Annotated in this window: 106 protein-coding genes, 4 pseudogenes and 1 riboswitch (2 of these 111 cut by a window edge); of the genes and pseudogenes, 54 read left to right on the top strand and 56 right to left on the bottom strand. The window is 71.8% G+C overall.

The genetic code is table 11. The features are described 5' to 3' along the window. The 4 genes from AC5P1B_RS01830 to AC5P1B_RS01815 form a co-directional block, all read left to right on the top strand. Positions 1–43, top strand: the final stretch of a protein-coding gene (locus AC5P1B_RS01830) for a type 1 glutamine amidotransferase (RefSeq protein ID WP_493884338.1). 686 nt of this gene lie to the left of the window's left edge; 43 of the gene's 729 nt are visible here — the last part of the coding sequence; its start codon lies off the left edge, out of view; the stop codon is at positions 41–43. 103 nt (positions 44–146) lie between these two features. Continuing rightward, positions 147–1172: a 6-phosphofructokinase gene (locus tag AC5P1B_RS01825; RefSeq protein ID WP_493884337.1), complete on the top strand. Its 1026-nt coding sequence runs from the start codon at positions 147–149 to the stop codon at positions 1170–1172. Positions 1173–1273: 101 nt separating this feature from the next. Next, on the top strand, positions 1274–2224 hold the full coding sequence (locus tag AC5P1B_RS01820) for a cytochrome c oxidase assembly protein (RefSeq protein WP_493884336.1): 951 nt from the start codon (positions 1274–1276) through the stop codon (positions 2222–2224). Positions 2225–2325: 101 nt separating this feature from the next. Further along, a complete protein-coding gene (locus AC5P1B_RS01815) occupies positions 2326–2484 on the top strand; it encodes a hypothetical protein (protein WP_493884335.1) in 159 nt (52 codons plus the stop codon). A gap of 87 nt (positions 2485–2571) precedes the next feature. Here the strand turns inward: AC5P1B_RS01815 and AC5P1B_RS01810 are convergent, their stop codons facing one another. Continuing rightward, a complete protein-coding gene (locus tag AC5P1B_RS01810) occupies positions 2572–2970 on the bottom strand; it encodes an SSI family serine proteinase inhibitor (RefSeq protein ID WP_493884334.1) in 399 nt (132 codons plus the stop codon). A 287-nt stretch (positions 2971–3257) separates the two neighbouring features. Here AC5P1B_RS01810 and tsaD point away from each other — a divergent pair, with 287 nt between their 5' ends. From tsaD to AC5P1B_RS01785, 5 genes are all read left to right on the top strand, one after another. After that, positions 3258–4352, top strand: coding sequence for a tRNA (adenosine(37)-N6)-threonylcarbamoyltransferase complex transferase subunit TsaD (tsaD, locus tag AC5P1B_RS01805; protein WP_493884333.1), 1095 nt, complete (start codon positions 3258–3260; stop codon positions 4350–4352). 181 nt (positions 4353–4533) lie between these two features. Then, positions 4534–4755, top strand: a riboswitch (cobalamin riboswitch). Between the two features lie 153 nt (positions 4756–4908). Next, the gene (gene metE, locus AC5P1B_RS01800; protein WP_493884332.1) at positions 4909–7254 is read left to right on the top strand and encodes a 5-methyltetrahydropteroyltriglutamate--homocysteine S-methyltransferase; all 2346 of its coding nucleotides are present in this window, start codon (positions 4909–4911) and stop codon (positions 7252–7254) included. Positions 7255–7627: 373 nt separating this feature from the next. After that, positions 7628–8185, top strand: coding sequence for a snapalysin family zinc-dependent metalloprotease (locus AC5P1B_RS01795; RefSeq protein ID WP_493884331.1), 558 nt, complete (start codon positions 7628–7630; stop codon positions 8183–8185). 283 nt (positions 8186–8468) lie between these two features. Beyond that, on the top strand, positions 8469–9182 hold the full coding sequence (locus AC5P1B_RS01790) for a lysophospholipid acyltransferase family protein (RefSeq protein ID WP_493884330.1): 714 nt from the start codon (positions 8469–8471) through the stop codon (positions 9180–9182). A 182-nt stretch (positions 9183–9364) separates the two neighbouring features. Next, positions 9365–10393, top strand: coding sequence for an NAD-dependent epimerase/dehydratase family protein (locus AC5P1B_RS01785; RefSeq protein WP_493884329.1), 1029 nt, complete (start codon positions 9365–9367; stop codon positions 10391–10393). Positions 10394–10522: 129 nt separating this feature from the next. Here AC5P1B_RS01785 and AC5P1B_RS01780 read toward each other — a convergent pair whose 3' ends face one another. The 7 genes from AC5P1B_RS01780 to AC5P1B_RS01750 form a co-directional block, all read right to left on the bottom strand. After that, on the bottom strand, positions 10523–12136 hold the full coding sequence (locus AC5P1B_RS01780; RefSeq protein ID WP_493884491.1) for an alpha/beta hydrolase: 1614 nt from the start codon (positions 12134–12136) through the stop codon (positions 10523–10525). Between the two features lie 167 nt (positions 12137–12303). Beyond that, positions 12304–13206, bottom strand: a complete 903-nt coding sequence (locus tag AC5P1B_RS01775; RefSeq protein ID WP_493884328.1) for an urease accessory protein UreD — start codon at positions 13204–13206, stop codon at positions 12304–12306. Beyond that, a complete protein-coding gene (gene ureG, locus AC5P1B_RS01770; protein WP_493884327.1) occupies positions 13161–13850 on the bottom strand; it encodes an urease accessory protein UreG in 690 nt (229 codons plus the stop codon). The genes AC5P1B_RS01775 and ureG overlap by 46 nt, the downstream gene beginning before the upstream one ends. A 149-nt stretch (positions 13851–13999) precedes the next feature. Further along, positions 14000–14803 (bottom strand): urease accessory protein UreF, encoded by an 804-nt coding sequence (locus AC5P1B_RS01765; protein WP_493884326.1) that lies wholly within the window; start codon positions 14801–14803, stop codon positions 14000–14002. Between the two features lie 17 nt (positions 14804–14820). Next, positions 14821–16542, bottom strand: coding sequence for an urease subunit alpha (locus tag AC5P1B_RS01760; RefSeq protein WP_493884325.1), 1722 nt, complete (start codon positions 16540–16542; stop codon positions 14821–14823). Next, the gene (locus AC5P1B_RS01755) at positions 16535–16846 is read right to left on the bottom strand and encodes an urease subunit beta (RefSeq protein ID WP_493884490.1); all 312 of its coding nucleotides are present in this window, start codon (positions 16844–16846) and stop codon (positions 16535–16537) included. The genes AC5P1B_RS01760 and AC5P1B_RS01755 overlap by 8 nt, the downstream gene beginning before the upstream one ends. Before the next feature lie 17 nt (positions 16847–16863). Beyond that, positions 16864–17166: an urease subunit gamma gene (locus tag AC5P1B_RS01750; protein WP_493884324.1), complete on the bottom strand. Its 303-nt coding sequence runs from the start codon at positions 17164–17166 to the stop codon at positions 16864–16866. Between the two features lie 397 nt (positions 17167–17563). Between AC5P1B_RS01750 and AC5P1B_RS01745 the strand changes: the two genes are divergently transcribed. Together AC5P1B_RS01745 and AC5P1B_RS01740 are read left to right on the top strand one after the other, a co-directional pair. Then, the gene (locus tag AC5P1B_RS01745; protein ID WP_493884323.1) at positions 17564–18517 is read left to right on the top strand and encodes a M28 family metallopeptidase; all 954 of its coding nucleotides are present in this window, start codon (positions 17564–17566) and stop codon (positions 18515–18517) included. Positions 18518–19298: 781 nt separating this feature from the next. Continuing rightward, positions 19299–19778 (top strand): C40 family peptidase, encoded by a 480-nt coding sequence (locus AC5P1B_RS01740; protein ID WP_493884322.1) that lies wholly within the window; start codon positions 19299–19301, stop codon positions 19776–19778. 125 nt (positions 19779–19903) lie between these two features. On the opposite strand, the gene AC5P1B_RS01735 is transcribed toward AC5P1B_RS01740, so the two are convergent. Then, positions 19904–20335, bottom strand: a complete 432-nt coding sequence (locus AC5P1B_RS01735) for an ATP-binding protein (RefSeq protein WP_493884321.1) — start codon at positions 20333–20335, stop codon at positions 19904–19906. Between the two features lie 376 nt (positions 20336–20711). Further along, positions 20712–21881, bottom strand: a complete 1170-nt coding sequence (locus tag AC5P1B_RS01730) for an 8-amino-7-oxononanoate synthase (protein ID WP_493884320.1) — start codon at positions 21879–21881, stop codon at positions 20712–20714. A 147-nt stretch (positions 21882–22028) separates the two neighbouring features. On the opposite strand from AC5P1B_RS01730, the gene bioB reads away from it, so the two are divergent. The 3 genes from bioB to bioD all read left to right on the top strand — a co-directional run bounded on the left by bioB (position 22029) and on the right by bioD (position 25389). Then, positions 22029–23285: a biotin synthase BioB gene (bioB, locus tag AC5P1B_RS01725; RefSeq protein ID WP_493884319.1), complete on the top strand. Its 1257-nt coding sequence runs from the start codon at positions 22029–22031 to the stop codon at positions 23283–23285. Next, a complete protein-coding gene (locus tag AC5P1B_RS01720) occupies positions 23278–24591 on the top strand; it encodes an adenosylmethionine--8-amino-7-oxononanoate transaminase (RefSeq protein WP_493884318.1) in 1314 nt (437 codons plus the stop codon). Before bioB ends, AC5P1B_RS01720 begins: the two co-directional genes overlap by 8 nt. Before the next feature lie 66 nt (positions 24592–24657). Next, complete coding sequence (gene bioD, locus AC5P1B_RS01715) at positions 24658–25389, top strand: dethiobiotin synthase (RefSeq protein ID WP_493884317.1); 732 nt, start codon at positions 24658–24660, stop codon at positions 25387–25389. A gap of 413 nt (positions 25390–25802) precedes the next feature. On the opposite strand, the gene AC5P1B_RS01710 is transcribed toward bioD, so the two are convergent. The 3 genes from AC5P1B_RS01710 to AC5P1B_RS01700 all read right to left on the bottom strand — a co-directional run bounded on the left by AC5P1B_RS01710 (position 25803) and on the right by AC5P1B_RS01700 (position 32018). Further along, positions 25803–27140 carry an acyltransferase family protein gene (locus tag AC5P1B_RS01710; RefSeq protein ID WP_493884316.1) on the bottom strand — a complete coding sequence of 446 codons (1338 nt, stop codon included), beginning with the start codon at positions 27138–27140 and terminating at the stop codon, positions 25803–25805. Further along, positions 27137–29479 (bottom strand): glycosyltransferase, encoded by a 2343-nt coding sequence (locus AC5P1B_RS01705; protein WP_493884315.1) that lies wholly within the window; start codon positions 29477–29479, stop codon positions 27137–27139. Before AC5P1B_RS01705 ends, AC5P1B_RS01710 begins: the two co-directional genes overlap by 4 nt. Positions 29480–31238: 1759 nt before the next feature. Then, positions 31239–32018 carry a thioesterase II family protein gene (locus AC5P1B_RS01700; protein WP_493884314.1) on the bottom strand — a complete coding sequence of 260 codons (780 nt, stop codon included), beginning with the start codon at positions 32016–32018 and terminating at the stop codon, positions 31239–31241. Between the two features lie 477 nt (positions 32019–32495). On the opposite strand from AC5P1B_RS01700, the gene AC5P1B_RS01695 reads away from it, so the two are divergent. Then, positions 32496–33182, top strand: coding sequence for a class I SAM-dependent methyltransferase (locus AC5P1B_RS01695; protein ID WP_493884313.1), 687 nt, complete (start codon positions 32496–32498; stop codon positions 33180–33182). A 124-nt stretch (positions 33183–33306) separates the two neighbouring features. Here the strand turns inward: AC5P1B_RS01695 and AC5P1B_RS01690 are convergent, their stop codons facing one another. Both AC5P1B_RS01690 and AC5P1B_RS01685 read right to left on the bottom strand, forming a co-directional pair. Beyond that, positions 33307–33678: a fic family toxin-antitoxin system, toxin component gene (locus AC5P1B_RS01690; protein ID WP_493884312.1), complete on the bottom strand. Its 372-nt coding sequence runs from the start codon at positions 33676–33678 to the stop codon at positions 33307–33309. After that, positions 33675–33899, bottom strand: coding sequence for a toxin-antitoxin system HicB family antitoxin (locus tag AC5P1B_RS01685; protein ID WP_493884311.1), 225 nt, complete (start codon positions 33897–33899; stop codon positions 33675–33677). The genes AC5P1B_RS01690 and AC5P1B_RS01685 overlap by 4 nt, the downstream gene beginning before the upstream one ends. Positions 33900–34109: 210 nt before the next feature. Between AC5P1B_RS01685 and AC5P1B_RS01680 the strand changes: the two genes are divergently transcribed. The 4 genes from AC5P1B_RS01680 to AC5P1B_RS01665 all read left to right on the top strand — a co-directional run bounded on the left by AC5P1B_RS01680 (position 34110) and on the right by AC5P1B_RS01665 (position 38293). After that, the gene (locus AC5P1B_RS01680) at positions 34110–35000 is read left to right on the top strand and encodes an LLM class F420-dependent oxidoreductase (RefSeq protein WP_493884310.1); all 891 of its coding nucleotides are present in this window, start codon (positions 34110–34112) and stop codon (positions 34998–35000) included. Between the two features lie 131 nt (positions 35001–35131). Further along, positions 35132–35557: a GNAT family N-acetyltransferase gene (locus AC5P1B_RS01675; RefSeq protein WP_493884309.1), complete on the top strand. Its 426-nt coding sequence runs from the start codon at positions 35132–35134 to the stop codon at positions 35555–35557. Positions 35558–35783: 226 nt separating this feature from the next. After that, positions 35784–37277 (top strand): hemolysin family protein, encoded by a 1494-nt coding sequence (locus AC5P1B_RS01670; RefSeq protein WP_493884308.1) that lies wholly within the window; start codon positions 35784–35786, stop codon positions 37275–37277. Continuing rightward, entirely contained in the window at positions 37274–38293 is a 1020-nt protein-coding gene (locus AC5P1B_RS01665) for a hemolysin family protein (RefSeq protein ID WP_493884307.1), read from the top strand. The genes AC5P1B_RS01670 and AC5P1B_RS01665 overlap by 4 nt, the downstream gene beginning before the upstream one ends. 61 nt (positions 38294–38354) lie before the next feature. Here AC5P1B_RS01665 and AC5P1B_RS01660 read toward each other — a convergent pair whose 3' ends face one another. From AC5P1B_RS01660 to AC5P1B_RS01650, 3 genes are all read right to left on the bottom strand, one after another. Further along, positions 38355–39383, bottom strand: coding sequence for a pentapeptide repeat-containing protein (locus tag AC5P1B_RS01660; protein ID WP_493884306.1), 1029 nt, complete (start codon positions 39381–39383; stop codon positions 38355–38357). Positions 39384–39829: 446 nt separating this feature from the next. Further along, on the bottom strand, positions 39830–39982 hold the full coding sequence (locus tag AC5P1B_RS01655) for a hypothetical protein (RefSeq protein ID WP_493884305.1): 153 nt from the start codon (positions 39980–39982) through the stop codon (positions 39830–39832). Next, a complete protein-coding gene (locus tag AC5P1B_RS01650; protein WP_493884304.1) occupies positions 39979–40512 on the bottom strand; it encodes a MazG-like family protein in 534 nt (177 codons plus the stop codon). Before AC5P1B_RS01650 ends, AC5P1B_RS01655 begins: the two co-directional genes overlap by 4 nt. Positions 40513–40739: 227 nt before the next feature. On the opposite strand from AC5P1B_RS01650, the gene AC5P1B_RS01645 reads away from it, so the two are divergent. Genes AC5P1B_RS01645 through mug form a run of 3 tightly spaced genes read left to right on the top strand, consistent with a single transcriptional unit; the run spans position 40740 to position 43619 of the window. Beyond that, positions 40740–41591 (top strand): SGNH/GDSL hydrolase family protein, encoded by an 852-nt coding sequence (locus AC5P1B_RS01645; protein WP_493884489.1) that lies wholly within the window; start codon positions 40740–40742, stop codon positions 41589–41591. 58 nt (positions 41592–41649) lie between these two features. Next, positions 41650–43083, top strand: a complete 1434-nt coding sequence (gene purB / locus AC5P1B_RS01640) for an adenylosuccinate lyase (protein ID WP_493884303.1) — start codon at positions 41650–41652, stop codon at positions 43081–43083. Then, positions 43080–43619, top strand: a complete 540-nt coding sequence (mug, locus tag AC5P1B_RS01635) for a G/U mismatch-specific DNA glycosylase (RefSeq protein ID WP_493884488.1) — start codon at positions 43080–43082, stop codon at positions 43617–43619. The genes purB and mug overlap by 4 nt, the downstream gene beginning before the upstream one ends. A gap of 39 nt (positions 43620–43658) precedes the next feature. On the opposite strand, the gene AC5P1B_RS01630 is transcribed toward mug, so the two are convergent. Continuing rightward, positions 43659–44399, bottom strand: coding sequence for an ABC transporter permease (locus tag AC5P1B_RS01630; RefSeq protein WP_493884302.1), 741 nt, complete (start codon positions 44397–44399; stop codon positions 43659–43661). Between the two features lie 4 nt (positions 44400–44403). Then, positions 44404–45333, bottom strand: a complete 930-nt coding sequence (locus AC5P1B_RS01625) for an ATP-binding cassette domain-containing protein (protein ID WP_493884301.1) — start codon at positions 45331–45333, stop codon at positions 44404–44406. A 99-nt stretch (positions 45334–45432) separates the two neighbouring features. On the opposite strand from AC5P1B_RS01625, the gene AC5P1B_RS01620 reads away from it, so the two are divergent. Continuing rightward, complete coding sequence (locus AC5P1B_RS01620; protein ID WP_493884300.1) at positions 45433–46629, top strand: sensor histidine kinase; 1197 nt, start codon at positions 45433–45435, stop codon at positions 46627–46629. A gap of 34 nt (positions 46630–46663) precedes the next feature. Further along, a complete protein-coding gene (locus AC5P1B_RS01615) occupies positions 46664–47314 on the top strand; it encodes a response regulator transcription factor (RefSeq protein WP_493884299.1) in 651 nt (216 codons plus the stop codon). Positions 47315–47404: 90 nt separating this feature from the next. Here the strand turns inward: AC5P1B_RS01615 and AC5P1B_RS01610 are convergent, their stop codons facing one another. Together AC5P1B_RS01610 and AC5P1B_RS01605 are read right to left on the bottom strand one after the other, a co-directional pair. Further along, positions 47405–47959: a GNAT family N-acetyltransferase gene (locus AC5P1B_RS01610; RefSeq protein ID WP_493884298.1), complete on the bottom strand. Its 555-nt coding sequence runs from the start codon at positions 47957–47959 to the stop codon at positions 47405–47407. Positions 47960–48068: 109 nt separating this feature from the next. After that, positions 48069–49022 carry a GNAT family N-acetyltransferase gene (locus tag AC5P1B_RS01605; protein WP_493884297.1) on the bottom strand — a complete coding sequence of 318 codons (954 nt, stop codon included), beginning with the start codon at positions 49020–49022 and terminating at the stop codon, positions 48069–48071. A gap of 211 nt (positions 49023–49233) precedes the next feature. Between AC5P1B_RS01605 and AC5P1B_RS01600 the strand changes: the two genes are divergently transcribed. Next, on the top strand, positions 49234–50160 hold the full coding sequence (locus AC5P1B_RS01600; RefSeq protein WP_493884296.1) for a phosphotransferase: 927 nt from the start codon (positions 49234–49236) through the stop codon (positions 50158–50160). Between the two features lie 24 nt (positions 50161–50184). On the opposite strand, the gene AC5P1B_RS01595 is transcribed toward AC5P1B_RS01600, so the two are convergent. Beyond that, positions 50185–50385 (bottom strand): DUF1918 domain-containing protein, encoded by a 201-nt coding sequence (locus AC5P1B_RS01595; RefSeq protein ID WP_493884295.1) that lies wholly within the window; start codon positions 50383–50385, stop codon positions 50185–50187. Positions 50386–50765: 380 nt separating this feature from the next. Between AC5P1B_RS01595 and AC5P1B_RS01590 the strand changes: the two genes are divergently transcribed. Continuing rightward, positions 50766–51923, top strand: a complete 1158-nt coding sequence (locus tag AC5P1B_RS01590) for an ROK family protein (protein ID WP_493884294.1) — start codon at positions 50766–50768, stop codon at positions 51921–51923. A 70-nt stretch (positions 51924–51993) separates the two neighbouring features. On the opposite strand, the gene AC5P1B_RS01585 is transcribed toward AC5P1B_RS01590, so the two are convergent. Then, entirely contained in the window at positions 51994–52773 is a 780-nt protein-coding gene (locus AC5P1B_RS01585; protein ID WP_493884487.1) for a GntR family transcriptional regulator, read from the bottom strand. Between the two features lie 304 nt (positions 52774–53077). Between AC5P1B_RS01585 and AC5P1B_RS01580 the strand changes: the two genes are divergently transcribed. Beyond that, entirely contained in the window at positions 53078–53824 is a 747-nt protein-coding gene (locus tag AC5P1B_RS01580; RefSeq protein ID WP_493884293.1) for an SDR family oxidoreductase, read from the top strand. Between the two features lie 183 nt (positions 53825–54007). Here AC5P1B_RS01580 and AC5P1B_RS01575 read toward each other — a convergent pair whose 3' ends face one another. Next, a complete protein-coding gene (locus AC5P1B_RS01575) occupies positions 54008–55066 on the bottom strand; it encodes a methyltransferase domain-containing protein (RefSeq protein WP_493884292.1) in 1059 nt (352 codons plus the stop codon). Between the two features lie 253 nt (positions 55067–55319). On the opposite strand from AC5P1B_RS01575, the gene AC5P1B_RS01570 reads away from it, so the two are divergent. The 8 genes from AC5P1B_RS01570 (at position 55320) to AC5P1B_RS01535 (ending at position 63617) form a co-directional block, all read left to right on the top strand. Further along, a complete protein-coding gene (locus AC5P1B_RS01570; protein WP_493884291.1) occupies positions 55320–56762 on the top strand; it encodes a dihydrolipoyl dehydrogenase family protein in 1443 nt (480 codons plus the stop codon). Next, positions 56762–56908 carry a hypothetical protein gene (locus tag AC5P1B_RS01565; protein ID WP_493884290.1) on the top strand — a complete coding sequence of 49 codons (147 nt, stop codon included), beginning with the start codon at positions 56762–56764 and terminating at the stop codon, positions 56906–56908. The genes AC5P1B_RS01570 and AC5P1B_RS01565 overlap by 1 nt, the downstream gene beginning before the upstream one ends. A 44-nt stretch (positions 56909–56952) precedes the next feature. Beyond that, entirely contained in the window at positions 56953–58377 is a 1425-nt protein-coding gene (locus AC5P1B_RS01560) for a radical SAM domain-containing protein (protein ID WP_493884289.1), read from the top strand. A 3-nt stretch (positions 58378–58380) separates the two neighbouring features. Continuing rightward, on the top strand, positions 58381–59166 hold the full coding sequence (locus AC5P1B_RS01555) for an MTAP family purine nucleoside phosphorylase (protein WP_493884288.1): 786 nt from the start codon (positions 58381–58383) through the stop codon (positions 59164–59166). After that, entirely contained in the window at positions 59166–59840 is a 675-nt protein-coding gene (locus AC5P1B_RS01550) for a TIGR04282 family arsenosugar biosynthesis glycosyltransferase (protein WP_493884287.1), read from the top strand. The genes AC5P1B_RS01555 and AC5P1B_RS01550 overlap by 1 nt, the downstream gene beginning before the upstream one ends. Then, entirely contained in the window at positions 59837–60553 is a 717-nt protein-coding gene (locus AC5P1B_RS01545; RefSeq protein ID WP_493884286.1) for a TIGR04283 family arsenosugar biosynthesis glycosyltransferase, read from the top strand. The genes AC5P1B_RS01550 and AC5P1B_RS01545 overlap by 4 nt, the downstream gene beginning before the upstream one ends. 48 nt (positions 60554–60601) lie before the next feature. Continuing rightward, complete coding sequence (locus tag AC5P1B_RS01540) at positions 60602–62308, top strand: radical SAM protein (RefSeq protein WP_493884285.1); 1707 nt, start codon at positions 60602–60604, stop codon at positions 62306–62308. A 115-nt stretch (positions 62309–62423) separates the two neighbouring features. After that, positions 62424–63617: an NAD(P)/FAD-dependent oxidoreductase gene (locus AC5P1B_RS01535; protein ID WP_493884284.1), complete on the top strand. Its 1194-nt coding sequence runs from the start codon at positions 62424–62426 to the stop codon at positions 63615–63617. 22 nt (positions 63618–63639) lie between these two features. Here AC5P1B_RS01535 and AC5P1B_RS01530 read toward each other — a convergent pair whose 3' ends face one another. Next, entirely contained in the window at positions 63640–64134 is a 495-nt protein-coding gene (locus AC5P1B_RS01530) for a hypothetical protein (protein WP_493884283.1), read from the bottom strand. A gap of 511 nt (positions 64135–64645) precedes the next feature. On the opposite strand from AC5P1B_RS01530, the gene AC5P1B_RS01525 reads away from it, so the two are divergent. Next, complete coding sequence (locus AC5P1B_RS01525; RefSeq protein WP_493884282.1) at positions 64646–66010, top strand: erythromycin esterase family protein; 1365 nt, start codon at positions 64646–64648, stop codon at positions 66008–66010. A 40-nt stretch (positions 66011–66050) separates the two neighbouring features. Next, entirely contained in the window at positions 66051–66734 is a 684-nt protein-coding gene (locus AC5P1B_RS01520) for a phosphoribosyltransferase (protein ID WP_493884281.1), read from the top strand. 114 nt (positions 66735–66848) lie between these two features. Here the strand turns inward: AC5P1B_RS01520 and AC5P1B_RS01515 are convergent, their stop codons facing one another. Together AC5P1B_RS01515 and AC5P1B_RS01510 are read right to left on the bottom strand one after the other, a co-directional pair. Further along, complete coding sequence (locus AC5P1B_RS01515) at positions 66849–67052, bottom strand: cold-shock protein (RefSeq protein ID WP_493884280.1); 204 nt, start codon at positions 67050–67052, stop codon at positions 66849–66851. 513 nt (positions 67053–67565) lie between these two features. Beyond that, positions 67566–67706 carry a hypothetical protein gene (locus AC5P1B_RS01510; protein WP_493884279.1) on the bottom strand — a complete coding sequence of 47 codons (141 nt, stop codon included), beginning with the start codon at positions 67704–67706 and terminating at the stop codon, positions 67566–67568. Positions 67707–67792: 86 nt separating this feature from the next. On the opposite strand from AC5P1B_RS01510, the pseudogene AC5P1B_RS01505 reads away from it, so the two are divergent. After that, positions 67793–67956 (top strand): annotated as a pseudogene (locus AC5P1B_RS01505) (DUF2267 domain-containing protein); the annotation flags it as partial. 225 nt (positions 67957–68181) lie between these two features. Here the strand turns inward: AC5P1B_RS01505 and AC5P1B_RS01500 are convergent. After that, the gene (locus AC5P1B_RS01500; protein ID WP_493884278.1) at positions 68182–68730 is read right to left on the bottom strand and encodes a VOC family protein; all 549 of its coding nucleotides are present in this window, start codon (positions 68728–68730) and stop codon (positions 68182–68184) included. Between the two features lie 269 nt (positions 68731–68999). On the opposite strand from AC5P1B_RS01500, the gene AC5P1B_RS01495 reads away from it, so the two are divergent. Then, positions 69000–69896 carry an alpha/beta fold hydrolase gene (locus tag AC5P1B_RS01495; RefSeq protein ID WP_493884277.1) on the top strand — a complete coding sequence of 299 codons (897 nt, stop codon included), beginning with the start codon at positions 69000–69002 and terminating at the stop codon, positions 69894–69896. Here the strand turns inward: AC5P1B_RS01495 and AC5P1B_RS01490 are convergent. Then, positions 69880–70863, bottom strand: coding sequence for a DMT family transporter (locus tag AC5P1B_RS01490; protein ID WP_493884276.1), 984 nt, complete (start codon positions 70861–70863; stop codon positions 69880–69882). The two genes, AC5P1B_RS01495 and AC5P1B_RS01490, sit on opposite strands and share 17 nt — an antisense overlap. Before the next feature lie 392 nt (positions 70864–71255). Here AC5P1B_RS01490 and AC5P1B_RS01485 point away from each other — a divergent pair, with 392 nt between their 5' ends. Beyond that, positions 71256–72350, top strand: coding sequence for an aminotransferase-like domain-containing protein (locus AC5P1B_RS01485; protein ID WP_493884486.1), 1095 nt, complete (start codon positions 71256–71258; stop codon positions 72348–72350). Between the two features lie 359 nt (positions 72351–72709). Here the strand turns inward: AC5P1B_RS01485 and AC5P1B_RS01480 are convergent. From AC5P1B_RS01480 to AC5P1B_RS01450, 7 genes and pseudogenes are all read right to left on the bottom strand, one after another. After that, positions 72710–73285 (bottom strand): annotated as a pseudogene (locus AC5P1B_RS01480) (methyltransferase domain-containing protein); the annotation flags it as partial. Between the two features lie 123 nt (positions 73286–73408). After that, on the bottom strand, positions 73409–73555 hold the full coding sequence (locus AC5P1B_RS01475) for a hypothetical protein (RefSeq protein WP_493884275.1): 147 nt from the start codon (positions 73553–73555) through the stop codon (positions 73409–73411). Between the two features lie 665 nt (positions 73556–74220). Then, a complete protein-coding gene (locus tag AC5P1B_RS01470; protein ID WP_493884274.1) occupies positions 74221–75069 on the bottom strand; it encodes a helix-turn-helix domain-containing protein in 849 nt (282 codons plus the stop codon). A gap of 6 nt (positions 75070–75075) precedes the next feature. Continuing rightward, the gene (locus AC5P1B_RS01465) at positions 75076–75594 is read right to left on the bottom strand and encodes a DUF6879 family protein (protein ID WP_493884273.1); all 519 of its coding nucleotides are present in this window, start codon (positions 75592–75594) and stop codon (positions 75076–75078) included. Beyond that, on the bottom strand, positions 75575–75838 hold the full coding sequence (locus AC5P1B_RS01460; protein WP_493884272.1) for a hypothetical protein: 264 nt from the start codon (positions 75836–75838) through the stop codon (positions 75575–75577). The genes AC5P1B_RS01465 and AC5P1B_RS01460 overlap by 20 nt, the downstream gene beginning before the upstream one ends. 388 nt (positions 75839–76226) lie before the next feature. After that, positions 76227–76379, bottom strand: a complete 153-nt coding sequence (locus AC5P1B_RS01455) for a hypothetical protein (RefSeq protein ID WP_493884271.1) — start codon at positions 76377–76379, stop codon at positions 76227–76229. Positions 76380–76883: 504 nt separating this feature from the next. After that, positions 76884–77702, bottom strand: a complete 819-nt coding sequence (locus AC5P1B_RS01450) for a recombinase family protein (protein WP_493884270.1) — start codon at positions 77700–77702, stop codon at positions 76884–76886. A 123-nt stretch (positions 77703–77825) separates the two neighbouring features. Here AC5P1B_RS01450 and AC5P1B_RS01445 point away from each other — a divergent pair. The 3 genes and pseudogenes from AC5P1B_RS01445 to AC5P1B_RS01435 form a co-directional block, all read left to right on the top strand. Next, positions 77826–78359: pseudogene (locus AC5P1B_RS01445) on the top strand (aminotransferase class I/II-fold pyridoxal phosphate-dependent enzyme); the annotation flags it as partial. A 468-nt stretch (positions 78360–78827) separates the two neighbouring features. Continuing rightward, positions 78828–80399: an alkaline phosphatase D family protein gene (locus tag AC5P1B_RS01440; RefSeq protein ID WP_493884269.1), complete on the top strand. Its 1572-nt coding sequence runs from the start codon at positions 78828–78830 to the stop codon at positions 80397–80399. Between the two features lie 179 nt (positions 80400–80578). Then, the gene (locus AC5P1B_RS01435; protein WP_493884268.1) at positions 80579–81865 is read left to right on the top strand and encodes a GNAT family N-acetyltransferase; all 1287 of its coding nucleotides are present in this window, start codon (positions 80579–80581) and stop codon (positions 81863–81865) included. Here AC5P1B_RS01435 and AC5P1B_RS01430 read toward each other — a convergent pair. Next, the gene (locus AC5P1B_RS01430; RefSeq protein ID WP_493884267.1) at positions 81822–83024 is read right to left on the bottom strand and encodes a trans-sulfuration enzyme family protein; all 1203 of its coding nucleotides are present in this window, start codon (positions 83022–83024) and stop codon (positions 81822–81824) included. The genes AC5P1B_RS01435 and AC5P1B_RS01430 overlap by 44 nt on opposite strands. Positions 83025–83084: 60 nt before the next feature. Here AC5P1B_RS01430 and AC5P1B_RS01425 point away from each other — a divergent pair, with 60 nt between their 5' ends. Beyond that, the gene (locus AC5P1B_RS01425) at positions 83085–83573 is read left to right on the top strand and encodes an Lrp/AsnC family transcriptional regulator (RefSeq protein WP_493884266.1); all 489 of its coding nucleotides are present in this window, start codon (positions 83085–83087) and stop codon (positions 83571–83573) included. A gap of 79 nt (positions 83574–83652) precedes the next feature. After that, positions 83653–85335 (top strand): DUF885 domain-containing protein, encoded by a 1683-nt coding sequence (locus AC5P1B_RS01420; RefSeq protein WP_493884265.1) that lies wholly within the window; start codon positions 83653–83655, stop codon positions 85333–85335. Positions 85336–85446: 111 nt separating this feature from the next. Here AC5P1B_RS01420 and AC5P1B_RS01415 read toward each other — a convergent pair whose 3' ends face one another. Continuing rightward, positions 85447–86001 (bottom strand): rhodanese-like domain-containing protein, encoded by a 555-nt coding sequence (locus tag AC5P1B_RS01415; protein ID WP_493884264.1) that lies wholly within the window; start codon positions 85999–86001, stop codon positions 85447–85449. Between the two features lie 94 nt (positions 86002–86095). Here AC5P1B_RS01415 and AC5P1B_RS01410 point away from each other — a divergent pair, with 94 nt between their 5' ends. The 3 genes from AC5P1B_RS01410 (at position 86096) to AC5P1B_RS01400 (ending at position 88820) form a co-directional block, all read left to right on the top strand. Next, positions 86096–86542, top strand: coding sequence for an Lrp/AsnC family transcriptional regulator (locus AC5P1B_RS01410; protein WP_493884263.1), 447 nt, complete (start codon positions 86096–86098; stop codon positions 86540–86542). A gap of 236 nt (positions 86543–86778) precedes the next feature. Then, on the top strand, positions 86779–87687 hold the full coding sequence (gene lepB, locus AC5P1B_RS01405; protein WP_493884262.1) for a signal peptidase I: 909 nt from the start codon (positions 86779–86781) through the stop codon (positions 87685–87687). Between the two features lie 284 nt (positions 87688–87971). Then, entirely contained in the window at positions 87972–88820 is an 849-nt protein-coding gene (locus tag AC5P1B_RS01400; protein ID WP_493884261.1) for an EamA family transporter, read from the top strand. A 36-nt stretch (positions 88821–88856) separates the two neighbouring features. Here the strand turns inward: AC5P1B_RS01400 and AC5P1B_RS01395 are convergent, their stop codons facing one another. Both AC5P1B_RS01395 and AC5P1B_RS01390 read right to left on the bottom strand, forming a co-directional pair. After that, positions 88857–89840 carry a cytochrome P450 gene (locus tag AC5P1B_RS01395; protein ID WP_493884485.1) on the bottom strand — a complete coding sequence of 328 codons (984 nt, stop codon included), beginning with the start codon at positions 89838–89840 and terminating at the stop codon, positions 88857–88859. After that, the gene (locus AC5P1B_RS01390) at positions 89837–90139 is read right to left on the bottom strand and encodes a hypothetical protein (RefSeq protein WP_493884260.1); all 303 of its coding nucleotides are present in this window, start codon (positions 90137–90139) and stop codon (positions 89837–89839) included. The genes AC5P1B_RS01395 and AC5P1B_RS01390 overlap by 4 nt, the downstream gene beginning before the upstream one ends. Before the next feature lie 264 nt (positions 90140–90403). On the opposite strand from AC5P1B_RS01390, the gene AC5P1B_RS01385 reads away from it, so the two are divergent. Beyond that, on the top strand, positions 90404–90808 hold the full coding sequence (locus tag AC5P1B_RS01385; protein WP_493884259.1) for a VOC family protein: 405 nt from the start codon (positions 90404–90406) through the stop codon (positions 90806–90808). Positions 90809–90901: 93 nt separating this feature from the next. Beyond that, positions 90902–91783, top strand: a complete 882-nt coding sequence (locus tag AC5P1B_RS01380; protein ID WP_493884258.1) for a serine hydrolase — start codon at positions 90902–90904, stop codon at positions 91781–91783. A gap of 114 nt (positions 91784–91897) precedes the next feature. Here AC5P1B_RS01380 and AC5P1B_RS01375 read toward each other — a convergent pair whose 3' ends face one another. Then, positions 91898–92866, bottom strand: a complete 969-nt coding sequence (locus tag AC5P1B_RS01375) for a LysR family transcriptional regulator (RefSeq protein ID WP_493884257.1) — start codon at positions 92864–92866, stop codon at positions 91898–91900. A 179-nt stretch (positions 92867–93045) separates the two neighbouring features. On the opposite strand from AC5P1B_RS01375, the gene AC5P1B_RS01370 reads away from it, so the two are divergent. Beyond that, positions 93046–94008: an MBL fold metallo-hydrolase gene (locus AC5P1B_RS01370; protein ID WP_493884256.1), complete on the top strand. Its 963-nt coding sequence runs from the start codon at positions 93046–93048 to the stop codon at positions 94006–94008. Between the two features lie 7 nt (positions 94009–94015). On the opposite strand, the gene AC5P1B_RS01365 is transcribed toward AC5P1B_RS01370, so the two are convergent. Further along, complete coding sequence (locus tag AC5P1B_RS01365; RefSeq protein ID WP_493884255.1) at positions 94016–95257, bottom strand: MFS transporter; 1242 nt, start codon at positions 95255–95257, stop codon at positions 94016–94018. Positions 95258–95383: 126 nt separating this feature from the next. Beyond that, a complete protein-coding gene (locus AC5P1B_RS01360; protein ID WP_493884254.1) occupies positions 95384–95836 on the bottom strand; it encodes a carboxymuconolactone decarboxylase family protein in 453 nt (150 codons plus the stop codon). A 494-nt stretch (positions 95837–96330) separates the two neighbouring features. Here AC5P1B_RS01360 and AC5P1B_RS01355 point away from each other — a divergent pair, with 494 nt between their 5' ends. Continuing rightward, entirely contained in the window at positions 96331–97314 is a 984-nt protein-coding gene (locus tag AC5P1B_RS01355; protein WP_493884253.1) for an NAD(P)/FAD-dependent oxidoreductase, read from the top strand. A gap of 15 nt (positions 97315–97329) precedes the next feature. Next, a complete protein-coding gene (locus tag AC5P1B_RS01350) occupies positions 97330–97842 on the top strand; it encodes a DUF2867 domain-containing protein (protein ID WP_493884252.1) in 513 nt (170 codons plus the stop codon). 233 nt (positions 97843–98075) lie between these two features. Here AC5P1B_RS01350 and AC5P1B_RS01345 read toward each other — a convergent pair. The 4 genes and pseudogenes from AC5P1B_RS01345 to AC5P1B_RS01330 form a co-directional block, all read right to left on the bottom strand. Further along, positions 98076–98192: pseudogene (locus AC5P1B_RS01345) on the bottom strand (winged helix-turn-helix transcriptional regulator); the annotation flags it as partial. A gap of 111 nt (positions 98193–98303) precedes the next feature. Beyond that, a complete protein-coding gene (locus AC5P1B_RS01340) occupies positions 98304–99383 on the bottom strand; it encodes a cation diffusion facilitator family transporter (protein ID WP_493884251.1) in 1080 nt (359 codons plus the stop codon). 242 nt (positions 99384–99625) lie between these two features. Then, positions 99626–100567: an alpha/beta fold hydrolase gene (locus tag AC5P1B_RS01335; protein ID WP_493884250.1), complete on the bottom strand. Its 942-nt coding sequence runs from the start codon at positions 100565–100567 to the stop codon at positions 99626–99628. A 137-nt stretch (positions 100568–100704) separates the two neighbouring features. Further along, complete coding sequence (locus tag AC5P1B_RS01330; RefSeq protein ID WP_493884249.1) at positions 100705–101283, bottom strand: TetR/AcrR family transcriptional regulator; 579 nt, start codon at positions 101281–101283, stop codon at positions 100705–100707. A gap of 341 nt (positions 101284–101624) precedes the next feature. Here AC5P1B_RS01330 and AC5P1B_RS01325 point away from each other — a divergent pair, with 341 nt between their 5' ends. Beyond that, positions 101625–102038, top strand: a complete 414-nt coding sequence (locus tag AC5P1B_RS01325; RefSeq protein WP_493884248.1) for a DUF2795 domain-containing protein — start codon at positions 101625–101627, stop codon at positions 102036–102038. 230 nt (positions 102039–102268) lie between these two features. Here the strand turns inward: AC5P1B_RS01325 and AC5P1B_RS01320 are convergent, their stop codons facing one another. From AC5P1B_RS01320 to AC5P1B_RS01285, 8 genes are all read right to left on the bottom strand, one after another. Continuing rightward, positions 102269–102727, bottom strand: coding sequence for an SRPBCC family protein (locus AC5P1B_RS01320; protein WP_493884247.1), 459 nt, complete (start codon positions 102725–102727; stop codon positions 102269–102271). A gap of 170 nt (positions 102728–102897) precedes the next feature. Further along, complete coding sequence (locus tag AC5P1B_RS01315; RefSeq protein WP_493884246.1) at positions 102898–104586, bottom strand: phytoene desaturase family protein; 1689 nt, start codon at positions 104584–104586, stop codon at positions 102898–102900. Between the two features lie 8 nt (positions 104587–104594). Next, complete coding sequence (locus AC5P1B_RS01310) at positions 104595–105692, bottom strand: NAD-dependent epimerase/dehydratase family protein (protein WP_493884245.1); 1098 nt, start codon at positions 105690–105692, stop codon at positions 104595–104597. A 225-nt stretch (positions 105693–105917) separates the two neighbouring features. Then, a complete protein-coding gene (gene rbsD, locus AC5P1B_RS01305) occupies positions 105918–106322 on the bottom strand; it encodes a D-ribose pyranase (protein WP_493884244.1) in 405 nt (134 codons plus the stop codon). Continuing rightward, a complete protein-coding gene (gene rbsK, locus AC5P1B_RS01300) occupies positions 106319–107227 on the bottom strand; it encodes a ribokinase (protein WP_493884243.1) in 909 nt (302 codons plus the stop codon). The genes rbsD and rbsK overlap by 4 nt, the downstream gene beginning before the upstream one ends. A gap of 220 nt (positions 107228–107447) precedes the next feature. After that, complete coding sequence (locus AC5P1B_RS01295) at positions 107448–109340, bottom strand: ABC transporter permease/substrate-binding protein (RefSeq protein WP_493884484.1); 1893 nt, start codon at positions 109338–109340, stop codon at positions 107448–107450. 94 nt (positions 109341–109434) lie between these two features. Next, positions 109435–110970: a sugar ABC transporter ATP-binding protein gene (locus tag AC5P1B_RS01290; RefSeq protein ID WP_493884483.1), complete on the bottom strand. Its 1536-nt coding sequence runs from the start codon at positions 110968–110970 to the stop codon at positions 109435–109437. A 47-nt stretch (positions 110971–111017) separates the two neighbouring features. After that, on the bottom strand, positions 111018–111763 hold the 3' portion of the coding sequence (locus tag AC5P1B_RS01285) for a LacI family DNA-binding transcriptional regulator (RefSeq protein WP_493884242.1). The gene runs 259 nt beyond the window's last position; the window shows 746 of its 1005 coding nt (coding positions 260–1005); its start codon lies off the right edge, out of view — the gene reads right to left on this strand; the stop codon is at positions 111018–111020.

The following is a 111763-nucleotide window of genomic DNA, read 5'->3' as shown; positions in this document are numbered from 1 at the left end:
GCTGCGCACCGAGCGGACGGCCGCGGCCACCCAGACCGCATGACGGACATCCGTGTCTGAGGACCGGCGCGCGCTTGTAGGGTGACTGAATTCCCCCGGACGACGCGGTCCGGTCGTCCGGTTGAGTGACAGAGGTATCACGGACCATGCGTATTGGTGTGCTCACATCCGGCGGTGACTGCCCCGGTCTCAACGCCGTCATCAGATCGGTCGTCCACCGGGCTGTCGTCGATCACGGCGATGAGGTCATCGGCTTCCACGATGGCTGGCGGGGTTTGCTGGAGTGCGATTACCGCAAGCTCGACCTCGACGCCGTCGGCGGCATCCTCGCGCTCGGCGGCACGATCCTCGGCTCGTCGCGGGTGCAGCCCGCCCACCTGCGGGACGGTGTGGAGCGCGCCCGCGGGCACGTCGCCGACCTCGGGCTCGACGCGATCATCCCGATCGGCGGTGAGGGCACGCTCAAGGCGGCCCGGCTGCTGTCGGACGCGGGGCTGCCCATCGTCGGCGTGCCGAAGACCATCGACAACGACATCGCGTCCACCGATGTCACCTTCGGCTTCGACACGGCCGTCGGTGTCGCCACCGAGGCCCTGGACCGGCTGAAGACGACCGCGGAGTCGCACCAGCGGGTCCTGATCGTCGAGGTGATGGGGCGGCACACCGGGTGGATCGCGCTGCACTCGGGCATGGCGGCGGGCGCGCACGCCATCGTCGTGCCCGAGCGGCCCTTCGACATCGGCGAGCTGTCCGAGGTCGTCGGGCGGCGTTTCCAGGCGGGGAAGAAGTTCGCGATCGTCGTCGTCGCCGAGGGCGCCAAGCCGCGCGAGGGCTCCATGGAGTTCGAGGTGGGCGGCAAGGACATGTACGGCCACGAGCGGTTCGCCGGGGTGGCCAGGCAGCTCGCCATCGAACTGGAGGAGCGCCTGGGCAAGGAGGCGCGGGCGGTGATCCTCGGGCATGTGCAGCGAGGCGGCACGCCCACCGCCTACGACCGGGTGCTCGCCACCCGGTTCGGCTGGCACGCGGTCGAGGCCGCGCACCGGGGTGCCTTCGGCATGCTGACCGCGCTGCGCGGCACGGACATCGTCCTCACTCCGCTCGCCGAGGCCGTGGAGACCCTGAAGACGGTCCCCGTGGAGCGGTACGCCGAAGCGGAATGCGTGCTCTGAGCTGAGCGCCACACCAGCGCCCACCCGCCCCCGGCCGCAGCGACGGCCGGGGGCGGCTCTACTCTGGTGCGAGCGTTTGCGGCGATATGAGGAGAGAGCGGATGGAACACGGCGGGCACGGCATGAACATGGATCTGCCGCCGTTCACCCTGGCACGCGGGCTGGAGTTCAGCGGCGAGCCGTTCTTCCTGATCGGCTGCACGCTGGGGCTCGCGCTGTACGGGTGGGGTGTGGTGCGGCTGCGGCGGCGCGGTGACAGCTGGCCGGTGGCCCGTACCGTCGCCTTCACCGTCGGGGTGCTGACCGTCGCCCTGGTGATGTGCACCAAGCTCAATGACTACGGCATGGTCATGTTCAGCGTGCACATGGTGCAGCACATGGTCATCAGCATGTTCTCCCCCATCCTGCTGCTGCTCGGCGCGCCGGTGACGCTGGCCCTGCGGGCGCTGCCCGCCAAGCGCGGCGCCCACCGGGGCCCGCGCGAGCTGCTGGTACTGCTGCTGCACAGCCGCTACATGCAGCTCATCACGCATCCGGTCTTCACGATTCCGCTGTTCATCGCGAGCCTGTACGGGCTGTACTTCACCCCGCTCTTCGACTTCCTCATGGGCAGCAAGCCCGGCCACATCGCGATGATGGTGCACTTCCTCGCCGTCGGCCTGGTCTTCTTCTGGCCGATCATGGGCGTGGACCCGGGGCCGCACCGGCCCGGTTATGTGATGCGGATGCTGGAGCTGTTCGCCGGGATGCCGTTCCACGCGTTCTTCGGCATCGCGCTGATGATGGCGAGCGAGCCCATGGTCGACTCGTACAAGAATCCGCCCGCCTCGCTGGGGATCGACGCGCTCTCCGACCAGAACGCGGCGGGCGGCATCGCCTGGGCGTTCAGTGAGGTCCCGTCCCTGCTGGTGCTCATCGCTCTGGTCTTCCAGTGGTACAAGTCCGAGCAGCGGACCGCACGGCGCGCCGACCGGGTCGCCGACAGGGACGGCGACAAGGAGCTCAACGCCTACAACGACTACCTCGCGTCGTTGCAGGCCCGGAGCCGGTAGCGGTCCGACCAGTAGCGGTACCACCCCTCGCCGGGAGAACATGGCCTCCTGGCCGTGGTCTGGACGGATCTTCCGCCCGGTCCGTTGAGGAGGTTGCGGGGATGCCCGGATCTGCGAAGGCGATGGCGGTATTCACGGTGGGCGGGCTGGTGACGGTCACCGCTTACACCGTGGCGTTGGGCAGCAACGGCTGGCTGTGGTTCGGCTGGGTCGTGCTCGGGCTGCTGACGGTGGGTGTGGTGGCCGCACGGGGCACCTGAGGAGAAGAGCGAGTCCGGCAGGGGCCCAGCCGCCCGCTCGGACCGGGTGCCGCGCCCGCTCAGAACCGCCCGCTGGGAGGCGCCCGCTCAGAACCGGAACAGGGGCCCGGTCGCCGACCCCATCCGGCACGCGTTGGCGTAGGTCCTTTGCCAGGCGACCGGGGCACCCCGCCAGGTGCCGGCGGCGTTGACGGTGACCGGGTCGTACTGCTGCGGGCACACGAGCGGGTCGGCGGTCAGCCGGCCCGGATCGCCCCCGGCCCGGACGAGCGCGGCGCACGCGGCGTCGGCGTCCCGGTGCGGGCCGCCCGTCGGCTCGCAGAGCAGCCGCACGCCCCTGACCCAGGCACCCTCCTGCCCTGAAACGGTCAGGAAGAGATCGCTCAGCGGCTTCTGATCGGCCTGCGCCGGGGCGCCGCCGAGGGCGGCGAGGGCGGTCATGGTCGCCGCGGCGACGGTGGCCGCGGTGCGGGCGAGACGGTGCACGGGATCTCCCGGGGGCTTGCTGACCGACAGGCCAGCGGCGGAGGTGCGGGTCCGCCTGGTCAGGTCCTGACCGCGGCGACGGCCGCGCCGCACCCGCGCGGCCGCGAGGGCCAGCGCACCCCGGCACCGCCCCGCGCGACAAGCCGCCACACCGGAGCGCCACTCGTACGGCCCGCGCGGACCACGCCGCCGCCACCCGACCGGAGCACGCCGCGTCGGCACCGCAGCGGGCGACTGGGGCCAGGATCGGCCGTATCCTTATTGCGAAGAACTCGCAATAACCAGGTATGGGCAAAAGGAGCGGTGCCGTGGGCTCTCCGGTGGTGCTGGGCATCGAGTCGTCATGCGACGAGACGGGCGCCGGTCTGGTCCGCGACGGGCGGCTGCTGGGCCACGCGCTCGCGTCGAGCATGGCCGAGCACGCGCGCTACGGCGGCGTGGTGCCCGAGATCGCCGCCCGCGCCCATGTGCACGCCCTGGCGCCCGTCGTACGCCAGGCGCTGGCGCGTGCCGAGCTGACCATGTCCGACGTCTCCGCCGTCGCCGTGACCACCGGGCCCGGGCTGTCCGGCGCGCTCCAGGTCGGGCTGGCCGGTGCGAAAGGGCTGGCGTACGCGCTGGACGTGCCGCTGTACGGGGTGCACCACCTGGCCGGGCATGTCGCCGCCGACACCCTGGAGCACGGCCCGCTGCCCGACCCGTGCGTGGTGCTGATCGTCTCCGGCGGCCACACCTCGCTCCTCCTCGTACGCGACCTGGCGCGCGACCCCATCACGCACCTCGGCGACACCCTCGACGACGCCGCCGGTGAGTGCTTCGACAAGGTGGCGCGCGTCTTCGGGCTGCCCTATCCGGGCGGGCCCGCGATCGACCGGGCGGCCCGCACGGGGGACCCGCGCGCCGTCCCGCTCCCCCGCCCGCTGACCGGACGGCGGGAGGCCCCGTACGCCTTCTCCTTCTCCGGGCTGAAGACGGCAGCGGCACGCTGGGCCGAGCAGCACCGCGCCAGTGGCCTGGAGCTGCCGGTGGCCGACGGCGCCGCCTCGCTCCAGGAGGCCATCGCCGACGTCCTGACCCGCAAGGCGGTCGCCGCGTGCGCCGAGCACGGGGTGCGCACCCTTGTCGTGGTCGGCGGCGTGGCCGCCAACTCCCGGGTGCGGGCGCTGGCCGAGGAGCGCTGCGCCGCGGCCGGGGTCACGCTGCGCGTGCCGCCGCTGAACTTGTGCACCGACAACGGCGCGATGATCGCCGCGGTCGGCGATCTGCTGGTCCGCGCGGGCGCCGCCCCCGCGCCGCTGGAGATGTCCATCGACCCGTCGGCGCCCCTGGAGTACGCGGCGCTGCACCCGGTCAGCCGGGCAGCAGCCGTGCGGGCCGCCTGACGACCGGACGCCGCCGGGGTTGAGGGGCCCTGACGGCCGCGCGGCGGGCGCGGAGCGGTGACGACTGGCGCTCCGCGCCCGCCCGCGTGCGTCCCGGCCCCCGGACCTCGCCGCTTCGCACGGTGTCTCACGTCATAGTCCGGCATGCGGGCAGTGCTGTTCGCGGAGCGAGCCGAGCGCCTAGGGTGACTGGTGCAGCTGGTTCGCCCTGTCCGCCAGGCAGGCGCGTCGCAAGAGGGAACCCGGTGGGAATCCGGGACTGCCCCGCAGCGGTGAGTGGGAACGACCGCCGTCACACGCACTGGGCCCCGGCCGGGGTCTGGGAAGCGACGGCCAGTAGGAACCTCGTGTTTCACGAGAGACGCCCGCGAGTCCGAAGACCTGCCACTGCCCGCACGCCTCCCGTGTGCGGAGAACTCGGTGACCTCGTGGGCGGGTCGGCGTACGCACCAGGCGGGCACCCGCGGCACAGCGGGATTCTCCGCCCGGTCCGCCATCCCTTCGCGCCTTCGAACCCCCGGGTCATACGGAGACATACTCGCGAAGGAGAGTTCTGTTGACCGTCACCAAGACCACAGCAGCGGCGACACAGGCCACCGTGCACGGCTACCCCCGCCAGGGCCGGAACCGGGAACTGAAGAAGGCCATCGAGGGCTACTGGAAGGGCCGCGTCAGCGCCGCCGAACTCCAGCGGACCGCCTCGGCACTGCGGGCCGAGAGCTGGCGCCAGCTCACCGACGCCGGTATCGACGAGGTCCCCAGCGGCGACTTCTCGGCGTACGACCACGTCCTGGACACCAGCGTGATGGTCGGCGCGATCCCCGCCCGGCACCGCGCCGCCGTCGAAAAGGACGCGCTCGACGGCTACTTCGCCATGGCGCGCGGCACCCAGGAGGTCGCGCCGCTGGAAATGACCAAGTGGTTCGACACCAACTACCACTACCTCGTGCCCGAGCTCGGCCCCGACACCGCCTTCACCGCCGACTCGGCGAAGCAGGTCTCCGAGCTGAAGGAGGCCATCGCTCTCGGCCACTGCGCGCGCCCTGTGCTGGTCGGCCCCGTCACCTACCTCCTGCTGGCGAAGCCCGCCCCCGGTGTGGACCCCGGCTTCGAGCCGCTGACCCTCCTCGACCGGCTGCTGCCCGTGTACGCGGAGGTGCTCGCCGATCTGCGGGCCGCGGGCGCTCGGTGGACGCAGCTCGACGAGCCCGCGCTCGTCCAGGACCGGACGCCCGCGGAACTGAACGCCGCGGCCCGCGCCTACCGTGAGCTGGGCGGGCTCGCCGACCGGCCCAAGCTGCTGGTCGCCTCGTACTTCGACCGGCTCGGCGAGGCCCTGCCCGTGCTGGCCAAGGCGCCCATCGACGGGCTGGCGCTCGACTTCACGGGCGCGGCCGCCGCCAATCTCGACGACCTCGCCCGGGTCGGCGGGCTCCCCGGCAAGCGCCTGGTCGCGGGGGTCGTCAACGGCCGCAACGTGTGGATCAACGACTACGAGAAGTCCCTGGCCACCCTTGGCACCCTCCTCGGACTGGCCGACCGGGTCGACGTGGCGTCCTCCTGCTCGCTGCTGCACGTACCGCTGGACGCGGCGGCCGAGCGGGACATCGACCCGCAGGTCGGCCGCTGGCTCGCCTTCGCCCTCCAGAAGAGCGGCGAGATCGTCACGCTGGCCCGCGCCCTGGTGCGGGGCACCGGCTCCATCTCCGCCGAACTCGCCGCCAACCGCGCCGACCTGGCCTCCCGCGCGGGCTCCGCGCTCACCCGCGACCCGGCGGTGCGGGCCCGCGCCGCCGCCGTCACCGACGCCGACGTGCGCCGCTCCCAGCCCTACCCGGTGCGGGCCGCCGCCCAGCACGCCCACCTCGGGCTGCCGCTGCTGCCGACGACCACCATCGGCTCGTTCCCGCAGACCACCGAGCTGCGCACCGCCCGCGCCGGACTGCGGGCCGGACGCATCGACAGGGCGGCGTACGAGGAACGCATCGAGGCCGAGATCCGCGACGTCCTCTCCTTCCAGGAGAAGGCGGGCCTTGACGTGCTGGTGCACGGCGAACCCGAACGCAACGACATGGTCCAGTACTTCGCCGAGCAGCTGACCGGCTACCTCGCGACCCAGCACGGCTGGGTCCAGTCCTACGGCACCCGGTACGTCCGGCCGCCGATCCTCGCCGGTGACATCTCCCGCCCCGAGCCCATGACGGTGCGCTGGACCTCCTACGCCCAGTCACTCACCGACCGCCCGGTCAAGGGCATGCTGACCGGCCCGGTCACCATGCTCGCCTGGTCCTTCGTACGGGACGACCAGCCGCTCGGCGACACCGCCCGCCAGGTGGCGCTGGCCCTGCGCGATGAGGTGAACGACCTGGAGGCGGCGGGCAGTTCGGTGATCCAGGTGGATGAGCCCGCCCTGCGCGAGACACTGCCGCTGCGCCGTGACGGGCACGCCGAGTATCTGGCCTGGGCGACCGAGTCGTTCCGCCTGAGCACCAGTGGAGTGCGGCCGGACACCCAGATCCATACGCACATGTGCTACGCCGAGTTCGGCGACATCCTGGCCGCCATCGACGACCTGGACGCCGATGTCATCAGCCTGGAGGCCGCGCGCTCCCATATGCGCGTCGCCGACGAGCTCGCCACCGCCGGTTACCCGCGCGAGGTAGGCCCGGGCGTCTACGACATCCACTCCCCGCGCGTGCCCGGCGTGCGGGAGGTAACGGCGCTGCTGCGCGCGGGGCTCGCCGCCATTCCCGCCGAGCGGCTGTGGGTCAACCCCGACTGCGGCCTGAAGACCCGCGGCTGGCCGGAGGTCAGGGCCTCGCTGGAGAACCTGGTGGCCGCGGCGCGCGAAGTACGGTCCGATGTCACCCCGCCCTCGGGTTCCCAGACCGCGGCTTCCTGAGCCCGCGGCTTCCTGAGCGAAGAGGCGGCCGGGGACGGGGACGCCGTGCGGTGTCCCCGCCCCCGGCCGCCTCCGCACGCCCGCGCCCGCGCCGGTTCCGTGTTTTCTGTGCGCGGCGCGTAAAACAGGGAAATTGACTCACACTTCGATGCTTTCCCGTATCCGTCATGGCAAATACCCATGGCCACATGGCGGCAGCCGACCGGCGCTTCGGGTGTTCCTCCGCGTTATGGGAAACTGATATCTCCACGTCGGGCATGCGGAGCGGTACCTTCACATTCAGCTGCCTCCCGTGAACTCCCCCTTGCGCACATTCCGCCGTTCACCGCGCAGCGAACCGTATCGCGATCCCCCACGACGAGCGGAGAAACGTATGCCATCCCGCAAGTTCACGCAGGCGTCGCTTGCCCTGTGCGCGACGGGTGTCCTGCTCGCGTCCGGCGCGCAGACCGCGGCGGCGAGCCCGGAGAACAAGACCGCGGCGCGCGTCGTCACCTATGACTCCCGGGGCGCCGCGGAATTCACCGGCGCGGTGAACGAGGGCGCCGCCGCCTGGAACGCCAGTGTCAAGAACGTCCAACTGAAGCCGGTGGAGTCCGGTCAACGAGCCAATATCATCATTGTCGCCGACAATGGATGGCCGCGCGCGCAACCCACCTCACTGGGCAACGGCAAGGTCTGGATGGGCAGGCAGGCGGTCAATCAGGGGCACAACACCATCCGCATAGCGTCCCACGAACTGGGCCACATTCTGGGGCTGCCCGACATGAAGCCCGGTCCCTGCTCCAGCCTCATGTCCGGCTCCTCCGCGGGAACGTCCTGCACCAACCGCTATCCCAACACCTCCGAGAAGGCGTCCGTCGAGCGCAGCTTCGGCGGGTCTCAGCTGTCGCGTGACGCCGGGATCGACCGCGCGCGGGCCGCCTATTGAGCCGCCGCGTCCCACCGGGACGACGCCGCCCGGTATTCCCGGCCCCTCCGCACGGCGAGCGCCCCCATGGGGGCGCTCGCGTCGTGTTCGGCGCCCACACGTCCGGCGCCCCCGTGCTCCTGAGAGCGCGTCATATGACATGGGCGACAAGCCCGTACGCACGTCCTCACGCGTAGTGACGCCCGGCGGTGTCTGTGTCTACACTGGCCGTTCCTGGATAGCCGATGACCTGGTATTACGCTATTCACATTCTCCGTGAACTCCGGCAGAGTGAGGGCCACGCGTGTTCTATCTGCTGCTCAGATACATCCTGCTGGGGCCACTGCTGAGACTGGTGTTCCGGCCGAGAGTCGAGGGGCTGGCGCACCTCCCCGAGGACGGCGCGGCCATCGTCGCGGGAAATCACCTGTCGTTCTCCGATCATTTCCTGATGCCCGCCATCGTGCCGCGCAGGATCACGTTTCTCGCGAAGGCGGAGTACTTCACCGGCCGGGGCCTGAAGGGCCGGCTCACGGCCGCCTTCTTCCGTGGCGCGGGCCAGATCCCGGTGGACCGCACCGGCGGCAAGGCGTCGTCGGCGGCGCTGCGTTCCGGCCTCTCGGTGCTGCGCAGGGGCAGGCTGCTCGGCATCTACCCGGAGGGCACCCGGTCCCATGACGGGCGGCTGTACAAGGGCCGTACGGGGGTGGCCGCGATGGCGCTGACGGCGCGGGTGCCCGTGGTGCCGTGCGCGATGGTCGGTACGTTCGAGATCCAGCCGCCGGGACGTGTCGTGCCACGGGTACGGCGGGTGCGGCGGGTAACGATCCGGTTCGGCGAGCCGCTGGACTTCTCGCGGTTCGCCGGGATGGCGGACGAGCGCACCGCGCTGCGGGCCGTCACCGACGAGATCATGTACGCGATCATGCGGCTGTCCGAGCAGGAGTACGTCGACCGCTACGCGTCCGAGGTGAAGGCCGAACAGTCCCACCGGCTCCTGCCGCGCATCGGGCGCTGACGCCCGCCGGTTCGCTCGCCTTCTCCCCTCGGGGGCGGGCGTGTTGCGCTGTCGGCGATTCTGCGGACGGCGAAGTCCCCTGACGCGGGCGGCAGTCGCACCGTAGCGTCCCCGCCATGACCACAGGGACCGCAGCAGGAACGGCCGCATCACGGACAACACGTGCACCAGGGACTGCCTTCGTGCTCGGGGCGACGGGGCAGACCGGCAGGGCGGTGGTGCGCGCGCTCGCCGCCGAAGGATGGCAGGTCCGCGCGGCCTCACGCGGTGGCGGCCGGTCCCGGGAGTGGCCCGACGAGGTGCGGACGCTCGCCGTCGACCGGGAGGACGACGCGGCGCTGGCCGCCGCGCTCGGTGACGGCTGCGACGTGCTGTACGACTGCGTCGCCTTCGGCGAGCGGCACGCCCGTCAGTTGATCTCACTCGCCGACCGGATCGGTTCCGCCGTGGTGCTCTCCAGCGGCGCGGTGTACGCGGACGAGCAGGGCCGCAGCTTCGACACCCAGGACGAACCGGACGGATTCCCCGCCTTCCCTGTGCCGATCCCGGAGTCGCAACCCACGGTCGCGCCGGGTGGGGCCACGTACGGCACGGCGAAGGTCGCGCTGGAGCGGGCGCTGCTCGCCGCCGGGGATGTGCTGCCGACGACGCTGCTGCGGGCGGGGGCCATTCACGGTCCGTACTGCCGGACGCCGCGCGAGCTGTACTTCGTCAAACGGGCGCTGGACGGGCGGCGGGTGCGGGTGCTCGCCCACCGGGGTGAGAGCCGGTTCCACCCCGTCCACGTCGACAACCTCGCCGAGCTGGTCCGGCTCTCGGCCCGCCGGCCAGGGAGCCGGGTACTCAACGCGGGTGACCCGCGGGCCCCGACCGTCGCGGAGATCTCCGTGGCCGTGGACGCGGTGCTCGGCGCGCGGAGCGAACTGGTGCTGATCGACGGCACGCCCACGCCCCCCGGCCTGGGCTCCACCCCGTGGAGCGCCGCCTGCCCGGTGGTCTACGACATGACGGCGGCGGAGCGCGAACTGGGCTACCGCCCCGTCACCGGCTACCACGACTCCCTGCCCGGGACAGTCGCCTGGACAGCACGCCAGCTGGAGGGCACCGACTGGCGCACGGCCTTCCCGAAGATGGCCAGGAACTACGGCGAACTCTTCGACTACGCGGCCGAGGACGCCTGGCTGGCGGCGGGTCGGCCCCTCGCGCCCTGACGCGACGCGCTCCACCACGCGAACGCGGTGAGGGGACGGCCGGTGTCCCGGTCGTCCCCTCACCTGACGCGTCATGCCGCGGCGCCGAGCCCGCGGCGCCGTGTGCTCACGGCGCCGCGGTCAGCCGGGCTAGCGCACGGCCGGCCGGTCGGCCGCCGTGGCCGAAGCCTTCGGCGCGCCCTTCTTGCCCTTCTCCGGTACGGGCGTCGCGTGCGGCCCGCACGTCACGTCCTTGGCGTCGACGGTGCCCTTGAGCAGGTAGGCGTCGACCCGCTTGTTGATGCACGGGTTGATCTCGGTGGTGACGCCGTGCGAGCCGGCGTCCTTCTCGGTGATCAGGCGCGAGCCCTTGAGGCGCTTGTGCAGCTCGACGGCGCCCTCGTACGGAGTGGCGGCGTCGCGGGTGCTCTGCACGATGAGGACCTTGGGCAGGCCCTTGTGCGACCGGACCTCGATCGGGTCGTACTGCGGCCCTTCCCAGGTCGCGCAAGGCAGGTTCATCCATGCGTTGGACCAGGTCAGGAACGGGTGGTCGCGGTGCAGCCGGGTGTTGTCCCGGTCCCACTTCCGCCAGCTGGTCGGCCACTTGGCGTCGGCGCACTCGACGGCCGTGTAGACGGCGTTGCCGTTCTCCGCGGAGATGTTGCCCGCGATGTTGGTCATGTCGGGAGCGGCGGCGTCGACCAACGGCTTCTTGTCACCGGCGAGGTAGGCGCTCCACGCCGAGGCGACCTCGGTCCACGCCACGTCGTAGTACGGCGCGCTCTGGAAGAAGGAGAGCAGCTCGGCCGGGCCGACCTTGCCGTCGATGGGGTTCTTCTTGGCTGCGGCGCGAAGCTTCTCCCACTGCTTCTGGACCTTCGCCGGGGTCTTGCCGATGTGGTAGACGGAGTCGTACTTGGCGACCCACTTCTTCCAGTCGTTCCAGCGCGTCTCGAAGGCGACGTCCTGGTCCAGGTTGGCCTGGTACCAGATCTTCTCCTGCGAGGGGTTGACCACGCTGTCCACGAGCATGCGGCGCACGTGCGTCGGGAACAGCGTCGCGTAGACGCCGCCGAGGTACGTGCCGTAGGAGACGCCGATGAAGTTGAGCTTCTTCTCACCGAGCGCGGCGCGGATGACGTCCAGGTCGCGGGCGGTGTTCGGCGTCGTCATGTGCGGAAGCATGTCGCCGCCGCGCTCCGCGCAGCCTTCCGCGTACTCCTTGGCCAGCTTGCGCTGGGCGCGCTTGTCGGCCTCGTCGTCGGGCACCGGGTCGAGCTTGGGCGCCTTGACGAACTCCTGCGGGTCCACACAGGAGATGGGAGCGGAGTGACCGACACCACGCGGGTCGAACCCGACGAAGTCGTAGGCCCTCGCGGTCTTCTTCCACAGCGGGGCCTTGGTCGTGACCCGCTTCGGGAAGCGCAGACCGGAGCCACCGGGGCCACCGGGGTTGTACAGCAGGGCGCCCTGGCGCTCGTCCGCGGTGCCCGTGTTGCCCACCCGGTCGACCGCGATCTTGATCGTACGGCCGTTCGGCTTGGCGTAGTCGAGGGGAACGGTGACAAACCCGCACTGGATGGGCTTCGGCAGGTTCCAGTCGGCCGGGCAGTCCTTCCACTTGACGCCGGTCTTGGCGGCCCGCGCGGCGGCGAGCTTGGCACCGGCGGCGAGCTTCGCGGCCTCCGGCGTGGTGGAGCTGCCGGAGCTGCCGGAGCTGCCGGAGCTGCTCCCGCCCGCGCCGACAGCGGGACCGGCCATGGTCCCCGCTATCAACGCGCCCGCCAGTACGGCGCCTGCCGCACTGAAAATCGCTGTTCTGTTCACGTAGGTTCTCCCCCTACTTGGATCGCCGTGGTCGCGGCGGTGGTGGTCAAGAGGATCTATACGTCTTCTTCATCCACCGGAACAGGTCACCCAAGTGTTCTTTACCAAGCCGTAAGCTGCATCGCGGACTGGACCAGACGGCGTACGCCCAGGCCGTCGTGGGCCACGGCGCTGACAAGTACGGCGGGACCCGCCAGTGGAGTGACGACCGCCGTCTCCCCGACCAGCCGGGCAGCGCAGGGCTCATCGTCGTACGCCGGGTCCACGTGCAGCAGCTGGCCCACCGCCCGGTGGCCGCCGAGGACGGCCGCACTGTCCCAGCCGGGCACTCCGGGGCCGTAGCCCAGTTCCTGGTCGAGCAGCGTGCGGCCGCCACGCCGCACGGTCAACCGGCTCGTCAGCCGTCCCGGCCCCTCGCCGAAGCGGCCGAGGATCTGCTCCTCACGCAGCACGAGGCGCGCGGTGGGGGCCAGCTCGACGCGTGTGGTCATCCGCAGGTCGCTGCCGTACGCCGAGATCAGCGGTTCCGGCAGCCAGCGCAGCTCCGCCCCGTCGCCCACGGTCAGCCGTACGTCGTAACGCCCTCGCTCACCGGTGCGGCCGGGCAGCGCGATGGTGGCCGCCGACGAGCCGACCCGCAAGGCGGCGCCGGGCTCGACGGTCACCTCGACCGCCAGCCGGTCCCCGCCGACCGGGGCACTCATCGCCCCGACGAGGGTGACCCACGCCTGCCTGCGGTCGGCCGACCGCGTCCGGCGGGGAGCCAGCGGCCCCTCACCGGACAGCAGCGGCAGCGCGGTGCCGCCCCGCCCATCGGGCGCGGCGGTGATCCGGGCGGTGGCCCGCACCGCGGCGGCCGAGCCGGGCCGGGCCGGCTCGCCCGCCCCGGTTGGGCCGTGCTCGTCGGCCGCCGGCCCAGCCCCGGCGGGTGCGCCGACCGTGGTCGGCGGAGCCGGGCTCACGCCGAGGCCGCTGACCGGGCGGCGAGCAGCGAGCGGACCCATGCCACGACCGGGGCGACGCCGTCAGGGGCGGTCAGCGCCGTGAAGGCCACCGGCAGGTCGCCACGCTGGGTCTTGGCGTCGCGCGCCATGCCCTCCAGATCGGAGCCGACGTAGGGCGCGAGGTCGGTCTTGTTGATGACGAGGAGGTCGGCTGTGGTGATACCGGGGCCGCCCTTGCGGGGGATGTCGTCACCGCCCGCGACGTCGATGACGAAGATCTGCGCGTCGACCAGGCCCTTGGAGAAGGTGGCCGTCAGGTTGTCGCCGCCGGACTCGACCAGGATCAGATCGAGCGGTCCGACGCTCTCCTCCAGATCCTCCACGGCTTCGAGGTTGGCGGATATGTCGTCCCGGATGGCGGTGTGCGGGCACGCCCCGGTCTCGACGGCCGTGATGCGCTCCGGCGGCAGCACGGCGTGGTTCAGCAGGAAGTCGGCGTCCTCACGGGTGTAGATGTCGTTGGTGACGACGGCGATGGACAACTCGTCGCGCAGCGTCCGGCACAGCGCGGCGACCATCGCCGTCTTGCCTGAGCCGACCGGGCCGCCGAGGCCGACGCGCAGTGCCCCTCTCTCCTTGGGGTGCGGGGTGGCGGCGCTGTAGGTGTGGCGCGGCGGGTACGGGTCCACGTGATCGAGGTGCATGCCAACTCCGGTCGGGGTGAGGCGGTTCGGGTCGGTGTCGAAGGGGTGGGTCAGGGGGTCGGTGTCGGAGGGGCGGTGTCGGGAGGGCGGTGTCGGGGATCGGGTGGGGGGTGAGCTGGGGGCGGGCCCGCCTGGGTGGTGGCGGGTGGTCAGGAGGCGAAGAGCCGGACGGGCCACGTCGCGTGCTGCTCGGCGGCGATGTCGAGCAGCGGGGACCCGGGTGCGGGCAGTGCGTCCAGGCCCTCGCCGACCGCGCGGTCCGCCGCTGCGGCGGCCCGCGCCGCGATGTCGTCGAGTGCGGGGGCCAGCCGGGCGAGGACTCCGGTGGCGTCGAAGGGGTCGAGGCTCAGCAGCCTGACCACGGCGGTCGCCGGTCCGCTCACGGACTCGTACGACGCGGCGTACGCGGCGTCCAGCGGGCTCAGCCCCGCGGCTGCGGCGGCCAGACCCAGCACGACCGGCTGGTGAGCGCCGCGTGGCCGTGCCGCGGCGAGCGCGGCCAGCTCCGGGGACGGCCAGCTGGCCCGCGCCGCGCGCATCAGCTGACGGCCGAGCTTCCGCGCGGTCGTGCGCAGCGCGGGGGACGGGGTGCGGGCGTCGGCGGCCTCATCCAGCGCGAGCGGGTCAAGGCCCCGGGCCGCGGCGGCGGCGAGCGCGGCGGCGGTGAGGCCCGCCGTGTGCAGCCTGCCGTGGCAGAAGGCGGCGAGTGACGCGGCGTCGTGGACGCGCCCCGCCGCCACGGCCGCCTCCGCGCCCGCGGAGTGGGCGTGCCCACCGGCGGGGAACCGCCCGTCGGCGAGCACCAGCAGCGCCGCTCTGGCCGCCGCCGGTGCCCGCTCGCCGGGCTGCTCCGTCGCCGGTGCCCGCTCGCCGGACTGCTCCGTCGCCGGTCCGATCGGCGCGGGCCGGCGCGTCGCGCTCCTGCCGTCGTCCGCGTCCGTGGCGATGTCCATCGTGATGTCCGTGGCGATCAGAACAGGAAGTAGCGCTGGGCCATGGGCAGTTTCACCGCGGGGGCGGGCTCCACGGGGTCGCCGTCGATGGTCACGGTGAACGTGTCGGGGTCCACCCGCACGTCCGGCAGTGCGGCGTTCTCCCGCATGTCGGCCTTGGTGAGGCCGCGGGTGTCCCGGATCGGCAGGAACGCCTTGCCGAGGCCGAGCCGCTCGGGCAGGCCGTCGGCGAGGGCGGTCGCCGTGACGAAGTTGACCGAGTTCGCGGCCGGGGCGCGGCCCATCGCTCCGAACATGGGGCGCGGCATGACGGGCTGCGGGGTCGGGATGGACGCGTTGGCGTCACCCATCTGCGCGTACGCGATCTGGCCGCCCTTGATGACCAGCTGCGGCTTGACGCCGAAGAACGCCGGGTCCCACAGCACCAGGTCGGCGAGTTTGCCGTTCTCGACCGAGCCGATCTCACCGTCGAGTCCCTGGGCGACGGCCGGATTGATGGTGTATTTGGCGACGTAGCGGCGCGCTCGGTGGTTGTCGGCGTCCCCGTCACCGGGGAGCGCACCGCGCCGCCGCTTCATCACGTGCGCGGTCTGCCAGGTGCGCAGGATGACCTCGCCGATGCGGCCCATGGCCTGCGCGTCGGAGGAGATGATGGAGATCGCGCCGAGGTCGTGCAGCACGTCCTCGGCGGCGATGGTCGTCGGCCGGATGCGGGACTCGGCGAACGCCAGGTCTTCCGGGACGGCCGGGTTGAGGTGGTGGCAGACCATCAGCATGTCGAGGTGTTCCTCGACGGTGTTGACGGTGTGTGGGCGGGTCGGGTTGGTGGAGCTGGGCAGGACGTGCGGCTGGGAGACCACGGTGATGATGTCCGGCGCGTGCCCGCCGCCCGCGCCTTCGGTGTGGTACGCGTGGATGGTGCGGCCCGCGATGGCGGCGAGGGTGTCGCCGACGAACCCGGCCTCGTTGAGGGTGTCGGTGTGGATGGCGAGCTGGGCGCCGCTCTCCTCGCATATCTCCAGGCAGGCGCTGATGGCGGCGGGGGTCGCCCCCCAGTCCTCATGGATCTTGAAGCCGACGGCGCCGCCGCGCAGCTGACTGCGCATCGCCTCGCGGCTGACGGTGTTGCCCTTGCCCAGCAGTCCGATGTTGACGGGGTACGCCTCCATCGCCGCGAACATCCGGGCGAGGTGCCAGGGCCCGGGGGTGACGGTGGTGGCCTTGCTGCCTTCCGCCGGGCCGGTGCCGCCGCCGACCAGGGTGGTGACGCCGGAGGCCAGTGCCTCGTCGGCGAGCTGGGGGCAGATGAAGTGGACGTGGGCGTCGATCGCCCCGGCGGTGAGTATCTTGCCGTTGCCCGCGATGATCTCGGTCTCCGGGCCGATGACCAGGGCCGGGTGTACGCCGTCCATCGTGTCGGGGTTCCCGGCCTTGCCGATGCCGGTGATTCGGCCGTCGCGTATGCCGAGGTCGGCCTTGATGATGCCCCAGTGGTCGAGGATGACCGCGCCGGTGATGACGGTGTCGGGGGTGCCTTCGGCGCGGGTGGCGCGCGACTGGCCCATGGACTCGCGGATCACCTTCCCGCCGCCGAACACCGCCTCCTCGCCCGCCCGGCCCGGTCCGCCACTGCGGTCTTCCTCGATCTCGATCAGCAGATCGGTGTCGGCGAGCCGGACCCGGTCCCCGGTGGTGGGGCCGAAGAGGTCCGCGTACGCGACGCGGCTCAGCTCAGCCATCGAGCGGCCCTCCGGTCTCGCCGCGCAGCCCGGCGACGATCCGGCGGCCCGCCAGCGGGATCAGCGCGACCTCGACGGGAAGGCCGGGCTCGAAGCGCACGGCGGTGCCCGCCGCGATGTCGAGCCGTTTGCCGCGTGCGGCCGCGCGGTCGAAGTCAAGGCCGGGGTTGGCCTCGGCGAAGTGGTAGTGCGAGCCGACCTGGACGGGACGGTCGGCGGCGTTGAGCACCGTGAGCCGGGTGACGGGGCGACCCTCGTTCAGGCGTACGGGCTTGTCGGCGTACAGGATCTCTCCGGGAACCATCGGCGGCTCGCCCCTCATCAGCTGATCGGGTCGTGGACGGTGACGAGCTTCGTGCCGTCGGGGAAGGTCGCCTCGACCTGCACCTCGTGGATCATTTCGGGGATGCCCTCCATGACGTCGGCGCGGCTGAGCACCGCGCGTCCCGAGGTCATCAGTTCGGCGACGGAGCGGCCGTCACGCGCGCCTTCGAGCAGGTGCGCGGTGATGAGCGCGACGGCCTCGGGGTGGTTGAGCCGTACTCCGCGGGCCCGGCGCCGTTCGGCCACATCCGCGGCCACATGGATGAGCAGCCGTTCCTGCTCATGCGGGGTCAATCGCACGCTGTCCCACCTCACCGATCTCGCGCCGTCCGCCGGAGGCGTACGGGACTGAACGCAGCGGGACGATAGCCGACGTCAACACTCTGTTGACGCCTGAACCGTCGCTCGCGCTCAGTGATTGCACGTTAATGCGAGAGTTTTTCCGATGCGTTAACTGGCCCTTTGCGCGCCCATGAGCGTCGGCCGCCGATGACGGCCGACCCGGGGATTACCAGCGGGTTCTCCGCCGACGGGGTTCACGGGCCGGAAACGGAACCTTCCGCCACGCCCCTGCGCTTCCCCGCCCGCCGGAGCCTTCCGTCCGATAATCGCTCTTGACGAAGAACAGGAAAGCATTAATCCTCATGTCCGCGTCATTCGCTCCGCACCACCCCCCACACCCGTTACGGAGCCACCCGTGTACCGACACGCTTCACTGCGGCGCGCCACGCTCGCCGCGGGCACCTGCACCGCACTCGCCGCCGTCCTGCTCAGCGGCGCCGCCGGCGCCCAGGCGACCGCCCCCACCCAGGCCGCCGCACCGGACATCGACGTCAAGGCCGTCAAGGGCCACTTGGAGTCGCTGCAGACCATAGCGACCAGCAACGGCGGCAACCGGGCGCACGGCCAGCCCGGCTACAAGGCGTCCCTGGACTACATCAAGGGCAAGCTGGACGCCGCCGGATTCACCACCGCCATCCAGGAGTTCGACTACAACGGCACCACCGGGTACAACCTGGTCGCCGACTGGCCCGGCGGCAGCGCGGACCAGGTCGTCATGGCCGGTTCGCACCTGGACTCCGTGGGCGAAGGTCCCGGCATCAACGACAACGGGTCCGGCTCGGCCGGAATCCTCGAAGTCGCGCTCGCCGTGGCCAAGGCCGACCACAAGCCCACCAAGCACCTGCGCTTCGCCTGGTGGGGCGCCGAGGAGTACGGGATGGTCGGCTCGACGCACTACGTCGACAAGCTCGCCGCCGACGACCTGAAGAAGATCGACTCGTATCTGAACTTCGACATGATCGGCTCACCCAACCCGGGCTACTTCGTCTACGACGACGAGCCGGAGCTGGAGAAGGTCTTCAAGGACTGGTACGCGGCGAAGAACATCGCTACCGAGCCGGAGACCGAGGGCGACGGCCGTTCCGACCACGCGCCGTTCAAGGAGCGGGGCGTGCGCGTCGGCGGCCTGTTCACCGGCGCGGAGGCGACGAAGTCCCAGAAGCAGGCGGACAACTGGGGCGGCAAGGCGGGCGAGGCGTTCGACCCCTGCTACCACTCCTCCTGCGACACGACCGAGAACATCGACGACACCGCGCTCGACAACAACAGCGACGCGATCGCCAACGCGGTCTGGAAGCTGAGCTCCTAGCCCTCTCCCCCACGCCACCGTCAGCTCTCGCGAGCCCGGACGCCGGTCATCGGTGTCCGGGCCTCGGTGTCCGGGCCTCGGTGTCCGGGCCTCGGTGTCCGGGCCTCGGTGTCCGGGCCTCGGGCGGATCACCCGGCACGCGGCAAGAACCCGCGGCGCGCGGCGCAGACGCTGTCCGCCGAAGCCACAGGCGGCGCGACGTGCTGTCGACGTGCCGTCAGTGACGCGTGAAGGAGGCGAGAGCGAGATGCGCGCGGACGCGTCGGCGCACGCGGTGCGGGCGCTGGGCGGCGAACGGTGCGCGGGGCGGGTGGCCGTCCGTCCCGAGGCGGTCGGGTGACGCCGATCGCGCTACAGCATGCCCCCAGTTGGGCTCCCCCGATCGGTGTACCGGGTAAAGCCCCCGTGACGCGGCTGACTTGCGCCCGCGCTTCACTCTCCGTAGCGGCCCGTATGCTCCATTGCTGGTCCGGCGGCTCACCGGGGCAATGAGCGGGCCGAGAAGAGCGGACACATACCCCCAAATGGTTTACAGGTGACAAGCCTCACATGACGCTCTCTCAATTCGGCATCACCGGCGTCGTGCGAAACGATCTCTGGGACGACAAGTCCCCGCCGGCAGCGGCGGGGCGGCCCGGGCGGACGCCTGATCCCGCCGCCGCTCGGGCGTCTGGTGGATACCTGTGGGCCGGCGGGAGTGGAGGAGCGCGTGAGTGGCTCCGGGGCTGACGTCCAGCCCGGGAAGCCGGTCCTGCACAGGCGGGCTGACGAAAGGTCGCACATGATCTCGCGAAGACAAGTCACCGTCCCAGGACTGTTCTCCCGCCTCGGTGCCGCCTCGGTCCTCACCGCCGCCGCGCTCGCCGCGACCTTGCTGGTGCCCTGGGGGGCGCCATCCGCTGAAGCGGCGTCGGCCGGAGTCAAGGCGCTGCGCGTCGCGGCCGCCAAGCAGGGCGCCCCGTACCGCTACGGGGCGACCGGGCCGCACCGCTTCGACTGCTCGGGGCTGACCGTCTACTCGTTCAAGCGGGCCGGAAAGCGGCTGCCGCGCACGGCCGCCAGCCAGTACAACCACACCCGGCGCGTCCCCACGTCCTCCCGGACCCGGGGTGACCTGGTGTTCTTCCGTTCCGGCCGGACGATCTACCACGTCGGCATCTACGCGGGGCGCGGCAGGATCTGGCACGCGCCGAAGACGGGCAGCGTCGTACGGCTGGAGCGGATCTGGAGCAAGCGCGTCAGCTACGGCCGGGTCCGCTGACGCCGAGGCGCGGCCACGGGCAGCGCCCCAGAACGGACCCGTCAGCGGCGCGTACGGCCTGGCACCGGCCCACCCGCGCGACGGCGGCCCTGGTCGGCGATCCCCTCAGGGCAGCCGACGGCCCGTCACCACCGCACCGGAGCGGACCACGGCATCGCGGCCCACACGGTCTTGCCACCCTCAGCGGTCCGGGTCACCGACAGGCCGCCGCCCGACTCGGCGAGCAGGCAGCGGATGATGACAAGACCGCGCCCGTTGTCCTGCTGGACCGCGGCGGGCAGCCGTCTCGGCCATCGGGGATGGCTGTCGGTGACGCCGATCCACAGCTGCTCATCGCAGTGGAGCACGATCTCCACGGTGAATGTCGGTGACAGCCCCCAGGTGTGCTGCACGGCGTTGGTGACCAGCTCGGAGACGATCAGCCGCACCGTGTCCGCCGCCTCAGCCTCGGGGGACAGCCCCCACTCGGTGAGCACGGCGCTGACGTACCCCCGTGCGGCGGTGACCGAGGCCGGGATGCTCGGCAGCGTGACGGACGCTTCCTGGTGGTCTGCCATGGCGACGCTGTCCCTTTCCCACCGGATCGGCACGGGCCCGAGGCGCGCGCGTCCGGAGGACGACGCGTACGCGGATTCCGCAGCTTCGGATAGCTGTCGGGACAGGGTGCCACCCGCATCGGCCATGTCGTAAACGAACCTGGGGTTCTGCGCGTATCTGTCGCTCAAAGCAGTGAACTCTTCCACGGCGGACCGGATTTGGAGAATCCTCGCCGTAAGTGGGCCACGGACGCTGACGGATGGGCGCCACCCGCGTCCGGAGCGGCGCGCCGGAACCACCCGGTCCGCCAGCGGCCCCGGCCGCCCGGCGCCGGGACCGGGGCCACGGCGGGTGCGGCCCCGGAATCCGGCCCGTCGCGTGGCGCGGCGCCCGCCGCTACGCCGTGTCGGCGATCGTGCCGACCGCCCACGCGACCTGCTCGTCGCTGAGGTCGGCACGTGCGGTGATCCGCAGCCGCGACACGCCGTCCGGCACCGACGGCGGCCGGAAGCAGCCGACCGCCAGGCCCGCCGCGCGGCACCGCGCCGCCCAGGCCAGCGCCCGCTCGGGCGAAGGGGCCCGTACGGAGACGACGGCGCCGTCGGGCCGGACGGCGGACAGCCCGGCCGCGGTCAGCCGCCCGTACACGTCGGCCGCCACCTCCCGTACGCGCGCGGCGCGCTCGGGCTCGCGGCGCAGCAGGCGCAGGCTCGCGAGCGCCGCACCGGCGGCGGCCGGGTTGAGTCCGGTGTCGAAGATGAACGTGCGGGCGGCGTTGACCAAGTGCTCGATGACCCGGGCGGGGCCGAGGACGGCGCCGCCCTGGCTGCCCAGGGACTTCGACAGCGTGAGGGTGGTGATCACGTCCGGCGCGCCCGCGAGACCGGCGGCGTACGGCGCGCCGCGGCCTCCGTCGCCGAGCACACCGAAACCGTGCGCGTCGTCGACGAGCAGCCCGGCGCCCCGGGCCCGGCATGCGGCGGCCAGCTCGCGCAGCGGGGCGGCGTCACCGTCGACGGAGAAGACGGAGTCGGTGACGGCGAGCGCCGCGGAGTAGCGGTCCGCGGGCTGGTCGAGCAGTTTGTGCACGGCGTCGGGGTCGGCGTGCGCAGCCACCACGGTCTCGGCACGGGAGAGGCGGCAGCCGTCGATGAGCGAGGCGTGGTTGTCCGCGTCGGAGACGATGAGCGTGCCCCGGCCGCTGAGAGCGGTGACGGCCGCGAGGTTGGCGGCGTACCCGGAGGAGAACACCAGCGCCGCCTCGGCGCCGCAGAAGGCCGCGAGTTCCGCCTCCAGTTCGGCGTGCAGTTCGGTGCTCCCCGTGACCAGGCGGGAGCCGGTGGAGCCCGCGCCCCAGCGGTGCGCGGCGTCGGCGGCGGCGGCCGTGACCTCGGGGTGCCTGGCCAGCCCCAGATAGTCGTTGCTGGCCAGATCCAGCAGTGCCGAGTCGGCCGCCCGTGGCCGCAACATGCGGACAAGTCCGGCGCGCTGACGCCGCGCACGTTCGGAGTCCAGCCAGTCGAACGTGGCCTGCCCGCCAGGAGCGGGCGAAGGGTGCTGCGGCATCGGCGGTCCTTGCCTCGGGTGGGGTTTGCATAGAACGTAACGGTCTGCTCGCCCGGACACGGTGTGGCGATACACACACCTCGAATCGGCGGTGTTGTGCGGTCTCTCCATGGCCGCGACCGCCCGCGATAGGACAGGATCAGCGCCATGGACCTGCTGAAGACGCTGGTGGACAAGGGGTTGCGACGCGAGCGGCCGACCCGTGAAGAGGCCCTCGCTGTGTTGGCGACCTCTGACGAAGAACTGCTCGATGTCATCGCCGCCGCCGGGCGAGTGCGCCGTGAATGGTTCGGCCGCCGGGTGAAGCTCAACTACCTCGTCAACCTCAAGTCGGGGCTGTGCCCCGAGGACTGTTCGTACTGCTCACAGCGGCTCGGCTCGAAGGCCGAGATCCTGAAGTACACCTGGCTGAAACCCGATGACGCCTCGAAGGCGGCCGCGGCCGGTGTCGCGGGGGGCGCGAAGCGGGTGTGTCTGGTCGCCAGTGGGCGCGGACCCACCGACCGGGACGTGGACCGGGTCTCCAAGACCATCGCGGCCATCAAGGAGCAGAACGAGGACGTGGAGGTGTGCGCCTGCCTCGGGTTGCTGTCCGACGGGCAGGCGGAGCGGCTGCGGGACGCGGGCGCCGACGCGTACAACCACAACCTCAACACGTCCGAGGCGACGTACGCCGGCATCACCACCACCCACACCTACGCCGACCGCGTCGAGACCGTGCAGCAGGCGCAGGCGGCGGGCATGTCCGCCTGCTCCGGGCTGATCGCCGGGATGGGCGAGACCGACGCGGACCTGGTGGACGTGGTGTTCGCCCTGCGTGAGCTCGACCCCGACTCGGTGCCGGTCAATTTCCTCATCCCCTTCGAGGGGACACCGCTGGCCAAGGAGTGGAACCTCACGCCGCAGCGCTGCCTGCGCGTCCTCGCCATGGTGCGGTTCGTGTGCCCGGATGTGGAGGTGCGCCTCGCGGGCGGGCGTGAGGTCCATCTGCGGTCGATGCAGCCGCTCGCGCTGCACCTGGTGAACTCCATCTTCCTCGGCGACTACCTGACCAGCGAGGGCCAGGCGGGCAAGGACGACCTGGCGATGATCGCCGACGCGGGCTTCGAGGTGGAGGGCACCGACAGGACGACGCTGCCCGCGCACCGGGCCGACGCGCTCGCCGCCGCGCGTGGCGGCTGCGGCTCGCACGGCGACGGCGGTGGCGGTGGCGGTGGCGGCTGCGGCCCGTGCGGCGACGGGGGCGCGGACGAAGCCTCCGAGGCTCCCGAAGCGGCGCCGGAGGCCCCGGCGCAGCCGGTGGCGGCGTCGGCCCCGGGTGCCGGACCGGCCGGGCGCTCCCATGCCGACCTCGTCGCGGTGCGCCGCCGAGGCGCGGGTACCGAGGTTCCGCCCAATGCCTGAGCCGATGACAGCGAGCGAGCTGCTCGCCCTCGACCGGCAGCACGTGTGGCATCCGTACGGCCCGATGCCCGGCCGCGAGGAACCCCTCGTCGTGGAGTCGGCCGCCGGGGTGCGGCTGCGGCTCGCCGCACCGGTGGAGGGATCGACCGAGCTGATCGACGGCATGTCGTCGTGGTGGTCGGCCATCCACGGCTACAACCACCCGGTGCTCAACGACGCGGCACGCGGCCAGCTGGAGCGCATGAGTCATGTGATGTTCGGCGGGCTCACGCACGAGCCCGCCGTGCGGCTGGCCACCCGGCTGGTCGAGATCACTCCGGAACCGTTGCAGCATGTCTTCTTCACCGACTCCGGCTCTGTGTCGGTCGAGGTCGCGGTGAAGATGTGCCTCCAGTACTGGCGGTCGGTGGGCCGCCCCGCCAAACAGCGGCTGCTGACCTGGCGCGGCGGCTACCACGGCGACACCTGGCAGCCGATGTCGGTATGCGACCCGGACGGCGGGATGCACGGCCTGTGGTCGGGGGTGCTGCCGCGGCAGGTCTTCGCCGACGCGCCACCGGCCGGTTTCGACGCCGAGCCCGACGCGTCGTACGTGGCGCATCTGCGGGAGACGATCCGGCGCCACGCGGACGAGGTGGCCGCGGTGATCGTGGAGCCGGTCGTGCAGAACGCGGGCGGCATGCGGTTCCACTCCCCCGGGTACCTGCGGGCGCTGCGCGAGGCGTGCGACGAGCACGACGTGCTGCTGGTGTTCGACGAGATCGCGACGGGCTTCGGCCGTACCGGCACGCTCTTCGGATGCGGGCACGCCGGGGTCTCCCCCGATGTGATGTGCGTGGGCAAGGCGCTGACCGGCGGCTATCTGACGCTCGCCGCGACGCTGTGTACGACACGGATCGCGGAGGGCATCTCCAGCGGCGAGGTGCCCGTCCTCGCGCACGGCCCCACCTTCATGGCCAACCCGCTGGCCGCCGCCGTCGCGAACGCCTCGATCGACCTGCTGCTCTCGCATGACTGGCAGGGCGAGGTGAAGCGGATCGAGGCCGGGCTGCGGGAGGGGCTGGCCGAGGCGGCCGGACTGCCGCACGTGCGGGAGGTGCGGGCGCTCGGCGCGATCGGCGTCGTCCAGCTGGACCGCCCGCTGGACCCGGCGAGGATGGTGGCGGCGTCCAGGGCCGCGTGGCGCAAGGGCGTGTGGGTGCGGCCGTTCCGCGACATCATCTACGCGATGCCGCCGTACGTCACCAGCGACGAGGACATCGCCCGCATCACGGTGGCGGTGTGCGCCGCCGCCGCCGAGGGCTGACCAGGCCCGGCCGCCCCCGGCACATCACGTGGGCGGCCGGGAACGTGAGAAAGGCATGGAACGCAGATGACGACGGTGATCGTCAGCGGGACGGACACCGAGATCGGCAAGACCGTGACCACCGCCGCCGTCGCGGCGGTGGCCCTGGCGCAGAGCCGCACGGTGGCCGTACTCAAGCCCGCGCAGACCGGCGTCGCCCCGGGCGAGCCGGGTGACATCGCTGAGGTGGAACGGCTCGCGGGCAACGTGACCGGCTCCGAGCTCGCCCGGTTCCCCGAGCCGCTGGCCCCGGCGATGGCGGCCCGCCGCGCCGGGCGCGCCCCGGTGCGCCCGCGCGAGGTGGAGCGCGCCACGCGCAAGCTGGCCACCAGCCACGACCTGGTGCTGGTCGAAGGGGCGGGCGGGCTGCTCGTCCACTTCGACGAGGCGGGCTCCTCGCTCGCTGACGTGGCGCAGCTGCTGGACGCCCCGGTGCTCGTGGTGGTGCGGGCTGGCCTCGGCACGCTGAATGTGACGCAGCTGACGGCCGAGGCGCTGCGCGCCCGCGGGCTGAGCTGTCTGGGCGTCGTCATCGGCAGCTGGCCGCGCTCGCCCGGCCTCGCCACGCGCTGCAATCTCGCCGGGCTGCCGGAGGCGGCGGGTGCTCCGCTGCTGGGGTCCATCCCGGAGGACGCGGGTTCGCTGTCCCCGGCCGAGTTCCGGGCCGCGGCCGGTGGCTGGCTGGCCCCGGCCCTCGGCGGTACGTGGGACGCGGGGCGGTTCGCCGCCGCTCAGCACCAGGAGTCCGCGGGCGTGTGACTTCTTCCTGGTCCCGGCGCGGTGGCCGGGACCAGGGCTGTGGCGCATAGTGGGCTATGTCATTGACAAACGAGGATATGAACGGGGAACATCGCGGCACAGTTCCCCGTTCAACCAGATGCGGGCGCCGGTGGTGGGACATGTCCCCGGGTCTCAACTATCGCCGGTGGGGAAGATCGTTCGGCTGAAGCCCCACCGCGCCTCGCGCCGAGAGGCGACAGCCACCAGCGGCGTCCGCACCCCCGAACCGGTCCCGGTCGAGTCTCCCCCGTCTCGGCCGGGGCCTCCTCATGCCCGGCGCCGACCAGGGCCGGCTGCCGGGTCCGGCGACCGGCCCCCGCGCCGCGCACGGCGGTGGGACCGGTCACCGGCCCGCCTTGCCGCCGGACGAGCCGCGACGGCTCCGGAGGCCGCTACCGCGTGAGCTCCGGGTAGAAGTCGCGGGGTTTCCCTGAGGTGTCCCGCAACCTGCCGAGCAGGCTCGACGGATACTCGATGACCCAGTAGCTGAGCGTCGCGACGGGCAGCGCCACCAGCAGGACGATGAGCGCCGCCAGCGGGAAGGCCCCCTGCCCGTCCGGCAGCACGCCGGTCTTGTACAGCTGAAGCATGACGGGCTCGTGCCAGATGAAGAGGCTGTAGCTGACCAGCCCGATGCCACCCAGCCAGCGGGCGTGCAGCAGGCGGTGCCAGCCGACCTGGCGGGCCGCGTGGATCGTGCTGAACAGCAGCACCACCCACAGCAGGCTGGCGATCGGGTGGTAGAAGGTGAACGCGAAGTTCTCCGGCTCGGAGACCAGCGACAAGGCGAACAACCCGGTCACCGAGGCCGCCGAGAGGGTCATCGACCACCAGGCGCCGATCCGGCCCCGGCCGCCGAGGGCGACCATCAGCACGGCCATGCCCATGCCCGCGGCGAACCCGCCGAAGCGGGCCTGCGGCCCGAAGTACACCGCCCAGTCGGTGTGCGGCACACCGAGCTGGTAGTGGGCGACGGCGATCCACGCCAGCGGCGCGGCGAACAGCACCAGGCACCCTCCGGCGCACACCGCCACCCGCGCGGCGCGCCGCCGCAGCGGTCGGCAGGCCCGTACCGCCAGCGGCCCGAGCGCGACGAGCACGACGTAGAACATGATCTCCAGCGACAGCGACCAGGTGGGACCCAGGGTGTAGAAGATCCTGTCCTGGTCGAAGACGTGCGTGAACGTGAGGTGCTCGACCAGGTCCCGCCAGTCGCCGGGCATGGTCGGATTGCGGGTCGCCCAGACGACGAGCACGGCGAGGAAGTACAACGGCAGGACGCGGATCGCGCGCCGGAACAGGAACAGCCGGGCCGGCCGGGCAGGGCCCTGGTCGATGGCGGCGCGCGCGTACGACACGGTCAGCAGATACGCGGACAGGACGAAGAAGAAGTCGATCACTTCAAGGGATATCAGGGCCCCGAGGAAACGATTGTCCAGCGGGGGGTGCGAGCCGTTCGCGTCGTAGGTGTAGTACTGCTGCCAGACATGGAAAAACACCGTGCTCAGCGCGGCGAGCCCGCGGAAACTCTGGATCTCCTTGGCGCTGCGGCGCGCTGACGCCGCCGCGGCGGCGCCGTCGGCGGCAGCCCTGCCACGCGTGGGCGCTCCGGCTCCGGAGCTGGGAGCGTCGGCAGCGACCGTACGAGCCGACGCGGCCGAGGTGGTACGCGCCGTCGGCGGTGCGGTGGTGGCGGGGCCCGATTCGATGCGGGGTGAGGGGATGGTCACGAGCGGGCCACCGCCTTCGCCGCCGCCCTCGGGGTGACCCGCCACTGGCGGTCCCCCAGCGCCTCACTCATGTGTGCGTGCCGGGCCACCATGTTCTTGAAATGAGAATAGAAAAAGGTGGATACGAAGAGATATCGCCAGAACCAGCGGCGGCGTCGGCGGAGTTCGGGCACCGCCAGCCGCCAGGCGAACAACGCCTGCACCAGCCCGGCCGACAGGGTGAACAGCATCGCCAGCACGCACACCGGCACCGCCCAGTCGAGCTTGCCGGGGCCGCCCGCGCGCCAGATGGAGTAGAGGAGGATGGGCAGGATCTGCAACGTCAGCCACGGCTGCACCTCACGCCACCCGAGCAGCACGAACAGCCCCAGCTTCTGCCGGAAGGTGAACACCGGGGAACGCAGGCCCCGCCACAGGTGCTTGATGGAGACCTGGAGCCAGCCCTGCGCCCAGCGGGAGCGCTGGTTCCACAGCGGCTTCAGCAGGGTGGGCGCCAGCTCACGGGAGATCAGGGTGCGGTCCATCGCGAACCGCGCGCCCTCGTTCAGCGCGCGCATCGTGGAGTCGATGTCCTCGGTCAGCATCGAACCGCGCATCCGGGTCCGCGCGAGCAGGTCCGTACGCCAGAAGCCGTTCGAGCCGCCGAACACCCCGAATCCGTACAGCCGGGTACGGCCCGGATGGCTGACCGCGTAGATCGCCTCGAACTCGACCGCCACCAGCTTCGCGACCCAGGAGCTGTCGCCGTTACGTATCACGCAGTGGCCCTGAACGACGTCGTAGCCGTTTGACAGCCAGTGCCAGGCGCGCTGGAAGGCGTCGGCCGCCGGGTGGTGGTCGGCGTCGAAGATACCGACGAACTCGCCGCGTACCCGCGTGGCCGCCGCGTTGACGTTCTGCGCCTTGGACGTGCTGCCCTCCACCCGCAGCAGCACCAGCCGGGGGTCGCGGCGCGCGATCTCGCGCAGGGTGTCCTCGACGGGCAGCGGAGTCGGCGTGTTGTACGCCAGCACGATCTCCAGCTCGTTGGGGTAGTCGAGCTGGAGGAACGACTCGACGGTGTCCACGATCGTGGCCGCCTCATTGGGCAGGTAGGCGGCGATGACGGCGCTGGCCGGCGGGTACGGCTGCCCGGGGCTCTCCGGCCGGGGCTTCGCGTCGAGCGAGTACAGGCACTCCAGCACGATCAGCACGGCGGAGATCAGCAGCCCGGCGACCACCACCCAGTACACGGACGAACCGACGTCCCAGCCTCTCTCGTACGCCTGCTGGTAGACCATGAACGGCACGCCGACCCCGAGCGCCAGCACCACCAGCGGGGACACCGCGCCCAGCAGGGCGCGGATCGCCGCGCCGAGGCTGCGGCGCGGGCGCCGGTGCGGGGCCCCGCGCATCCACGGCGCGTACAGCACCGGCCGCAGATCGCCGTGGCGCAGCGCCTCCGCCACCGCGTCCTCGGCCTTCGCCACGGCCTGCTTGCGGTCGGCGCACCCCGCGAGCGAGGTCCAGCCGACCGCGGGGGTCAGTCGCACGTTCTCATCCGCGACGATGAACCGGGTGCCCGCCACATGGTTGGCGAACTCCTGGAGGGAACGGCGAGCCGTCTCCTCGTCCACGCCCGGCATCAGCAGCAGCAGATGGCCGTCCTCGTCCCAGCCGAGCCGGTCGCAGGGGCTGCCCAGGCGCTCGGCCACGCCCGCGAGCCGTTCGGCGACCTCGCGGCGCACCCGGTGGCCGAGCCGCCGTTCCAGGGTGGCCATCTCGGCGACGCCGACCACGGCCATCACTCCGGCGCGGCGGCCCGCTTGGGGCCGCTGGAGCTCCCGCTCCAACTCGTCGAGGAAGTGGGGGCTGGAGTACAGGCCGGTGCGCGGGTCGAGGAGCAGGTTCTCGACGGGAACCGGGACCCGGCGCAGCTTGGCCTCGATCCGGGCCGACAGCTCCACCGGGTCGGAGGTCTCCGGTACGCAGTCGTCGGCGCCGTGCCGCAGGACGTCCACCACACCGGCCGACCCGGCGGTGGCGGTGACCATCAGCAGCGGCAGCGCCCGCCCGGCGGGCACCGCGCGCACCTCGCTGACGACGTCGTGCCCGTCCTGCGGGCCGTCGAGGGCGACGATCGCGTCCGGGGGCGCGTGCTGGACGCGGTGCCCGACCTCGGCCGGGGTGGCGTGACTCACCTCGTGGCCGGTGGACAGCAGCGTCTGCGTCAGCCGCTCAAGGCGGGGTCCTGGCGTTCCGACGGCCAGCACATGGCCGCTGGTGCGGGGCGTGCCGTGCGGTGGCTCGTCTGGTGCCGGCGGGGTATCCGGTGAGCTTGCTTGGTGCGAAGTGAGCACCTGAGGGTGTCCTTCCGTCCAGGGGGCATGCGATGACCCGCCGGGCCGCCACGCCACGGGGACGCGGCGCGGTCGCCGTGGGGCGGCCGGGCCGCCTGCCTCCCTGGGCGGCCCTGACGGGTTGTGCACAGTCGAAAGCCGCGCGGGGCGGCGAGAAGCGGATGCGCGTACGTCCGTGGCCTCCGGCCGTGCGGCCGCGAGCGGCCGGCGCCGGTGACCGCGCGCACCCCGGCGTCCGGTGGCCGCACGGGCGGTGCGTACCGGCGCGTGACGCCGGTGCCTACCGGCGCGTGGCGTGGCGAAGAGCCTGTGCCCATGCGGCGTCATTGCCGCGGACGGCTCCCCGTTCACCGGTGACCGCTGGTCATGTCGCGGCCCGGTTCCGCCGGGAACGCCGTCTCCGCGGCGCGAACGCACCGCGTGCGGGCATGGCACAGCCCGGGCTGTGCTGCTCGGTGATCCGGACGTTCGGCGGACGCCGTGGGCGACGGACGTACGGCTCAGCCGCGGGACGCGGGAGCCGGACAGGGGTGCCCGGCGAAGAGATGTCCCGCCGCGGCTCTGGCGGCTCTGCCCCCGCCAGATCTGTCCCCGGCCGGTCTGCACGCGGCGGGTCTGCTCGCGCCCGGCCCGCTGAGCACCGGTGGGCTGCCCGCCGGACACGTCACGGCCGGGCCGCGCGGCGCGGGTCTCTCCGCGGCCGGTCGGGGGTTCATGCGCCGTCCGCGCGTCAACTCGCCCCGGAACTGGCTGTCCGGCGCCTGGTCAGCGCGCTCAGCATGGTCAGGGCGCTCGGCGGCGGTGTGCTCGGCTGGTGCGGCTGGACAGCCGGTGGCCCGGCGGCCCGCCGTACGCACGGCCGGACGGGCCCTTGCGCTGCCTTCGCGGGGTGACGCGGCCACGTAGGCCGTGCGGTGACGCACGGGCGATCCGGTCTCGGCGGTCGACGGCGTCATCGGCTCAAGGCCGACCCGTACCGGAAACGGGAAAGATACGGATTCTCCTTCTATTCTCACGTGCTGGCCGGATATGTCAGGCCGCACGGTTATATGTCGTCGGGACGCGCGCGTGCGCGTCAACTCATAGCGCATATGTGTGGTCCCATCCTGGTCGGATCGTGGGGGGAGGACCGGATGTTGCGAGTGCTGACGGATGGCCCCGGTAAAGGCAGGCCAGTTGGGTAAACGTCAGCCTCAGGGATCACTATGACACCACACCTTCAAGGGTGTAACGCTCTGATTAAGTCCCCCCGACGCACTGGTGACTTAGGTGCCGAAATGGGCGATTCATCGTGACGCCGTCCTGTGAGACAGCACACATCGCGCCGCGCCGTCACGCCCAGGGGCGCCGCTACTCGCGTACCAAGCCGGTCAGCTCCGGTGTGACGAAGACAGCACCGGCCCGCATGCCGGACATATCCTCCACATCACAGCATTGACCTATCGCAGCATCGGGCATGCCGGGAATGTCGCACCGAGTCCGCCGTGGTCCGGCCGCCGCCGGGCCGTCAGGCAGCCACGTCCCATGCGAGCGCCCGTTCGCGATCGCGAAGGCGTAAAAGTGAAGCCGTACGGGCGGAGTCGTACGGGCGGCACGGGCCGCGGGTGCGAGCCGAGCAGGTAGGAGCCAACGGGCGCTTGCCTCACGCGAAACAGCGGGCACGGGGTCCCGGCCGGGGCTCGATGTCCCCCGGCCGGTCCCGGTGCCCGCTGTCCGGCGCTTCGGCCGGTCGCGACATACAGCGCGACGTACGGCCGCGTCAGCCCGTGGAAACCCGCGAGAACTCCGCGACGTCCTCGGTGATCGCCTTGACCACCTGGTCCTGCTGCGGAGTGAGGTAGAAGTGCCCGCCGGGGTAGCTGCGGAAGGTGAAGCTGCCCGAGGTGAGCCGCTCCCACGCCTTGGCCTCTTCGAGGTTCACGCGCGGGTCCGACTCCCCGGTCAGCACGCTGACCGGGCAGTTCAGCACGGGAATCGACCCGTCCGCGTCACAGACGTAGGTCTCGATGGCCGTGTAGTCGGCGCGGATCGCGGGGAGCACCATGCGCAGCAGCTCCTCGTCGGCCAGCAGCCCGGAGTCCGTACCGCTCAGCGCGCGGATCTCGTCGATCAACGCGTCATCTCCCTGTGCGTGCACGGTCTCCACCCGGTGGACGCACGGCGCGCGGCGGCCCGAGGCGATCAGGCCGAGAAGCCGCCCGTCGCCGTCCCGCTCGAAGCGGCGCGCCAGCTCGAAGCCGAGGACGGCGCCCATGCTGTGGCCGAAGAGCACGAGCGGTTTGTCCGACCATCCGCGCAGCGCCTCGTAGATCCCGTCCGCCAGCTCGGTGACGGTCTCCAACGCCGGTTCCGCACGCCGGTCCTGGCGGCCCGGATACTGGACGGCCAGCGCTTCGGTGTTCTCGGACAGGGCCTTGGAGAAGGGGAAGAAGAAGGAAGCGGAGCCTCCTGCGTGCGGCAGGCACACCACGCGGTGCGGACTGTCGGCCACGGGATGGAAGCGCCGGACCCACTGGTCGTCGCTCGGAGTGGTGCTCATAGCTATTCTCGCTCCTTCATGGTGCTGCTTCACTGAGGGTTTCCGGCCGCTGAGCCGCGAAAGATCAGCGGACGTCCCCTATCTCATCAGCCCTTGCCGCAACCGGACAGCTCACCCCTGTCCTTGACGCGGCGTCGGCACAGCGCCGACGCGAGTACCGCACGGCTCTCCCACGAAGCCTGGCCCGGCGAAACGGGCGCGAAGGACGCCAAGCGCCGGAAGCCGCCGACGCGTGGCGGCCCCGCCCGATCGAGACCTGGAGCCAGTCGGCGGACACCACGCCACCTTCACCCGCCCGGGGAGCCCCGGCCAACCCCTTAATGGGGCCGCGACACCCGTAAAGCCACGGCGGAGGGCCCCTCAACGCCATGCGGAGCGGTAGACGCCGCCACGACACGGTGCGGGCCTCGCCCGCGCGGGCACAATGGCCTTAGACAACTCCCGCCGGAAAGCGAAGACCGGAAAGGGGCACCGGCCATGCGCGTACGCAGCCGCGGACTCTCCCGTGACGCCGTGAGTCATCCGCTGTTCGCCCGCGCCTACGCGACGTTCGCCCCTCTGGCCGACAAGCGGGCGGGCATCGCGGAGCTGCGGCGGGAACTGCTGGCCGGGCTGGCCGGCCGGGTCATCGAGATCGGCGCGGGCAGCGGGCTGAACTTCGCGCGGTATCCGATGGCCGTCTCCGAGGTGGTGGCCATCGAGCCGGACCGGCACTTGCGGAAGCTGGCCGTGACGGCCGCGCTGCGCGCCGAGGTGCCGGTGGACGTGGTTCCCGCGACGGCGGAGGCGCTGCCGGTCAAGAGCGAGGCGTTCGACGCCGCGGTCACCGCGCTGGTGCTGTGTTCCGTACGGGACGTGCGCCGCTCGCTGACGGAGCTGCGCCGTGTGCTGCGGCCCGGCGGGGAGCTGCGCTTCTTCGAGCATGGACGGGCCTGGCATCCCGCGATGGTGCTGGCCCAGCAGGCGCTCGACCGAACGGTGGGGCCCGCGCTGTGCGGCGGCTGCCACTCGGGCCGCGACATCCCGGCGGAGCTGGCGGCCGCCGGGTTCGAGATGGTCCAGCACCGGCGGCTGCGCGTCCCGGGGCGCGGGCTGCCGCTGCCGACGAGTTACTGCGTCCTCGGGGTGGCGCGGCGCCCGTTCAGCGAGGACGGCGACGCCTGACAGCGGCGCGATCACCGGGCTCCCGGGCCGGGCGTCACCGCCGGGTGGGAAAACCGCCCGATCGGGGAGCCGCCCCGTCGAGGAGCCGCCCGGTCGGAAAGCCGCCCCGTCGGGGAGCTGGGCGTCAGGCGCTCCAGGTGCGCAGCTCGCCGGCGATGTCCTGGACGTTCGCCGTGCCGTCCATGACCAGCCGGGCCAGGTCGCGGACCTGCTCGGGCGAGATGGCGACCTTCACGCCGCTGGCGACGAGGTAGCCGTAGGCGACGGCGGTGGCGAAGAGCGCGTTGGAGCGTTCGAGGGCGGGGACGTGCAGCAGCAGCTGGAGCAGGGCCGCCGCCCGGGCCTGCGGGTCCTTGTAGACGGGGACGCCGAATATCTCGGCCTCATGCCTGCTGACGGCGGCGACGAGCGCGCCCCAGTCGGTGACGGCGGGGTCTCCCGGGGTGTTGTGTTCCGCGATCATGAGAAGCCAGGCCAGGTCGACGCGTACGTTCAACGGTTCGGCCGCTCCTGGCCGGACTCCTCCGCGAACACGCTCTCGTACTGCTTCATGAAGTCGGCGGCCGCCTCGACGAAGGTCTGGCCGACTTCTCCGGCGTCCTGGCGCACCAGTTCCTCGATGTACCGGTTCATGCTCACTCCCCGCTGGAGGGCCCGCGCCCGGGCGGCTTCGGCGGTGGCCTCATCGACTCGCACGTTCAACTGTGTCTTCGCCACGTCTTCACGCTAGCGCGCTTCCGCTAGCACCCGCAAGGGCGACCAGACCGAGCGCGCACGAGCCACCACCCCGGTCGGGAGCCCTGGGGCGAGTGAGATCGGTGAGGGCCCGGTGGTGAGCCGCGTCACCTCCCCGGCCGGTTCCGGCCGCCTCCACCACCGGCGCGGCGGTCGGACGGTACGTTCGCGGTACCACCCCAAGGAGGCTTCATGACAAGGCCGTTCCGCTTCGGCGTCAATCTGCTCACCATGGACACCGGCGAAGCGTGGCGCGAGAAGTGCCGACGCGCCGAGGAACTCGGCTACGACGTCCTGCTCGTGCCCGACCATCTCGGCATGCCCGCCCCCTTCCCGGCCCTGATCGCCGCCGCCCAGGCGACCGAGCGCCCGCGCGTGGGCACCTTCGTGCTCAACGCCGGGTTCTGGAACCCGGCGCTGCTCGCGCGTGAGGTGGCCAGCTGCGACCAGCTGACGGACGGCCGTCTCGAACTCGGCCTCGGCGCGGGCTACGTCAAGGCCGAGCACGACACCGCCGGGCTGCCCTGGGGCTCGCCCAAGGAGCGGGTGGACCACCTTGAGCGGACGCTGGCCGAGCTGGACCGGCTGCTGACCGACGAGGAGCACCAGCCGCGCCCGGCCCAGACACCCCGGCCCCCCGTGCTGCTCGGCGGCAACGGCAACCGCGTGCTGCGCCTCGCCGCCGAGCACGCGGACATCGCGGCCTTCACCGGCGGCAAGCAGGCACCGGACGCGCCCGAGGGCACACTGCACCTGATCAGCCCGGACGAGCTGGAGGAGCGCGTCGGCGCCTACCGCTCGTTCGCCGCCGGACGGCAGGAGCCCGCCGAGCTGAACTACCTGGTCCAGCGGGTCGCGGTCACCGACGACCGGCAGGCCGCCGTCCACGAGCTGGCTTCCTACGCCCCCGGCCTGAGCGAGGAGCAGCTGCTGGAGCACCCGGCGCTGCTGGCGGGCACCGTGCCGGAGATGGCCGACCAGTTGCGGGCACACCGCGAGCGGTTCGGCTTCTCGTACATCACCGTGCTCGACCCGTACTTGGAGGCGTTCGCCCCGGTGCTGGCGGAGCTGCGCGGCGAGTGAGAGCGAGCGGGGCGGGGCGGGGCGGTGGCTGGACCGGCCGCGCGGGCCCAGGCCCCGCCCCGCTCCCCACCGCCCGTCTCAGCAGTCGAAACCCGCCGTGGCCGCCGAGCGGCCGATGATGGAATTCCGCCATGAACGATCTCCACATACGAGCCGCCGACCCAGCCGACGCCGAAGCCGTGCTGGCCTTCTGGCAGGAGGCAGCCGAGGGGACCAGCGTCAGCGACGACGTGCCGGGGGTCACCCGGCTCGTGAACCGCGATCCGCAGGCGCTGATACTCGCCGAGCGAAACGGGGTACTCGTGGGCACGGTCATCGCCGGGTTCGACGGCTGGAGGTGTCACTTGTACCGGCTTGCCGTGCATCCCGCACACCGCCGTCAGGGGGTGGCGTCCGTCCTGCTCGACGCCGCCGAGCGCCGGTTCCGGCAGCTGGGCGGCCGCCGCGGCGACGCGATGGTGCTCGACCGCAATGAACGCGCGCAGCGGGCGTGGAGCGCGGCGGGCTACGCCCGTGAGCCGCAGTGGAGCCGCTGGGTGAAGCCTCTCGCCAGCTGACCGCCGACCATGCGCCGTGGCATGCGCAAACCATGATCGCCCGCGCGTTTCAGGCCCTTTGCCCATCCTTTACCATGGGTGGCTCAGTATTCGCAGTGTTATCCGCAGTGCTTTCTTGTCCCCCCTCTTCCGAAAGGTGTGAGCGTCCGTCCATGGACGAGCCTCCCAGTAGCCGACATCGCGCGTTCTCGCTTCCCCTGCCTGACCATGGGACGGAGGTGAACCGATGACTGAAGTGCTTCTTCTGGCGCTGGCGCTCCTCCTCTCCCTGGCCTGCGGCGCCTTCGTCGCGGCGGAGTTCTCGCTGACCACCGTCGAGCGGAGCGAGCTGGAGCGCGCGGTGGAGCGCGGCGACCGGGGCGCCGACAGCGCCCTGAAGGCCGTCCGGAGCCTCACCTTCCAGCTGTCCGGCGCGCAGCTCGGCATCACCGTCACCAACCTGATCGTCGGCATGCTCGCCAAGCCGTCGATCGCCGCTCTGCTGGGCGGCCCGCTGGGCGCGATCGGCCTGCCGAAGTCCGTCGTGGACTCGGCGGCGCTGGCGGTGGGCACCGTGCTGTCCACCGTCGTGCTGATGGTCGTCGGCGAGCTGGTGCCCAAGAACTGGGCGATCTCCACTCCGCTGCCGGTGGCGAAGCGGGTGGCGACCCCGCAGCGGATCTTCACCACGGCGTTCCGCCCGTTCATCAGCCACCTGAACAACACCGCCAACCGCACCGTGCGCCGCATGGGCCTGGAGCCGGCCGAAGAGCTGGCCTCGGCGCGCGGCCCGCAAGAACTCGTGGCGCTGGCCCGGCACTCCGCCCAGCAGGGCGCGCTCGACCGGGACACCGCGGAGCTGTTCGTGCGCACCCTGAACCTGGCGGAGCTGACAGCGGAGAACGTGATGACGCCCCGCGTGCAGGTCATGGCGCTGGATGTGCAGGCCACCGTCGAGGACGTGGCCAACGCCACCCGCGCGACCGGCCTGTCCCGCTTCCCCGTCTACCGGGGCAATCTCGACACGGTCGTCGGCGTGGCCCACATCAAGGACGTCCTCGCCGTCCCCGCCGAGCGCAGGCACCGGCACCCCGTGGCCGAGCTGCTGCGCGAGCCCCTGCTGGTCCCCGAGTCCCTGACCGTGGACCGGCTGCTCGACCGGCTGTCGGGCAAGCGCACCATGGCCGTCGTCATCGATGAGTACGGCGGCACGGCCGGAGTGGTGACGCTGGAGGACATCGTCGAGGAGGTCGTCGGCGAGGTACGCGACGAACACGACCCGCACGAGACGCCCGACCTGGCGCCGCTCGGCAAAGACGCGCAGGACAGACCCCTGTACGACGCGGACGGCTCGGCCCGCATCGACCAGCTGCGGTCGATCGGGCTGCGCGCGCCGGAAGGCCCGTACGAGACGCTGGCCGGCCTGATCGCCACCGAACTCGGCCGCATCCCCGCCAAGGGCGACGCCGTCGAGGTCGCCGGCTGGCAGCTGGACGTGCTGAACGCCTCGGGCCGCCGGGCCGCGGGCGTGCGGCTGCGGGCACCGCTGCCCAGCCAGGCGGACGGCCAGGACGAGGACGACGCGCCCCGCGCGAGCCGCCGGAGCGCCGAACGAGGCCACCGGGGCGGACACCGCGGCCGAGGCCACGAGCACGCCCCCGCTCACGGTTCCGATACCGAAGCCCGGGGCCGGGGCGGCGCCGGGGACCGTACGCACGGCCAGAAGGAGACCCGTCGATGATCGTCATCCAGCTGCTGATCGGTCTGCTGACGCTGGTCGTCAACGCCTTCTTCGTCGGCGCCGAGTTCGCGATGATCTCGGTGCGCCGCAGCCAGATAGAGCCGCACGCCGAACAGGGCGACCGACGGGCCCGCCGGGTGCTGTGGGGGCTTGAGCATGTGTCCGCCCTCATGGCGGCCGCCCAGCTGGGCATCACGCTGTGCACGCTGGTGCTCGGCATCGTCGCCGAACCGGCCATCGCGCACCTGCTGGAGCCGGGATTCCACGCGGTGGGCGTGCCCGACGGCATGACCCATCCGATCGCCTTCGTCATCGCGCTGGCGGCGGCGACGTATCTGCACATGCTGTTCGGCGAGATGGTCCCGAAGAACATCGCGCTCGCCGAGCCGGTGCGCACCGCGCTGCTCCTCGGGCCGCCGCTGGTGACCATGTCGCGCGCGCTGCGTCCGGTGATCTTCACGGTCAACGCGTTCGCGAACGCGCTGCTGAAGCTGCTGCGGGTGGAGCCCAAGGACGAGGTCTCGGCGTCGTTCTCCGACGACGATCTCGCCCGGATGGTCGCCGACTCCAGTGAGGCGGGACTGCTGGACGACCGGGCCACGGAACGGCTGCGGGACGCCCTGGAACTGGGCCGCCGTCCGGTACGTGATGTCGTACTGCCCGTCGACCGGGTCGTCGCGGCCCGGCTCGGGGTGAGCCCGGAGGGGCTGGAGCGGCTGTCGGCCGAGTCCGGCTTCTCCCGCTTCCCCGTCACCGACGACAGTGGGCGCATCCTCGGCTATCTGCACGTCAAGGACGCGCTGGACGCCCGGCCGCGCGACGTGCCGTTCCGTACGGACCAGATGCGGCCCATCGCCCGCGTACGGGCCGCGACCCCGCTCGACGACGTACTGACGGCCATGCGGGGCACCAGCACCCATCTCGCCGCCGTCATCGACGAGGGCAGCCGCCTGGTCGGGCTGGTCACCATGGAGGACGTGCTGCGCGAACTCGTAGGACGGGCCCCGAGCGCGTAGACGCACCGGCCAAGGCGCCCCGCCCCTCGCGTCGGCGAGGGGCGGGGCGCCTTGGCGCTGGTCAGCTGCCCCGTTTGATCCGGCTGCGGACGGCGAGGACGGCGAGACCGAGCAGGACGGGCTCAGTCAGGCGGGACGTCATCTCCGTGTACGTCCCCCAAGTGGTCAGATCCTGGCCGCTGGAGCGGAACACCACGGAGTTGAGCACCACGCGCAGGGACTTCTCGAACCGTTCGCCGGTGAAGCGCCGCCCCACGGGCAGGGTGAGCTCGGGGTCCCGCCGGTCCAGCGCGAAGGTGGCGGTGCCACCGGAGGCGGGCACCTGCCCCCTCGCCTCCTGCCTCGGCGACGCGTCGGGCAGCCCGAGGCCCATCATCAGCAGCACGCTCGTCATCATCGCCACGGCCAGCCAGGCCAGCGCCCTGGAGGCGCGCAGCCCGTAGCCGGACAGCAGCCAGTAGCCCTGGAGCAGCCAGCGTTCGGCACTGCGGTAGCGGAAGCTGTGGCGCCGCATCTCCATCTCGCCGTAGTAGAAGTCGGCGGCGCCCGGCTCGCCCTTGGCGTCCTCCCGTGCCTTGCGCAGCTGCCGGTAGACGCTGGTGAGCGTGGCGAGGCCGGGGACCTCCTCCTGGTTGTCCGGCGGGGCGCCCCAGCCCTGCCGTGCGGCGGCGGGCCTGCCGGGGAGCGCGCGCCACTGCCGCTCCTCCTCGATGACCTGCCGCCGGGTCCAGCGGCGCGGCAGCCCTCCGCGTCCGCGCCGCCCGCTGGGCGGGTACCGGAACGTCCACCGGCCCTCCAGTCCCAGCTGGTCGAGGTGGTGGGCGCCGGAGAACCGGCAGCCGCGCAGATCGACGTCGGCGAGCAGCAGCATGGCGGCGTCCACGCCTCGCAGGGAGGTGACCGAGACGGCCGGGTCGTCCGGGGACCCCAGGGCCTCCTCGGAGGGACGGGCGCCGGGCGTGTGGTCGGTGACCACCGTGCACGGGTGGAGCAGCAGCGCCCGGGTGAGGTCGATCGCCGCGTAGCGCGCGCGGAGCGTGACCGGCTCCTCGAAGCGGGCGCCCAGGCAGGAGATCCGGGCCGCGGACACCTGGAGGTGGGCGACCCCGTGGAAGACGGTGTCGGCGAGGTCGAGTTCCGTCGCGCAGACGAGCGGCCCCAGGGTCGTCGCGGGGGTGAAGCGACGGCGCCCGCGAACCGCACCCGGCTGAAGGAGACGCGGCCCTCGAACACCGCCTCGTCGAAACCGGCCTCACCCAGGAGCGCGTGCCGCCCTTCCCGCTGGCCGAGGGCCGCGAAAAGTTCGTCCAGCAGCTCCTGGGTGAACGTCGTGCCCCGCAGATCCACGGCGTCGCCGGGCCGCAGGCCCGCCAGATACGCGGCGCGCCGCTGCGGAGCGAGGTGCGCGAGGCACCGGTCGCCGGGAAGCCGGATGCCCCGGCAGCCGACCGGGGCCCCGGTCGTGGCACCCGTTCCGCAGTGGTCCCAACGGGGAGGCGTGAGCGTCGTCATGCAGACGATCACACCATTGCGGCGCTACTCCTCGGTGGTCTCCTTCGGCTTGGCGTTGGGGTCGCCGGGATTGTCCGGATACGAGCCGGGGACGCGGCGGTTGCGCTCCGTGCGGACGCGGGCGGCGCGACGCGCGGACGACTCCAGGCGGAACCGGGCGAGCAGACGACGGATCACGCCTGGGCCTCCGACAGGTCGCGCACCCGGCGGGCGACGCCGCGCACATGGGTGTCGAGGGTGGCCGCCGGATCGTCGGTGAACGCGTGCAGGGCGACGGCGGCGGTGAGGATGACATCGCACAGTTCGGCGGCGACGTCATCCCGGCCGTGGGTGACACCCTTGCGCGGGTTGTGCCCGGTGAGGCCGATGTACGCCTGCATCACCTCGCCCGCCTCCTCCGCCAGCTTCATCAGCCGCAGCGCCGTCTCCTGACCGGGGTCACCGGCGGCGTGGGCGCGGTCAAGCCAGGCCACCGAGGCCGCGGCGGCCTCCCACAGCGCGGTGCCCGGCACCGGCGCGGCCTCTCCGGTGGCGTCGGCCGTCCCCACCGCCTCCGCCCCGCCGGGGGCTGGTCGCGGGCCGGGAGGCTGTCCCCCGAACGAGGTACCTCCCGCGCGTGGAGCGCGTCCCTCACACAGGGCATCTCGCTCCTGTGTGGCGGCGGGCCGGTCGGCTGTGACCAGGTCTGCGGTCGGACGTTCGGTCATGGGGCGGTCTCCTCGCGAGACGGGTGGCGGAAGGCGGAAGGCGGCTCGGGACACCCCGGGTGACGGCTGTCACCTGGGCGTACCGGTCCGGGGTGAACGGATGGACGGCGGCAGGACGGAACGGAAGTGGAGCCCGGCGGAACAGCGCGGAACACCGCGGAAGACAGCTGAGCCAGGGGCCCGCGCCCGCCTACCGCGTACCCCCAGCCGATATGATCGCTGCCGCCATGCAGATGAACGCCACCTACACCAGCTTCGTCGCGATCGGCGACTCCTTCACCGAGGGCATGTCGGACGAACTGCCCGACGGCAGCTACCGGGGCTGGGCCGATCTCCTCGCCGCCCGGCTCGCCGCCCGCGCGCCCGGCTTCCGCTACGCCAACCTGGCGGTGCGCGGCAAGCTCATCGGGCAGATCGTCGACGAGCAGAGCGGGCCCGCCGCCGCCATGGGCGCGGACCTGGTGAGCTTGGTCGGCGGTCTCAACGACGTGCTGCGCCCGAAGTGCGACATGGATCTGGTGTGCGCCCGCCTTGAGGAGGCGGTGGAACGCCTCGCCCCCACCTGCCGGCAGCTCGTGCTGATGCGCAGCCCCGGCCGGCACGGCCCCCTGCTGGAGCGGGGCACGCCCCGCATGGAACGGCTGTACGCGCACATCGACGCGCTCGCCGCGCGGCACGGCGCCGTGGTCGTGGACCTGTTCGGCGCGGCCTCCCTCGGCGACGCGCGGATGTGGGCGGATGACCGGCTGCACCTGAACGAGGAGGGGCACCGGCGGGTGGCCGAGGCGGTGTGGCAGGCGATCGGCCTTGAGCCGGCCTTCGACTGGGACGAGGCGCTACCGCCGCCCGTGCTGCCCGGCTGGCGCGCCCGGCGCGGTGCCGACGCCCGGTTCGCCCGGCGGCATCTGGTGCCGTGGATCGGCAGGCGGCTCACCGGCCGCTCCTCGGGCGACGGCCGCTCCCCCAAGCGAGCCGACCTGCTCCCGTACGCGCTGCCCGCCGCCACCGACGGCCGGCCCGCCGGGGACTCGGGGCACGCGGGCGAAGCGGCGGCTTCCTCCGCCGACGCGGGCAGCTGAGGGCAGCTGACCTGGGCGTGGCGCTGGCCTGCGGGTATCGCCAGTAGACTGTGCGCCCGTGACTGCTAAGCCGCGCATCCCGAACGTCCTGGCCGGCCGCTACGCCTCAGCGGAGCTGGCCGTCCTGTGGTCCCCCGAGTACAAGGTGACGCTGGAACGGCGGCTGTGGCTGGCCGTGCTGCGCGCCCAGAAGGATCTTGGCATCGCGGTGCCCGACGCCGCCATCGCCGACTACGAGCGGGTCCTTGAGACCGTCGACCTGGCGTCGATCGCCGAGCGCGAGAAGGTCACCCGGCACGATGTGAAGGCCCGCATCGAGGAGTTCAACGCCCTCGCCGGGCATGAGCACGTCCACAAGGGCATGACGTCCCGCGACCTGACCGAGAACGTCGAGCAGCTCCAGATCCGGCTGTCGCTTGAGCTGATGCGCGACCGTACGGTCGCGGTGCTGGCGCGGCTCGGCAGGCTGGCGGGCGAGCACGCCGAGCTGGTCATCACCGGGCGTTCGCACAACGTCGCCGCCCAGGCGACCACCCTCGGCAAGCGCTTCGCGACCGGTGCCGACGAACTGCTGGTCGCCTTCGCGCGGCTGGAGGAGCTGCTGGGCCGCTACCCGCTGCGCGGCGTCAAGGGCCCCGTCGGCACCTCGCAGGACATGCTCGACCTGCTGGGCGGTGACGCCACGAAGCTCGACGAGCTGGAGCGGCGGATCGCCGGGCACCTGGGCTTCTCGCACGCCTTCACCTCGGTGGGCCAGGTCTACCCGCGCTCGCTGGACTACGACGTGGTGACCGCGCTGGTACAGCTCGCCGCCGCGCCGTCCTCGCTGGCCAAGACGATCCGTCTGATGGCCGGGCTCGAACTGGTCACCGAGGGCTTCAAGCCGGGCCAGGTCGGCTCGTCCGCCATGCCGCACAAGATGAACACCCGCTCCTGTGAGCGCGTCAACGGCCTGATGGTGATCCTGCGCGGCTACGCCTCCATGACCGGCGAGCTGTCCGGCGACCAGTGGAACGAGGGCGATGTGTCCTGCTCCGTGGTCCGCCGGGTCGCGCTGCCGGACGCGTTCTTCGCCCTGGACGGCCTGCTGGAGACGTTCATGACCGTGCTCGACGAGTTCGGCGCCTTCCCCGCCGTCGTCGCCCGCGAGCTGGACCGCTACCTGCCGTTCCTGGCCACGACAAAGGTGCTGATGGGCGCCGTACGAGCCGGGGTGGGCCGCGAGGAGGCGCACGAGGCGATCAAGGAGAACGCCGTCGCCGCCGCCCTCGCGATGCGCGAGCAGGGCACCCCGACCAACGAGCTGCTGGACAAGCTCGCCGCGGATGAGCGGATTCCGCTGGACCGTGCGGGACTTGACGCGCTGATGGCCGACCAGCTGTCGTTCACCGGCGCCGCCGCCGGTCAGGTGGCGTCCGTCGTCGCCCGCGTCGAGGAGATCACCAAGCGGCACCCGGAGGCCGCCGGATACGTGCCGGGGTCGATCCTCTGACACCGGAGGAGCTGGCCGCCGCCCGCGACCGCGTCGTCCCCGACGTGATCGCGGAGGACCTGCGTGTGCTGTTCTGCGGGATCAACCCCGGGCTGATGTCGGCGGCGACCGGGCACCACTTCGCCCGCCCCGGCAACCGCTTCTGGCCCGTACTGCACGCCTCCAGGTTCACGCCGAGGCGCCTGCTGCCCGCCGAGCAGGAGGAGTTGCTGTCGTACGGGCTCGGCATCACCAACGTCGTCGCGCGGGCCACGGCGCGGGCCGACGAGCTGAGCGACGAGGAGTTCCGCGAGGGCGGACGGCTGCTGCGGGCGAAGGTGGAACGGTTCCGCCCCGCGTGGCTCGCCGTCGTGGGCGTGACGGCGTACCGCGTCGCCTTCGCCGACCGCAAGGCCCGCATCGGGCCGCAGGACATCCTCATAGGCGACACCCGGGTGTGGGCGCTGCCCAACCCCAGCGGGCTGAACGCGCACTGGTCACCCGCGGCGATGGCCGAGGAGTACGGGCGGCTGCGCGCGGCGGCCACCGGCGGCTGATCCGCGTACCGGTCCGCCATCCCGGTACGCGGATCGTGCTCAGGCGTCCCGACGTTCCAGGACGCGCCAGCCCGCGAGGGCGAGCGCCGCGGCCCAGCCGGTCAGGACGACGAGCCCCGTCCAGGGGCCGAGGCCGTCCTGGGCCGTGGTGTGCAGGACGGCCTGACCCGCCGCGTCGGGCAGGAACCGCATCACCGTGTACAGCGAGGACCCGGTGCCGAAGACTGGCGCGATGAAGCAGAGCAGCGGGATCAGCACGCCCATCGCGGCGACCGGCCCGCGCAGCAGTGTGGCGACTCCCGCCGACAGCACGGTGATCAGGCCCAGGTAGATCCCGCAGCCGATGGCCGCGCGGAGCGCCCCGTCGGCGCCGAGGCCGACCCCCGCGGTGCCGAGCAGCGCCTGGCCTGTGAAGAAGGACGTGAAGCCGGTGACGAGGCCCACGGCGAGGCCGAGACCGCCGACGACCGCGAGCTTGCAGCCGTAGAAGAGCCCTCTGCGGGGCACCGCCGCCAGCGACATGCGGAGGCCGCCGCTCTTGTACTCCCCCGTCACGGCCAGGACACCGAAGCAGATGGCGGCCATCTGCCCGAAGTTCAGGCCGAAGAAGGAGTAGTGGACGGGGTCGAGGTCCGCGCCGGAGCCGTCCGCGCTGTACGTGCCGCAGGCCAGGGCCGAGAAGCCGGTGGTCGCCACGGGTACGCAGACGAGGGCGATGAGGGTGGAGCGCACGGTCTGGATCTTGGCCCATTCCGACCGGAGTACCGCGGTGACCAGCATGTTCTCAGGCTCCTTTCATGGCTGCCGGGGCGGACGCGTACTCCGTCGCTTCGGCCGTCAGCCTCAGATACGCGTCCTCCAGGGACGCCTGGTCATCGGCGAGTTCGAGGAGCGGCAGCCCCTCGTTCGCGGCGAGCGCGCCGACCTTGGCCGCTGTCGTGTCCCGCGCCGTCCACCGCCCGTCGCCGTCGGGGGCGCCGTCGATCCCGGCACCGGCCAGCAGGGCGCGCAGCCGCTCCGGTTCGGTGGTCCGCAGCCGTACCCGGGGGCGGCTGTGGTCGGCGATGAAGGCGTCCATCGAGGTGTCGGCGAGCAGCCGCCCCCGGCCCAGGACGACCAGATGGTCGGCGGTGAGCGCGGTCTCGCTCATCAGATGGCTGGAGACCAAAACGGTGCGGCCTTCGGAGGCCAGCCGCCGCATCAGCCGCCGGACCCAGACGATGCCCTCGGGGTCCAGGCCGTTGGTGGGTTCGTCGAGCATCAGCACGGGCGGGTCGCCGAGCAGCGCGGCAGCGACGCCGAGCCGCTGGCGCATGCCGAGCGAGAAGCCGCCCACCCGGCGTCGCGCCACGGCCTCAAGGCCGGTCTCCGCCAGCACCTCCGTCACCCGGCCATACGGGATGCCGTTGCTGGCGGCGAGGCAGCGCAGATGGTCCCGGGCGGTGCGGGCGGCGTGCGCGGCGCCCGCGTCGAGCAGCGCGCCCGCCAGCCGCAGCGGCTCGGCGGCCTCCCGGTAGGCACGGCCGCCGATGGTCACCCGCCCCTTGGTGGGGCGGTCGAGGCCGAGTGCGATCCGCATCGTCGTGGACTTGCCCGCGCCGTTCGGCCCGAGGAATCCGGTCACCCGCCCGGGCTGGACGGTGAAGGTCACGCGGTCCACGGCACGGATGGGGCCGTAGTCCTTGCTGAGTTCCCGTACGTCGATCGTGGTCATGACCTCAGGCTGCCGCCGGGGGCGTGCCGGGCGGCTCCCCCGCGGGTGGGTTTCCCCTCCCCCGTGCGGGGGAGCCGGAGGCAGCGCCGCGCTGGCACGATGGGACGCGTGCCCCGATGGAACGCGAACGCCCTGCTCAGGCCGCTGAAGCGGACCGTCACTTACACCCGCTGGCTGCATCTGGCAGTCGGTGGCGTGGTCGCTTCGATCGGCTTCATGATCTTCCCCGGTACGAACGCCGCCGGCTCGCGCGCGTGGCTCGGGTACCTCGCGGTGCAGGTGCTCCTCCTGGCCCTTCTCGGGTTGCTGCCCGTGGTGCGGATGGCAGAGGGCGTGCAGGCGAGGCTGATGCTCGCCCCTGGGCAGGGACTGCGGCAAGGCGACGGCACCGAGTCCGGTATCTCCTCGCGGCCGTCGCAGACCTGGGGCGACCGGGGGCGGACCGTGCTGTGGCTGGTGACCCGGGTGGCGCTCGGCTCGGGCGTGCTGGCCGCGACGGTCTGGCTGCCGGTTCTGTCGGTGATGCTGACCGGTCACGGCGGCTGGTATCCGCTGCTGACTCCGCTGCCACTGGTCGCGCTGCTCGCTCTCGTGGTGGGCGCCGGGGCGCTGCTGGCGTGGATCGCGGCCCGGTTGCTGGCGCCGTCCGCCGCCGAGCGGCTGACGGCACTGGAGGAGCGTACGGAGCGGCTGCTGGAACACAACCGGCTGGCCCGGGAGCTGCATGACTCCATCGGGCACGCGCTGACCATCGCCGTGGTGCAGGCGGGCGCGGCGCGCGCGGCGGGCTCCGCGGAGTTCACCGAGCGCGCTCTGGCCGCCATCGAGGACACCGGGAGGCACGCCCTGGAGGACCTGGAGCGGGTACTGAGACTGCTGCGCGAGGACACGGCGGGCAGCGCGGCGCAACGCCCCGCGCTCACCGACGTCGAACGGCTCCTGGAGTCGGCGCGCGCCGCGGGAACGCCGGTCGAGGCCCAGATCGCGCGGGAGGTGGACCGGTTGCCGGGGCCGCTGTCGCGCGAGGGCTACCGCATCGTGCAGGAGTCGCTGACGAATGTGCTGCGGCACGCGGGCCCGGTGCCGGTCGCCGTGCGCGTCGCCGTCGGTGCCGCCGGACTCGAACTGGAGGTCAGCAATCCGCTGCCCGGTGAGCACATCGCCGTGCCGGGTGGCGGCAGCGGGCTGCGCGGCATCCGCGAACGGGCGGCTCTGCTCGGCGGCCAGGCCCGTACCGGCCCGGCGGACGGCGAGTGGCGGGTCAGCGTCCGGCTGCCCCTGGACCGGCTCCGTTGATCGTCGCGAGGACCCCGGCCCGTAAGGTGACGGCGTGCCGATAACCGTCCTCCTCGTCGACGACGAGCAGCTCGTACGCGCCGGGCTGCGCGCGATCCTTGAGGCGCAGCCCGACATCGAGGTGACCGGCGAAGCCGCCGACGGCGCGTCCGTGGTGCCGCTCGTGCGGCGGCTGCGGCCCGACGTGGTCGCCATGGACGTACGGATGCCGCTGCTCGACGGCATCGAGGCGACCCGCGCTGTGCTGCGGTCGGTCCCCGAGCCGCCGAAGATCCTCGTGGTGACGACGTTCGAGAACGATGAGTACGTCTACGAGGCGCTGCGCGCGGGCGCGGACGGCTTCCTCCTCAAGCGCTCCCGCCCCGCCGAGATCGTGCACGCCGTACGCCTGGTGGCCGAGGGCGAGTCGCTGCTGTTCCCCGCCGCCGTACGGTCACTCGCCGCGGCCCACGGCAACGCCCCCGCCCGCGCGGCGATGGAACGGGCCGCGCTGACGGCGCGCGAGGGCGAGGTGCTGCGGCTCATGTCGCGCGGCTTGTCGAACGCGGAGATCGCCGAGCGGCTCATCGTCGGCACGGAGACGGTCAAGACCCACGTCAGCGCGGTACTGGCGAAGCTCGGCGCACGCGACCGCACCCAGGCGGTGATCGCCGCCTACGAGTCGGGGTTCGTCTCCCCACGTTGACACGACAGCCGTTGACACGACGGCCCGCGAACCGGCCGGGAGCCGCACGAGGCGGCCTGCGGAGCCGCGGCCTCAGCCCGCCCTTGACCGTCAGGCGGCAGTCTCGCTCCGCGAGTCCGCCTTCCAGTCCTTGGCAAGGAGCCCGAACAGCACCTCGTCCAGGAACTCGCCCAGCACCCAGGCCGAGGAGCGCAGCACGCCCTCGCGGACGAAGCCGTTGCGCTCGGCGGAGCGCCGCATCGCGGCGTTGTCCGACAGCGTCTCGATCTGCAGCCGCTGCAGGCCGCGCACGACGAAACCGTAGTGGCACAGCACCGCGACCACGTCGGTGCCGTAGCCCTTGCCGCGGGAGGACGGCAGCAGCCCCAGCCCGATGTGCGCGGACCGGTTGTGGTTGTCGATGTCCCACAGCGTCGCGGCGCCGACCAGCGTGCCGCCGTCCAGCTCCACCACGGAGAACGGGACGTGCCCTTGTTCCTTGTCGTCCACCACGAACTGCGAGTCCTTCGAGCCGGGCGTGATCGGCCGCCACGGCTGGCCTTGGGCCCGCGAGGCGTTGACCACGTCGCCGTGGAGCTCGGCCTGCAGGATCGGGATGTCGTCCTCGTGCCGGGCTCTGAGCCCGACCTTGCTGCCTCGTAGCATGCGAGCTTCCTATCCGACCGGGCTGACCGGCGGCAAACCAATAAACGGTCGTCTCAGGCGGTGGAGCGGCGGTGGCAGACGAGGACGCCGGCCGGGACGCACCGTTCTGTCAGACGGGGCGGATCAACTCCCACGTGTCGACGGCGAAGTCGAGGGTCATGCCGTGACGTTCGTACAGGGCGAGCGCGCCGCTGCTGTTGTCGGTGTCCACTCCGAGGCCGATCCGGTGGCGGCCCAGCGCCGCGTGGTGCCCGAAGGCGTGGCGCAGGAGGTAGCTGCCCAGGCCGTGGCCCCGGGCCTGGCGCAGGACACCGAGGTGGCCGATCCAGGCCATCGAGGCGCGGTCGTTGTGAGTGTGCACAACGGCGGCGTCCCCGAGGCCGTCGACGCTGGCGATCCACGTCAGTGACCAGTCGGCGTGCTGGGCGTCCATGTCGTCCAGCCACTGTGCGTACGTCCGGGGCTGGAAGTCGAAGTGCTCGGCGAAGGATTCCTGGAGCAGCGCGTGGACGCGGCGACGGTCCGCTCCGGTCAGGCAGGAGCGCAGCGTCACACCGGGCGGCGGCGCCGGCAACGGGTCGGTCGCGCCGTCCAGATGACGGGCCATGACGTGGTAGCGGCGGACCGGGCGCCAGCCTCGGCCGCGCAGCGCCCGCAGGTCCGCGGTCGGGGCGATGTTGAGCTGCGTGTGCACCACCGCCCGCGCCGCCCCGCTGGCGGCCGCCCGCTCCGCGGCCCGGGCCTCCATCAGGTCGAGCAAGTACTGGGCGCCTCGCGATTGGCCGGGCAGCACGTAGTGGTCCATGTCGATCCGCTCGCCGCCGGACTCGTCCCACAGCAGCCCGAATCCGACCAGTCGGCCGCCGTCGGACAACAGCCAGGAATCGCGCTCCAGCTCCACCTCGGGATGCCTGAAGTTCGCGTGTACCTCGGTCAGCGGGGTGTCGGCGCGGCCGATTTCCAGCAGGTCGATCTCGTTGAGCAGCGCGCACACCGCTGCCGCGTCGTCGAGTGTCGCCGGGCGCACGGTCAGGCCGGGCGGCAGTGCGGTGGGCATGGCCATGGGCCCACTGTCCGGCGACGGCGGCCCGGCCCGCAACGGACTTTTCCGGGGCCCGAGCGCAGCGGTGACGGTAGCGTGGGCGTCCTTGCCGCCTTCGGCCTGCCCGTGTCAGTGGCGTGCGGGACGGTGGCGCCCCCGGACGGTCGCCAGGTGAACGGTCGGCCGTGAATTCCCGTGACGACGGCTTGCGCGCTTCCTAGTATCGGACCTTGTGCTCTCCCCTCCTTCCTTCATCGATGACCAGGCGATCGCGCGCGCGGTCGCTACACACTGGCTGCCCGAGGTCGCCGACATCGGCTACCTGCCCTGGGGTTTCGGCGCGCACCACTGGCGTGTGGCCGGTGGCGGCTCGACCCTGTTCGTGACGTTGGACCAGGTGGCGCCCCGGCACACCGAGGCGTCGCTGGAGGCCGCCTACGCGGGGGCTGCCGCACTGGCCGCCGCAGGTCTGGGCGTGGTGTGCGCACCGTTGCCCGCCAGGTCAGGACGGTTCACCGTCGACATCGGGACCGGTGCGCTCAGTGTGACGCCGTGGCTGGCGGGGCGCAGCCCGACCGAGGCGGAGGCGGGCGAGCCCCAGCACGTTCGCGAGGTCGTTGTCGCGCTGGCCGAACTGCATCAGGCCGAGCCACCGGACAGCCTTCGCTCCTGGGCTCCCCAGGTCGGCCCCGGGTTCGCTGATGAGCTACAGACTCACACCGCCCGGCCCTGGACGTCAGGACCGCTGGCGGAGGAGGCTCGCGTCGCGATCGCCGCGCACAGTGGCGCGATCAAGCGCTGGACCAGCCGGTACCTGGAGCTGGCGGACATCGCGCTCTCCCGCCGGGACGCCTGGGTGCCGACCCATGGCGAGCCGCACAACGACAACCAGGTCATGGGTCCCGACGGGCTGAAGCTGGTCGACTGGGAGTCGCTGGCTCTCGCGCCGCGCGAGCGGGACTACGCGGACCTGCTCGCCGCCGGTGCGGGCGACCGCTTGCGCCCTGACCCGGCGATGGTCGAGTTGTTCGCGCTCGACTGGCGGCTTTCTGAGATCGCCGAGTACGCGCGCTGGTTCGCCGCCGCGCATACCGGCACCGAGGACGACCACACCGCCCTGGAAGGACTCCATGAGGAGTTGTCAGAGGCCCCGGAATGAACCCGCGACCGCCCGCATGGGGAGTCAGCCCTGGTCGGTCGTCTTGCGGTGGTCAACCACGCTGTCCGGCCCTGGACTCATGATGGTCTCGTGGCCGTTTTCAGAGCGCACGCGGTAAGGCGGCGTGCCATCCGGGCCGAGGACCTCGACGATCTCAACGACCTGATCGTGCTTGCCCACGACCCGGCCATGTGTCACGAGGCGGTCCCCTTTTGAGGCGTGCATCGATACGTCCCTCTCCGCTCAGCCTTCGGCAGCAACACCACTCGATGACAAAATGTCACAACCGCGAGCGGAATGTAACCAGGCGTCCGCGATAGGGGGCTATTCGGTGGCTTCGCCTTACGCACAGGCACACACAGAGACGTAACAGAGACGTAACAGAGACGTAGACGTACCCACCCACGTACGCGCACGCGTGCGGGCGGACGGCCCCGGGCGGCCAAGGCGGTGGTCTCCAGGACGGCCGGCGGCGCCCACGGTGACGCGCCGGTGCGTGCGGGCAGGGCATGGCGCGCATGGGCGGAAGTGAAGCCCTGGGAAACTCGCCGGGGCACGCGGCAGCGGATACGATCCGGCAGACACGTACAGGTAGGGAGACCGGGTTGGGGCGGCTCACCGGCGGGGACCCGTCACTGCTGCGGCGGATCAACTCCGCCGTGGTGCTGCACGCGCTACGCGCGGTGGAGTCCGCGACTCTCACCGACCTCGTACACGTCACGGGCCTGTCCCGGCCGACGGTCGAGGGCGTGATCGAAGGGCTGGCAGGCAGCGGCCTGGTGGTCGAGGTACCGGCCGAGGAGGGCGAGGCCCGCCGCCAGGGACGCCCGGCCCGCAGATTCCGGTTCCGCGCGGAGGCGGGTCACCTGTGCGGGATCGAGATCGGCTCGCACCGTGTCTCCGCGCTGCTCTCCGACCTGGACGGCCGGATACTCGGCTCCGTCTCGCGTGACGTCCCGGAGAAGGCGTCGGCGGACGAGCGCCTTGAGCGGCTGCGCAGCGGCGTCGCGGAACTGCTGCGCCGCGCGGGCGTGGCGCGCGGCTCGCTGCGGGCGGTCGGGGTGGGCAGCCCCGGCATCGTGGACGCGGAGGGCACGGTGCGGCTGAGCACCGCCCTGCCCGGGTGGACAGGGCTGCCGCTGGGTGAGCGGCTGCGGCGCTCGTTCCGCTGTCCGGTGCTGGTGGAGAACGACGCGAACGCCGCCGCGGTCGCCGAGCACTGGAAGGGCTCGGCGACCGGTTCCGACGACGTGGTGTTCGTACTGGCCGGGCTGAGCCCGGGCGCTGGAGCGCTGATCGGCGGTCGGCTGCACCGGGGTTTCGGCGGCGCCGCCGGGGAGATCGGAGCCCTGCACCTGCTGGGCGGCGAGGCACCTCCCGAGGAGGTGCTGTCCACCACCGGAGAGCCCCTGCACCCGCTCGACGAGGGACAGGTGGCCAAGGTGTTCGCGCTGGCGCGCGCGGGCGACAGCCGGGCGCGCGCGGCCGAGGCCCGCTTCATCCACCGGTTGGTGCACGACGTGGCGGCGCTGGTGCTGGCCCTCGACCCGGAGCTGGTTGTCGTCGGTGGCTGGGCCGCCGGTCTTGACGGCGTACTCGACCCGCTGCGCGGCGAACTCGCCCGCTACTGCCTGCGCCCGCCGCTGGTCGCCCAGTCCCTCCTGGGCGAAGCGGCGATCGCGACGGGCGCGCTACGGCTGGCGCTCGACCATGTGGAAGAGCAGCTGTTCGCGGTGGAGAGCACGGTCACGGCGCGTCGCTGACCGGCCATCAGCCCCGGCCCGCGCCGTCAACGGCCGCCCCGCGGTCGCCGCGACCCGAGCCCGCGCCGGGTCAGCCCGCGAGGAGCTGGGTCGCGCCGGGGTCGCCGAAGGTGAGGCGGCAGGTGTCGGCGCGGTAGGTGGCGACGCCGACGGCCGCGGTGCGGCCTTCCGCCAGATAGCGCGTGGTGACGACGAGCACCGGCGCGCCTGGCAGCCGGTCGAGCGCCTTGGCGTCGTCGGCTCGCGCCGAGCCGAGCTCCACCGCCCGCTCCTGGCCTTCGAGTTCGAGCCGCTGCAGCTCACGCAGGACGGCGCGGGCGCGGGCCGGACCTCCGGTGGACGGCACGGCTGTCACTCCCGCGGGAACCGCCGCCACCTCACTGAGGGACAGCCCGGGTACGGACGCCGTCGGCACGTACAGCAGTTCGGCCGCGACCGGGTGGCCATCGGTGGTCAGCGCGCGGCGCACGGTGTGGACGGACTCGCCGGGCTCGGTGCCCAGCAGCTGGGCCACGACGGCGGGGACTTCGGTCTCGGCGCTGTCGAGGGATTGCCAGGCGTCGGCGACCGTTCCCGGCCACGCGTGCTGGCTGTCGCCCACCGAGACGCCCATCCGCGGCGGGGCGACGGTGGTGCCGACGCCGCGGCGGCGCTGGAGCCTGCCTTCCAGCTCCAGCTGTTCGAGGGCTTGCCTGAGGGTGGCGCGCGCGACGCCGAAGCGGGCCGCGAGATCGCGCTCGTTGGGCAGGATCTCACCTACCGCGAATTCCGAGTCGAGCGCGTTGCTGAGCACCGTCTTCAAGTGCCAGTACTTCGGCTCCGGCACCGTATCGAGCTGCGTGGTCCCCACCCTGTCCTCCACGATCGCCGTCTTGCCCGACCGGAGTTGCCCGGCCGCGCGTCCGCCCTGAGTTATGCGCACTTCTTTATTAAAGGTTGTTTCAGTAGGGGTCCGACGATAGGACGGCGCGCCACCTTGGTCAAGACCAATTCCCGCGCCACTCGTCCGTGGCGGCTCGGGTAGCGTCAGGACCCTCGCGCGATGCGGTCATGACAGCGCGGGGAAACGGCCTTCGCGCGCGAGGGCGCGGGGTATACCGAACAGCTGGCCTCCGGACACCTGGTATCCGGACGACGAAGCGGGGAGCGACCTCATGGATCAGGTCACGGTGGTCACCGGCGGCAGCAGAGGCATCGGCGCCGCCGTCGCCGTACGGCTGGCACGCGCCGGCCACAGCATCGCCATCGGGTACGAGCGCGCCCATGAGGCGGCCGAGGCCACGGCGTCCGCCGTCCGCGCCGAGGGCGTGCGCTGCGTGACGGCCCAGGTGGACACCAGCGTCGCCGACCAGGTGGACGCCCTGTTCGACACGGCCACGGAGCAGCTGGGAGCCATCACCGGGCTGGTCAACAACGCCGGGATCACGGGCCTGCTCGGCCGCTTCACGGAGACCTCGCCCGAGGCGATGCGCCGGGTGGTCGACGTGAACGTGACCGGAGCGCTGCTGTGCGCCCGGCGCGCCGCCCGCGAGATGTCCACCCGGCACGGCGGTGGCGGCGGAGCGATCGTGAACATCTCCTCCGGCGCCGCCACGACCGGCAGCCCTGGCGAGTACGTGCATTACGCGGCCAGCAAGGCCGCCGTCGACGCGATGACGATCGGCCTCTCCAAGGAACTGGCGGCGGAGGGCATCCGGGTCAACTCCGTCCAGCCCGGCATGGTCGTCACCGACATCCACGCCTCAATGGGCGACCCCGACCGGCCCTGGCGCGTCAAGGACCGTGTCCCCATGGGCCGCCCCGGCGAGCCGGACGAGATCGCGGGCGCCGTCGCCTGGCTGATGTCGGCGGAAGCCTCGTACACCACCGGCGCGGTCCTACGGGTCGCCGGAGGGCTGTGACCAGCGCTGCTGGAACGCGCCAGCAAGCGGTGTCCGTGACCGCCCGCTCACGAGTCCGGCCAGGGGTCTGGTCCGGCCATCGCGTGGAATGTGACGCGTCGGGTCCCGGGTTCCCGGTGCGTGCGTAAGCGGTGTGAACATGCCGGGCCCGGGCGATCGGTGGCGTCCGGGCCCGGCAGGCGCTCAGCAGCAGCCGGCTCCTGTACCTGTGCCGCTGGTGGCCGCGGTATCAGCGGGGGCGCAGGGGAACAGGCCGAAGTGCGTGCTCTTGTCGCCGGTCACGGTGAAGTGCGGGGCGTACCGGGTCAGGCTGAGCATGTCGGCGGTGTTGCCGCAGACCAGCATCGGCTTGCCGGTGTGGAAGCGGTGGTGGTCGTCCAGGTCGAAGTCATGCGGGTGCTCGGGGAGCGTGCCGCGATAGACGGCGACCTGGCCGTAGTCCTCGCAGCGGTCCTCCAGTGGCATGGTGAACGCCCGGACGGTGCGTGAGGTGAAGGTGGCGAAGCCGATCTTCCGCTCGATGTCCGGGCTGCTCAGCGTGATGGGTGCGGTGGCTACCGTACGGGCGTCCGCGCAGCCGGACGCCTGCGTCAGGCGGCGGAAGTCCTCGCTGTACAGCGCGCCGGCGAGGCACTCGCCGACCAGTTCCGCGTCGTCCATGAGGGTGGCGGGCAGGCGGCGGTCGGCGAAGACGTCGGAGAAGTAGAGTTCGCCACCGGGCTTGAGGACCCGGAAGATCTCCCGGAAGACGCGCGGCTTGTCGGGTGAGAGGTTCAGCACGCAGTTGGAGACGACCAGGTCGATGGAGCTGTCCGCGATACCGGCGGCGGCCAGGTCTTCGATGTAGCCCCGGTGGAACTCCGTGTTGGCATACCCGAACCGCTTCGCGTGCCAGTCCTGGTGGCGGCGGGCGACGGCCAGCTGCTCCTCGGTCATGTCGACGCCGATGACCCGGCCTTCGGGACCGACGAGTTGGGACAGGACATACGCGTCGCGCCCACTGCCGCAGCCCAGGTCCAGGACGGTGATGCCATCGAGCGCGGCGGGGATCGGGGAACCGCAACCGTAGAAGCGGTCCTGGACCTCCTCGTGCACGCGGGTGAGTGCGTCGGCGATGTGGGGTGGCGGCGCCTCGGCGGTGCAGCAGGCCGAGGTCTTCAGGTCCTGCGAGGACGACAGCACCGTGCCGTAGTACTCCTTGACGGCGTCTGTCAGGTGGCCGGTGGATACGTCGGTCGCCATGTTTCTCCCCTGGGATGAAGGCGATGAGCGTCGGCGTGCGGATGCCGCCTGCGCCGGGAACCCACCGAGGGGCGACTGGCATTCCCTCCGAGCCGGACACGCCGGACACGCCGGACACGCCGGAATCAGTAGTGTGCCCGCCGGTGCCGTGGGCCGTGTCGAATGAGTCGTACCCGAAGGGAAGGCGGAAGCCACCCGAACGGGTTTCCTTGCCGCGACGACGACGAGAGGCGAGTGAGGGGGCACGATGAGCATGGGACATCCCCCGCGGAGTGTGGGGACGTACGACCTGGTCGTGATCGGTGGCGGAAGCGCCGGACTGACCGCCGCGCGCACCGCCGGCCGCCTCGGGGCTCGCACGCTGCTGGTCGAACGGGACCGGCTGGGCGGCGACTGCCTGTGGACCGGGTGCGTGCCCAGCAAGGCGCTGCTGCACGTGGCAGCCGACGTGCGGGCCGCACGCGGGGTGGGGCGGTACGGGCTCCAGGCGGCGGACGGCCCGGCCGACCTCGCGGCGGCCATGCGTCATGTCAAGCAGGCGATCGGGGTGATCGAGCCGCACGACTCGGCTACGTCGCTGCGGGAGTTCGGTGTCGAGGTGGCTCACGGGGATGCCGTCTTCACGGGAGCACGGAAACTGCGGGCCGGCAGGCGGGAAGTGGCCTTCCGGTACGCGCTGATCGCGACCGGTTCGGCCCCCTCCGTGGCTCCGGTCCCGGGCCTGGCCGAGGCCGAGCCGCTGACGAGCGACACCGTGTGGGGCCTGACCGAGCTGCCGGAGCGGCTGGTGGTACTGGGCGGCGGGCCGACCGGCTGCGAGCTCGCGCAGGCGTTCGCCCGCCTCGGCTCCCAGGTCACCCTGGTGGAAGCCGTGGACCGGTTGCTGCCGCGCGCGGAACCCCGCGCCTCCGCGCTGGTCCAGGAGCGACTGGAGGCCGAGGGGATCACGGTCCTCACCGGCTACCGGGCCGAGAAGGCCGACGAGGGCGCGGTGTACGGGCCGGGGCGGCCGATCCCGTACGACCGGCTGCTGACCACCACAGGGCGCCGGGCCAGCACCGGCGGCCTCGGGCTGGAGACAGCCGGGGTGGAGACGGATGAGCGCGGCCACGTCCGGACCGACGGCCGGCTGCGGACGAGCAACCCGCGCGTCTACGCGGCCGGGGATGTCACCGGCACGCCGGGCGGGGGCTCCGGGGGGAATTCCCCAAGAAGCAGCAGCACCCATCTCGCCGGAGTGCAGGCCGCCTCCGCCGTCACCGACGCGCTGCTCGGCGTGCGCCGCCGTATCCGCTACGACGCGGTGCCCTCGGTGACGTACACCGACCCCGAGGTCGCCCACGTCGGCGTGACCTCCACCGAAGGAGCCCGCGCGCTCACCCTGGACCACGACCGGGTGGACCGGGCCGTCACCGACGGCCGCACCGACGGCTTCACCTGCCTCGTGCTGGACGGACGCGGGCGGATCGCGGGCGCGACGGTGGTCGCCCCGCGCGCCGGGGAAACGATCGCGCACCTGGCCACGGCGGTGCGCCTCGGCTGGACACCCTCGCAGTACGCGAGAACCGTGCACCCCTACCCCGGTTACGCCGACGGACCCTGGCACGCCGCGCTCACCGACGTCTACGCCCGGCTCGCCGCGCACCGCGGGATCATCGGCTCCCTGCTCGGTCTGCGCAGGAAGGTGCGGTCGTGATGCTGGGTCCGGCCCCGGCCACGGTCCTGATCGCGGCCGAGGCCGCGGCCGGAGTGAGGTTCCTCGCCCCGCCGCACTCGCGGCGGGCCGCACGCTCCGGGGGATCGGCCACCGCCCGGCAGAACCTCGCGGCGACCGGCCCGTGACGCCTTTGACCACTCGTCCGACACCGAGAACGGAGAGGTACCCGATGGGAATCCTGGCGCGACTGCGAGCCGTCGAGCATGCCACCCGGCCCTACGATCCGGAGTTCGTGGCGGCCATGCGACGCCGGTGGGCTGAACTGCCCGCCATCGTCAGGACACCGGGGCAGATCATCGGACAGCACGGCGTCGGCTGCGAAGGCACCCACGGCGTCTTCCCGAAGTGCAACCTGAAGTGCACGCCCTGCTACCACTCCCGGGACGCCAACCAAGTGCGCGTGGATGGGCCGCACACGCACGAACAAGTGGCTGCCCAGATGGGCCTGCTGCGCACGCTGCGCGGCCCGCGCGCCCACACCCAGCTCATCGGCGGCGAGGTGAGCCTGCTGCCGCCCGACGACCACGCCACCACGCTGGAGATCATGCGGGAGCACGGCCGGGAGCCGATGAGCTTCACCCACGGCGACTTCGACTACGACTACCTGGAGCGGCTCGCCCTCGGCGACGACGGCGAACGCCGCTTCACACGGCTGTCGTTCGCCGCGCACTTCGACAAGTTCATGTACGGCAGGCGCGGCATCGAACGCCCACCGGGCGAGCAGGCCCTGAACCGCTACCGCAAGCGCTTCGCGGACATGTTCGCCAGGCTGCGCCGCGAGCACGGAGTACGGTACTTCCTCGCGCACAACATGACCGTCACCCCCGGCAACCTCGACGAGATCGCCGACGTCATCCGCGACTGCCAGGGCATGGGGTACGGCATGTTCTCCTTCCAGCCCGCCGCCTTCCTCGGTGACGAGCGGCGCTGGAAAGAGCGGTACCGCGAGGCCACCCCGGACACGGTATGGGCGGAGATCGGGCGCGGCGCCGGACGTACGCTCGGCTATCACGTCTTCCAGAACGGCGATGTGCGCTGCAACCGGACCGCGTACGGCTTCTTCGTGGGAAAACGCTGGTATCCGTTCCTGGAAGAGGACGATCCGCGCGACCTGGCGGTGCGCGACGGCTTCTTCCGCCACTTCGGAAAGGTCAGTTTCACCGGCACGCCGCCCGCGCTGCTCGCCGCCAAGCTGGCCCGCGTCGCCGCCCGCCACCCGTCCACCGTGGTGATCGCCCTGCGGTGGCTGGCCCGTACCGTCGGCCGGGTCGGTGTGCCGCGGCTGCTACGCCACCGCTTCCGTGTCCGCCCGGTCACCTTCGTGATGCACCAGTTCATGGACGCCGAAGTCGTCGCGCCTGCCTGGGAGATGATGGAGCGCGGCGAACAGGCCCTGGACCCGAGGCTGCGCGAGACCCAGGAGCGGCTGGCCGCCTGCCACTACGCCATGGCGCACCCCGAGGATGGCACCCTGGTCCCGGCATGTGTGCAGCACGCGGTGCTCGACCCGGCCGAGAACGCCCAACTGCGCACGCTCCTCCCGCTCGTCGAGGTCCGTACGTCCGTCCGCCGTCCCGCCACACAGGAGAAGTAACCCATGCGCATCGGCGTCATCACCGGTTCCGGCACCTACGACTGGCCACAGCTGGAGAACGCGGCCCAGCGAACCGTCAACACCGCGTTCGGTGAGGCCACTGTCACCGAAGGCAGCCTCAACGGGGCCGAGTTGGTGCAGCTGTCCCGGCACGGCGCCGGTCACCACCGCCTGTCCAACCAGGTCGACCACCGCGCGAACCTGGCCGCCCTGCTCGCCTGCGAGGTCGACGCGCTGGTGTCACTCACGGTGTGCGGCGCGGTCGACCTCGCCGCCGAGCCCGGCTCCCTGGTGGTCTTCGACGACCTGTACTTCCCCAGCAACCGGCTGCCTGACGGCTCCCCCTGCACGTGGCACGACTCTCCCGGCGCCGCGGGCCGCGGCCACTGGATCTTCGACCGCCCGTTCAGCGAGCCGCTGCGCCAGGTGCTGATCGCGGCCGCCGCGAGCACCGGCACGCCCGTTGTCGCGGGCGGCGTGTACGGGCATGTGGACGGCCCCCGCTTCAACAGCCGCCCCGAGATCGCCGCCCTGGCCGCCGCGGGCGTCACCGCCGTCAGCCAGACGGCGGGCCCGGAGGTGGTACTGGCCGGGGAGGCCGAGCTGCCGATGGCTCTGGTCGGCTTCGTCACCGACTACGCCAACGGCGTCGCCCCGGAACCCGAGCCCCTGGACGCCCTGCTGGCCCGTATGGCGGCGAGCAAGGAGATCTTCCCGGCGCTGGCCGCCCAGGCCCTGCCGGGTCTGGATTCCGTGGCGCCGGTCGGCACCGTCTACCGGTTCAGCTGATGAGGACGCGGCGTACGCCCTCGGTGCTGGTCATGGCGAAGGCACCCCGTGCGGGCACCGTCAAGACCCGGCTGCACCCCCTGCTCGGGCCCGAGCTCTGTGCCGTCCTCCAGGCCGAGCTGATCCGGCACTCCCTGGACATGGCGTCGCCACCTGGACGGCGCACCTATCTCGCGTACGCCCCAGGAGACGGCGAGGACAGCGCGGACAGCGCGGACGAAGAAGCCCCTCCCGGCGTCCGCCTGCTCCTCCAGCGCGGCACCGGTCTCGGGCAGCGGCTCACCTCCGCCGTCGTCGAGGCGTTCGCCGACGGCGCGGGTCCGCTCCTGGTCATCGGCACCGACGCGCCGACGCTGACCGGCGAGCACCTGGCAGCCGCCTCGACCGCCCTGGAACGCCACGACGTGGTGCTGGGTCCCGCACTGGACGGCGGCTACTACCTGATCGGCATGAACCGCCCGCATACCCGGTTGTTCGGCATCGATCCGGCCCTGTGGAGTACGGACCGGGTGCTGGCCGCTACCCGGGCGATCGCCGCCGAGGAGCAGCTGAGCGTGGGACTGACGCACCCCCTGCGGGACCTGGACACCCCCGACGACGCTGCCGCGCTGCTCGCCGATCCTCTGACGCCGCCCCGGATCGCCGCGCTGCTCCGGCCCACGGAGGCGGTGTGAGCCGGGTATCGATCATCGTTCCCGTACTGAACGAGGAAGCCACCATCCAGACCGCGCTGAGCCGCCTGTGCCGCGACTTCCCCGGCTGCGAGGTGATCGTTGTCGACGGTGGCTCCACGGACGCCACCGTCGAACTCGCCACGCCCTACGCCACCGTGCTGCACAGCGCACGGGGCCGCGCGCGGCAGATGAACGAGGGAGCCCGGCACGCCGCTGGCGAGGTGCTGTGGTTCGTCCACGCCGACACCGCCATCGACGCGTCGGCCCTCGGCCAGATCCACGCCTGCCTCAACGACCCCGCTGTGGTCGGCGGGGGCCTGACCATCCGCTTCGACCGCCGTACACCCGGCCTGAACTACCTGGCCCGCGCCTCGAACGCCCGCGCCCGCCGCCTGCACCACGTCTTCGGCGACCAGGCCATGTTCATCCGCCGTACCGTCTTCGACGCACTCGGCGGCTTCCCGGACCTGGCCATCATGGAGGACCTGGAGATGTCGCGGCGCCTGCACCGGCGCGGACGGCTGTGCCTCCTGCCCGCCACTTCGACGGCCTCATCCCGCCGCTTCACCGCCCACGGCACCTGGCGCATGATCGTCTTCATGCAGTACCTGAAGCTGCTGTACTTCGCGGGCGTCGACCCGGAGTTCATCCGCGCCCGCTACGCCGCGGGTCCCCGGCTCGCCCTCAGCAGGCACCGGGCTCCCGCCGCGTGAGCAGCCCTGTCCGTCCCTGGCCCCGTTCGATCCTGGAGACCCACCCCTATGCGTATCGCAGTATGCGGCGGCCCCTACGGCAATCCGTACGCCCTGGAAGCCTTCGTCCACGACGCCCGCGCCCGCGGGTGCGAGCGGCTGTTCTGCCTGGGCGACCTGGGCGGCTTCGGCGCCGACGTGGACGCGCTCCGGCCGCTCCTGACCGACAACGGGATCGAATGCGTCGCGGGCAACTACGACGTGGCGATCGCCCGCGGCGACACCGACTGCGGCTGCGGTTACCGCGACCCGAAGGACAACGAGTACGCCCAGCTCATCTACGACCACACCCTCGCCACCACCAACCGCGACTTCGCCGCCTGGATGGGGACCCTGCCCACCGAGCGCCGCGAGACGATAGCCGGCGTGGACCTCCACATGGTCCACGGTTCGACACTGGCGCTGAACGACTTCTGGTGGGAGTCGCTCCCCGAGGAGCAGCACCGGCTGCGCGCTGAGGCATCCGGCGCGGACGTGGTCCTGTGCACCCACAGCGGCCTGCCCTGGCAGCGGCGCATCGGCGACACCCTCGCCGTCAACGTCGGCGTACTCGGCAAACCGGCCAACGACGGGCACAGGAACGTCTGGTACGCCGTCCTCGACCTCGCCGACGGCCGCGCCACCGCGGAGCTGATCCCCCTCGCGTACGACTGGCGGGCCCAGGCCCGCTCGATGCGCGCCGCCGGGCTCCCCGAAGTCTTCACCGAGACCATCGAGACAGGCTGGTGGACCACCTGCCTGGAGATCCTTCCCCCGCGCGAGCGTTCCCGGGGCCGCTACCACCTCTACCGCTCCACCCTGCCGTCCGGCTTCCGGCCCGCCGACTTGGGGTCTCCCCTGCTCGGAGAGCTTGGGGAAGGCTGGGGAGAGACCACGACCCAGGAACTGGACGGTGACCGGCCGGTGGTCCCGCTGTTCGGCACGGCGTACTTCCCCTCCCGGCTGTGGCTCTACACCAACTTCCACTGCAATCTGGCCTGCGACTACTGCGCGGTCGCCTCCTCCCCGAAGGCGGCGGCCCGCGTCCTGCCCGTCAGCACCTTCCGCGCCCTGGTCGACGAGGCCGTAGCGGCCCGGTTCACCGAGCTGTACCTCACCGGCGGCGAGCCCTTCCTCCACCCCGACATCGTCGGCCTTCTCGACTACGCCTCCGCCCGGTTGCCCACCGTCGTCATGACCAACGCGATGCTGCTCCGCGGCCGCCGCGCCGCCGGGCTGGCGGCCCTGGCAGACCGCGGCCTCACCGTCCAGACCTCCCTGGACGGTGAGGCCGCCGCCACCCACGACCTGCACCGCGGCCCCGGCTCCTGGCAGCGCACCATGGACGGCATCCGCCACCTGATCGACCTCGGCCTGCCCCCGCGCGTCGCCCTCACCGAAACCCCGGAGAACAGGCACGAGGTACCGGCGGTCGGCGAACTGCTGACTGAACTCGGTTTGCCCGCAGACCACTTCGCCGTACGCCCGCTCCTGCGCCGCGGCTTCTCCGAGACCGGCGTGGAGATCGGCGAGGACTCCAGCGTCCCCGAGCTGACCGTCAGCGCCGACGGCCTGCACTGGCACCCGGCCGGTGCCGACCTGGCCACCAGTCCCGACATGCGCCTGGCCCCCGCCGGGACCTCACTCGCCACGGGCAAAGAGCTGGTGACGGAGCGGTTCTTCGCCGCCCGCCTCACCGACGGCAGCCTGCCCCGCCCCGTCCACTGCGCCATCTGACCGCCCCCGCACCAACAGACCTACTTGTGCGAACGCACCCGTAGGAACGCACCCGTACGACGCACCTGTAGGAACGCACCCGTGCGGACTCACCCGTACGAAAAGGGAGTTCACCATGCAGCGACATGTCGCGATCCTGGGCGCCGGACCTGTCGGCCTCGACGCCGCCCTCGCCTGCGCCGACGCCGGATGGCCGTTCACCGTCTACGAGGCCGCGGACACCGTCGCCGCGCACGTACGCGCCTGGGGCCATGTCCGCCTGTTCACTCCCTGGGACCTCAACGTCTCGCGCCGGATGCGCACCCACCTCCCGCACGCCCCGACTGGCGACGACTGCCCCACGGGCGCGGAGCTGGTCACCCGCCTGCTCGACCCGGTCGCCGCACTGCCCGCCCTCGGCGGCCGTATCCGGCTGCGTACCCGGGTCGCCGCCGTCGCCCGTAGCGGCCTGCTCAAGCACGAGCAGATCGGCACCGAGGCACGCGCCACCGCGCCCTTCACCCTCCTGCTGGACACCCCCGACGGCGAGGACACCGCCAGGGCCGACCTCGTCCTGGACTGCACCGGCACCTACTCCCACCCCAACACCGTCGGCCCCGGCGGCATCCCGGCCCCCGGCGAACGTGCCCTCGCCGACCGCGTCACCCGTACCCTCCCGCCCACCGAGGCCCCGGCCCGATGGGCGGGTACCGTCCTCCTCGTCGGCGCCGGCAAGTCAGCCCAGACCGCCGCCCGCGATCTCGCGGCGCTGCCCGGCACGCGCGTCGAGTGGGTCGTGCGCAGCCCGGCACCCGACTGGGGAGCCGTCCCGGACGACACCCTGCCCGGCCGTCAGCGGCTCGTCGAGACCTCGAAGGCTTTCGCAGCAGGTGCCAACGACCACGTCACCGTCCACACCGGCGCCCACGTCCAGGCCCTGGCGCTGGCCCCCGATGGCGACCGGATACGCGCCGTCCTCGCGACCTCCCACGGCCCGCGCGAGATCGTCTGCGACCACGTCGTGGCGCTGACCGGCTACGTCGGCGACGCCTCCCTCTACCGGCAGCTACAGGTCCACGAGTGCTACGCCACCAGCGCCCCCATGAACCTGTCCGCCACCCTCCTCGGCGCCTCCGCGGGCGGCGACTGCCTCGCGCAGCCCTCCCCCGGTATCGACACCCTGCGCAACCCCGAACCGCACTTCTTCATCCTCGGCGCCAAGTCCTACGGCCGCCTGAACACCTTCCTGCTGCGCACGGGCTACCGGCAGATCGACGAGCTCGCCGCCGCTTACGCCACGGAGTCGCCGCTCCTGCCTGCCGGCACGTGAACGCGGCCACCGCGTGGCCGGATCACCGCCCCGGTTTCGTCTCGTACCGGGGACCGAGGTCCGGCGAATCCGCACCTTGCAGCTCGGTGACCAGCCCATGCGTGACGATCAGGTCGTGGAGCACCGCCCGTGCCTCATCCGCCGGCAGACCGGCGCGGCGGGCCACTTCGTCACAGTGAACGCCCTCTCCGCTGCGCCGCTGCTCGGCTTCGGCGACAGCCCGGAACACCCGTTCGTGCGCCTCTGAGTACTCGCGGGAACCGCGCCCGCCGAAAGAACGCGCCGGTGACGAAGGAGAAGTGCGCAGCGTGCCTTCCTCACGGCTGGGGTCGGACTGCTTGCCGCGCAGCAGGCTCGCCGCCTTCTCCTCATGCGTTGCTGAGGCTGTCAGGTGAGCCCGCTGCTTGGAGGCGCCCGTGGTCTCGCCCCGGGCGCTGGGCCACTCCCCCGCTCTCTCGGCCTCCCGCGCCGCCGCCCGCTTCTGGTCCTCGTCACCTTCCATCTTCTTACGCACCATGATCTGGTTCCTTCCCGCCTGGCCGGAACGGGGCAGCCCCGCGAGCTTCCGGCAGATGTCCTTGCACAGCGCCGGGTGACTCGGATGGCGGGCAGCCAAACGGAACCAGGACAAGCATTTGATCGCCTACGGGGAGGCCGTCGGCGATCACCGCGCTTCGCCCGCCCTTCCTTTGCCGTCTTCCCTTAGCCACCTCTCCTTTGCCGCTCCCCTTTGCCGTCGGTCGTCATCCGGCGCGGGCGCCGGACGACCCGCCACGCGCCCGCCCGTGCGGTGAGCCACGGCCTCGGCCTTCCCGTCGCGTTCTCGCGCGGCCGCGGCGCGTAACACCTGCTGACCGTACGCAGCGGGCCGGCGGGGCCGCGCAGGCGACGCGTGTGCGGTGTCGGGGGCAGGGGTACCCGGTGCTACGCGTGGTTCGAGGCGCCAGGCTGGTCCATCGCGTGGAGCACTCGCAGCGCGGACAGGGGTTCCTCCAGCCCGGAGCGTACGAAACTGAGGAGGAATGGCAATGGCTCCCTCCGAGTCGCAGGCGCGGGTGCAGGCGCAGGCGGAGATCTCACAAGTGCGTAGCGCCGCGCTTCCCCTTACCGGCCCGGAGTCGTTTGACCCACTGCTGGAGCGGATTGGCGACGCCCGCTATGTGCTGTTGGGCGAGGCGTCGCACGGTACCGCCGAGTACTACCGGTGGCGTGACGTACTGACCGCTCGTCTTATCGAGGAGAAGGGTTTCTCCTTTGTGGCGGTGGAGGGTGACTGGCCCGACTGCCAGGCGTTGCACTGCTCCGTTACGGGGGCTGCCGCGGCGCCCGAGGACCCGATCGACGTGCTGGAGGGCTTCGACCGCTGGCCGACGTGGATGTGGGCCAACACCGATGTCGCCCGCTTCAGCCGCTGGCTTCGCGAGCACAACGCCGCCCTGCCACGGGATCGGCGCGTGGGGTTCTTCGGCCTGGACGTGTACTCCCTGTGGGAGTCGTTGCACGCGGTGCTGGGCTATCTGACCGAGCACGCGCCGGGCCGGGTTGAGCACGCGTTGGAGGCGTATCGCTGCTTCGAGCCGTACGCGGAAGACCCGCAGTCCTACGCGCTGTCCACCAGGCTCATACCGTCCGGCTGCCAGCCGGAGGTTCTCAAGCTGCTGGTGCAACTGCGCCGCGGAGCGGACGAGGCCGCCGCCGTCGATGGGAACCTGGTGGAGTTGGCGGCCCGGCAGAACGCGGAGGTACTGGCCGGAGCCGAGCGGTACTACCGGGCGATGCTGCACGGCGGGCCCAAGTCATGGAACATCAGGGACCATCACATGGCCGACACCCTCGACCGGCTCATGGAGTACTACGGGCCACAAGCCAAAGCCGTCGTGTGGGAGCACAACACACACGTCGGAGACGCCCGGGCCACCGATATGGCGGCGGTCGGCATGGTCAACGTCGGTCAGCTCGTACGCGAACGCCACGCCGCCGACGGCGTCGTCCTGGTGGGTTTCGGCTCCTACGAAGGCACCGTGATCGCCTCCGACCGCTGGGGAGGACACCCCAGCGTCATGCGTGTCCCGCCTGCCCGCGAGGGCAGCCTGGAAGACCTGCTGCACCGGGCGGCGCTGCCCGACGACGCCGGACTGTTCGTCTTCCCGCCCGCCCACGGTCCCGGACAGCCGGCCGTGGACGGCTCCCACTGGCTTCGGGACGAACGCGACCACCGCGCCATCGGCGTCGTCTACCACCCGGAGCGCGAGAAGTGGGGCAACTACGTCTCCACGGTCCTCGGCGAACGCTACGACGCCTTCTGCTTCATCGACCGCACCACAGCCCTGGCGCCTCTCCACACCGCGCCCGCGCGGACCGGCGAGGAAGAGACCTGGCCCAGCGGCGTCTAGCGCGATGCGGGGAATCCGCAGCATGGAAGGAGGAACCCACATGCGGTTCCGAGACCACCGGCACGCCGGCCAAGAACTCGCCGCGAGGCTGCTCGAATGGACAGCCGACGGCGCCATCACCAACCCCCTCGTCCTGGCACTGCCGCGTGGAGGCGTGCCCGTCGCGGCGGAGGTCGCTCGCGCACTCAAGGCGCCACTGGACGTCATCGTGGCCCGCAAGATCGGCATGCCCGGCCGCCCGGAAGTAGGCATCGGCGCGATCACCGGTGAGGACCCACCTGTGTTCGACCTGCGGGCTCTGGAAATGCTCGGCCTGGCCCCGGACGAGCTCGGTTCCGATGTCGCCCGCGAACGGACAGAACTGCACCGCCGCGAAGACCTGTATCGCCGCGGGCGCCCCGCACCGGAGGTTGAGGGCCGGACCGTGATCCTGGTGGACGACGGACTCGCCACCGGCGTCACCGCGCGCTCCGCCCTCCGCTGCCTGCGTTCCCAGCACCCGGCGCGGCTGGTCCTCGCCGTGCCGGTCTGCGCCCCGCAGGCCGCCGAAACAATGCGGGAGGAGACCAACGATCTTGTGTGCCTGCACGCACCGCCCGCCTTCCACGCGGTCGGACAGTGGTACGAGGACTTCGCCCAGGTCTCCGACGACGAGGTGATCAGCACGCTGCGAGAATTCGAAACAGCACCACCGTCACGCCACAGCGAACGATCCAGCCGCTGAACACGGCACGACAGGACACAACAGGACGCGACAGGACACGCGGCCGCGCACGAGGAGCGACCACAGCGTGCGGTATGCGCCGGGCACGAGGTGGGCCCTGGAGGGCCGACCCGACTACTCCGGGACGATGTTCTCCGCCTGCGGGCCCTTCTGACCTTGGGTGACATCGAAGACCACCCGCTGCCCCTCCTGGAGCTCGCGGAAGCCCTCGGCGGCGATGTTCGAGTAATGGGCGAAGACGTCAGGACCGCCGCCGTCCTGTTCGATGAAGCCAAAGCCCTTCTCGCTGTTGAACCACTTCACGACGCCCGTAGCCATACCGCTCTCCTGCGCTTCAAAGGGGCGGATGCCGCACATCACGGCAACCGGAGGTGATCGCCGGGCCCATGAAAACTCTGAAGAACACACACGTCCGCGATCGTGACCGCGGGGGGAAACAGGCTTCGGAACCGCGACTGCTATGACAGCGAACGTACCCGAGCAGCGCCCACACCGCTATATTTTTGTGCATACGGTGCGAACTCCCCCGCAACGGAGTACAACAGTCGAGCGTTGCGGCACGTCACACCAGCTGCGCCGCCACCCCCTCACCGGTTGGTGAACGAGGGTCGCGCTCCCGGTGTCAACGTCGGGCCGCACCCTTCCGACCGGCGAGCTTCCGCGCCGCATTTCTGTTTCAGCCGCCCCGCCGCCGGTTACCCGCCCTGACGCCGATGGCGGAGGACACGCGGCTTCCCACAGAGGCACGGGAATCGGCGAGTACGGCCAGGACAGCGGCGACAAGGCACAGCCGGAGACGCGCGGGGGTACTCCGGGCCCGGAGGCATGGCCTCAGTCCGTTTCCGGGTCCTCGACCTGGTAGGTCCTGGTCCAGGACGCTCCGCATCGGCAGCCGGACTGCTCGATCAGTTCGCTCTCGTCCGAGACCGCCAGCCCTTGGTTGAGGCGGACGTGCACATGCTGCTCACTCATGGGATCACTCTTCGCCGTGGACACTCCCTGTGGGTCCGTTCCTCATGGCGGGCACATGTCGTCCGGCGTACCAATGACCCAGATCACGCGTCGCCGAGCGCACCGGCGCCCACACCCGTACCGCCCAGTGGGACGCCGGCGCCGTCCTGAGCACGCTCGCCGACGCCGTCTCCCCAGGCGAGCTCAACCAGGTCATCAGCAGCTCCCCTCCGGTTACGCGGTCCTCTTCGGGAAAGCCGGTCCCAGCGATCAGGCCGTGTCCGGCGGATCGCGCCGATCACGCCGATCACGCTGGTCGCGCTGGGGAGGGGAACTCCTGTCCGTGCGTCGCATACCGCGGACGCGACGTGGCTGGTCGCGCAGTTCCCCGCGCCCCTGACGGGGCGCATCCCTGCATTGCGCCGGGACTGGCGGCCTGGGGAGTGCCCAGCATGCTTGGTGCCTTCGGTCGCGGACGCGGAGGCGGCGCGCGTGGTCAGGCGCGCTCCGTGTCCTGGGGCGGCGTCCAGCGTTCGGCCTGGGAGTCCGCTCCGTACTGGATGCCGCTCGGGTACGTCAGCAGCTCGACGAGCATGCCCCAGGGGGTGCGGGTGTAGACCCAGCGGTTGCCGGGTCCGCTCTCCGCGCCGGGGAGGTCCGCCACCTCATGGTGAACGACGCCGCCCGCCTCCCGCACCCGTCGCACGGCGGCGTCGATGTCGTCCACGTACAGCGCCATGTGCTGGAGCCCGAAGTCCGACAGGCGTGCGGCGTCGCGCTGCTCGGTCCCGGCGAGCTGGAACAGCTCCACGCTCGGGCCGTTGCCCAGCCTCAGGTGCCGCTGCCGCACGACCCGCGCGCCCGGGGCCAGGCCCAGCATCTGCTCGGAGAACCTGCCGCCCTTGGGAGCGGCGGAGCGCGGCAGGGTCTCCAGCACGATCCGCGCCCCGAACGCGCGCCGGAAGAACTCCGTGGCTTCCTCGATGTCCGGCACGGTGACGCCGACGTGATCGATTCCCCGGACCGGGGCGGAGGTCTCACTCATCGTTCCCGCTTCCTCGTCGGCCCCGGCGGGGCCGGCCCCGGCCCCGCCGGGGCGGTCGACGTCCAGTCCACGCCAACCCGCTCCCCAGCCCCCCTCACCACGCCCGGAGGGTCCGTCTTCAGGCCCGAACAGCGCTGTCCGCCCGCTCCGCGGCGGCGTGGCGGGACCGGCGGCAAGGTGTCCGATTCCCAGCTACCCGGGGTCTACCCAGCAGTAACCCTTGCTGACATGCTGTCCAACGAGACCCCCGGAAGAAACGGAGCCACGCCATGGCCGAGACGATTTCCTTCGCCCACGACACCGCGACGGGCACATTGCCGGTGGAGGTCGCCTACGAGCGGCGCGGGTCCGGGGAACCTGTGGTGCTGCTGCACGGCATCGGCCACCACTGGCAGGCGTGGGAGCCCGTGTTCAGCGTCCTGGCGGCGGAGCGGGACGTCATCGCGATCGACCTCCCCGGCTTCGGCACCTCCGCCCCGCTTCCGTCGGGAGTGGGCTACGACCTCGGCAGTGTGGTGCCGGTGCTCGCCTCGCTCTTCCGGGAGCTGGGGCTGGAGCGGCCGCACGTCGTCGGCAACTCGCTGGGCGGGCTGATGGCGCTCGAACTCGGCCGGACGGGCAGCGCCCGGAGCGTCACCGCCCTGTCCCCGGCCGGATTCTGGACAGAGGCCGAGCGGCGTTACGGCTTCGCGGTGCTGCGCGCGATGTACCGCGCGACCCAGGTGATGCCGGAGCCCTTCGTCGCCCAGGTGGCACGCACGGCGGCAGGCCGGGCCAGCCTCGTCGGCTCCATCTACGCCCGCCCCGGGCGGCGTTCCCCCGAAAGCGTCGTCGCCGAGAGCCAGGCGATGCGGTACGGGGCGGGGTTCAGGCCCACCCTCGTCGCCGGGCGCAGCGTCCGCTACACCTCCGACATCCCCGACGTGCCGGTCACCATTGCCTGGGGCGCGAGTGACCGGCTGCTGCTTCCCCGGCAGGGCATCCGGGCCAAGCACGTGATACCCAACGCGCGGCTCATCCGGCTGCCTGGCTGCGGGCACGTCCCGATGAACGACAACCCCGCGCTCGTCTCGCGGGTCATACTCGACGCCACCAAGGCCGCCTCCGACACGGCTGTCTCCGAGAACACCACGAGCGAGGTCGGCGCGCTCAACACGCTCTCCTGACCGGCGGGCCGGCGCCCAGCACCTGCCCACCGGCCCCCGCTCCGCCCCCGGTTCCGGCTCCGGCCTTGGGGCCGCCCCTGGTCAGTACGCCGGAGCCGATCGCGACTCCCAGGCCGACCAGCAGACTGCCCGCCGCCTGGGCGGGCCCGTAGGCGCCGGTGCCGACGACCGGGGCGGTGAGGGCCGCCGCCACCGGGATCAGCCCCGAGAAGAGGGTGGCCCGCTCGGCGCCGATGCGCCGCATGCCCTGGTACCAGCAGACGAAGGCGATCACGGTGGCGATCACGGCCTGCCACAGCAGCGCCGCCGCCTCGACCGTGTCCGGCGTCCGCACCCAGCCTCCGCCGTCCAGCAGCAGCGCGATCGCCAGGGACTCGACGGCCCCGATGCCGCACGCCGCCGCCGACAACAGGACCGGGCCGAGCGTGCGCAGCACGGGAACCGCGAGCACGGCGAACCCGACCTCGCCCGCCAGCGCCGCCAGCGACCAGGCGATCCCGGCACCATCGGCCCGCCCCCAGCCCTGCACCGTGAACGCTCCAGCCGCGACGAACAGCGCCCCGCAGAGCACCGCCCGGGCGGGGCGGCGGCCGGCGGCGGCCGGGACGATGACGGCGACCATGACCGGCGCGCAACCGACGAAGACCCCGGGCACGGCGGGCTCGGTGGTGCGCTCCGCCGCGAGGACCGCGAGGTTGAAGCCGACCATGCCGATGGCGGCCAGCGCCGCCAGCCGCACCCATTGGCGTCCGGTGAGCAGTCGCAGCGGCGCCAGGCCTCCCCGCCCGAGGAGCGGGATCAGAAGCAGACAGGCGAGTCCGTACCGGAGTGCCTGGCCACCGGCGTACGGGTAGTCGCCGAGCACGCTGTTGGCGGTGAACGAGCCGCCCACGAGCACGCAGGCGAAGGCGGCGAGCAGCGCGCCGCGCCGCTGGTCGGTGGGGTCGGTGAGGTTGCTGCGATCCATGACGGCGACGCTAGGCAGCCAGGCGGTACGCCTTAAGGTCCAATGTGATGACTGATTCGGGGACCACTTCGGCCACGGGTCCCGGCAGCCCGGCGCGGGCCGCCGGGCCTGGCACGGTGACGGGCGGGTCGGCCGCGAACGGGTCGGCCGCGAACGGTGCCGCAGCGCGCGGGGCGGCGGGCGAGGCCGCTCCGACCGGCACCACGACGGACGCGGCCACTGCGGACAACGCCGCGCCGGGCCGCACCCCGACCCGGGTCATGGCGGATGGGCCCGCCCCGAACAGCGCCGTGACCGGCAAGCCCATCCCGGCCGGGGCCACGGAGGTCGCGAGCGCCGCCTGGGAGCTGTTGCTGCCCACCGCCGCCGCGCCGCTCCGCCAGCGCGGCCGCATGCTCCAGTCCGCCCTGCGGGACGCGGTCAGGTCGGGGCGGATCACGGCGGGGACACGGCTGCCCGCGAGCCGGGAGCTCGCCGCCGACCTCGGGGTCTCGCGCGGCCTGGTCACCGACGCCTACGAGCAGTTGACCGCCGAGGGATACCTCACCAGCAGCAGGGGCGCGGGGACCTGGGTGAGTGGCGCCGCCCGCAGTGCCGCCCCCGCCGGGCGTGAGCGGCGGCCCGGCCCCGGCGAGCCATCGACCGGCTTCCTCCCCGGCACGCCCGACCTGTCACTGTTCCCGCGCACCGCGTGGTCGGCCGCGCACCGGCGGGCGCTGGCCCGGCTGCCGCACAGCGCGCTGGGATACCCGGACCCGCGCGGGCTGCCCGAGCTACGGGAGGCACTGGCCGGGCTGCTGGCCCGGCGGCGCGGTGTCGTCGTCGACCCCGAAAGGCTCATCGTCTGCTCGGGCGTGGCGCAGGCACTGACCCTGCTCGGTTTCGTCATCGCCGGGAGCGGCGCGGGGCCGCTGCCGCACGGCGGGCGGCCCGGTGGGCGACCAACGCGGGCGGCGGCGGGCGGCACGTCGCCGGTCGTGGCCTTGGAGGACCCCGGAACGCCCGCGTACGAGGCGTTGTTCGCGGCCGTGGGCGTGGCCTCCGCCCCGCTTCCGCTCGATGCGGAAGGACTTGATCCGGTGGCTCTCGCCGCCTCCGGCGCGCGGGCCGCCGTGCTGACGCCTGCGCACCAGTTCCCGCTAGGGATCGCGTACTCGGCGCGGCGCCGTTCCGCCCTGCTGGACTGGGCGCGGGCCACGGGCGGCCTGCTGATCGAGGACGACTACGACGGCGACTTCCGCTACGACCGGGCGCCGGTGGACCCTACACCCTGGCAACTTGGCGAGTCAGCAGGTCAGCGCACGCGAGAAGCCCCGCCCATACGCCGGGGGAGACATAGGGGCGGGGCCGGTAGGTGGAGCTGCTACGCGCTCCGGAGCGGTACCAGGCCGTCCGGGGAGTCGAGCCACGCGCGCTCGCCGTCGCCGTCCACGGTGAGCCCGAAGCGATCGAAGCCGGGTCGGTCGTGCTCTTCCCACCACCGGTAGGCGGCTTCCGTCTCATCCCACAGCCTGCGCGGACCGGACTGGACGACTTCGTACGTGTCGGCGTTCGGCACGTAATCCGCCGTTGCCCACGACCGGGTGTCGGTGCTGTACGTCCACAGCGTGTAAGAGCCGCCGTCGTATCGCTCGGCTCGCCAGAACGCCCCGGCCACTTGCAGCCCGATCACGAACTGTTCGAGCCACCCGCCGATATCAGCGGGAGAGAGCGCGGTCATGCTCCGGATGCCGTCTGCGGGCCACTTCTTGCCCTTGAGGTAGGCGGAGAAGGGCGGGCGTTCCGTGCGCTGCTGTCGCAGGCGCATGAAGGCACTGGAGCGGGTGAAGGGGCCATGCGCCGCGCCGTCGTCAGCGACGACCAGGCGCACGACGTACTCACCGCCGTACTCGGTCCCCCACGGGGCGACGATGACCCCGCCGGGGCGGCACTGCTCCACCCAGCTCCGGGGCACGCTCCCGACTGAGCACGTCGCAATGATCCGGTCGTACGGGGCACTGCTGACGTAGCCCGCGCGGCCGTCTCCCGCGATGACCACGGGGGACAGACCAGCGCGCCGAAGGTTCTCCCCGGCCTCCTTGGCTACCTCCTCGTCGTACTCGACGCTGACGACGTTTGCGCCGCCGAGCCGGTGCGAGAGAAGACCCGCGTTCCAGCCTGTACCGGTGCCGATCTCAAGGGCGCGTTGCCCTTCCCGTACGTCCAGGTCAGCGAGCATCGAGAAGACCATGCGCGGCATGGAACCGGAGCTAGTCGGCGTGGTCCCCAGTCCATCCCCGATGTGCCGTCCGTCGTCCCACTGCGTAGTGAGAGGGATATCGGAGTACACCGCCTTGAACCACGCGTCCGGGTCCTTGGCACGGTCTACCAACGCTGTCTGCCGGGTGCCGTCCGCGATGCCCGGCCAGATGCGGTCAGGCACGAACAATTCACGGGGGACCGCCTCGAACGTCGGCAGCCAATCAGTCGTCAAGGCGCCCGCTTCTACGAGCGCAGAGGCGAGCCCCGAAGGGCCCACCTCCTCCGTGCGTGTCGTCACATGCACCTACTCACCGGTCGCGGGGCCGGAGCCGTCGGACGTGTTGCCGCCCTCGTCGGTGCCGCCGCCACCGTGCCCGGCGCCGCTGTTGCTGTCGTCCTGCTGGCTACCGCCCTGGCCGTCGCCGGACCCGCCGCCATGCTGTCCACCCATTGGGATGCTCCTTCGTAGTCGGTTGATGATCCGTGCAACCCGCCCGGCCGTCTCCGCTTCACGGGGCGTGCGACCGGGCGGGGGTCTCAGTGGGCCGCGCGCTCGTGTTGCGGATGACCCACGCCCGCGTCACGTGTGCTCTCGCCGGAACGGGGACGGTGGCGGGTTGCTGCCGAGCGGGAAGTAGACCACCCCGGAGGCCGGGTCTTTAGCCCCGCCCCTCTCCGTCCGCCAACCCTCGGGAGAGTCCCGGTACGGGCCGTCAGGGTCCTGTGTGAGGTCTACGAGGGTCACCAGTTCCGGGGCCGGTAATGGGTGCGTCACGCGCCGCCGAACTCTCGCGGGGGCCGTCACGGCGCGTCCTTGGGCTGGGGGCACTCGGGGTAGTGCCGGTAGAGGGCAACCGGCGAAGCAGACGCCCTCTCAACGATGGTGCGGCGGCACCGCTGAAGACTCTTGATCGGCTGCCGACAGGTGGGACACGTGTGCCCGGACGGGGCGTAGGTCGTGTACTCCCCCTGTCGTGCGTCCCACTGCCGTTCGTCGGTGCTCGCTGCTTGCGTCTTGCTCGCCATGCTTGCCGTCCCCTCGCGTGGTCCGATGGCGACCACGCTAGGGAGAACGGAAGCCCAACCCCCAGCGGATTGCGCCTGATTGCGCACGGATTACGCGAGTGACTCAAGAGCCTTCGTGATCAGTGTGCGGGCCTTGATGCCATAGACCGCCATGTCGGCCAGCGTGGCGAACGTGTCGGCGTATGCCGTCACCTCGCTCGGCTGCGTCAGCGTTAGGTACCCCGAAACAAGCTCTACGTTGACCTGTGCTGTGTCGTAGATCCAGAAGCCCTCTACCGGCATACGCGCCCGTCCCACCCGCTCTGGAATCACGCCAACGCTGACGTTGGGCAGCGCGCCGACAGTGGCCAGATGATCGAGCTGTTCAGCTTGTGTGTCGGCGTCGCCGTACCCGTTCCTCAACACGGACTCCTCCACCAGGAATGCGAAGCGGCGGTGCCCGTCGTGCAGCACGCTTTGACGTTCCATGCGGGCGGCCACAGCGTCGGCCACGTCATCGACCGCAACCCGTCTCCGCTGGACAGCGCGCAACACGTCCTCGGTGTAGCCGAACGTCTGGACTAGGCCGGGCACGAGCCATGAGGAGTAGGCCCGGAACCAGTGGGTGCGCTCGAACAGGGGCCGTACGGACTCCTGAGCCCGCTTGAGCCCCGTACGCTCCATCCGACGCCAGGACACCCACATGCCCTCAACGGCCCGCAGAGAGGCAATCAGGTCCTCTGTCTGGTCCTCTGCGCCGCACGCCTGGCACCACGCCCGAATGTCGTCAGCGGAGGGTGACGCCTTGGCCGTCGAGATTCGAGACACCTTGGAGGGGTGCCAGCCGCACAGCGCGGCGAGATCCTTGCCATCAAGCCCGGCGTCCTTGACCAACTCCCGTAGGCGGTCGGCAAGGACTTGCCGGGCTTGCTGGACGCTTGATGACGCGGAAACTGGCATGTCGTGTCAGGTCAGCTTGTAGTCCTCGTGCGGCGTGGCCCGCTCCCACACCGCCTCAAACGCAGCGCTGACCATCTCGATCACGCCGGGTTCCGTGCGCCACTCGCGGTCAACAACCTCCCCGTTCCCAGAGAAGAACGTGAACAGCACAGACGCGCCATCGAACATCCACAGATCCGTGCCCGGTAGTGCGATGTCCGCCGCCCGACGCCGGGGCAACCAGCGGACAACCTCACCCGCCGCCGCGTTGGCGAACGTCAAGTCATGTTCCCACCGGATGTAGTCCGTGACCGGCTCCGAGACGATCCGAGCCCGCCGCATCTCCACACCGCGCGCTGTCGTCTCGGTCACTAGCTCGTGCCAAGGCCACCACCAATCAGGAAGCTTGGCAGCGTTGCCCTCGTACCGGGAGTCGGTACGCCAACGCGAGAACTCCGGATCTTCCGGGTTGTAGATGTCGCGCATCTCAAGATGCACGGCCGAGTGCTGCGCCTTGGCGAGCCCTTCACGTACGGGGTACTTCACCGGTGCCGTCCTCCGGTCGGGGGATGTACTTAAGCATCACAGCGGGCAGGCGGATGGTGGTCTCGTGTTCCGGAACGTCCGTGCTGTGGCCGGAGATCGAGCCGATCTCCTGGCACGCCTTCACCTCGTCCTCTGTCGCCTTGTAGGACTGGATCAACAAGTCCCCCGTGTCCTCGTCTAGCCAGATGGTGGGCGAGTCATCAACGGGCGTGTTCGGGATGATCCCGAGGAATCGCAGCTGCATGCCTGCCCTCTCCCTGTGTCGATCCGATTGCGGCCGATTGCTTGACCATCACCCCGTCGGGGCATCGCGTCAAGACCGCCTGCCGCAGGCCACTTGCCCGGACACAGCGAGGCCCCCGCAACCGTTTCGGCGACAGACAGCGGCGAGGGCGCGGGCTTCGGATCAAAGGCACCCGGAAACGCCAAAACCCCCAACGGCCACCCAGTGCGGGCAGCCATCGGGAGCGGAGGGTCAGAAATGCCGGGCGCAGCAGCCGACTGTGAACAGATCCAACGGCCGTGGCACCGTGCCCAGTTCGAGCCGGTGCACCGTGGCGAACACGGTCCATAGAGGGTGGCGCTCCGGGTGGTCGTGCTCTGCCAACTCGCAGCCGAGTTCCCTGAGTTCGTCACTCGCCGCGGCGGTACGCCTCCAGGGCGGCAGCGGCAGCCGCGCGGGCGGCGTCGATCGGGTCGCCGGAAGCGGCAGGGTCGGCCGTCTTCTCGTGCGCCGACAAGGCCGCATCGAGCTGCCCAAGGAAGCGCAAGAGCGGATGCGCCACGGGCACGCCGGACGAACCGGGGACCGTGACGCCCTCAGTGACGATCTGAGCCGCTACCAGGTCCCAGACGGAGGAAGTGCCGGATACCTCTCCGCGTCGCCTGAGACCGGCTCAGGGCGGCTCTTGGATGCCGTCGCGGTGGCCTTGCGGTGAGCCTCGCTGCAATACCGGGTGCGCCGGTAGGCGTCAGCGGGTAGTTCCGCACCACAGGGGCCGTGTTCACAACGTCTCTTCATTCAGTCCCCCTCTCGGGTCGGTAGTGAGACGGTACGCAGAACCTGCGTACCCTTCATGGGTAGTGGCGCGGAAGGATACCCAGATCGTGAGTACCCTTTTCGGGACGGGCGAAATTCTTGCCGGACAGCCTGCGGACCCCTGGCCGGGACGGACGCGTCTTTCGAAATGGGACTGGGATCGCTGAGCGGCGTTGCGGTGAACTTCCGACCCGCATACGCCCTACCGCGCGGTGGCGTTAGCCGTGAGATGGCGTCCTGATTCGGGACGTCACCCGAGGTGATCAAGAGGGCCGACAGTGCTTGCACGCGATGACCCACGAATCCGAGCGCTCATCACGTCGCGCATCAGCGGGCAACCGTTCCTTGAGCCTGTACCCGAAGCGCTGGCACAACTGTCCGCCCGCCACGTCTTGCCCGTCGCGGACTTAATGCCCCCCTCGTTGAACTCCCTTGCCAGCGCACGCGACGACGTACCGCCCGCGATAGATGCGAAAATGCGGAGCACGATGGACCACGGGGAATAGTCCTTGCCCCGGACTTTCGTCACGTTCGGGGAGAGCTTCCGCGTGCCCTTGTCGGCAACCAGTCCGAACGGGGCGCGAGCCAACCAACGGCCCTCGTTGCGCTGACGTGCTTTCGTCCTACAGACGTTGTACGACAGTCGGACGGAATAGGCGCGTGCGTCTTCGGCACGCTGAATGATCCATTGCCGGTCCCGTTCCTGACTGGAATCAAGGCGCTCGTAATCGAAGATGACCCGCGCCTTGCCCAGAATCGGGACGACCGCTTCAGCACCCTTCCGGCTGAACCTGTCGAGTGCGTACACCCACAACGCCGGTACTTCGCCGTTCATCACGGCACCCATGGCAGCGTCGTACTTCGGTCGCTGCACGTCCGACCATGCCGACAGGTTCTCTCGCCAGACCTTGCGGACCTGGTAGCCCTCTTCGTCCGCCCAGCGTCGCCCCCGCTCTTCCTGAGCCCGCAGCGAGAGCGCGCGCTCACCCTCCCTGACCACCTTGGACTTCCTGAGCAACAGGTCAACTTCCGGCCGGTCGTCGGTCTTGCCCCGCGTAGACGTGTTCACCGCTACTGGGGAGCGGGACGGTTTCCTAGGAACGCTGGCCTTCGTTGCCGTTGCCATGCCAGACCCTTTGTGACCAGCGGAAACGTCCCGCTACCCGGAAGGTCCCAGAGTGTTGGACCTACTCCGGTCGGCGCGTTGCAGGGACTGGACCCGGCCCATGTGGCGTACACCGGCTCGGTCAGCAAGTCCCTGGCACCGGGGATACGGCTCGGCTGGCTGGTGGCCCCCGAGGCGCTGGTGTCGGAGGTCGTGGACCGGAAGCGGACGATGGATCTCGGCCATCCCGTACTGGATCAGGCGCTCTTCGCCGACTTCGTCACGCGCGGTGACTACGACCGGCAGCTGCGCCGCTGTCAGCGCGCGTACCGGGAGCGGCGGGACGCGTTGGTCGCCGCGCTCGTCGAGAACTTCCCGGGGACCGAGGTGACCGGGATCGCCGCCGGACTGCACGTCATCGCCCGGCTGCCGGAGCGTTACGGCCCCGCGGCGCGGTTCACCGAGCGGGCCCGGCAGGCCGGGGTGGGACTGTGCCTGCTCGGCGACTACGCGCAGCGCGCCGCCCCATCTCCGGGCATCCGGCTGGTGCTCGGCTACGCGCATCTGCCGCCGAGCAGAATCATGGCGGCCGTGGAGCGGCTGCGGCGCGCCCAGCGGTGACGACGGCTCAGACACGCGGCCGACGGGAGTCACAAGAGCCGGGAATGACCCCACCAGACGTACGCGTCCCATCGGGTGTACGCGTCTCGCCAGTCGCACACCTCTCACCAGGCGTACGCGTGACAGCGGCCCGCATGGGTCACACGCCTCGCGCCCGGCCCCGTACGCCAGACGCCACCCACCGCGCGCTCGCGCCCGGCCAGGCCCCGTGCTCGCAGCCGTATCCGCTCTGTGCGCGCCTCGCGCGGATTCCGTACGCGTCGTGTCACAGGGCTCCCCGGCACGACGGTGCGCGGTGGAGTGTGGAGCCTGCGGACGACCGCTGAACAGCCTGCCGCGTACCGCCTGACTACTGGCTGGTTATTCATCTTGCGTTCCGGCGCCATCAGTACCGGGAGGTGTATTGCGGGCGATACTGCGGTGACGGGTGTGAGGTGTGTGTGAAACGGGAACAACAGGAGGTTGCCCATGGGCCGGGAATCCGGGAGTGGTGTCGGGCGGCGCGCGGTGCTTCGCGGGTCCGCGGCGGCGTCCGTCGCGCTGGTCGTTCCGTCGCTGGCGGCCGCGGCGCCCGCGCTCGTGCGGTCGGGGCGGCCGAGCGCTCGGTGGGGTACGCAAGCCGGTGACGTGAGCACGTCCTCGGGTCTGGTGTGGGTGCGCTCCGACCGGCCCGCCCGGATGCTGGTCGAGACGTCGGCCACCGAGTCCTTCCGCAAGACCCGGCGCTGGCGCGGCCCGGTCGTGGGCCCCGGCACGGACTTCACCGGGACCACGGCGCTGCGCGGGCTGCCGCCCGGTGAGCAGATCCACTACCGGGTCACCCTGGCCGACCCGGATGATCCCAGGCGCACCGGTGAGCCGGTGTACGGCACGTTCCGTACGGCCCCGGACCGGTGCCGGGATGTGCGTTTCCTGTGGTCAGGCGACCTGGCCGGGCAGGGCTGGGGCATCAACCCTGAGCGGGGCGGTTACCGCGTCTTCGAGGAGATGCGGCGCCTGGACCCGGACTTCTTCCTGTGCAGCGGCGACAGCGTCTACGCGGACAACCCGATACCGCCGAGTGTCACGCTGCCGAACGGCGACATCTGGCGCAACGTCACCACCGAGGAGAAGTCGAAGGTCGCCGAGAGCCTGGCGGAGTTCCGGGGCAACTTCCGGTACAACCTCCTCGACGCGCATCTGCGGGCCTTCAACGCCCAGCTGCCGACCATCGCGCAGTGGGACGACCACGAGGTGCTCAACAACTGGTACCCGGGCGAGATCCTCCAGGACGCGCGCTATACGGAGAAGGACGTGGATGTGCTGGCGGCGCGGGCCCGGCGGGCCTGGAGCGAGTACTTCCCCGTCTCGACGCTGCGCCCTGACGGCGGCGGCCGGGTCTACCGGGTGTTGCGGCACGGTCCGCTGCTGGATGTCTTCGTGCTCGACATGCGCACCTACCGCGACGCCAACTCGCCGGGCCGTCAGTCCGAGGCGCCGCAGGGGATTCTGGGGGCCGAGCAGCTGGCCTGGCTCAAGCGGGAGCTGTCGCGGTCCCGGGCGGTGTGGAAGGTGATCGCCTCCGATATGCCGCTCGGCCTGGTGGTCACCGACGGGGCGACCGACTTCGAGGCGGTGGCGCAGGGCGACCCGGGGGCCCCGCTGGGCCGGGAGCTGCAAATAGCCGATCTGCTGCGGCATATCAAACACCGGCGAATAACGGGAACGGTGTGGCTGACCGCCGACGTTCACTACACATCGGCACAGCGCTATGTGCCGTCACGGGCCGCGTTCACGGACTTCGAGCCGTTCTGGGAGTTCGTGTCGGGTCCACTGCACGCGGGCGGGTTCCCAGCGCTGAAGCTCGACGGGACGTTCGGCCCGCAGCAAGCGTTCGTCAAAGCTCCGGCCAAGGCGAACACCCCTCCGTCCGAGGGCGGACAGTATTACGGCGAGGTGGAAATCGACGGTGGCAGCGGCGAGCTGACGGTCCGGTTGCGTGAGGAGGGGGGCGCGGTGCTCTTCACCAAGGCGCTGCGGCCGGGTCGGGTCGGGCAGTGACCGTAGGCCTGAGGCAGGCACATCGCTGAGACAAGGCGCCGGGGCAAGGCGACAAGGGACTGGGACATCACGTGGTTGAGCATCGGACAGAATCGGGCGATAAACGTCCAGAACCTCCCTTAACTCATCAGTCACAAAGAGTTCGTGATCACGCAACACCTCTGCTCCACAGTGGAGTAATGAGTGACACGACACCGACGAAGGACGCCCGAGGCCGCCGGACTTGGCGGCACCGCCTGACGGAGCTGGCCGCCACAGTCGGCGTCTGCTCCTGGTGGTCCTGGCGCCATAGCCATGCCCCGCCCACGAGTGGGAGCACCGATACCGGCGCCGCAGCGCCCGAAGCGGCTCCGGCCCGCAGCGGTGCGGACCAAGTGGGCGGCACAGCGCTGTGGCGGATGCGTGCGACGGTTCAGGACGAGCCCGGCAGCCTCGCGGCGCTGTGTGCGGCACTCGCCGTGCACCGGGTGGACATCCTGACCCTCCAGACACACCCGTTGGCCAGCGGAACCGTGGACGAGATGCTGGTGCGCGCCCCGGCCGGGCTCAGTGGCGCCGGGCTGGCCCAGGCCGCCGCCACCGGCGGTGGCGCGGACCCCTGGGTGGAGCGGGCCGACGCCCACGACCTGGTGGACGCGCCGACCCGGGTGCTCGGCCTGGCCACCCGGACCGCCCTCGACGCCTCCGAACTTCCCCTCGCGCTGCGGCAGCTGCTCGGCCGCTGCACCATCCACTCCAGCCCCGCCCGTCCCGGGTTCGGCGAGCGGAGCGCCGCCGAACAGGTGCCGGTGGAGGGGGTGCTGGAGGAAACGGTCATGCGGTTACGTGACCAGTCCGGCGGCACGGTGACCATCGAGCGGCCGTATCTGCCGTTCACGCCCACCGAGTTCGCGCGGGCCCGAGCGCTGATCGAGCTGGACGCCCGGCTCGGCCCGCGCGTCCCGCACGGCCACGACGTACTGACGCTGCCCGAGGGCGACGAGATCACGGTGCGCCGCGCCGACACCGCCGACCTGGCGGCGGCCCGCGAGATGCACGAGCGCTGCTCGTCGCGGACGCTGTCGTCGCGTTACCACGGCCCGGTCGCCGACGCCGACCGCTATCTGAGCCACCTGCTCAGCCCCCGGTACGGCCGCACGCTGGCCGTCCAGACCGCCTCGGGGCGGCTGGTAGCGCTGGGGCATCTGCTGTGGGACGGCGACGAGACGGAGGTCGCCCTGCTGGTGGAGGACGAATGGCAGCACCGCGGCATCGGCTCGCGGCTGCTGCGGCAGCTCGTCGAGATGGCCGCGGCGACCGACTGCGCGCACGTGTACGCGGTCACGCAGTCGTCCAACACCAGCATGGTCGCCGCCATGCGCGGCCTCGGGCTGCCGCTCGACTACCAGATCGAGGAAGGCACGATCGTCATCACCGCCCAGCTCACCGCTGCGGCGCTGCCGACCGCGCCGGGGAGGGAAGGCTGACCGTCCGGGTGGACGGGGCGGGGCCGAGCGCCCCGTCCAGGTCCCGCCACAGGTCATCGACATCCTCCAGGCCGACCGACATCCGCAGCAGCCGGTCGTGGACGCCGGAGGCGTGCCGGTCTCCCTCGGGCACCACCCGGTGGCTGATCGACGCCGGGTGCTGAATGAGCGTGTCGACGCTGCCGAGGCTCACCGCCGGAGTGATCAGCCGTACTCCGGCGATCACCTCGTGCGGGTCGCCGTATGTCTCGAAGGACACCATCGCGCCACCGATCCGCGGGTAGTGGACGCGGGCGACCCGGGGATCGGCGGCGAGCCGGGTGACGAGTTCGGCCGCGCCGGCCGCCGCCGCGCGCATCCGCACCGGCAGGGTGGCAAGACCGCGCAGCAGCAGATAGCTCGCGAGAGGGTGCAGCACGCCACCGGTCGCGAAGCGGATCTGGCGTAGCTTCCGCGCGAACTCCTCATCGCAGGCGACGACTCCGGCGAGCACATCGCCGTGCCCCCCGAGGTACTTCGTGGCGCTGTGCAGCACGACGCGGGCTCCGTGCTCCGCCGGGCGCTGGAGCACCGGGGTCGCGAACGTGTTGTCGACGAGCAGCGGCACCTCACCGCAGGCGTGCGCGACAGCGCGCAGGTCCAGTTCGGCGAGCGTGGGGTTGGCCGGGCTCTCGACCATCACCAGGCCGGTGTCGGGCCGGATGGCCTCCCCTATGCCGGCGGGGTCGACCCACGTCACCTCGGAGCCGAGCAGCCCGGCGGTGAGCAGGTGGTCGCTGCACCCGTACAGCGGGCGTACGGCGACGACGTGCCGCAGCCCGGCGCTGATCCGTACGAGCAGGCACGCGGTCAGCGCCGCCATGCCGCTGGCGAAGGCGACAGCGCTCTCGGTGCCCTCCAGGCGGGCGAGGGCGGTCTCGAAGCGCGCGGTGGTCGGGTTGTCCAGGCGCGCGTACACCGGTGGCCCCTCGGGACGCGCGCCGGTGGCCGCGAACTCGTCTATGCGGGCGGCCTCCGCGCGGCTGTCGAACGACGGGTAGGTCGTGGACAGGTCAAGGGGCACCGCGTGCACGCCGAGCGCGGCGAGGTCTTCGCGGCCCGCGTGCACGGCTTCTGTGGCGAGGGAGTGGCCCGAAACAGCCTCTGACAGGTAGGTCATGCACTGGAGACTGAACAAGGAAGGGCAGACTGTGGTGGTCTTCCGTGTTACGTTCGGCTTATGGCCACATCCGTCGCTCTTGATTCGATCGATCTGGACATTCTGCGGCTGCTGCAGAACGACGCGCGGACCACCTACCGGGATCTGGCGGCGACGGTCGGCGTGGCGCCGTCCACGTGCCTGGACCGGGTGGCCCGGCTGCGCCGGTCCGGTGTCATCCTCGGCTACGCGCTGCGCGTGGACCCCGCCAAGCTGGACCGCGGGCTGGAGGCGCTGCTCTCCGTGCAGGTGCGCCCGCACCGCAGGGAGCTGATCGGCCCGTTCGTGGAACGTGTCCGGGCGCTGCCCGAGTCCCGTGCGCTGTTCCATCTGACGGGCCCGGATGATTATCTGGTGCATGTCGCCGTGGCGGACACCGCCGACCTCCAGCGGCTGGTGCTCGACCAGTTCACCTCGCGGCCCGAGGTGGCCCGGGTGGAGACCCGGCTGATCTTCCAACGCTGGGAGTGCGGACCGCTGCTGCCGCCGTCGGACATCTCAGCCGCCTGACCTGGAGCGCGCGTCCTGACAGGAACGTCATCGCCCAATGCCCGTGACGCCGCACCGTCCGGCGTACGAAGATGACGTCATGTCCGACACGACGAACAGCCCATTGCCGCGCCAGGTCGCCGACGCCTATGTCGATGACCTGGTCGCCCTCGACCCGATCACCGGCACCTACCTCGGCGTGCCCGAAAGCGCCCGGCTGCTGCCGGACTTCTCCCCCGCCGGCCACGAGGCGTTCGCGGAACTGGCCCGTGTCACGCTGTCCCGGCTCGCCGAGGCCGAAGGGCGGCCGGGTGCGGACAGCGACGCCGAGCGGCGCTGCGGGCGGCTGTTGCGCGAACGCCTGACGGCCGGACTCGCCATCCACGAGGCCGACGAGCCGCTGCGCGCGGTCGGCAACATGTCCTCGCCGGTGCACTTCGTCCGCGAGGCCTTCACCCTCATGCCCACGGAGACCGAGGCGCACTGGAGCGACATCGCGGCCAGGATGCGGGCCGTGCCAGAGGCGCTGGAGGGGTACCGCGCCTCGCTCGCGCTCGGGCTTGAGCGCGAGCTGCCCGCCGGGCCGCGCCAGGTCTCCACCGTCCTTGAGCAGTTGGGCGAGTGGATCGGCACCGACGGCGGCTGGTTCGCCGAGTTCGCCGGAGGCGGCCCCGAGGCGCTGCGTTCCGACCTCGGCTCCGGCGCCGCCGCGGCTACCGGCGCGCTGGTCACCCTGCGCGACTGGCTGCGGGACGTCTACGCCCCGGCCGTCGCGGGCGCCCCCGACATCGTGGGCCGCGAGCGCTACCAGCGCTGGTCGCGCCAGTGGAGCGGCGCCGATCTGGATCTGGACGAGGCGTACGCGTACGGCTGGGCGGAATACCACCGCCTGCACGCCGAGATGCGCACCGAGGCCGCCAAGATCCTGCCTGAGGGCACTCCGTGGGATGTGCTGCGCCACCTGGATACGCATGGCGCGGCGGTGGAAGGCGTCGAGGAGACCCGGGTGTGGCTCCAGCAGCTGATGGACGAGACGATCGAGGCCCTCGACGGCACCCACTTCGAACTCGCCGACCGCGTCAAGCGGGTCGAGTCGATGATCGCCCCGTCCGGTTCGGCCGCCGCGCCGTACTACACGGCGCCGTCGATGGACTTCTCCCGGCCGGGCCGCACCTGGCTGCCGGTGCTCGGCGAAACCCGGTTCCCGACTTACGACCTGGTCACCACCTGGTACCACGAGGGCGTCCCCGGCCACCACCTCCAGCTCGCGCAGTGGGCGCACGTGGCCGACCAGCTCTCCCGCTACCAGGCCACCGTGGGGGAGGTCAGCGCCAACATGGAAGGCTGGGCGCTGTACGCGGAGCGGCTGATGGACGAACTGGGGTACCTCACCGACGCCGAGCGCAGGCTCGGCTACCTCGACGCCCAGATGATGCGCTCGCTGCGGGTCATCGTCGACATCGGCATGCATCTGGAGCTGGAGATCCCCGGCCACTCACCGTTCCACCCCGGCGAGCGGTGGACCCCGGCGCTGGCCCAGGAGTTCTTCGGGCAGCACTGCGGACGGCCCGCCGACCACATCGAGAGCGAGATGGTGCGCTACCTGGGGATGCCGGGCCAGGCCATCGGCTACAAGCTCGGCGAACGCGCCTGGCTGGCGGGCCGGGAGGCGGCGCGGACCGCGCGAGGTGACGCGTTCGACGCCAAGAAGTGGCACATGGCGGCCCTGTCGCAGGGCTCCCTCGGCCTGGACGACCTGGTGGCCGAACTCGCGGCGCTCTGACCCGCCACGGGAGGCGGCCGGGACCGGCCCGCGCGGTCCCGGCCGCCTCCCGCCCGAGGCGCGCCCACGAGAGCCGTGCGTCCGCCCCCTCCCGCCCCGCCACCGCCCGGCTCAGCAGCCGCAGCTCTCCTCCGGGTGTGCGGCGCGGGGCGCGGTCAGCGGGTCCGCCGGACCCTGTTCCGTGCCCTCCCGGGTGTCCACCGGGTACCCCTCACGTATCCAGTACTCGATGCCGCCGAGCATCTCTTTCACGCGATAGCCGAGCCGGGCGAGACCGAGGGCCGCACGGGTGCCGCCGTCGCAGCCCGGGCCCCAGCAGTAGACGACGACGGGGGTGGCCGGGTCGAGCAGCTGAGCGGCGCGGCCGGCGATCTCCGCGTGCGGCAGATGGACGGCACCGGGCACATGCCCCTGGTCCCACGCCTCAGTGCCGCGCGCGTCGACGACCGTGAATCCCGGGTGGCCCGAGCGCAGCGCGACGCGCACATCGGCGGGGTCGGTGTGAAAGGCGAGCCGGGCGGCGAAGTAGGCCGCCGCGTCGGCGGGTTCGGCGGGCGCGACGGCCAGCACGGGGCTCGTCGGAGCGGCCTCAGAGGCCGCCCGCCGACCAGCCGGGAAGTCGCCTACGGAGACGGCGCTAGGGGCGCTGAGCTGCGGTGTTGTCATGACAGAGAATCTACGGAGCACACCACGGGTCAGGAACCGGCGATCCCCGGGAGATCACTTGATCTGCCCGGGATTCCCCTGCTAGACAGCGTGTATGACCGGTTATTCCCCTGACGCAGTCGACTGGCGCATTCTCGACGCCCTGCAGAGCAACGGCCGCGCCGGGTTCGCCGAGCTGGCGCGGACCGTCAACATGTCCGCGAGCGCGGTGACCGAACGGGTCCGCAGGCTGGAGGAGGCGGGAATCATCACCGGCTACTCGGCGGTCGTCGACCCCGAGCGACTCGGGAGGCCGGTGCTCGCCTTCGTCCGGCTGCGCTATCCGTCCGGGAACTACAAGCCGTTCCACGACCTGGTCGCCAGCACCCCGGAGATGCTGGAGGCCCACCACGTCACCGGCGACGACTGCTTCGTCATCAAGGTCGCCGCCAGTTCCATGCGGCACCTGGAACAGATCACCGGCCGGATAGGCGGTCTTGGCCAGGTGACGACCAGCGTCGTCTACTCGTCACCGCTGCCACGACGGGCGATCAGCGCCTGACGGCGTCCGGGAGGAACCGACCAGGGAACGCGCCCGAAAACTCCCTCGATGTCCGCCTCGCCCCGGACCCGGTCATGGGACTGGCTCCGGGCCGCATACATTTGAGGTACCCAGCGCGCCGCTGGCGTGCGCCTCCGGCCACGCCCGGGGACCTGCGGGAACCCCCGCTCGTTAGAGGAACGTGGGCCTGTGTCGCGGCTGGGGCAGGTGAAGGCAAGAGACTTTAAGGAGTGGATGTGGGGGATCTGGCGGTCGGCGCTCAGTCCGGAGGCAGCGGGCCTGAGGAGCGGCCCGGGCCGGCCGGCGCACCGGCCGAGGCGGGCGGTGTCCCCCAGCCTGACGGCGCGGAAGCGAGCCCTCCGCCAGAGGGCAGGCGCAAGGGCTCCAAGCAGCGCGCCTTCTGGAAGGAGTTTCCTCTCCTCATCGGCATCGCCCTGGTGCTCGCGCTGCTCATCAAGACGTTCCTGGTGCAGGCGTTCTCCATCCCCTCGGACTCGATGCAGAACACCCTGCAGCGCGGTGACCGGGTGCTGGTCGACAAGCTGACCCCGTGGTTCGGCTCCGAGCCGGAGCGCGGCGAGGTCGTCGTCTTCCACGACCCGGGCGACTGGCTGGCGGGCCAGCCGACGCCGCGCCCCAATCCTGTGCAGAAGGCCCTCAGCTTCGTCGGGCTCATGCCGTCCGGTGAGGAAGAAGACCTCATCAAGCGGGTCATCGGCGTCGGCGGGGACACCGTCGAATGCAAGGGCACGGGCCCGGTGAAGGTCAACGGCAAGGCACTTGACGAGCCGTACGTCTTCGAGGGCAACACGCCGTGCAGCGGTGACAGGCAGGGCGGCCAGTTCAAGGTCACCGTGCCCTCGGGCAAGCTGTGGGTCATGGGCGACCACCGTCAGGACTCGGCCGACTCCCGCTACCACCAGCGAGGCAAGGACCAGGGCTTCGTACCGGTCGACAATGTCGTGGGCCGCGCCATCGTGGTCGCCTGGCCGCCGGACCGCTGGTCCACCCTGCCCGTGCCGGACACGTTCGACCAGCCGGGCATCAACACGGCGGCGGGCGCCGCACCAGGCGTCCTGGGCCTGGCCGGCGCACTGCCCCTCATCCTGTGGCGCAGGCGCCGCAACGCCCTCGCGGACAAGTAAAGGGCGTCCCGCGGACCGCCCTGCCCACCGGCCGGATCGCGGACAGGCAACCGGGCCACTGGCAGCGCCCATCGGCGTGGGCACGTCAGCGGAAGGCACGGAAGAACACGCGGACGTCGTCGGTGAACAGGCCGGGTTCCTCCATCGCGGCGAAGTGGCCACCCCTGACGCGCCCCGTCGCGCACCACACAACGCGACCAGGCAGGGACCGTTGACGCCGCCCCTGCGGTAACCAGTGGGGTGGCGGGGCACATGTGATGCGTGTGTGGGGGCACTCAGGGCGGATGGGTGCTCTTCTCGCGCTGGCCTCCGCGGGCTGTTACGGCGTAGTCGACTTCACGGGTGGGCTGCTCTCCCGCCGGGCTCACTTCGTTGTGGTGACGTTCGTCGGGCAACTGGGCGGGCTGCTGATCGCGTTGGTGGCGGCGGTCCTCGTGCCCGCCGAAGCGGTGGGGACAGCCGATGTGTTGTGGGGGGCGCTGTCGGGTGCCGGGAGCGGTATGGCCATGCACTTCCTCAACCGGGGGCTGAGCCGTGGGGCCATGAGCATCGTGGTCCCGGTGAGCGCCGTCACCGGTGTCGCCCTGTCCGTGCTCTTCGGCGTGTGCCTTCTCGGCGACCGGCCTACGCCACTGGCCTGGCTGGGGATGGCCGTCACCGTGCCCGCGCTGTGGCTGGTCTCACGGGGGGAGAGCACCCGACGGACCGCGGGCGCGGTGCGGACAGGGCGCGCCTCGGTGGATGGGCTGATCGCCAGCGCGGGGGTGGCCGTGCAGTACATCGGGCTCGCCCAGGCGGACGCGGCGAGCGGGCTGTGGCCCCTCGCCGTCGGCCGCCTCGCCGCTGTGGGGGTTCTGCTGCCGGTCGCCTGGCGGGATGCCGCGCACTTCCGGCAGCCCCGGTGGCTGCTGGCGGCTTCGGCGGCGACAGGGGCGGGCGCGGCGCTCGGCCTCGGCCTCTATCTGCTGGCGGCCCAGCAGCAGATGTTGGCTCTCGCCGTCGTCCTCGCTTCCTTGTACCCGGCCATTCCCACGGTCCTCGGCCTCGCCGTCCTGCACGAGAAGGCCACTCGGGCGCAGTTCACCGGCCTGGTGAGTGCGGCGCTCGCCACCGTGCTGCTGACCCTCGGCTGAACGCGCGACCCGTCACCGGACGGGCGGCGGGTGCGCTCACAGCGGCATGCGCTGGGCGAGCAGCGCGGGGAGCAAGTGGCCCTCCATCATGGCCAGGTGGCTTCCGGGGCAGACGTTGCCGCCGGTGCCGAAGGGCAGATACGCGCCCTTCGGCAGCGCCCGTTCGCTGTCGCGCGCGAACCGGCCGGGGTCGAAGCGCTCCAGGTCGGGGAAGACGTCGGGGCGCCGGTGCAGGCTGTAGGCGTTGATGAAGACCGTGGTGCCGGCGGGCACCGCGTGTCCGCCGACGACGGTGTCCCGTATCGCCTGCCGGGGGATGACGGCAGCGGGCGGGTACAGCCGCATCGCCTCCTTGAAGACCTGGAGGCAGTACGGCAGCCGGGCCAGGTCCTCGTGGCGCGGGGGCCGCTGCCCCACGGCCGCGTCCACCTCGGCGCGCACCGCGTCGCGGACGTCCGGGTGACGGCCCAGCAGATACAGCGTCCATGCCTGGGTGTCGGCGGAGGTCTCCTGGGCGGCGCCCCAGGTCGCCAGCACCTCGTCGAGCAGCAGGTCGTCGGGCATGGTCCCGCCGTCCTCGTACTCGGCCGCCATCAGGTCGGCGAGGATGTCCTGCCGGGCCACGGCCCCGGACTGGCGCTGCCGGATGAAGCCCGCGATCCACTGCCGGAAAATGTCGATGTTCTTGCGGGCGCGCAGGTTGCGCGGGGTGGGCACCCACATGGGCAGGGCGAGCATGCCGGTGATGGCGTGCGTCTTCCACTCGAACACCTCGGTGATGGCCCGCGCCACCTTCTGGTTGTCGCGGGTGGAGGCGCTGAACAGCAGGCGGGTGACGATGTCCATCGTGAGGGCGTTCATCTCGGCGAGCAGGTCGACGTCGGCGCCCTCCTTCCAGCGCCCGATGGTGCGTTCCGCCTCGGTGACGATCACCTCGGCGTGCCGGGGGATGCGGCGTGGTACGAAGTGCGGCACGATCAGCCGCCGCTGCCGGGCGTGCGGTTGCCCCTCGCTCGTCAGCAGGCCGTTGCCATCAGCGGGGTCAGGGCGCGGGTCTGCCGCTTGCCCCTTCCGTAGTCCTCCGCCCGCTCGATCAGGACCTCGCGGACGGCCTCCGCCGTGGAGACCACGGCGGCGGGGCTGGGGCCGATGCGGAACCCGATGACGCCGGAGGAGTCCTCGGAGAGGGCGGCCAGTGCGCCGATGGGGTCCCCGCGGATCTCGCGGGCGTGCCCGAACAGTGCGGACGGTGCCATGGCCATGGGCAGCGGGTCGGGGGTCAGACGCCCGGCTCGCGGTCGCGCGGTGGTGGTGGTCATCAAAGGGTCCCTTCGTGGGGCCGCCCGGTTCCCGCGCGGCGGCCGGGCCTCACCGCCACGGCCGCTGCCGACCGTGGGCTCTCGCGCGCCCCGCGCCCCGCGCGGAGCAACGGCGAAGGCGGCGAGGCGGACGTGCCGGTGGGGACGGCTGGGTGCGTTGAGGCATTCAGTGAGTCCCTCGCGCAGGTTTTGGCGGCGTGTCCGGGTTATTGCCGGGTACGCGTACTGACGCACATCTGACGGTCACCATGACAGGGAGGAACCATGGGGCTGATCGAATCCGGTGTCCTTATTCTGGACTGCGCAGAACCGGAGAAATTAGCGGAGTTCTATACGACACTGCTCGACGCCGAGATCCGGCCGACGGCGCCGGGATCGGACCGCATCGAGATTCAGGTCACCGACGGGATGCATATCGCGCTGCGCCGTGATCTCAATATGGTGCCGTCGAGCTGGCCCCGGCCCGACAATTCCCAGCAGGCACATCTGGAACTGATCGTCGAAGAAGGCAGAATGGACGAGGCCGAACGTGTCCTGTTCAGCCTCGGTGCCCGCCCTCTGGATACCAAGGACAGCGGTGGCGCCATTGATGTCCGGGTGTATTCCGACCCCGCGGGCCACCCGTTCTCCCTGCGCGGTTCCCACGTGGCGGGCCCCAAGACAGGCTGACGGGAGTATTTTCCGGGTGCTCCGCGCCGCCGCCCGCAGGCCGAGGGCCGGGGACATCTCCGGGCTCCAAGCCGGGTGAGACAGGATGACGGCATGGATGAGGAGTTCGCTGCCCTGGGGGCCAGGGTCCGGCTGCACACGCGGTGTGTGGACTGCGGCCGGGAGACCGGTGTCCGGGCCGACGAGCCGGTGGTGCTGGCCTCGGTCGTCAAGGTCCCGCTGGTGCTGGAGTTCGCGCGGCAGGCCGCGTACGGGCAACTGGACCCGGCCGAACGGGTGGTGGTGGGCCAGGCCGACCGGCTCGGCGGTACGGGGACGTCCGGTTGCCTGGACGATGTGGAGATGAGCCTGCGCGACCTCGCGCGGTCCGCCCTCTCGGTCAGCGACAACACCGCGGCGGATGTGCTTTTCCAGCGGGTGGGCGTCGACACGGTGCGACTCCTGTGCGAGGAGCTGGGACTGAGCCGTACGCGCGTGGTCGGGTCCCCGCGCGACCTGTTGCGAAGCATGCTGGACGATGTCGGTGCCGCCGACATGGCGGAGTTCGCCGCCGTCTACCCGACGCTCTCCGCGCAGCGGCTCAGGGCGCTTCGGGTCAGGAATCCCCTGCTGACCAACGGCAGCACCGCCGAAGACATGACCCGGCTGCTCACCCTGATCTGGACCGACCGCGCCGCTCCCCCGGCGGCCTGCGAGCGCGTCAGGACCCTGATGGCCTACCAGGTCAGCTGGCACCGCCTCGCGGCCGCGTTCCCGGAGGATGTCGCCGTCGCCGCCAAATCAGGGACGCTGCCAGGGGTACGCAACGAGATCGGTGTCGTCTCGTATCCGGGGGGCGGCCGGTACGCGGTGGCCGTCTTCCTGGAGACCCAGGCCCTCGGAGAGCGCCGACCGGACCTGGACGCGGCGATCGGCTCGGCCGGGCGTGCGGCCGTGGAGGGGCTGCGCGGCTGCTGCGGTCAGCGCCTCCCCTGAGCGGCCGACCGCCATCGCCCAGCGGTCGGTCGGCGTTCGCCGGGAACAAACCGGGCCTCTCCCCCGGTCAGCCGTCGCCTCAGCGCGGTCAGCACCGTGACGCGACGCCCCGGGTCAGCTGTCGTCGTCGCCGATCCGCGCGTAGACGACGTCCCAGGGGCGGGAGTCGGTGGGTGTTTCCCGCAGTCCGGCCGGTGCCTGGGCGCGCAGCACACCGGCGGCGACCGCCGCCAGCCGCTGGGCGGCCGGGTGCGGGGCGGCGGCGGGCCACACGAAGGACATCCGCCAGCCGAGTGTGCCGGGGGCGAGCGGGCGCCAGACAACCCGCGGCTCCTTCTGGGCGACGGCGGCGTGGCCGAACGCCACTCCGCGCCCCGCGATCACCAGCCCCATCACGACTTCGGGGCTCGCCGCGTGGACGACCGAGGGCGGGCTGTAGCCCTGCTCGCGGCAGGCGCCGAGCGTGGCGTCGTACAGGCCCGGCGCCGATTCCCTGGGGAAGATCACCAGAGGTCGCCCTTCCAGTGCGGCGAGGGTCAGCGCGCCCGCGGCGACGAGCGGCGAGTCGCGCGGCACGACGACTCCCAGCGGAAGGCTGAGCACCGGACCGCTCGTCAGTCCGGCCAGTTCCGCCGGGTGCTGCACCAGGCCGGTGTCCAGCTGCCGACTGGCCAGCAGCGCCAGCTGCTCAGCGGTGCCGAGTTCGCGCGGCTCCAGCTGGACATCGGGTGCCTCGGCCCCGAAGGCGGTGAGGATCGCGGCCAGTACCCGGCCTGGGAGTTCCGGCGGCACCCCCACCCGCAACGTGCCGTACTCGCCGCGCGCCGCCTGCGCGACCCGCGTCCGGGTGCGCTCCGCCTGAGCCAGCAGCTCCTGCGACTCGGCCAGCAGCACCTCACCGGCGGCGGTCAGCCGCACCCCGCGCGAGGACCGGTCGAAGAGCCGCGCGCCCAGTTCCTCCTCCAGTCCCCGGATGCGCTGGCTCAGCGGCGGCTGGGCCATGCCCAGCCGCTCAGCCGCCCGGCCGAAGTGCAGTCCTTCGGCGACGGCCCGGAAGTAACGCAGGTGTCTTAGCAGGTCCACGCAGCAACGATATCGGTAGTGATATCGCCGGACCGGTACTTTGATCTTGGACGGGCCGCCCCTCCCGGTGCTCTGATGCGGGCATGCCCTTCCCCACCTTTTCCGGTCGTCCTTCCGGTCGTCCTTCCGGTCCGTCTCCCGATTCCCGTTCTGGTCGTTCCGCCCTGTCCCGGCGGCGCGTGCTGGGTGTCTCCGCCGTCGGTCTGTCGGCGGCCGCGCTCTCCGGTGCCGCGCGCACCGAGGCGGCCCGCGCCACGTCGCCCGGCGCCGCCTCGGCGCCCCGTACCGAACCGGGTGCCTCCGGCATACGGTTGCGCTGGCTCGGCAACAACGGCTGGGAAATCCGCATCGAACGCCCCGGCGCCAAGCCCGCCACCGTGCTCATCGACCCCTGGCTGACCCGGTTCCGCACCGGTACGTACACCGAGGAGGGCGCCGACCCGCGGACCCGGCTGACCGTCGACACCGACCTCATCGACCGCCACCGGCTGTCCGCCGACCAGATCCTGGTCACCCACGGCCACTACGACCATCTGCCCGACATCCCGCACCTGGCGGCCACCACCGGCGCCACCGTCTTCGGCACCGAGAGCCACGCCAACATGCTGCGCGCGCTGGGCGCGCCGAAGGGTCAGCTGTCCGTCGTCGCCGGTGGGGAGTACGCGCAGTTCGACGGGTACACGATCCAGGTCCTGCGCTCTTTGCACTCCATGCCGGGTCCGCGTGCGCAGGTCCCCTTCCCCGGCACCCGCCCCGGCGGCCCGCCGCCGCGGCCCCGGACGATCGCCGACCTCGTCGAGGGCGGGACTCTCGCCTACGCCATCACGGCCGCCGCGACCGGCTTCACCCTCGTCAACTTCGGCGGCTCCAACTACAGCGCGGCCGACCTGCGCGGCCTGGCCCCTGACCTGGCCATGGTCCAGCCCGGCGGTTCCACCGTCCACCGCTACGTACCCCGCCTGCTGGAGCTGCTTGACCACCCCCGGTATGTCCTCCCCACCCACTGGGACGACTTCGACGTGCCGCTCGGCGAGCCGGTGGAGGACTGGGGCGGGCTCGCCGGTCTGGAAACGCAGGTCCGGGAAGCGAGCCCCGAGGCTCGGTTCGTGCGCCTGGACCACCTGGAGACCTTCACTCCCTGACCTGGCATCAGGTCGCCTCCCCGCCGGAGCCGCGTGACGCGGCCGGGGCCGGGGCCGGGTCCGCGCCTTGGCTGGAACGTCGCCCGCTCACGAGCAGGGTGAGGAGCGCGAGGCCGCAGCCGATCCACAGGACGCTCGTGAGGGCGAGCGAATCGACCGCCAGGCCGCCGAACAGGGCGCCGAGGGCGATGGAGAGGTTGAACATGGAGACATACAGCGACGAGGCGGCCTCGGCGGTCTCGGGTGCCGCGTAGAGAATCCAGCTCTGCAGGGTGACCGGGACCGCCCCGTAGCCAAGACCCCACAGGACCAGGAGAGCGGCCGGCGTCGCGGTGCCACTGACGGGCAGGGCGAACAGCGCCATGGCCAGCGCCAGGACGACCGCGATGGCGGTGACGGTCTGCCGCAGGTACTTCGCGATCAGAGCACCGGCGATGAAGTTGCCGCAGATGCCCGCCACGCCGAAGACCAGCAGCAGCAGGCTGGTGAGACTGCCGTCGACGCCACGGTCCAGCAGGAGGGGGCGGAGGAAGGTGTAGGCGATGAAGTGGCCCGTGATGACCAGGAACGTCATGGCGATGCCCGCTCGCAGGGCGGCGTTGGCCCGGAACACCCTGGGCAGGTCGGCCAGCGCGAGCGCACGCTCCGGCGGAAGGCTCGGCAGCAGGAAGACCATGCAGGTCAGTGCCAGCAGCCCCAGAATGCCGACGGCCGCGAACGCGGTACGCCAACTGCTGAGATCGCCGATGAAGGTACCGGTGGGGACGCCGAGCACGGAGGCGGTCTCGACGCCGCCGAATATCAGCGCGGTGGCGCGCGGGACCTGTCTTTCGGGAACGAGCCGCAGGGCGATTCCGCCCGCGATCGCCCAGAAGCCACCCACGCTGACGCCGATCAGGAAGCGGGCGACCAGTACGAGGGCGAAGCTGGTGGCGAGGGCGGAGGCCAGGTTCGCCACTCCGACCAGCCCGACGAGCAGGATCAGTACGAGGCGGCGGTCCGTACGGCCGGTGGCCACGGTGACCAGCGGTGCCGACACGGCGGCGACCAGTCCTGGCACGGTCACCATGAGCCCGGCGGTGCCCTCGGACACCTTCAGGTCGGTGCCGACCGGGGTGAGCAGACCCACGGGCAGCAGCTCGGAGGTCATCAAAGAGAAGATGCCCAGCGTCACGGCGGCGACAGCGAGCCAGCCCTTGACGGACGAACGTCCCTCCGCGGCGGGCAGGTTGGGGGTGACGGTGGTCATTGCAGCCATCCGTCCTTTCCGGTCCTCGGTACGGGGCGGGGTGTGGGTGAACACGCCAAGGGCGGTGGCCGGCCGAGTGGCGGCCACCGCCCTGGTGAGGCGTGAGGTGTGAGAGGGGAGGGAGGGTTACTCGGTGCCGGGAGTCTTACGCGTGGTGACGTTCATCCGGTTCCAGGCATTGACCGTGAAGATGAGCGCGATGAGCTGGGCCAGCTCCCGCTCCTCGAAGTGCTGGGCGGCCTCGTCGTAGACATCGTCGGGGACGCCGCTGGGGAGCCGGGTCACCGCCTCGGTCAGGGCGAGCGCGGCGCGCTCCTTGGCGGTGTAGAGGCCGGACTCCTCCCAGGCGTCGAGCTGGTAGATCCGGTCCTCGCTCTCGCCTGCCTTACGAGCGTCACCGGTGTGGTAATCGATGCAGTACGCGCACCGGTTGACCTGCGAGGCCCGGATCTGTACGAGTTCGAGCAGCACCGGGTCGAGTCCCTGGCGGGCGGCGGCGTCCAGGGCGAGGACGGCCTTGAAGACCTTGGGGGCGACGTTGGCGAAGTGCATGCGCTGGGGAATCTCAACTGCTGTCATGCCAGAAACGCTAGGAGGCGAGTGCCCCGCCGGTGTGGTGCATTTCTCCGCAAGATCGATGGGTCAATTGTGCGCTCGGCCGCCACGTGGAACGGACCGGAGCCGCTGGGAACCGCTCCGGCAGCGGCGCGGCTGCGAGCAGGGCGGGCGGGTCCGCCCAGCCGTACCGCCCGTGCGCCCAGGCGCACGCCGCAGCGCCCCGTCGGAGGGATGACGGCCTCCCTGAGAGGGGTTTGCACTGGCCGGACCTTGGTAGTCGCGAGAGGGTGCGGAGGGAGGACCGGTCGCTGCGTGCGCCAGAGGCCGGGGTGGTGCCGCGCCCCTGGAACGGGCTCGCGGGCGCGGCCCGGCAGCGGCCGGGACGGTCGCGATCCCTCGGCGGGTGGCACCTCAGCACGACGATGGGCTCATCGACGGGGCGGCGGCGGTCACCGCCATGAAGGGAGGCGCTTCACGTGGACGAGCGGCCGGCGCGGGGCGGGATGACTGCCTCAGTGGGCGGTAGCCCACGGTATGACGTCGTGGTCGTGGGCGGTGGGGCCGCCGGGCTGAACGGGGCGCTGACGCTGGCCCGGGCACGCCGCTCGGTGCTGGTGATCGACGCGGGACGGCCGCGGAACGCCACGGCCTCCCATGTCCACAGCTACCTGGCGCGCGAGGGGGTGACACCGGCGCGGCTGCTGGCCCTGGGCCGCGACGAGGTGACCGGCTACGGCGGTGAGATCGTGGAGGGCAAGGCCGTGGCGGCCGAACGGCTGGACGCCGGGGGCTTCCGGGTCGTCCTCGCGGACGGGTCCGCGGTCACGGCGGCCCGGCTGCTCGTCACGACCGGCCTGGTCGATGAACTGCCGCCGGTGCCCGGCGTGGCGGAGCGCTGGGGGCGCGACGTGCTGCACTGCCCGTACTGCCACGGCTGGGAGTTCCGCGATCAGCCGATCGGCATCCTGTCGACCGGGCCGATGGCGGTGCACCAGGCCCTGCTGTGGCGGCAGTGGAGCGCGGATGTGACCCTCTTCGCGCACACCGCGCCCGAGCCTGGTGGCACGGCGCACGAGGAGCTTGCCGCCCGCGGCGTCAGCGTCATGGCGGGCAGGGTGACGGGCCTTGAGGTGACGGGCGACCGGCTCACCGGCGTACGGCTGGCGGACGGCCAGGTGGCACTCTGTCACGCGCTCGTGGTCGCACCGCGCTTCACGGCCTGCGCCGCCCTCCTCACCGGCCTGGGCCTGGAGACGGCCGAGGAGTACGCGGAGGGACACCTGGAGGGCACGTACATCGCCGCCGACTCGTCCGGGGCGACCGGGGTGCCCGGGGTGTGGGTGGCGGGCAACGTCACCAGTCTGACCGAGCAGGCCATCGGCTCCGCCAACGCGGGCATGACCGCGGCCTCGGCGATCAACGCCGACCTGGTCGCCGAGGAGACCCGCCGGGCCGTCGCCGCCCGCCGCGCCGCAGCCCCGCCCGGGGACGACGCCTGAGGCCAGCCGGGGGCGGTGCGCGGGAACCGCCCGTCGACGCGGGCAAGGGCGGGTCTCTCAGCACTCCTCTGTCACTCCTCGGCACACGATCGATCCGCTCGGCTTGCGGCAGGAAGCCCTCGCCTCAATTGGGACGCCCCTGACGCCGGCCTCGGCTCCCGGGTGCCGACGCTGCGCGACCGGTTGCCGACGGACCTCCGTGACGCGGCACGCGGCCCCGAATTCCGCGGAGTCCCGTTCACCTCGCTGTACCTGACCGGCGACGAGTGGGCGGCGGAGGCGGCCAACCGGACCGTGCACGCGGTGCTGCACATGGGCTGGGTCCAGGACGAGACCGGTGGATACCACGGCCAGCTGGCTGTGCTGGTCAAACCCAACGGCCTGGTCGGAAAGGCGTACATGGCCGCGATCGCGCCACTGCGGCACCTGGTCGTGTTCCCGTCGATGGTGCGCGGGATCGAACGGGACTGGCGGGCAGGCACGGCGCGGCAGGGAGCATCCGACTCCCCGTCACACGGCAGCCGCTGAACAGCGTGCCAAGCGCGGCGGCCTCAGGGCGTCCGGCGGACCACGCGCGCCCGGCATCGGGGTCGCGCACGGGGCCTCCCAGGCCGCCAGGCCCAGGGGAAGCACGCCCGGGCACAGCCAAGGGATGTACCCCGTCAGGGGCGCGGGGAACTGCGCGACCAGCCACGACGCACCCGCGGTCCGCGATGCGCAGACTGTGCCTCCCTTCCCCAGCACGATCCGCCGGACACGGCTCAGTCGCCGTCGTAAGCCCGCCTGGCCGCCTGGACCTGTGGCAGGTGGTTGTCCGACCAGCTGACGAGGGCGCTGAAGACGGGGCTGAGCGACCGGCCCAGTTCGCTGATGTCGTACTCGACGCGGTGGTGGGGGCGTCCTACGCGTACGCCACCGGCCGCCCGCTCCCCCCGGTGGCTCCGGCGAGCCGGCTGCCGTCCGTGTGACGTAAGCCGGGGCCGGTCAGGTCAGTGCGGGTGGGGCTCATCGCGGTGTACGGGGCCGTGCGGGCCGGCGCAGTGCGCGAGATCTCCGGGGTCGTCGTCCTTCTCGCCGGGCCGCTTCACCCACAGCAGCGCGTCGTAGGCGTGGTCGACCTGGAGTGTGGTGTGCGTGATGCCGTAGTCGCGGCGCAGCAGTTCTTCCAGGTTGCGGCGGATGGCGTGGCAGTCGCCGCCCCGCTCGACCAGCACATGCGCGGACAGGGCGGACTGCCCGGAGGTGATCTGCCAGACGTGCAGGTCATGCACCTCGACGACGGTCGGCTGGGCGACGAGCTTGTCGCCCAGCGCGTCCGGGTCGACGTCCGAGGGCGCGGCTTCGAGGAAGATCCGGCTCGACTCCCTGAGCAGGCCGTAGCCGGCCTTGACCATGAGGGCGACGACCACGAGCGTGGCGATGGCGTCCGCGCGGGCGAAGCCGGTCAGGACCACGATCAGTCCGGCGACGGCGGTGCCGATGAAGGCGAACAGGTCGTTGAGGACATGCTGATAGGCACCCTCGACGTTGAGCGAGGAGCGGTTGGCCTTCGAAAGACACCAGGTGGCGGCCACGTTCACGGCGATGCCGACGAGCGCGGTGACGAGCACCAGGCCGCCTTCGACCTCCGGCGGGTCGATGAGCCGGTGCACGGCCTCGTAGGCCAGCCAGCCGCCCAGGAGCAGCAGCGAGAGGCCGTTCGCCTGAGCGGAGAGGATCTCCGCGCGCTTGAGCCCGTAGGTGTAACCGCCCCGGGCCGGGCGCGCTGACAACCGCATCGCTATCAGGGCCAGCACGATCGACGCGGCGTCGGTGAGCATGTGCGCGGCGTCGGAGATGAGGGCCAGCGACTGCGCGGCGATGCCGACGACGACTTCCACCGCCATGAACGTCGTGATCAGGGTGAGCGCGATGGCCAGCCAGCGCCGGTCCGCGTCCGCGGACACGGCGTGCGAGTGCCCGGCGTGCCCGCCCGCGCCGTGCTGATGCCCTGCGGCGTGCTCGTGCTCCGCACCGCGCTGATCACTGTGCTGATGTCCCGGACCGTGCTCATGGCGATGATCACTCATGTGGTCTGCCTTCCCCATCGCGACGGATGCCTCGCCGCAGTGAAACGCATGGATGAGCGAATCGCCAAAGGCTGCATCGGTGACCGTTGTCATCTTCGTCAACGACGCTCTGACCTGCGGGAACAGAACAGGGATGGCGGGCGGGCCAACAGGCGTCAGACCCCGCCCCGCGCCGGGCGGCAGGGAGCGGGGCGGGGCGGGGCGGAGACTGGGCGCCGGCAACCGTGGCGGTGCCGGGCGGCTCAGCGCGTGGCGCCGTGCTGGGCGAAGAAGCCGGTCAGCTCCCGGACCACCGTGTCAGGGCTCTCCTCGGGCAGGTAGTGGCCGCTGCCCTTCACCTCGACCACCCGGATGTCGGTGCCCTTGTCCGGGCCCATCTGCTCGCGCAGCGCCGGGTAACTGGCTTCCCCGGACAAGGTCAGCACGGGGGTCGTGATCGGGGTGTAGAGGGCGAGGTCGGCGATGTCCTGACGCATCGTCTGGTACCAGCCGTTCCCGGCCCGGATGGCGTCAGGGGTGTCGTAGGCGTGGGCGTAGATCCCTCGCGCGTCCTCTTCGACGGACGCCTGGTCCACGAGCATGTGCCCGTACAGCCAGTCGATCACGTACCGGAAGCGGCCGGTGAGCAGCTGCTCGGGGAGGTCGCGGAGCTGGTTGAACGCGAACCACCAGGGATATCCGCCACGGCCCACGGCGATGTCAGCCGCCTGCCGGTCGGAGCCCGGCAGCATGCCGATGTCCAGCCAGGAGGGGTCGGGGACGCCAAGGTCAAGGGTGGCCAGGGCGCGTACGGCCGCCGGGTGACCGGCCGCCAGGTGGTAGCCGACGGAGGCGCCGATGTCGTGCCCGGCGACGAACGCCGACTCGTGGCCCAGGTGCCGGATCAGTTCGCGGATGTCCTGGGCCATCGTCCGCTTGTCGTAGCCGGACTCCGGCTTGGCCGAGCCGCCCATGCCGCGCAGGTCGACGGCGGTCACCCGGTAGTGGCGCGCCAGCTCGGGCAGCACCTTGCGGAACTGCCACCAGGTCTGCGGCCAGCCGCCGAGCAGGATCAGCGACTCGCCACGCCCGCCGGTGACGTGGTGCAGACGGATGCCGTTGACGTCGGCGTAGGCGCTGGCGAAGTCGCCCTCCAGCGAGGCGGCCAGCTCGGCGTCGGTCGGGACGGAACTCTTCACACTCATCTCGGTGAATCCCCTTTTTCTTTAACGATCGGTCCAGTATGAGGGCAGCGAAATGCCCCGTACGGCGGTAGAGCCGGTGAGGCGAAGCGGGACAGGGACCCGGCTCGCGGGCGAACGAAAACGGCGCCGGGGCGGGCCTACCGCAGCAGGGTGAGAGCGTGCTCCACGGTGTCGTGGAGAAAGCGCTCGCGCACCGGGGTCTTGCCGACCACGCGCATTCCTTGCAGGACGGTCACCAGAAACCTGGCCAGCGCGGCGGGGTCCTTGTCAGTGGGCAGCTCGCCCTCGGCGCGGGCCCGCGTCAGCGCTCCCGCGAGGGCCATCTCCATGATTTCCAGGGACGTGACGACCCGGCGGCTCGCCCCCTCGTCGGCCGGCAGCTCAACCGCCGTGTTGGTGACCAGGCAGCCCTTGCTGTCGACGTCCTCCAGCGACATCTCCGCGTAGTGCCGCAGCAGCCCGCGCACCGCTTCGAGCCCCGAACCCGGCACAGAAAGGCGTCCCAGCAGCGCCTCCCTGGTGTCCTCGACGTAGCGGTCCAGCGCCTTCAGGTACAGCTCGCGCTTGCCGCCGAAGGCACCGTAGATGCTGCCCCGGCCGAGCCTGAGATGGTCGACCAGGTCCTGCATCGATGTCGTCTCGTAGCCCTGCCGCCAGAACAGCTCCATGGCCGTCCGCAGTGCCGCGTCGGGGTCGAACTCCTTCGTCCTGCTCATGCCCTCACTCTAACCATAGTTGATCGCTCGTTCAAGAAACTTGCTCAAGAAGCCCGCACAAGAACCTCGTTCAAGAAACCCGGTCGACATCGAGCCTCCACCCATCGGGGGTGCGGCGAGTGACACGCTTGTGTGTCCGGCGCCGGACACCGCCACCGCCGCACGGCTCGCCGCACTCGCGGCCTCGTCGGGCCCGTTCCCGAGGCACACAGGGCCCAGCCGCCCCGGAGGGCAGCCGCCGCACCCCGCGCTCCGGCCGCGGCTTGTGTAACCGGCGCCGACCAGGGAACCCGCGTGCAAAGCCTCTCTGATCCGCAACGGAACCCGAACTGGAGGCCAGCATGACCACGCATGGCAGGAACAAGACCGGTCCGCTCCGGGATGACGAGATGAAGAAGGAGCTCCAGGGCGAGCTGAAGGCCGGGCGGGCGCTCCGGGCCGAGGAGGAGCATGAACTTCAGCCGTCCGGCGAGGACCAGCCGGTCGCGGACAGGGAGCCGGGCGGGAGGGCCTCGGGCTCCACGCCGCCGGGCATGACCCACGGCGACGTCGAGACACGCACCGAGCTGGCCAAGCACCTCGAACGCGGCATCTATCCGGCCGACCGCAGCACCATCCTGGCCACCCTCAGGGACCACAACGCCCCCGACCGCCTGATCCAGCTCGCCGATCGGCTTCCGGAAGGCGGGCGGTACGAGAACGTCCAGGACATCGCTCGCGGCCTCGGGCTGGGCGTGGAGGACTACCGGACCTGACCGCCGGGGACCTGACCGTGCCCCATGCTCCGGCGGCCCGTGGCCGGGACAGGGCGGGGGCCGACACCGATCGACGTGTCGGCCCCCGCCCCCCGCGTTCCCTCATGCACCCTCGCATGTCCCCATAGGTGAGCCCTTGTAGGCCCTCGCTCCACGCGTTGCCTGCAGGCCAGGATGCCGCGGGGCAGCCCGCGCGGGGCGCCGGTGTCCGTGCTCAGCGGTGTCCGTGCTCAGTCCATCGGTTGTGCGAACTCCGGGGTGGACGCCTCGACGGTCTGGGCCAGCCGGTCGAGCATCTTGCGGTGCCGCAGCTGGAGCACGGCGTCGACGGCGACGTTGTGCAGCTTCGCGCCCGCGCCGCGCAGCGGGTGCTCGTCCACGGTGATCAGGGACCCCGTCGACCAGGGCCGTACGTTGATGGCGATGCGCGCGGTGCCGAGGGCGCCCGCCTCTGCTTCGAGTTCGAGGTTTCCTGGCTCCTCGCAGATACGGACCGTCGTACGGCCCCGCAGGTCCCATGGCCCGAGGCGCACCGTGTAGCGGATGCGGGCGCCCACGGCGGGCCAGTCCGGGTCCGCCTCCTCGGAGTCATGGGTGCCCACGACCCACTCGGAGTAGAGCGCGCCATCGCTGAGCACAGCCCACACCGCCGCGGGGGACCGCCGCACCAGAACGTGTCGCATTGCCATGGGAACCACTCCTGACTGCTGTTGGGACGGTCAAACGTGCTTGCCGTACGTGCCTGCTCTGCCGTACGCCTGCTCTGCTGTACGTACCTGCTGCTCCGCATGCCTGCCGCGGTGCCGATCGGTCATGCCGAGTGTCGCGCTGCTCACCGTCCGGAGCCGACGGGGTCCTGTCAGTGGCTGGGGATGTCCTTTCCGCTGGTGAGCGCCCGCTGGAGGGCTGCCAGCCCGGGGGCGAGCACATGACGCACGACGGGCAGTCGCGCGCGCAGTGCGGCGCGGGCCGCGTTGGCTCCGCAGGCGCCGTGCACGCCGCCCCCGGGGTGGGCGGACGCCGAGGCCAGATACAGGCCGGTGACAGGGGTCTCCGGGCGCCCCGTTCCCGGTACGGGGCGGAAGAAGAGCTGCTGGTGGATGGCGGCCGTCCCGCCGTTGAGTGCTCCGTTGCGCAGGCTCTGGTCGCGCTCCTCCAGGTCGGGCGGGGCGAGGACGCGCCGGGCGGCGACGCGGTCGCGGAAACCTGGGGCGCGCCGTTCGACTTCGGCCTCGACGCGGTCGGCCATGGCCTCGCGCTCCCCCGGGCCCCACGCGCCGGTGATCCCGGCCTCGCCCGCGTCCCCGGCGGGCTGCTGGGGCAGGTGTGTGTAGGCCCACGCCGCCTCGGTGCCCGGCGGTGACCGGCTCGGGTCGGCGGTGGTCATCTGCCCCAGGAGCGCGTAGGGCCGGTCGGGTATCCGACGGGTGGCCAGCTGTGCGTTGTACCGCGTCATGTGGTCGATGCCGTCGGCGAGGTGGACAGTGCCCGCCTCGGCGGCCTCGGGCGCGAGCCAGGGAACGGGTCCCGTCAGCGCCCAGTCGACCTTGAAGGTCGCGTAATCCCACTGGAAGCGGCGGATGTCGTCGTGCAGCCGGTCCGGCAGCTCCTCCGGGCTGACGAGGTGCCCGTACAGCGCGGGCGCCGGTACGTCGGCGAGGACCGCGCGCCCCGCGTCCACGGTGTCGCCGTCAGCGGTGACCACGCCGACGGCCCGGCCGCGTCGGACCAGGACCTTCCGTACCGGCGCCGAGCACCGCACGCTTCCGCCCTTGGACTCAAGGCGCCGTACGAGAGCGTCGGTGAGGCTGTTCGCTCCCCCCACGGGCACCGGCCAGCCGTGGTGCTGCCCGAGCATCGCCAGCAGCCAGCCGAACATGGTGGTGCCCGACGACTCGGGAGAGAAGTCGGCGTGCAGGGCGCATCCTGCCAGCAGGAGCGGCCCGCCAAGCCCGGTGAAGTCCTCCGCACCGAGCTGCCGCACGGGCGTCATGAGCATGCGCAGCAGCCGCAGCCCGCCCGCCGCCCTGACCTTGGCGGCCAGCGCGACCGTGGCGCGTACCGGCGGGAAGGGGCTGAAGAGCGCGCGCAGCAGGTCGGGGCCGAGCCGGTCCCACAGCCGGGTGAGGCGCAGATACGCCTCGCCGTCTCTGTTTCCGAACGCTTCGAGGCCCGCGGCTGTGCGGTGCCTGTCGCGGTGCAGGACGGCGCAGCGGCCGTCGGGCAGGGGGTGGGCGAGGACGGCGGGGGCGTGGCTCCAGGACAGGCCCCAGCGTTCGAGTTCCAGGGCCCGGATGGCCGGTGAGGCGACGGCCAGCGGGTGGAAGGAGCTGAAGATGTCGGTCACGTAGTCCGGGTGCACGCCGCGGTCGCTGCGTACCGCGCCGCCGGGGTGCGGTTGTGCTTCGAGGACGAGAACCTGCCAGCCCGCGTCGGCGAGGACGTTGGCGGCCACCAGGCCGTTGGGCCCGGCGCCGACCACGAGGGCGTCGGGCGCTCCCGGCTGCCGCCCGCCTCCGGTCGCGAGGGTAGGCCGCCGGCCGGGCACGGGCGCACTCACTGGCGTCCCCCCACGCCGCTGGCCGCCTCGCCGAAGCGCCCGCCCGGCACCCTGGGCGTCAAGGGCGGGGTGGCCATGCCGGATCTGTCGCGCAGGCCCGCCAGGAGTTCGGTGACCGCCTCGCCCGCCGACCAGGCCGGGTGCCAGCCCAGTTCGTCCCTGGCGCGGCTGGTGTCCATGACCGGGAAGCGCAGGACGGCCTCGAAAAGACTTCCGGGGGCGGGCAGCAGCCGCAGCCGCCACGCCGTGTCCACGGCGGCGCGTGACACCGCGTGGGGCACCCGTACGACGCGTGCTCCCAGCAACCGCGCGAGCGTGCGGGCGTCGATGACCGGGTCCGCCGCGAGATTGAAGGCCCCGTGCACCTGGCCGGTGGCGGCCAGATGGAAGGCGCGGGCCGCGTCATCGGTGTGCAGCGCCTGAAAGCGCAAGCCGGGGATGTCCGGCACGACGCGGATGAGGCGGGGCCGCAGCAACCGGCCGGGAAGGAACGGCCCGGCGAAGATGCGGCGCTGCTGGCTCGCCGACTGCCGCTTGAAGACGATGCCGGGGCGCATGCGGACGACGCGGATGCCCGGGTGTTCGCGACTGAAGGAGTCCAGCATCCGCTCCACGTAGGCGTTCTCCCGGCAGTACGCGGACTCCGGCCAGCCGTGCGTGGGCCAGCTCTCGTCCACCGCGTGGTCCTTCGGGCCCGGGGAGTAGGCGGCGACCGATGAGGCGTGGATGAGCGCGGGCACTCCCGCCGTGGCCACGGCCCGGAAGACGCGCTCGCTGCCTCCGACGTTGTTGCGCCAGGTGACGGCGGGGTGGTGGGAGGGGTGGAACAGCCACCCCAGATGGATGACGGCGTCCGCCCCGGCGAAGTACGCGGCGAGCCCGGGGTCCTCGGTGACGTCCACGCTCGCCCATGTCGTCTTGGGGGCGGTCCAGCCGGGTGCTCTGCGGGCCACTCCCACGATCGAGGCCACCTGGGAGTCCGCGGCCAGCGACCGCACGACGCTCGTGCCGATGTTGCCGGTGGCCCCGACCACGACGATGCGCAGCCCGTCGCCCGGCGTGGTCTCCCTGCCCGTCCCCGTCTCCGTGCCCATGCTCACGGTCCTTCCCGTGTGTACGGGCCCGCGTGCACGGTCGGGCCCGCTCACGCTGAACAGGCGTGTCATGAGCCCACCGGGTACCCCACTGGCCCACAGGGAAACAGCGCCGGAAACCGGACCCGCACGCCACCGGGCTGCTCCATCCGGTGCTGCGCCCGGTGCTTCAGCCGGCTGCTTCACCCGTCTGCCGCGTCCGGCGTCCGGGGCGCCGAAGGATGTTCAGAAGGGCACGCCGCAGCGCAGCAGCACGTTCGCGTACGGCCGGGCCTCCCCCGTACGGACCACCAGCCGCGCCGCGGCCGTACGGGCCTTCAGCTCCTCGTGCGGGACCAGCTCCAGGGCCGGTCCCGGCGGGCCCGGGAAGGACCCGGCCAGCAGGGCGGCGGTGGCCGGGTTGTGGTCGCGTACCTCCAGCGCCGCCGTGGCCCCCTCGATCACCAGCTCCTCCAGCAGGCCCTCAAGCACGACAGCGAACGAGGGCACTCCGGCCCGGAAGGCGAGATCCACCACCAGCGCGCTCGCCGGGATCGGCAGACCGGCGTCGCACACCATCACCGTGTCGGTGTGGCCGAGGAGGGCGAGCGCACCGGAGAGGTGGCGGTTGAGGATGCCGCTGCGTTTCACGAGGCGGGGATGTCCTCGCTGGTGGGATACGACGCCTGAGCCCCGCGCCGGGTCACGGCTACGGCGCCTACGCGGACCGCGAACCGCACCGCCGTCGCCAGGTCGTCTCCCCTGCCGAGCCGCAGCCCGAGCGCGCCCGTGAACGCGTCACCAGCGCCCGTGGTGTCCACGGCGGTCACGCGCGGCGCGGGCACGCGCACCACGCCCTGCCGGTCGGCGACCAGGGCACCGGCCGAGCCCAGGGTCACCACCACCGAACGCGGACCGCGGGCGAGCAGGGCGGCGGCCCACGCCTCGGGCTCGGCCGCCCCGTTGTGCGGGCCCTCGTCGAGCAGCATCCGGGCCTCGTGCTCGTTGACGACCAGGGGGTCACAGGCGGCCAGCACGTCGGCGGGCAGCGCGGCCGGGGGCGAGGGGTTGAGCAGCACCCGGGTGCCTGGCCGTACCGTGCGTACCACCTCGGCGACCGTCTCCAGCGGGATCTCCAGCTGCATCGAGACGACCCGGGCCGCCGCCAGCAGGCCGCTCGCCGCCCGCACATCGGCGGGTGCGAGGCAGGCGTTGGCGCCCGGCGCGACGACGATGCTGTTGTCACCGGACGGGTCCACCGTGATCAGCGCTACGCCGGTGGGCGCGCCGCCGACCAGTACGCCCCGGGTGTCCACACCGGCGGCGCGCTGCGCGTCCAGCAGCAGCTCGCCGTGCGGGTCGTCACCGACGCGGGCGAGCAGTGCCGCGCGGGCTCCCAGCCTGGCGGCGGCGACGGCCTGGTTGGCGCCCTTGCCGCCGGGGTGGATCACCAGGTCGGAACCGAGGACGGTCTCACCGGCCGCCGGGCGGCGGTCGACACCGACCACGAGGTCGGCGTTGGCCGACCCTACGACCAGCAGGTCGTAGTCGAGCATCTCGTACGTCCTTTCGTGTGACTGATGGTTCTCATGACGCATGGCTCAGGGGTCTCGTGGGGCATCGCTCGCGTGGCGCGTGGCCCGTACTGGATGGCTGATGACCGCGTGGATGGCGGATGGCGGATGGCGGATGGGGCCGCGCGCGTGGCGCGGCCCCTGCCGACCGTACGGGACCGGCCGTACCGAACCTCCGCACGGGACCGTCCCTACGGGACCGTCACTTGGCGGTGATGATCTTCACCGGCACCTTCACCGTACGGGCGGTCTTGTCGCCCTCGGCGAGCTTCACCGCGTTCCTGACCGCCAGCCTGCCCAGCTCCTTGGGCTGCTGGGCCACGGTCGCCGCCAGCGAGCCGTCGCGCACGGCCTTCAGCCCGTCCGGGGTGCCGTCGAAGCCGACGACCTTGACCGACTTGCCCGCCTTGGGCCCCAGGGCCTTGGCCGCGCCGAGCGCCATCTCGTCGTTCTCGGCGAAGATCCCGTCGATGCCGCGGTGCGCCTGGAGCAGGTTGGTCGTCACGTCCAGGCCCTTGGCCCGGTCGAAGTCGGCGGGCTGCTTGCTGACGACCTTGATTTCGGGGTACGCCTTCATGCCCTCGGCGAAGCCCTTGCCGCGCTCGCGTGACGCGGAGGTTCCTGCGGTGCCCTGGAGGACCAGAATCCGGCCCTTGCCGTCGAGTTGCTCGGCCAGTGCCCTGGCGGCCAGCTTGCCGCCCGCGACGTTGTCGGAGACGACGACGGTGGCGACGTCCGCCTTGTTGACGCCGCGGTCGGCGGCGACGACGGGGATGCCCGCGTCATTGGCGGCCTGCACGGCCGGGCTCGCCGCGTCCGAGTCCACCGGGTTGATCACGATCGACCGCACGTCGCGGCTGGTGAAGTTCTGCAGCTGGTTGGCCTGCTGCGACGCGTCGTTCTGGGCGTCGGTGACGCTCAGTTCGGCGCCGAGCCGCTTGGCCTCCGCCTGGGCGCCCGCCTTCATCTGCACGAAGAACGGGTTGTTGAGCGTGGAGACCGACAGGCCCACCTTGGTGCCCGAACCGGACGAGCCCGACCGCCACTGCGAGACCCCGAACAGCAGCCCCGCCGCCAGCGCGGCGGCGACCACGTACGTCACGGCCCGGGCGCCCTTGCGGCCCGGGCGCCCCGGTCCTGACGCGCCGGAGGCACCCGCGGCCCCGGTGGCGGGGCGTGCGCCCGCGCGGCGCCGTGCCGTGTCCAGCAGCACCGCCAGCGCGATGACCACACCGATGACGACCTGCTGCCAGAACGCGGAGACCTCCAGCAGGTTGAGCCCGTTGCGGAGCACCGCGAGGATCAGTGCGCCGATCAGCGTGCCGGACGCCTTGCCGACGCCCCCGGACAGGCTGGCGCCGCCGATCACCACCGCGGCGATGGCGTCGAGTTCGTAGCCGACGGCGGCCTGCGGCTGCGCCGAGGACAGCCGGGAGGCGAGCACGATGCCCGCCACGGCGGCGAACGCGCCGGACAGCGCGTAGATCACGAGCTTCTGACGGCGTACCCGGATGCCGGACAGCCGCGCCGCTTCCTCATTGCCGCCGATCGCGTACATCGAACGGCCTATGAACGTACGGCCGAGCACCCCGGCCGTCAGCAGTCCCATGACCACCATCACGATCACGGGCACCGGCAACCAGCCACCGAGCGTGTCACCCAGGGTGGAAACCGGATCGGGCAGCGCGATCGGGCTGCCCTGGGAGATGACCAGGGACAGGCCACGGGCGATGGACAGCATGGCGAGGGTGGCGATGAACGGCGGCAGCTTGCCGAACGAGACCAGCGCGCCACTCACCAGCCCGCAGGCCACGCCGGTGGCGACCGCGAGCACCACGGCCAGCCACACCGGCAGGCCGTGTGAGGTCGCTGTCCAGGCCAGGACGGTCGCGGACAGGGCCGCCACCGAACCGACGGACAGGTCGATGCCCGCCGAGACGATGACGAAGGTGACGCCGAACGCGAGGATCGCGGTCACCGCTGCCTGCACGCCCACATTCAGCAGGTTCTGGGTGGTCAGGAAGTCGCCGGACAGCAGCGACATCGCCACCAGCAGCACCACCAGGGCGCTGAGCGCTCCGTTGTCGAGCAGCATCCGCCGCAGCGGCAGCGAACTCCCCGCGGTCTTGGCTGAGCCGGTCTTGGCTGAGCCGGTCTTGGCTGAGCCAGCCTTGGCCGCGCCGGTCGTGTCAGTGGCCACGGGAGCCCTCCGTTTCCTTTACGGCCAGGGCCATCACGGCGTCCTGGGTCGCTTCCTGCGCGTCGAGTTCACCGGCGATCCGCCCCTGAGCCATGACCAGGACCCGGTCGCTCATGCCCAGCACCTCGGGGAGGTCGCTGGAGATCATCAGGACCGCGTGGCCTGACGCCGTCAGTTCGTTGATGAGCTGGTAGATCTCGACCTTCGCGCCGACGTCGATGCCGCGCGTCGGCTCGTCGAGGATCAGCACCTTGCTGTCGGCGAGCAGCCACTTGCCGATGACGATCTTCTGCTGGTTGCCGCCGGACAGGGTGCGCACCCGCTGGTCGAGACCCGCCATCCGGACCGCGAGCTGCTCCGCGACGCGCGCTGCGGCGCGCCGCTGCCCGGCCCGGTCCACCAGCCCGGCGCGGGTCGCGCGACGCATGGTGACCAGGCCCAGGTTCTCGTCCACCGGGGCGTCGAGGACCAGGCCCTGGCCCTTGCGGTCCTCCGGTACGAGGCCGATCCCGGCGTCCATCGCGGCGGGCACATCATGGCCGCTCAGCACCCGGCCCAGCACCTCGACGGTGCCCGAGTCGTACGGGTCGGCGCCGAACACGGCACGCGCCACCTCGGTGCGCCCCGCACCGACGAGCCCGGCCAGGCCGACCACCTCTCCGGCGCGCACCTCGAAGGAGACGTCGTGGAAGACGCCGTCGCGGGTGAGCCCTTCGACCTTCAGCAGCGGCGGGGCGCCCGCGTCCGGCTCGCTGGTGCGCTCGCGCGGGTACTGCTGCTCGATGCTGCGGCCGACCATGAGCCGTACGAGTTCGTCCTCGTCGGTGTCCGCGGGGACCTGCTGGACGCTGCGGCCGTCGCGCAGCACGGTGACCCGGTCGCCGAGAGCGGCGATCTCCTCCAGGTGGTGCGTGATGAAGACGATCCCCGCCCCGTCGGCGCGCAGCGCGCGGACGATGCGGAACAGCTTGTCGACCTCGTCGGTGGTGAGCACGGCGGTCGGCTCGTCCATGATCAGAACCCGGGCGTCCAGGCTGAGCGCCTTGGCGATCTCCACCATCTGCAACCGGGCGATGCCCAGTTCGCGAATCCGGGTGCGGGGGTCGACTCCGACACCGACCCGGTCGAGCAGCGCAGCGGCGTCCGCGTACATCTTCTTGCGGTCCACGATGCCCAGGCGGCGCGGCTGGCGGCCGAGGAAGATGTTCTCGGCGACGCTCAGCTCGGGGACGAGGTTGAACTCCTGGTGGATGGTGGCGATGCCGAACCGTTCCGCGTCCCGTGCGCCCTGGATGCGGACCGGGTCGCCGTCGATGAACACACGCCCGCCGTCGGGCTGGTGGACACCGGAGAGCGCCTTGATGAGCGTGCTCTTCCCCGCGCCGTTCTCGCCGAGCAGGACGTGTACCTCACCGGCGCGCAGGTCGAAGTCGACGCCGTCGAGGGCCACGACGCCGGGGAACGTCTTGCGCAGGCCCTCCGTGCGCAGCAGTTCGCGCGCGGGCGACGGGGTCCGGTCCTGAATGGGGGGCCGGTCGTGGCTGGCGTGGGCTTGGCTGGGCGGCCGCTTGCTCAACGGTTGCTCCCTTCTTCGCCGCAGGAGCGGCGTGCGACGAGGCGGGCCGACAAGGCCACGGACTCGGCGGGGCGGCCCTCGACCACGTCGATCAGGGCCCGTACGGCGGCACGGCCCAGCTCGCCGGTCGGCTGGGCGACGGCGGTGATCGGCGGGTCGGTGTGCACGAACCACGGGATGTCGTCGAACGCGGCCAGCGCCACATCGTCGGGGACGCGCAGTCCACGCGCCCTGATCTCGTCCATCGCGCCCAGCGCCATGAGGTTGTCGGCGGCGAAGATCGCCTCGGGCGGCTCGGGAAGCGCGAGGAAGCCCGCGGTGACACGACGTCCGCTGTCCGCCTGGAAGTCGCCCTGCCCGATGTACGCGGCGGGCAGCGCGAGGCCGAACTCGCGCAGCGCGGACCGGAAGGCGTCGACCCGCTCACGTCCCGTGGTGGTGGCGGCGGGTCCCGCGATGATCGCGAGCCGACGGTGCCCCAGCGCGTGCAGATGCGCGACGAGGTCACGCACCGCCGAGCGCCCGTCCGTACGGACCACGGGGACGTCGACCCCGTGCATCCAGCGGTCGACGAAGACCATCGGGGTGCCCGAGCGTGCCGCGTCCAGCATCAGTGGCGAGCCGCCGTCGGTCGGGCTGACCAGCAGGCCGTCGATGCGCCGGTCCAGCAGGGTGCGGACGTGATGGTCCTGGAGATCGGGGCGTTCGTCGGCGTTGCCGATGATGACGCTGTAGCCCAGCG

The sequence above is a fragment of the Streptomyces sp. A01 genome (assembly GCF_059026195.1).
Note: the sequence above shows the minus strand (reverse complement) of the source record. Positions and strands in the feature narration are given on the sequence as shown.

Excerpts from the sequence above, each read along its gene's own strand:
- AC5P1B_RS01675 (WP_493884309.1), top strand. The coding sequence starts at position 35,132 with ATGAACGATCTCCACATACGAGCCGCCGACCCAGCCGACGCCGAAGCC.
- AC5P1B_RS01500 (WP_493884278.1), bottom strand. The coding sequence starts at position 68,730 with ATGAGTGAGACCTCCGCCCCGGTCCGGGGAATCGATCACGTCGGCGTC.
- AC5P1B_RS01595 (WP_493884295.1), bottom strand. The coding sequence starts at position 50,385 with ATGCACGCCTCAAAAGGGGACCGCCTCGTGACACATGGCCGGGTCGTG.
- AC5P1B_RS01795 (WP_493884331.1), top strand. The coding sequence starts at position 7,628 with ATGCCATCCCGCAAGTTCACGCAGGCGTCGCTTGCCCTGTGCGCGACG.
- AC5P1B_RS01550 (WP_493884287.1), top strand. The coding sequence starts at position 59,166 with ATGAGGACGCGGCGTACGCCCTCGGTGCTGGTCATGGCGAAGGCACCC.
- AC5P1B_RS01695 (WP_493884313.1), top strand. The coding sequence starts at position 32,496 with ATGCGCGTACGCAGCCGCGGACTCTCCCGTGACGCCGTGAGTCATCCG.
- AC5P1B_RS01520 (WP_493884281.1), top strand. The coding sequence starts at position 66,051 with ATGCGGTTCCGAGACCACCGGCACGCCGGCCAAGAACTCGCCGCGAGG.
- AC5P1B_RS01485 (WP_493884486.1), top strand. The coding sequence starts at position 71,256 with ATGCTCCAGTCCGCCCTGCGGGACGCGGTCAGGTCGGGGCGGATCACG.
- AC5P1B_RS01490 (WP_493884276.1), bottom strand. The coding sequence starts at position 70,863 with ATGGATCGCAGCAACCTCACCGACCCCACCGACCAGCGGCGCGGCGCG.
- AC5P1B_RS01330 (WP_493884249.1), bottom strand. The coding sequence starts at position 101,283 with ATGAGCAGGACGAAGGAGTTCGACCCCGACGCGGCACTGCGGACGGCC.
- AC5P1B_RS01765 (WP_493884326.1), bottom strand. The coding sequence starts at position 14,803 with ATGGACATCGCCACGGACGCGGACGACGGCAGGAGCGCGACGCGCCGG.
- bioB (WP_493884319.1), top strand. The coding sequence starts at position 22,029 with ATGGACCTGCTGAAGACGCTGGTGGACAAGGGGTTGCGACGCGAGCGG.
- AC5P1B_RS01645 (WP_493884489.1), top strand. The coding sequence starts at position 40,740 with ATGCAGATGAACGCCACCTACACCAGCTTCGTCGCGATCGGCGACTCC.
- AC5P1B_RS01400 (WP_493884261.1), top strand. The coding sequence starts at position 87,972 with ATGGGTGCTCTTCTCGCGCTGGCCTCCGCGGGCTGTTACGGCGTAGTC.
- AC5P1B_RS01650 (WP_493884304.1), bottom strand. The coding sequence starts at position 40,512 with ATGACCGAACGTCCGACCGCAGACCTGGTCACAGCCGACCGGCCCGCC.
- AC5P1B_RS01610 (WP_493884298.1), bottom strand. The coding sequence starts at position 47,959 with ATGCTACGAGGCAGCAAGGTCGGGCTCAGAGCCCGGCACGAGGACGAC.
- AC5P1B_RS01325 (WP_493884248.1), top strand. The coding sequence starts at position 101,625 with ATGACCACGCATGGCAGGAACAAGACCGGTCCGCTCCGGGATGACGAG.
- AC5P1B_RS01430 (WP_493884267.1), bottom strand. The coding sequence starts at position 83,024 with ATGACCTACCTGTCAGAGGCTGTTTCGGGCCACTCCCTCGCCACAGAA.
- AC5P1B_RS01630 (WP_493884302.1), bottom strand. The coding sequence starts at position 44,399 with ATGCTGGTCACCGCGGTACTCCGGTCGGAATGGGCCAAGATCCAGACC.
- AC5P1B_RS01580 (WP_493884293.1), top strand. The coding sequence starts at position 53,078 with ATGGATCAGGTCACGGTGGTCACCGGCGGCAGCAGAGGCATCGGCGCC.
- AC5P1B_RS01385 (WP_493884259.1), top strand. The coding sequence starts at position 90,404 with ATGGGGCTGATCGAATCCGGTGTCCTTATTCTGGACTGCGCAGAACCG.
- AC5P1B_RS01335 (WP_493884250.1), bottom strand. The coding sequence starts at position 100,567 with ATGAGTGTGAAGAGTTCCGTCCCGACCGACGCCGAGCTGGCCGCCTCG.
- AC5P1B_RS01735 (WP_493884321.1), bottom strand. The coding sequence starts at position 20,335 with ATGGCAGACCACCAGGAAGCGTCCGTCACGCTGCCGAGCATCCCGGCC.
- AC5P1B_RS01570 (WP_493884291.1), top strand. The coding sequence starts at position 55,320 with ATGGGACATCCCCCGCGGAGTGTGGGGACGTACGACCTGGTCGTGATC.
- AC5P1B_RS01625 (WP_493884301.1), bottom strand. The coding sequence starts at position 45,333 with ATGACCACGATCGACGTACGGGAACTCAGCAAGGACTACGGCCCCATC.
- AC5P1B_RS01780 (WP_493884491.1), bottom strand. The coding sequence starts at position 12,136 with ATGGCCGGTCCCGCTGTCGGCGCGGGCGGGAGCAGCTCCGGCAGCTCC.
- AC5P1B_RS01515 (WP_493884280.1), bottom strand. The coding sequence starts at position 67,052 with ATGGCTACGGGCGTCGTGAAGTGGTTCAACAGCGAGAAGGGCTTTGGC.
- AC5P1B_RS01820 (WP_493884336.1), top strand. The coding sequence starts at position 1,274 with ATGGAACACGGCGGGCACGGCATGAACATGGATCTGCCGCCGTTCACC.
- AC5P1B_RS01565 (WP_493884290.1), top strand. The coding sequence starts at position 56,762 with ATGCTGGGTCCGGCCCCGGCCACGGTCCTGATCGCGGCCGAGGCCGCG.
- AC5P1B_RS01775 (WP_493884328.1), bottom strand. The coding sequence starts at position 13,206 with ATGGGTCCGCTCGCTGCTCGCCGCCCGGTCAGCGGCCTCGGCGTGAGC.
- AC5P1B_RS01390 (WP_493884260.1), bottom strand. The coding sequence starts at position 90,139 with ATGACCACCACCACCGCGCGACCGCGAGCCGGGCGTCTGACCCCCGAC.
- AC5P1B_RS01730 (WP_493884320.1), bottom strand. The coding sequence starts at position 21,881 with ATGCCGCAGCACCCTTCGCCCGCTCCTGGCGGGCAGGCCACGTTCGAC.
- AC5P1B_RS01420 (WP_493884265.1), top strand. The coding sequence starts at position 83,653 with ATGTCCGACACGACGAACAGCCCATTGCCGCGCCAGGTCGCCGACGCC.
- AC5P1B_RS01415 (WP_493884264.1), bottom strand. The coding sequence starts at position 86,001 with ATGACAACACCGCAGCTCAGCGCCCCTAGCGCCGTCTCCGTAGGCGAC.
- AC5P1B_RS01740 (WP_493884322.1), top strand. The coding sequence starts at position 19,299 with ATGATCTCGCGAAGACAAGTCACCGTCCCAGGACTGTTCTCCCGCCTC.
- AC5P1B_RS01670 (WP_493884308.1), top strand. The coding sequence starts at position 35,784 with ATGACTGAAGTGCTTCTTCTGGCGCTGGCGCTCCTCCTCTCCCTGGCC.
- AC5P1B_RS01620 (WP_493884300.1), top strand. The coding sequence starts at position 45,433 with ATGGGACGCGTGCCCCGATGGAACGCGAACGCCCTGCTCAGGCCGCTG.
- AC5P1B_RS01575 (WP_493884292.1), bottom strand. The coding sequence starts at position 55,066 with ATGGCGACCGACGTATCCACCGGCCACCTGACAGACGCCGTCAAGGAG.
- bioD (WP_493884317.1), top strand. The coding sequence starts at position 24,658 with ATGACGACGGTGATCGTCAGCGGGACGGACACCGAGATCGGCAAGACC.
- AC5P1B_RS01440 (WP_493884269.1), top strand. The coding sequence starts at position 78,828 with ATGGGCCGGGAATCCGGGAGTGGTGTCGGGCGGCGCGCGGTGCTTCGC.
- AC5P1B_RS01435 (WP_493884268.1), top strand. The coding sequence starts at position 80,579 with ATGAGTGACACGACACCGACGAAGGACGCCCGAGGCCGCCGGACTTGG.
- AC5P1B_RS01825 (WP_493884337.1), top strand. The coding sequence starts at position 147 with ATGCGTATTGGTGTGCTCACATCCGGCGGTGACTGCCCCGGTCTCAAC.
- AC5P1B_RS01525 (WP_493884282.1), top strand. The coding sequence starts at position 64,646 with ATGGCTCCCTCCGAGTCGCAGGCGCGGGTGCAGGCGCAGGCGGAGATC.
- rbsK (WP_493884243.1), bottom strand. The coding sequence starts at position 107,227 with ATGCTCGACTACGACCTGCTGGTCGTAGGGTCGGCCAACGCCGACCTC.
- AC5P1B_RS01530 (WP_493884283.1), bottom strand. The coding sequence starts at position 64,134 with ATGGTGCGTAAGAAGATGGAAGGTGACGAGGACCAGAAGCGGGCGGCG.
- AC5P1B_RS01700 (WP_493884314.1), bottom strand. The coding sequence starts at position 32,018 with ATGAGCACCACTCCGAGCGACGACCAGTGGGTCCGGCGCTTCCATCCC.
- AC5P1B_RS01320 (WP_493884247.1), bottom strand. The coding sequence starts at position 102,727 with ATGGCAATGCGACACGTTCTGGTGCGGCGGTCCCCCGCGGCGGTGTGG.
- AC5P1B_RS01495 (WP_493884277.1), top strand. The coding sequence starts at position 69,000 with ATGGCCGAGACGATTTCCTTCGCCCACGACACCGCGACGGGCACATTG.
- AC5P1B_RS01755 (WP_493884490.1), bottom strand. The coding sequence starts at position 16,846 with ATGGTTCCCGGAGAGATCCTGTACGCCGACAAGCCCGTACGCCTGAAC.
- AC5P1B_RS01365 (WP_493884255.1), bottom strand. The coding sequence starts at position 95,257 with ATGACCACCGTCACCCCCAACCTGCCCGCCGCGGAGGGACGTTCGTCC.
- AC5P1B_RS01460 (WP_493884272.1), bottom strand. The coding sequence starts at position 75,838 with ATGCAGCTGCGATTCCTCGGGATCATCCCGAACACGCCCGTTGATGAC.
- tsaD (WP_493884333.1), top strand. The coding sequence starts at position 3,258 with ATGGGCAAAAGGAGCGGTGCCGTGGGCTCTCCGGTGGTGCTGGGCATC.
- AC5P1B_RS01410 (WP_493884263.1), top strand. The coding sequence starts at position 86,096 with ATGACCGGTTATTCCCCTGACGCAGTCGACTGGCGCATTCTCGACGCC.
- AC5P1B_RS01665 (WP_493884307.1), top strand. The coding sequence starts at position 37,274 with ATGATCGTCATCCAGCTGCTGATCGGTCTGCTGACGCTGGTCGTCAAC.
- AC5P1B_RS01340 (WP_493884251.1), bottom strand. The coding sequence starts at position 99,383 with ATGAGTGATCATCGCCATGAGCACGGTCCGGGACATCAGCACAGTGAT.
- ureG (WP_493884327.1), bottom strand. The coding sequence starts at position 13,850 with ATGCACCTCGATCACGTGGACCCGTACCCGCCGCGCCACACCTACAGC.
- AC5P1B_RS01470 (WP_493884274.1), bottom strand. The coding sequence starts at position 75,069 with ATGCCAGTTTCCGCGTCATCAAGCGTCCAGCAAGCCCGGCAAGTCCTT.
- AC5P1B_RS01535 (WP_493884284.1), top strand. The coding sequence starts at position 62,424 with ATGCAGCGACATGTCGCGATCCTGGGCGCCGGACCTGTCGGCCTCGAC.
- AC5P1B_RS01560 (WP_493884289.1), top strand. The coding sequence starts at position 56,953 with ATGGGAATCCTGGCGCGACTGCGAGCCGTCGAGCATGCCACCCGGCCC.
- AC5P1B_RS01815 (WP_493884335.1), top strand. The coding sequence starts at position 2,326 with ATGCCCGGATCTGCGAAGGCGATGGCGGTATTCACGGTGGGCGGGCTG.
- AC5P1B_RS01475 (WP_493884275.1), bottom strand. The coding sequence starts at position 73,555 with ATGGGTGGACAGCATGGCGGCGGGTCCGGCGACGGCCAGGGCGGTAGC.
- AC5P1B_RS01360 (WP_493884254.1), bottom strand. The coding sequence starts at position 95,836 with ATGACAGCAGTTGAGATTCCCCAGCGCATGCACTTCGCCAACGTCGCC.
- AC5P1B_RS01510 (WP_493884279.1), bottom strand. The coding sequence starts at position 67,706 with ATGAGTGAGCAGCATGTGCACGTCCGCCTCAACCAAGGGCTGGCGGTC.
- AC5P1B_RS01425 (WP_493884266.1), top strand. The coding sequence starts at position 83,085 with ATGGCCACATCCGTCGCTCTTGATTCGATCGATCTGGACATTCTGCGG.
- AC5P1B_RS01295 (WP_493884484.1), bottom strand. The coding sequence starts at position 109,340 with ATGCTGCTCGACAACGGAGCGCTCAGCGCCCTGGTGGTGCTGCTGGTG.
- AC5P1B_RS01380 (WP_493884258.1), top strand. The coding sequence starts at position 90,902 with ATGGATGAGGAGTTCGCTGCCCTGGGGGCCAGGGTCCGGCTGCACACG.
- AC5P1B_RS01760 (WP_493884325.1), bottom strand. The coding sequence starts at position 16,542 with ATGGCTGAGCTGAGCCGCGTCGCGTACGCGGACCTCTTCGGCCCCACC.
- AC5P1B_RS01605 (WP_493884297.1), bottom strand. The coding sequence starts at position 49,022 with ATGGCCATGCCCACCGCACTGCCGCCCGGCCTGACCGTGCGCCCGGCG.
- AC5P1B_RS01310 (WP_493884245.1), bottom strand. The coding sequence starts at position 105,692 with ATGGGCACGGAGACGGGGACGGGCAGGGAGACCACGCCGGGCGACGGG.
- AC5P1B_RS01540 (WP_493884285.1), top strand. The coding sequence starts at position 60,602 with ATGCGTATCGCAGTATGCGGCGGCCCCTACGGCAATCCGTACGCCCTG.
- AC5P1B_RS01555 (WP_493884288.1), top strand. The coding sequence starts at position 58,381 with ATGCGCATCGGCGTCATCACCGGTTCCGGCACCTACGACTGGCCACAG.
- AC5P1B_RS01720 (WP_493884318.1), top strand. The coding sequence starts at position 23,278 with ATGCCTGAGCCGATGACAGCGAGCGAGCTGCTCGCCCTCGACCGGCAG.
- AC5P1B_RS01680 (WP_493884310.1), top strand. The coding sequence starts at position 34,110 with ATGACAAGGCCGTTCCGCTTCGGCGTCAATCTGCTCACCATGGACACC.